This is a genomic window from Tabrizicola thermarum (assembly GCF_003574395.1).
GTDB lineage: Bacteria > Pseudomonadota > Alphaproteobacteria > Rhodobacterales > Rhodobacteraceae > Tabrizicola > Tabrizicola thermarum.
The window spans coordinates 54,293-165,502 of sequence record NZ_KZ984538.1 but is presented as its reverse complement, the minus strand read 5'-3'; the positions used below and the strand labels follow the sequence as shown (position 1 = coordinate 165,502).

112 protein-coding genes (2 of these 112 only partly in view) are annotated in these 111,210 nt (G+C 66.9%); 55 read left to right on the top strand and 57 right to left on the bottom strand.

The features are described from left to right. The 5 genes from D5084_RS03660 to D5084_RS03640 form a co-directional block, all read left to right on the top strand. Positions 1-1,060, top strand: partial view of a sarcosine oxidase subunit beta family protein gene (locus D5084_RS03660; protein WP_128514160.1) — the 3' portion only. The gene continues 191 nt to the left of window position 1, outside the view; 1,060 of the gene's 1,251 nt are visible here — the last part of the coding sequence; the start codon falls outside the window, past its left edge; the stop codon is at positions 1,058-1,060. A gap of 172 nt (positions 1,061-1,232) precedes the next feature. Next, a complete protein-coding gene (locus D5084_RS03655; RefSeq protein WP_128514159.1) occupies positions 1,233-1,496 on the top strand; it encodes a sarcosine oxidase subunit delta in 264 nt (87 codons plus the stop codon). Then, positions 1,493-4,402, top strand: a complete 2,910-nt coding sequence (locus D5084_RS03650; protein ID WP_128514158.1) for a sarcosine oxidase subunit alpha family protein — start codon at positions 1,493-1,495, stop codon at positions 4,400-4,402. Before D5084_RS03655 ends, D5084_RS03650 begins: the two co-directional genes overlap by 4 nt. Further along, positions 4,395-4,940 (top strand): sarcosine oxidase subunit gamma, encoded by a 546-nt coding sequence (locus D5084_RS03645; RefSeq protein ID WP_128514157.1) that lies wholly within the window; start codon positions 4,395-4,397, stop codon positions 4,938-4,940. Before D5084_RS03650 ends, D5084_RS03645 begins: the two co-directional genes overlap by 8 nt. Positions 4,941-5,034: 94 nt before the next feature. After that, positions 5,035-6,222, top strand: coding sequence for a DegT/DnrJ/EryC1/StrS family aminotransferase (locus tag D5084_RS03640; protein WP_128514156.1), 1,188 nt, complete (start codon positions 5,035-5,037; stop codon positions 6,220-6,222). Positions 6,223-6,496: 274 nt separating this feature from the next. Here the strand turns inward: D5084_RS03640 and D5084_RS03635 are convergent, their stop codons facing one another. The 4 genes from D5084_RS03635 to D5084_RS03620 all read right to left on the bottom strand — a co-directional run bounded on the left by D5084_RS03635 (position 6,497) and on the right by D5084_RS03620 (position 10,775). Continuing rightward, positions 6,497-7,441, bottom strand: coding sequence for a LysR family transcriptional regulator (locus D5084_RS03635; RefSeq protein WP_128514155.1), 945 nt, complete (start codon positions 7,439-7,441; stop codon positions 6,497-6,499). A 176-nt stretch (positions 7,442-7,617) separates the two neighbouring features. Further along, a complete protein-coding gene (gene phaR / locus D5084_RS03630) occupies positions 7,618-8,172 on the bottom strand; it encodes a polyhydroxyalkanoate synthesis repressor PhaR (protein WP_128514154.1) in 555 nt (184 codons plus the stop codon). A 196-nt stretch (positions 8,173-8,368) separates the two neighbouring features. Beyond that, positions 8,369-8,818: a Phasin gene (locus tag D5084_RS03625; protein ID WP_128514153.1), complete on the bottom strand. Its 450-nt coding sequence runs from the start codon at positions 8,816-8,818 to the stop codon at positions 8,369-8,371. 157 nt (positions 8,819-8,975) lie between these two features. Continuing rightward, positions 8,976-10,775 (bottom strand): PHA/PHB synthase family protein, encoded by a 1,800-nt coding sequence (locus D5084_RS03620; RefSeq protein ID WP_128514152.1) that lies wholly within the window; start codon positions 10,773-10,775, stop codon positions 8,976-8,978. Between the two features lie 96 nt (positions 10,776-10,871). On the opposite strand from D5084_RS03620, the gene phaZ reads away from it, so the two are divergent. After that, a complete protein-coding gene (gene phaZ, locus D5084_RS03615; protein ID WP_128514151.1) occupies positions 10,872-12,140 on the top strand; it encodes a polyhydroxyalkanoate depolymerase in 1,269 nt (422 codons plus the stop codon). 70 nt (positions 12,141-12,210) lie between these two features. Here phaZ and D5084_RS03610 read toward each other — a convergent pair whose 3' ends face one another. Together D5084_RS03610 and D5084_RS03605 are read right to left on the bottom strand one after the other, a co-directional pair. Beyond that, positions 12,211-12,960 (bottom strand): alpha/beta fold hydrolase, encoded by a 750-nt coding sequence (locus D5084_RS03610; RefSeq protein ID WP_128514150.1) that lies wholly within the window; start codon positions 12,958-12,960, stop codon positions 12,211-12,213. A gap of 127 nt (positions 12,961-13,087) precedes the next feature. Beyond that, a complete protein-coding gene (locus D5084_RS03605) occupies positions 13,088-13,885 on the bottom strand; it encodes an alpha/beta hydrolase (RefSeq protein ID WP_128514149.1) in 798 nt (265 codons plus the stop codon). Positions 13,886-14,048: 163 nt separating this feature from the next. Here D5084_RS03605 and thrS point away from each other — a divergent pair, with 163 nt between their 5' ends. The 6 genes from thrS to D5084_RS03575 all read left to right on the top strand — a co-directional run bounded on the left by thrS (position 14,049) and on the right by D5084_RS03575 (position 18,990). Next, positions 14,049-15,995 (top strand): threonine--tRNA ligase, encoded by a 1,947-nt coding sequence (thrS, locus tag D5084_RS03600; RefSeq protein ID WP_128514148.1) that lies wholly within the window; start codon positions 14,049-14,051, stop codon positions 15,993-15,995. Positions 15,996-16,183: 188 nt separating this feature from the next. Beyond that, positions 16,184-16,489 (top strand): BufA1 family periplasmic bufferin-type metallophore, encoded by a 306-nt coding sequence (locus D5084_RS03595; protein WP_128514147.1) that lies wholly within the window; start codon positions 16,184-16,186, stop codon positions 16,487-16,489. Positions 16,490-16,539: 50 nt separating this feature from the next. Next, complete coding sequence (gene bufB, locus D5084_RS03590; protein ID WP_128514146.1) at positions 16,540-17,385, top strand: MNIO family bufferin maturase; 846 nt, start codon at positions 16,540-16,542, stop codon at positions 17,383-17,385. Beyond that, complete coding sequence (locus D5084_RS03585; RefSeq protein ID WP_128514145.1) at positions 17,382-18,113, top strand: HvfC/BufC N-terminal domain-containing protein; 732 nt, start codon at positions 17,382-17,384, stop codon at positions 18,111-18,113. The genes bufB and D5084_RS03585 overlap by 4 nt, the downstream gene beginning before the upstream one ends. Continuing rightward, positions 18,110-18,649 (top strand): DoxX family membrane protein, encoded by a 540-nt coding sequence (locus tag D5084_RS03580; RefSeq protein ID WP_128514144.1) that lies wholly within the window; start codon positions 18,110-18,112, stop codon positions 18,647-18,649. Before D5084_RS03585 ends, D5084_RS03580 begins: the two co-directional genes overlap by 4 nt. Before the next feature lie 134 nt (positions 18,650-18,783). After that, the gene (locus tag D5084_RS03575; RefSeq protein WP_128514143.1) at positions 18,784-18,990 is read left to right on the top strand and encodes a cold-shock protein; all 207 of its coding nucleotides are present in this window, start codon (positions 18,784-18,786) and stop codon (positions 18,988-18,990) included. Here D5084_RS03575 and D5084_RS03570 read toward each other — a convergent pair. Together D5084_RS03570 and D5084_RS03565 are read right to left on the bottom strand one after the other, a co-directional pair. Next, entirely contained in the window at positions 18,987-19,313 is a 327-nt protein-coding gene (locus D5084_RS03570) for an arsenate reductase family protein (RefSeq protein ID WP_128514142.1), read from the bottom strand. The two genes, D5084_RS03575 and D5084_RS03570, sit on opposite strands and share 4 nt — an antisense overlap. A 116-nt stretch (positions 19,314-19,429) precedes the next feature. Further along, positions 19,430-19,822, bottom strand: a complete 393-nt coding sequence (locus D5084_RS03565; protein ID WP_128514141.1) for a DUF2177 family protein — start codon at positions 19,820-19,822, stop codon at positions 19,430-19,432. A gap of 128 nt (positions 19,823-19,950) precedes the next feature. On the opposite strand from D5084_RS03565, the gene D5084_RS03560 reads away from it, so the two are divergent. The 3 genes from D5084_RS03560 (at position 19,951) to D5084_RS03550 (ending at position 23,952) form a co-directional block, all read left to right on the top strand. Continuing rightward, positions 19,951-20,412, top strand: coding sequence for an REP-associated tyrosine transposase (locus tag D5084_RS03560; protein WP_128514140.1), 462 nt, complete (start codon positions 19,951-19,953; stop codon positions 20,410-20,412). A 939-nt stretch (positions 20,413-21,351) separates the two neighbouring features. Then, positions 21,352-22,566 carry an IS256 family transposase gene (locus D5084_RS03555; RefSeq protein ID WP_128514139.1) on the top strand — a complete coding sequence of 405 codons (1,215 nt, stop codon included), beginning with the start codon at positions 21,352-21,354 and terminating at the stop codon, positions 22,564-22,566. A 387-nt stretch (positions 22,567-22,953) separates the two neighbouring features. Continuing rightward, positions 22,954-23,952, top strand: coding sequence for an LLM class flavin-dependent oxidoreductase (locus tag D5084_RS03550; protein WP_128514138.1), 999 nt, complete (start codon positions 22,954-22,956; stop codon positions 23,950-23,952). A gap of 73 nt (positions 23,953-24,025) precedes the next feature. On the opposite strand, the gene D5084_RS03545 is transcribed toward D5084_RS03550, so the two are convergent. Both D5084_RS03545 and thyX read right to left on the bottom strand, forming a co-directional pair. After that, positions 24,026-24,766 carry a hypothetical protein gene (locus D5084_RS03545; protein ID WP_155523093.1) on the bottom strand — a complete coding sequence of 247 codons (741 nt, stop codon included), beginning with the start codon at positions 24,764-24,766 and terminating at the stop codon, positions 24,026-24,028. A 123-nt stretch (positions 24,767-24,889) separates the two neighbouring features. Beyond that, a complete protein-coding gene (thyX, locus tag D5084_RS03540) occupies positions 24,890-25,795 on the bottom strand; it encodes an FAD-dependent thymidylate synthase (RefSeq protein ID WP_128514136.1) in 906 nt (301 codons plus the stop codon). An 87-nt stretch (positions 25,796-25,882) separates the two neighbouring features. Between thyX and D5084_RS03535 the strand changes: the two genes are divergently transcribed. Beyond that, a complete protein-coding gene (locus D5084_RS03535) occupies positions 25,883-26,311 on the top strand; it encodes a VOC family protein (protein ID WP_128514135.1) in 429 nt (142 codons plus the stop codon). Between the two features lie 53 nt (positions 26,312-26,364). On the opposite strand, the gene D5084_RS03530 is transcribed toward D5084_RS03535, so the two are convergent. The 15 genes from D5084_RS03530 to bchF all read right to left on the bottom strand — a co-directional run bounded on the left by D5084_RS03530 (position 26,365) and on the right by bchF (position 42,450). Beyond that, a complete protein-coding gene (locus tag D5084_RS03530) occupies positions 26,365-26,835 on the bottom strand; it encodes a c-type cytochrome (protein WP_128514134.1) in 471 nt (156 codons plus the stop codon). Positions 26,836-26,924: 89 nt separating this feature from the next. Continuing rightward, positions 26,925-28,139, bottom strand: a complete 1,215-nt coding sequence (gene hemA / locus D5084_RS03525) for a 5-aminolevulinate synthase (protein ID WP_128514133.1) — start codon at positions 28,137-28,139, stop codon at positions 26,925-26,927. A gap of 12 nt (positions 28,140-28,151) precedes the next feature. After that, positions 28,152-28,946 carry a putative photosynthetic complex assembly protein PuhE gene (gene puhE, locus D5084_RS03520; protein WP_128514132.1) on the bottom strand — a complete coding sequence of 265 codons (795 nt, stop codon included), beginning with the start codon at positions 28,944-28,946 and terminating at the stop codon, positions 28,152-28,154. Between the two features lie 94 nt (positions 28,947-29,040). Further along, positions 29,041-30,135, bottom strand: coding sequence for a magnesium-protoporphyrin IX monomethyl ester (oxidative) cyclase (gene acsF, locus D5084_RS03515; protein WP_128514131.1), 1,095 nt, complete (start codon positions 30,133-30,135; stop codon positions 29,041-29,043). Continuing rightward, the gene (locus D5084_RS03510; RefSeq protein WP_128514130.1) at positions 30,132-30,428 is read right to left on the bottom strand and encodes a hypothetical protein; all 297 of its coding nucleotides are present in this window, start codon (positions 30,426-30,428) and stop codon (positions 30,132-30,134) included. The genes acsF and D5084_RS03510 overlap by 4 nt, the downstream gene beginning before the upstream one ends. A gap of 12 nt (positions 30,429-30,440) precedes the next feature. Then, positions 30,441-30,905, bottom strand: a complete 465-nt coding sequence (gene puhC / locus D5084_RS03505) for a photosynthetic complex assembly protein PuhC (protein WP_162302368.1) — start codon at positions 30,903-30,905, stop codon at positions 30,441-30,443. Between the two features lie 4 nt (positions 30,906-30,909). Then, a complete protein-coding gene (puhB, locus tag D5084_RS03500) occupies positions 30,910-31,548 on the bottom strand; it encodes a photosynthetic complex putative assembly protein PuhB (protein ID WP_128514129.1) in 639 nt (212 codons plus the stop codon). Positions 31,549-31,611: 63 nt separating this feature from the next. Next, entirely contained in the window at positions 31,612-32,376 is a 765-nt protein-coding gene (gene puhA / locus D5084_RS03495) for a photosynthetic reaction center subunit H (RefSeq protein ID WP_128514128.1), read from the bottom strand. Between the two features lie 17 nt (positions 32,377-32,393). After that, positions 32,394-33,827: a PucC family protein gene (locus D5084_RS03490; protein WP_128514127.1), complete on the bottom strand. Its 1,434-nt coding sequence runs from the start codon at positions 33,825-33,827 to the stop codon at positions 32,394-32,396. Beyond that, complete coding sequence (gene bchM, locus D5084_RS03485) at positions 33,824-34,492, bottom strand: magnesium protoporphyrin IX methyltransferase (protein WP_128514126.1); 669 nt, start codon at positions 34,490-34,492, stop codon at positions 33,824-33,826. The genes D5084_RS03490 and bchM overlap by 4 nt, the downstream gene beginning before the upstream one ends. After that, positions 34,492-35,394 (bottom strand): ferredoxin:protochlorophyllide reductase (ATP-dependent) iron-sulfur ATP-binding protein, encoded by a 903-nt coding sequence (gene bchL, locus D5084_RS03480; RefSeq protein WP_128514125.1) that lies wholly within the window; start codon positions 35,392-35,394, stop codon positions 34,492-34,494. The genes bchM and bchL overlap by 1 nt, the downstream gene beginning before the upstream one ends. A gap of 169 nt (positions 35,395-35,563) precedes the next feature. Continuing rightward, entirely contained in the window at positions 35,564-39,148 is a 3,585-nt protein-coding gene (locus tag D5084_RS03475) for a magnesium chelatase subunit H (RefSeq protein WP_128514124.1), read from the bottom strand. Beyond that, on the bottom strand, positions 39,138-40,691 hold the full coding sequence (gene bchB, locus D5084_RS03470) for a ferredoxin:protochlorophyllide reductase (ATP-dependent) subunit B (RefSeq protein WP_128514123.1): 1,554 nt from the start codon (positions 40,689-40,691) through the stop codon (positions 39,138-39,140). Before bchB ends, D5084_RS03475 begins: the two co-directional genes overlap by 11 nt. Further along, positions 40,688-41,959 (bottom strand): ferredoxin:protochlorophyllide reductase (ATP-dependent) subunit N, encoded by a 1,272-nt coding sequence (locus D5084_RS03465; protein WP_128514122.1) that lies wholly within the window; start codon positions 41,957-41,959, stop codon positions 40,688-40,690. The genes bchB and D5084_RS03465 overlap by 4 nt, the downstream gene beginning before the upstream one ends. Continuing rightward, on the bottom strand, positions 41,956-42,450 hold the full coding sequence (gene bchF, locus D5084_RS03460; RefSeq protein WP_128514121.1) for a 2-vinyl bacteriochlorophyllide hydratase: 495 nt from the start codon (positions 42,448-42,450) through the stop codon (positions 41,956-41,958). The genes D5084_RS03465 and bchF overlap by 4 nt, the downstream gene beginning before the upstream one ends. A gap of 329 nt (positions 42,451-42,779) precedes the next feature. Here bchF and D5084_RS03455 point away from each other — a divergent pair, with 329 nt between their 5' ends. The 8 genes from D5084_RS03455 to idi all read left to right on the top strand — a co-directional run bounded on the left by D5084_RS03455 (position 42,780) and on the right by idi (position 51,390). Further along, entirely contained in the window at positions 42,780-43,616 is an 837-nt protein-coding gene (locus D5084_RS03455) for a hypothetical protein (protein ID WP_128514120.1), read from the top strand. Positions 43,617-43,635: 19 nt separating this feature from the next. Beyond that, the gene (gene ppsR, locus D5084_RS03450) at positions 43,636-45,018 is read left to right on the top strand and encodes a transcriptional regulator PpsR (protein ID WP_128514119.1); all 1,383 of its coding nucleotides are present in this window, start codon (positions 43,636-43,638) and stop codon (positions 45,016-45,018) included. Between the two features lie 104 nt (positions 45,019-45,122). Then, entirely contained in the window at positions 45,123-46,778 is a 1,656-nt protein-coding gene (gene bchE, locus D5084_RS03445; protein ID WP_128514118.1) for a magnesium-protoporphyrin IX monomethyl ester anaerobic oxidative cyclase, read from the top strand. Continuing rightward, positions 46,778-47,353 carry a bacteriochlorophyll 4-vinyl reductase gene (bchJ, locus tag D5084_RS03440; protein WP_128514117.1) on the top strand — a complete coding sequence of 192 codons (576 nt, stop codon included), beginning with the start codon at positions 46,778-46,780 and terminating at the stop codon, positions 47,351-47,353. The genes bchE and bchJ overlap by 1 nt, the downstream gene beginning before the upstream one ends. Positions 47,354-47,469: 116 nt before the next feature. Continuing rightward, a complete protein-coding gene (gene chlG / locus D5084_RS03435; protein ID WP_128514116.1) occupies positions 47,470-48,369 on the top strand; it encodes a chlorophyll synthase ChlG in 900 nt (299 codons plus the stop codon). Next, complete coding sequence (locus tag D5084_RS03430) at positions 48,366-49,649, top strand: BCD family MFS transporter (protein ID WP_128514115.1); 1,284 nt, start codon at positions 48,366-48,368, stop codon at positions 49,647-49,649. The genes chlG and D5084_RS03430 overlap by 4 nt, the downstream gene beginning before the upstream one ends. A 2-nt stretch (positions 49,650-49,651) precedes the next feature. Further along, positions 49,652-50,830 carry a geranylgeranyl diphosphate reductase gene (locus D5084_RS03425; protein ID WP_128514114.1) on the top strand — a complete coding sequence of 393 codons (1,179 nt, stop codon included), beginning with the start codon at positions 49,652-49,654 and terminating at the stop codon, positions 50,828-50,830. Then, positions 50,821-51,390 carry an isopentenyl-diphosphate delta-isomerase gene (gene idi, locus D5084_RS03420; protein WP_435532657.1) on the top strand — a complete coding sequence of 190 codons (570 nt, stop codon included), beginning with the start codon at positions 50,821-50,823 and terminating at the stop codon, positions 51,388-51,390. Before D5084_RS03425 ends, idi begins: the two co-directional genes overlap by 10 nt. A gap of 80 nt (positions 51,391-51,470) precedes the next feature. Here the strand turns inward: idi and bchO are convergent, their stop codons facing one another. The 4 genes from bchO to crtA are packed head-to-tail and all read right to left on the bottom strand — an operon-like array spanning position 51,471 to position 55,798. Further along, positions 51,471-52,370, bottom strand: coding sequence for an alpha/beta fold hydrolase BchO (bchO, locus tag D5084_RS03415; RefSeq protein ID WP_162302367.1), 900 nt, complete (start codon positions 52,368-52,370; stop codon positions 51,471-51,473). Position 52,371: 1 nt separating this feature from the next. Continuing rightward, positions 52,372-54,027: a magnesium chelatase subunit D gene (locus D5084_RS03410; RefSeq protein WP_128514111.1), complete on the bottom strand. Its 1,656-nt coding sequence runs from the start codon at positions 54,025-54,027 to the stop codon at positions 52,372-52,374. Further along, positions 54,027-55,079 (bottom strand): magnesium chelatase ATPase subunit I, encoded by a 1,053-nt coding sequence (gene bchI, locus D5084_RS03405; RefSeq protein WP_128514110.1) that lies wholly within the window; start codon positions 55,077-55,079, stop codon positions 54,027-54,029. Before bchI ends, D5084_RS03410 begins: the two co-directional genes overlap by 1 nt. Further along, positions 55,076-55,798, bottom strand: a complete 723-nt coding sequence (gene crtA, locus D5084_RS03400) for a spheroidene monooxygenase (protein ID WP_128514109.1) — start codon at positions 55,796-55,798, stop codon at positions 55,076-55,078. Before crtA ends, bchI begins: the two co-directional genes overlap by 4 nt. A 129-nt stretch (positions 55,799-55,927) precedes the next feature. On the opposite strand from crtA, the gene D5084_RS03395 reads away from it, so the two are divergent. The 3 genes from D5084_RS03395 to tspO are packed head-to-tail and all read left to right on the top strand — an operon-like array spanning position 55,928 to position 59,059. Beyond that, positions 55,928-57,508, top strand: coding sequence for a phytoene desaturase (locus D5084_RS03395; RefSeq protein ID WP_128514108.1), 1,581 nt, complete (start codon positions 55,928-55,930; stop codon positions 57,506-57,508). Next, positions 57,505-58,515 carry a 15-cis-phytoene synthase gene (gene crtB / locus D5084_RS03390; RefSeq protein WP_128514107.1) on the top strand — a complete coding sequence of 337 codons (1,011 nt, stop codon included), beginning with the start codon at positions 57,505-57,507 and terminating at the stop codon, positions 58,513-58,515. The genes D5084_RS03395 and crtB overlap by 4 nt, the downstream gene beginning before the upstream one ends. A 55-nt stretch (positions 58,516-58,570) precedes the next feature. Next, positions 58,571-59,059, top strand: a complete 489-nt coding sequence (tspO, locus tag D5084_RS03385; RefSeq protein ID WP_128514106.1) for a tryptophan-rich sensory protein TspO — start codon at positions 58,571-58,573, stop codon at positions 59,057-59,059. Between the two features lie 58 nt (positions 59,060-59,117). Here the strand turns inward: tspO and crtC are convergent, their stop codons facing one another. Then, positions 59,118-59,951 carry a carotenoid 1,2-hydratase gene (gene crtC, locus D5084_RS03380; protein WP_128514296.1) on the bottom strand — a complete coding sequence of 278 codons (834 nt, stop codon included), beginning with the start codon at positions 59,949-59,951 and terminating at the stop codon, positions 59,118-59,120. Further along, positions 59,948-61,513 carry a 1-hydroxycarotenoid 3,4-desaturase CrtD gene (gene crtD, locus D5084_RS03375; RefSeq protein WP_128514105.1) on the bottom strand — a complete coding sequence of 522 codons (1,566 nt, stop codon included), beginning with the start codon at positions 61,511-61,513 and terminating at the stop codon, positions 59,948-59,950. The genes crtC and crtD overlap by 4 nt, the downstream gene beginning before the upstream one ends. Before the next feature lie 110 nt (positions 61,514-61,623). On the opposite strand from crtD, the gene D5084_RS03370 reads away from it, so the two are divergent. The 15 genes from D5084_RS03370 to D5084_RS03305 all read left to right on the top strand — a co-directional run bounded on the left by D5084_RS03370 (position 61,624) and on the right by D5084_RS03305 (position 74,586). Then, positions 61,624-62,487: a polyprenyl synthetase family protein gene (locus D5084_RS03370; protein WP_128514104.1), complete on the top strand. Its 864-nt coding sequence runs from the start codon at positions 61,624-61,626 to the stop codon at positions 62,485-62,487. Then, positions 62,484-63,596, top strand: coding sequence for a methyltransferase (locus D5084_RS03365; RefSeq protein WP_128514103.1), 1,113 nt, complete (start codon positions 62,484-62,486; stop codon positions 63,594-63,596). The genes D5084_RS03370 and D5084_RS03365 overlap by 4 nt, the downstream gene beginning before the upstream one ends. A gap of 129 nt (positions 63,597-63,725) precedes the next feature. Continuing rightward, positions 63,726-64,661 (top strand): chlorophyll synthesis pathway protein BchC, encoded by a 936-nt coding sequence (bchC, locus tag D5084_RS03360; protein ID WP_128514102.1) that lies wholly within the window; start codon positions 63,726-63,728, stop codon positions 64,659-64,661. After that, positions 64,658-65,659: a chlorophyllide a reductase iron protein subunit X gene (locus tag D5084_RS03355; protein ID WP_128514101.1), complete on the top strand. Its 1,002-nt coding sequence runs from the start codon at positions 64,658-64,660 to the stop codon at positions 65,657-65,659. Before bchC ends, D5084_RS03355 begins: the two co-directional genes overlap by 4 nt. After that, positions 65,652-65,807: a hypothetical protein gene (locus tag D5084_RS18245; RefSeq protein ID WP_155523092.1), complete on the top strand. Its 156-nt coding sequence runs from the start codon at positions 65,652-65,654 to the stop codon at positions 65,805-65,807. Before D5084_RS03355 ends, D5084_RS18245 begins: the two co-directional genes overlap by 8 nt. Next, positions 65,804-67,300 carry a chlorophyllide a reductase subunit Y gene (gene bchY / locus D5084_RS03350; protein WP_128514100.1) on the top strand — a complete coding sequence of 499 codons (1,497 nt, stop codon included), beginning with the start codon at positions 65,804-65,806 and terminating at the stop codon, positions 67,298-67,300. The genes D5084_RS18245 and bchY overlap by 4 nt, the downstream gene beginning before the upstream one ends. A 94-nt stretch (positions 67,301-67,394) precedes the next feature. Next, positions 67,395-68,873: a chlorophyllide a reductase subunit Z gene (bchZ, locus tag D5084_RS03345; protein WP_128514099.1), complete on the top strand. Its 1,479-nt coding sequence runs from the start codon at positions 67,395-67,397 to the stop codon at positions 68,871-68,873. Next, positions 68,870-69,103: a cytochrome PufQ gene (gene pufQ / locus D5084_RS03340; protein WP_128514098.1), complete on the top strand. Its 234-nt coding sequence runs from the start codon at positions 68,870-68,872 to the stop codon at positions 69,101-69,103. The genes bchZ and pufQ overlap by 4 nt, the downstream gene beginning before the upstream one ends. Before the next feature lie 167 nt (positions 69,104-69,270). Beyond that, positions 69,271-69,420, top strand: a complete 150-nt coding sequence (gene pufB / locus D5084_RS03335) for a light-harvesting antenna LH1, beta subunit (protein ID WP_128514097.1) — start codon at positions 69,271-69,273, stop codon at positions 69,418-69,420. A gap of 13 nt (positions 69,421-69,433) precedes the next feature. After that, the gene (pufA, locus tag D5084_RS03330) at positions 69,434-69,613 is read left to right on the top strand and encodes a light-harvesting antenna LH1, alpha subunit (protein WP_128514096.1); all 180 of its coding nucleotides are present in this window, start codon (positions 69,434-69,436) and stop codon (positions 69,611-69,613) included. Positions 69,614-69,745: 132 nt separating this feature from the next. Continuing rightward, a complete protein-coding gene (pufL, locus tag D5084_RS03325) occupies positions 69,746-70,594 on the top strand; it encodes a photosynthetic reaction center subunit L (protein WP_128514095.1) in 849 nt (282 codons plus the stop codon). Next, positions 70,587-71,510, top strand: a complete 924-nt coding sequence (gene pufM, locus D5084_RS03320) for a photosynthetic reaction center subunit M (RefSeq protein ID WP_128514094.1) — start codon at positions 70,587-70,589, stop codon at positions 71,508-71,510. Before pufL ends, pufM begins: the two co-directional genes overlap by 8 nt. A gap of 9 nt (positions 71,511-71,519) precedes the next feature. Then, a complete protein-coding gene (gene pufX, locus D5084_RS03315) occupies positions 71,520-71,753 on the top strand; it encodes an RC-LH1 core complex protein PufX (RefSeq protein WP_238382509.1) in 234 nt (77 codons plus the stop codon). Between the two features lie 168 nt (positions 71,754-71,921). Beyond that, positions 71,922-73,862, top strand: a complete 1,941-nt coding sequence (dxs, locus tag D5084_RS03310; protein WP_238382508.1) for a 1-deoxy-D-xylulose-5-phosphate synthase — start codon at positions 71,922-71,924, stop codon at positions 73,860-73,862. Between the two features lie 115 nt (positions 73,863-73,977). Beyond that, entirely contained in the window at positions 73,978-74,586 is a 609-nt protein-coding gene (locus D5084_RS03305; RefSeq protein ID WP_128514092.1) for a hypothetical protein, read from the top strand. Here D5084_RS03305 and ribD read toward each other — a convergent pair. Continuing rightward, positions 74,538-75,632: a bifunctional diaminohydroxyphosphoribosylaminopyrimidine deaminase/5-amino-6-(5-phosphoribosylamino)uracil reductase RibD gene (gene ribD / locus D5084_RS03300; protein WP_128514294.1), complete on the bottom strand. Its 1,095-nt coding sequence runs from the start codon at positions 75,630-75,632 to the stop codon at positions 74,538-74,540. The two genes, D5084_RS03305 and ribD, sit on opposite strands and share 49 nt — an antisense overlap. A 14-nt stretch (positions 75,633-75,646) precedes the next feature. After that, complete coding sequence (gene nrdR, locus D5084_RS03295; RefSeq protein ID WP_128514091.1) at positions 75,647-76,114, bottom strand: transcriptional regulator NrdR; 468 nt, start codon at positions 76,112-76,114, stop codon at positions 75,647-75,649. A gap of 207 nt (positions 76,115-76,321) precedes the next feature. Between nrdR and D5084_RS03290 the strand changes: the two genes are divergently transcribed. Together D5084_RS03290 and D5084_RS03285 are read left to right on the top strand one after the other, a co-directional pair. Beyond that, positions 76,322-77,194, top strand: a complete 873-nt coding sequence (locus D5084_RS03290; protein ID WP_128514090.1) for a glycosyltransferase family 2 protein — start codon at positions 76,322-76,324, stop codon at positions 77,192-77,194. Positions 77,195-77,283: 89 nt separating this feature from the next. Then, a complete protein-coding gene (locus tag D5084_RS03285; RefSeq protein ID WP_128514089.1) occupies positions 77,284-77,529 on the top strand; it encodes a hypothetical protein in 246 nt (81 codons plus the stop codon). A 4-nt stretch (positions 77,530-77,533) separates the two neighbouring features. Here the strand turns inward: D5084_RS03285 and D5084_RS18240 are convergent, their stop codons facing one another. The 15 genes from D5084_RS18240 to rlmJ form a co-directional block, all read right to left on the bottom strand. Then, entirely contained in the window at positions 77,534-77,683 is a 150-nt protein-coding gene (locus D5084_RS18240) for a hypothetical protein (protein ID WP_155523091.1), read from the bottom strand. 197 nt (positions 77,684-77,880) lie between these two features. Next, positions 77,881-79,875 (bottom strand): RNA polymerase sigma factor RpoD, encoded by a 1,995-nt coding sequence (gene rpoD / locus D5084_RS03280; RefSeq protein ID WP_128514088.1) that lies wholly within the window; start codon positions 79,873-79,875, stop codon positions 77,881-77,883. 74 nt (positions 79,876-79,949) lie between these two features. Next, positions 79,950-81,881: a DNA primase gene (gene dnaG, locus D5084_RS03275; RefSeq protein WP_128514087.1), complete on the bottom strand. Its 1,932-nt coding sequence runs from the start codon at positions 81,879-81,881 to the stop codon at positions 79,950-79,952. A 162-nt stretch (positions 81,882-82,043) separates the two neighbouring features. Then, entirely contained in the window at positions 82,044-83,348 is a 1,305-nt protein-coding gene (locus tag D5084_RS03270; protein WP_128514086.1) for an NAD(P)/FAD-dependent oxidoreductase, read from the bottom strand. Continuing rightward, positions 83,348-84,703 carry a glutamine synthetase family protein gene (locus D5084_RS03265; RefSeq protein ID WP_128514085.1) on the bottom strand — a complete coding sequence of 452 codons (1,356 nt, stop codon included), beginning with the start codon at positions 84,701-84,703 and terminating at the stop codon, positions 83,348-83,350. Before D5084_RS03265 ends, D5084_RS03270 begins: the two co-directional genes overlap by 1 nt. 37 nt (positions 84,704-84,740) lie before the next feature. Then, positions 84,741-85,448: a type 1 glutamine amidotransferase gene (locus tag D5084_RS03260; protein ID WP_128514084.1), complete on the bottom strand. Its 708-nt coding sequence runs from the start codon at positions 85,446-85,448 to the stop codon at positions 84,741-84,743. A gap of 130 nt (positions 85,449-85,578) precedes the next feature. Next, complete coding sequence (locus D5084_RS03255) at positions 85,579-86,913, bottom strand: glutamine synthetase family protein (protein ID WP_128514083.1); 1,335 nt, start codon at positions 86,911-86,913, stop codon at positions 85,579-85,581. 188 nt (positions 86,914-87,101) lie between these two features. Continuing rightward, positions 87,102-87,929, bottom strand: coding sequence for an ABC transporter permease (locus tag D5084_RS03250; RefSeq protein ID WP_128514293.1), 828 nt, complete (start codon positions 87,927-87,929; stop codon positions 87,102-87,104). A 2-nt stretch (positions 87,930-87,931) separates the two neighbouring features. Next, entirely contained in the window at positions 87,932-88,810 is an 879-nt protein-coding gene (locus D5084_RS03245) for an ABC transporter permease (RefSeq protein ID WP_128514082.1), read from the bottom strand. Positions 88,811-88,862: 52 nt separating this feature from the next. After that, complete coding sequence (locus tag D5084_RS03240; protein ID WP_128514081.1) at positions 88,863-89,615, bottom strand: transporter substrate-binding domain-containing protein; 753 nt, start codon at positions 89,613-89,615, stop codon at positions 88,863-88,865. 35 nt (positions 89,616-89,650) lie between these two features. After that, positions 89,651-90,358: an ABC transporter substrate-binding protein gene (locus D5084_RS03235; protein WP_128514080.1), complete on the bottom strand. Its 708-nt coding sequence runs from the start codon at positions 90,356-90,358 to the stop codon at positions 89,651-89,653. Further along, a complete protein-coding gene (locus D5084_RS03230) occupies positions 90,358-91,140 on the bottom strand; it encodes an ABC transporter ATP-binding protein (protein ID WP_128514079.1) in 783 nt (260 codons plus the stop codon). Before D5084_RS03230 ends, D5084_RS03235 begins: the two co-directional genes overlap by 1 nt. Positions 91,141-91,243: 103 nt before the next feature. Beyond that, positions 91,244-92,014: a phosphate/phosphite/phosphonate ABC transporter substrate-binding protein gene (locus D5084_RS03225; RefSeq protein WP_128514078.1), complete on the bottom strand. Its 771-nt coding sequence runs from the start codon at positions 92,012-92,014 to the stop codon at positions 91,244-91,246. After that, complete coding sequence (locus tag D5084_RS03220) at positions 92,011-92,445, bottom strand: tellurite resistance TerB family protein (protein WP_128514077.1); 435 nt, start codon at positions 92,443-92,445, stop codon at positions 92,011-92,013. Before D5084_RS03220 ends, D5084_RS03225 begins: the two co-directional genes overlap by 4 nt. A gap of 9 nt (positions 92,446-92,454) precedes the next feature. Further along, entirely contained in the window at positions 92,455-93,252 is a 798-nt protein-coding gene (gene rlmJ / locus D5084_RS03215) for a 23S rRNA (adenine(2030)-N(6))-methyltransferase RlmJ (RefSeq protein WP_128514076.1), read from the bottom strand. Positions 93,253-93,344: 92 nt separating this feature from the next. Here rlmJ and D5084_RS03210 point away from each other — a divergent pair, with 92 nt between their 5' ends. The 3 genes from D5084_RS03210 (at position 93,345) to D5084_RS03200 (ending at position 95,525) form a co-directional block, all read left to right on the top strand. Next, positions 93,345-94,001 carry a TerC family protein gene (locus D5084_RS03210; RefSeq protein ID WP_128514075.1) on the top strand — a complete coding sequence of 219 codons (657 nt, stop codon included), beginning with the start codon at positions 93,345-93,347 and terminating at the stop codon, positions 93,999-94,001. A gap of 185 nt (positions 94,002-94,186) precedes the next feature. After that, the gene (locus D5084_RS03205; protein ID WP_128514074.1) at positions 94,187-94,636 is read left to right on the top strand and encodes an META domain-containing protein; all 450 of its coding nucleotides are present in this window, start codon (positions 94,187-94,189) and stop codon (positions 94,634-94,636) included. 295 nt (positions 94,637-94,931) lie between these two features. Next, a complete protein-coding gene (locus tag D5084_RS03200; protein ID WP_128514073.1) occupies positions 94,932-95,525 on the top strand; it encodes a hypothetical protein in 594 nt (197 codons plus the stop codon). A gap of 44 nt (positions 95,526-95,569) precedes the next feature. Here the strand turns inward: D5084_RS03200 and pyrG are convergent, their stop codons facing one another. From pyrG to D5084_RS03180, 4 genes are all read right to left on the bottom strand, one after another. Next, complete coding sequence (pyrG, locus tag D5084_RS03195) at positions 95,570-97,213, bottom strand: CTP synthase (RefSeq protein ID WP_128514072.1); 1,644 nt, start codon at positions 97,211-97,213, stop codon at positions 95,570-95,572. Between the two features lie 151 nt (positions 97,214-97,364). Then, complete coding sequence (gene secG, locus D5084_RS03190) at positions 97,365-97,766, bottom strand: preprotein translocase subunit SecG (protein WP_128514071.1); 402 nt, start codon at positions 97,764-97,766, stop codon at positions 97,365-97,367. A 216-nt stretch (positions 97,767-97,982) separates the two neighbouring features. Continuing rightward, the gene (locus D5084_RS03185) at positions 97,983-98,372 is read right to left on the bottom strand and encodes a VOC family protein (RefSeq protein WP_128514070.1); all 390 of its coding nucleotides are present in this window, start codon (positions 98,370-98,372) and stop codon (positions 97,983-97,985) included. Beyond that, positions 98,365-98,760 carry a DUF6524 family protein gene (locus D5084_RS03180; protein ID WP_128514069.1) on the bottom strand — a complete coding sequence of 132 codons (396 nt, stop codon included), beginning with the start codon at positions 98,758-98,760 and terminating at the stop codon, positions 98,365-98,367. The genes D5084_RS03185 and D5084_RS03180 overlap by 8 nt, the downstream gene beginning before the upstream one ends. Positions 98,761-98,842: 82 nt before the next feature. Between D5084_RS03180 and D5084_RS03175 the strand changes: the two genes are divergently transcribed. The 3 genes from D5084_RS03175 to D5084_RS03165 all read left to right on the top strand — a co-directional run bounded on the left by D5084_RS03175 (position 98,843) and on the right by D5084_RS03165 (position 100,763). Beyond that, positions 98,843-99,115 (top strand): hypothetical protein, encoded by a 273-nt coding sequence (locus D5084_RS03175; RefSeq protein WP_128514068.1) that lies wholly within the window; start codon positions 98,843-98,845, stop codon positions 99,113-99,115. A 21-nt stretch (positions 99,116-99,136) separates the two neighbouring features. Beyond that, positions 99,137-100,429 (top strand): adenylosuccinate synthase, encoded by a 1,293-nt coding sequence (locus tag D5084_RS03170; RefSeq protein ID WP_128514067.1) that lies wholly within the window; start codon positions 99,137-99,139, stop codon positions 100,427-100,429. Between the two features lie 91 nt (positions 100,430-100,520). Next, complete coding sequence (locus D5084_RS03165) at positions 100,521-100,763, top strand: DUF2842 domain-containing protein (RefSeq protein WP_128514066.1); 243 nt, start codon at positions 100,521-100,523, stop codon at positions 100,761-100,763. Between the two features lie 23 nt (positions 100,764-100,786). Here the strand turns inward: D5084_RS03165 and D5084_RS03160 are convergent, their stop codons facing one another. Further along, positions 100,787-102,910 (bottom strand): hypothetical protein, encoded by a 2,124-nt coding sequence (locus D5084_RS03160; protein WP_128514065.1) that lies wholly within the window; start codon positions 102,908-102,910, stop codon positions 100,787-100,789. 136 nt (positions 102,911-103,046) lie between these two features. On the opposite strand from D5084_RS03160, the gene D5084_RS03155 reads away from it, so the two are divergent. Next, positions 103,047-103,715: a thiamine diphosphokinase gene (locus tag D5084_RS03155; protein WP_128514064.1), complete on the top strand. Its 669-nt coding sequence runs from the start codon at positions 103,047-103,049 to the stop codon at positions 103,713-103,715. Here D5084_RS03155 and D5084_RS03150 read toward each other — a convergent pair. The 4 genes from D5084_RS03150 to D5084_RS03135 all read right to left on the bottom strand — a co-directional run bounded on the left by D5084_RS03150 (position 103,690) and on the right by D5084_RS03135 (position 107,579). After that, a complete protein-coding gene (locus D5084_RS03150) occupies positions 103,690-104,628 on the bottom strand; it encodes a DMT family transporter (RefSeq protein WP_238382507.1) in 939 nt (312 codons plus the stop codon). The two genes, D5084_RS03155 and D5084_RS03150, sit on opposite strands and share 26 nt — an antisense overlap. A gap of 229 nt (positions 104,629-104,857) precedes the next feature. Continuing rightward, positions 104,858-106,237, bottom strand: a complete 1,380-nt coding sequence (locus D5084_RS03145) for an L-serine ammonia-lyase (RefSeq protein ID WP_128514063.1) — start codon at positions 106,235-106,237, stop codon at positions 104,858-104,860. Then, the gene (locus tag D5084_RS18415; protein WP_162302365.1) at positions 106,237-106,902 is read right to left on the bottom strand and encodes a glutathione S-transferase family protein; all 666 of its coding nucleotides are present in this window, start codon (positions 106,900-106,902) and stop codon (positions 106,237-106,239) included. The genes D5084_RS03145 and D5084_RS18415 overlap by 1 nt, the downstream gene beginning before the upstream one ends. After that, the gene (locus D5084_RS03135) at positions 106,899-107,579 is read right to left on the bottom strand and encodes a glutathione S-transferase family protein (protein ID WP_128514061.1); all 681 of its coding nucleotides are present in this window, start codon (positions 107,577-107,579) and stop codon (positions 106,899-106,901) included. Before D5084_RS03135 ends, D5084_RS18415 begins: the two co-directional genes overlap by 4 nt. Positions 107,580-107,743: 164 nt before the next feature. On the opposite strand from D5084_RS03135, the gene D5084_RS03130 reads away from it, so the two are divergent. The 4 genes from D5084_RS03130 to hflK all read left to right on the top strand — a co-directional run. Continuing rightward, a complete protein-coding gene (locus D5084_RS03130; protein WP_128514060.1) occupies positions 107,744-108,283 on the top strand; it encodes an EF-hand domain-containing protein in 540 nt (179 codons plus the stop codon). 100 nt (positions 108,284-108,383) lie between these two features. Continuing rightward, positions 108,384-109,169: a ribose-5-phosphate isomerase RpiA gene (gene rpiA / locus D5084_RS03125; RefSeq protein ID WP_128514059.1), complete on the top strand. Its 786-nt coding sequence runs from the start codon at positions 108,384-108,386 to the stop codon at positions 109,167-109,169. Positions 109,170-109,310: 141 nt separating this feature from the next. Then, complete coding sequence (gene gor, locus D5084_RS03120) at positions 109,311-110,669, top strand: glutathione-disulfide reductase (protein WP_128514058.1); 1,359 nt, start codon at positions 109,311-109,313, stop codon at positions 110,667-110,669. A gap of 74 nt (positions 110,670-110,743) precedes the next feature. Continuing rightward, positions 110,744-111,210: the beginning of an FtsH protease activity modulator HflK gene (gene hflK / locus D5084_RS03115; protein ID WP_128514057.1), read on the top strand. It continues 712 nt past the right edge of the window; only the first 467 of its 1,179 coding nucleotides appear in the window; the start codon lies at positions 110,744-110,746; its stop codon lies beyond the right edge, outside the window.

Here is a 111,210-nt window from a genome sequence, read left to right as displayed (position 1 = left end):
GGGCTATCTCGGCGGCGGGAACGTCGGGCGGAACACGACCATCGTGCGGGCCAACTACTTTCTGCCGGGCAACAGCGAGTTCTACAGTCATTCCCTGAAGCTGTGGGAGGGGCTGGAAGCCGAGCTGAACTACAACGTGATGCATTCGCAGCGCGGCCTCATCAACCTGTTTCATTCGGACGGGCAGCGCGATGCCTTCGTGCGGCGCGGCAATGCGATGATAAATCAGGGGGATGACGCGATCCTTCTGGACCGGGACGGCGTGCGGGAGCATCTGCCCTATCTCGACTTCGACAACACGCGGTTCCCGATCTATGGCGGCTTGCTGCATCCGCGCGGCGGGACGGCGCGGCATGATGCGGTGGCCTGGGGCTATGCGCGGGGGGCGGACCGGCGCGGGGTGGACCTGATCCAGAACTGCGAGGTCACGGGGATCGACATCCAGGGCGGCAAGGTCGTGGGCGTGCAGACCACGCGCGGGGCGATCCGGGCTCGACGCGTCGGGATCGTGGTGGCGGGGCGGTCGAGCCAGGTCGCGGCGATGGCGGGGATGCGCTTGCCGATCGAAAGCCATGTGTTGCAGGCCTTCGTGACCGAGGGGCTGAAGCCGGTCATCAACCATGTGGTCAGTTTCGGGATGGGGCACTTCTATATCAGCCAGTCGGACAAGGGTGGCCTGGTGTTCGGCGGGGACCTGGATTTCTACGCCTCCTACGCCGCGCGGGGGAACCTGCCGATGGTCGAGCATGTGATGGAGGCGGGCATGACCCTGATGCCGATGATCGGGCGGGCGAAGGTCCTGCGGTCCTGGGGGGGCATCATGGACATGACGCCGGACGGGTCGCCCATCATCGACAGGACGCATGTCGAGGGGCTCTTCATCGACTGCGGCTGGAACTACGGCGGGTTCAAGGCGGTGCCGGCCTCGGGCTGGTGCATGGCGCATCTGATGGCGACCGGAGAGCCGCACGAGGTGGCGCGGAAGTTCCGGCTGGACCGCTTTGCGACGGGGCATCTTCTGGACGAAGAAGGCACCGGGTCGCAGCACAATCTGCATTGAGGGGCGGGATGGGTGATCTGACGACAGCCCCCCACCCCCATCCCCTCCCCACGCGGGGGAGGGGAGGCGCCTGGCATCTGCGGCGTGCGCCAGTTGTGGCGCTGCGCCCGGCCGCGCTGTCGGATGCCTCCGGCGGGGATATTTTCGGACAGATGAAAGCGGGGGCCGGATCATGCGGCTGACATGTCCCTTGTGCGGTGAGCGGGACCGGCGGGAGTTCTACTATTACGGGGCGGAGGATTATCTGCACCGGCCCGGCGAGGGCGCGTCCCTGGCGGAGTGGGACAGCTATCTGCACCTGCGGGACAATGTGGCGGGGGTGGTGCGGGACCTCTGGTATCACGAGGCGGGCTGTGCGCAGTGGCTGGTGGTCACGCGGAACACGGTGACGCATGAGATCTCCGGCGTCGAGCTGGTGGCGGAGAGGGCGAAATGAGGGTTGACGGCAAGGGGCTGATCGACCGGACGAAGCCGGTCCGCTTCCGCTTCGATGGCAGGGATTATGCGGGCTACAAGGGGGACACGCTGGCCTCGGCCCTGCTGGCGAACGATGTGCGGCTGGTGGGACGGTCGTTCAAGTATCACCGGCCCCGGGGCGTGCTGACGGCGGGGTCGGAGGAGCCGAACGCGCTGGTCGAGGTCGTGGGGCCGTCGAACAAGACGCCGAACGTGCGGGCCACGGTGCAGGAGGTGTTCGAGGGGCTGGTGACGCAGTCGCAGAACCGGCTGGGGTCCCTGCGCTTCGATCTGCTGGCGGTGAACGATTACCTGTCGCCGTTCCTGTCGGCGGGGTTCTATTACAAGACCTTCATGTGGCCGCGCGCCTTCTGGGAGGGGCTTTACGAGCCGCTGATCCGCCGGGCGGCGGGGTTGGGGAGCCTGTCGGGCCGCCATGACGAGGGGGTTTATGAGAAGGCCTTTGCCTTCTGCGACGTGCTGGTGATCGGCTCGGGGCCTGCGGGCCTGATGGCCGCGCTGACGGCGGGCCGGGCGGGCGCGGATGTGATCCTGTGCGAGGAGAGCCATGCCCTGGGCGGGCGGCTTCTGTCGGACGGCGGGACCATCGGCGGGCTGCCTGCGGGGGACTGGGTGGCGCAGGTGGTGGCGGAGCTGGAGGCGCTGCCCAACGTGCGGATCATGGCGCGGACGACGGTGACGGGCGCCTATGACCACGGCACCTATGGCGCGCTGGAGCGGGTGGGGCTGCACAAGCCTGCCCGCCCGAACCTGCCCAGGGAATGTTTCTGGCGGATCGTGGCGAAGCACGCGGTGCTGGCCAGTGGCGCGCTGGAGCGGCCGGTGGCGTTTGAAAACAACGACCGGCCCGGCATCATGATGGCCTCGGCGGTGCGGACCTACCTCAACCGCTATGGCGTGGTGCCGGGCAGGCGCGTGACCCTGTTCGCCAACACCGATCAGGCGCGGGGCGTGGCGCGCGACCTGATGGCGGCGGGGGTGACGGTGGCGGCGATCGTCGATCCGCGGCCCGATGCCTCGTCGGTCGAGGATTGTCCGGTGCATGTCGGGGCCGAAGTGATCGGTTCGCGCGGGCGGCTGGGGCTTTCGGGGATACAGGTGCGCAAGGGGTCGGAGATCATCGAGATCGAGACCGACTGTCTGGCGATGTCGGGCGGCTGGAACCCGACGCTGCATCTGACCTGCCACATGAACGGGCGGCCCCGGTGGAGCGAGGAGCTGGCGGCCTTCGTCCCGATGGAGGGCGCGGTGCCGGGTCTGGTTGCGGTGGGGGCGGCGAACGGGTCGTTCTCGACGCACGGCGCTTTGGTCACCGGCCATGCGGCGGCGTTGAAGGCGGTCGAGGCGCTGGGGCGGAAGGTTTCCGTCGCGGTGCCGGAGGCGGAGGACATGCCTTACCGGATCAAGGCCTTGTGGGCGGTCGAGGGGACGGGGCGCGCCTGGCTGGATTTCGCCAATGACGTGACGACGAAGGACGTGAAGCTGGCCGCGCAGGAGGGCTTCCGGTCGGTCGAGCACATGAAGCGCTACACCACGCAAGGGATGGCGCCGGATCAGGGGAAGAACTCCAACGTCGCGGCGCTGGCGGTCTTGGCGGATGCGACGGGGCGCGGTATCCCGGAAACAGGGACCACGACCTTCCGGCCGCCTTATGTGCCTGTGTCGATTGCCGCGATGGGGGCGGGGGGCCGGGCCGAAGGGTTCGCGCCGCAAAGGTTCCTGACCAGCGATCAGGCCAGCCGCGACCGGGGCGCGCCGATGATCGAGGCGGGGCTGTGGTATCGGCCCAGCTATTTCCCGAAGCCCGGCGAGACGACCTGGCGCGAGGCTTGCGACCGCGAGGTGATGATGGTCCGGCAGGCGGTGGGCGTCACCGATGTCTCCACTCTGGGGAAGATCGACATTCAGGGCAGGGATGCGGGGCGGTTCCTGGACTTCGTCTATACCAACACCTTCAGCACCCTGCCGGTGGGGCGCGTCCGCTATGGGCTGATGCTGCGCGAGGACGGGCATGTGCTGGATGACGGCACCTCGGCGCGGCTGGGCGAGGATCATTACCTGATGACCACCACCACCGCCGCGGCGGGGCTGGTGATGCGGCATCTGGACTTCGTGCATCAGGCCTTCTGCGCCGACTGGCAGGTGCGGTTCATCAGCGTCACCGAAGCTTGGGCGCAGTTCGCGGTGGCGGGGCCGAAAGCGCGGGAGCTGGTGCAGTCCTTTCTGGAAACCCCGGTCGAGCTGCCCTTCATGGGGGAGGCCCCTGTGCGGATCGGCGGCGTGGACGGGCGGCTGTTCCGCATCTCGTTCAGCGGGGAGGAGGGCTATGAGATCGCGGTGCCCACCCGCTATGGCGAGGCGCTGTTCCGCGATCTGGTCGCACGGGCCGAAACGATGGGCGGCGGGCCCTACGGGATGGAGGCGCTGAACGTCCTGCGGATCGAGAAGGGCTTCATCACCCATGCCGAGATTCACGGCAGGGTGACGGCGCATGACATCGGTATGGAGAAGATGGTCAGCGCGAAGAAGGACTGCATCGGCAAGGCGGCGGCGACGCGGCCGGGGATGTGGGGGCCGGAACGCGAACAGCTGGTGGGCCTGAAGGCCAACGCACCGATCAGCGCGGGGGCGCATCTCTTCGTGCCGGGGACCGAGGTGCACCGCGAGACGGACCAGGGCTATGTGACAAGCGTCTGCTGGTCGCCCACGGTCGGGGCCTGGCTGGGGCTGGCCTTCCTGAAGGACGGGCGCGCGCGGCATGGCGAGAAGATCCGGCTGGTTGATCATCTGCGCGGGCTTGACGTGATCTGCGAGGTCACGAACCCGGTGTTCCACGACCCGGAGGGGGAGAAGCTGCGTGCCTGAACTGATCGCGAAATCGGCCCTCGACGGGCGCAGCATGAACGTTGGCGGCGTGACGCTGGCTGAGGTCCAGGTCGGCCCGATCACCAGCATCGCCGTCCTGCCGGGCGGGACGAAGGCGGTGGCCAAGGGGCTGAGGCCGCTGGGGCTGTCGATGCCCGAGCCGAACAGCTTCCATGAAAGGAAGGGCGCGCGGATCGTCTGGACCGGGCGCGAGCAGGCGTTTCTGATCGGAGTGGACTGCCCGGCGCTGGAGGGGGCCGCGGTGACGGATCAGTCGGACGGCTGGACGGTGCTGGCACTGTCCGGTCCGGCGGCGGTGGATGTGCTGGCGCGACTGGTGCCGACGGACCTGCGGCTGGGCGCCTGTCCGGTGGGCCGGGCGCTGCGGACAGGGGTCAATCACATGAACGCGGTGATCCTGCGGACGGGCGACTATGCCTTCGAGATCATGGTATTCCGGTCGATGGCGCGGACCGCCTGGCACGAGCTGGAAACCGCAACACATATGGTCGCGGCGCGCGCCGGTGTGAAAATCTAGGCGGAAAGACGCAAGGCGCCGAATTTGTCACTGGCGTGTGATCCTTTGCGGGTTTACACCTTTTCTTAACATCGGATTAAGAAAAGGTGCACGAATGGCCCCCGACGGTCAAACCCTTGCCCCCAATGTTCATGACGCCGAGCCGATCCCCGAGGCCGCACGGGCCGAGATCGACCGGCTGCTGTCATCGGGCGATCTCTTCCGCTATACGGCGCCCTCGGATGCGCCCGTGGCGCTGCTGGAGGCCGAGTTCGCCGAACTTCTGGGCGCACGCTATGCGCTGGCGGTGTCCTCCTGTTCGGCGGCGCTTTTCCTGTCCTTGAAGGCGCTGGACCTGCCGAAGGGCGCCCGGGTCCTGATCCCGGCCTTCACCTTCGCGGCGGTTCCCTCGTCAGTGGTCCATGCCGACTGTGTGCCGCTGCTGGTCGAGGTGGGGGACAACTACCGGATCGACATGGGCGACTTCGCGGCCAAGCTGCCGGGGGCGGACGCGGTGATGATTTCCCACATGCGCGGGCATACCAGCGACATGGATGCGATCATGGCGCTGTGCGATGCGGCGGGCGTGCCGGTGATCGAGGATGCGGCGCACAGCCTGGGCACGGTCTGGGGCGGGCGCAACATCGGCACGATCGGCCGCGTCGGCTGCTTCAGCTTTCAGTCCTACAAGCTGGTGAACGCCGGCGAGGGCGGGATCATGATCACCGACGATCCCGAAATCGCGGCGCGGGCGATCATCATGTCGGGGGCCTATGAGGCGAACTGGAAGAAGCATCCGGGCCTCACGAATTCCTGCGCGCATTGGCAGAACAAGCTGCCGCTGTATAATCTGCGGATGCAGAACCTGTCGGCGGCGGTGATCCGGCCGCAATTGCCGCTGGTGGCGGAGCGGGTCGCGAAGGGGCGGGCAGGGCATGACCGGGTGGCCGGTCAGCTGAACCTGTCGTCGCATCTGGCGGTGCCGGAGGCCCTGGGGCCGGAGGAACGTGCACCGGACTCGATCCAGTTCAACCTGGTGGGCGGCTGGTCGGATGCCGAGGCAGTGGCGTTCCAGACGGCGGCCAGGGCGCGGGGGGTCCTGGTGCAGGTCTTCGGGCTGAGCGAAGGCAACGCGCGGGCCTTCTGGAACTGGCAGTTCCTGGGCGAGGTGCCGGACCTGCCCAAGACCCGGGCGATGCTGATGCGGGCCTGCGACGTGCGGCTGCCGGTGCGGCTGACGGACGGAGAGCTGGACTATGTCGCGCGGGCGATCCTGGAGGCGGCGGCCGAGGTACGCGGCTGAGCTGCCCACGCGTGGTCAGGTTTTCAGAGTCAAGGAAATCAACGGGTTGGCCGCGGGCGTTCAGCAATCGTCAACCTTTTGAGCCAAACCGCCCTCTTCCATCCGCGCGCCACCGGCGAGAGGGGGGCCTTGCTGTCCGGGTCCGTCCGGCAGTCCGGCACAGTCGGGCGCGGCGCCTGGCCGGACGGTCGGATGCCTCCGGCGGGAGTATTTGGAAAAAGAGCAGGCAGCAGGGCAAGCCCGAGGCGCTGCGCGGGTCGCCGGGCGGGGCCTGTCAGAGCACGCGCAGCGTCGGGGCGAGCCAGGGAGTGGCCTTGACGGCGGGGGCGATGACCACCTCGGCGATGAGCGGCTTCACGCGCTGGGTGATCTGGGCCGGGATGTCCTGCAGGATCCCGGCGCGGGCCGAGAGCGACAGGGTGCGGGCGAGCGCGGGCAAGGGCAGGGGGCGGACCTCGACCTTCTCGCGGAAGGCGCGGGCCTGGTGCAGCGCGAGGGGGGTGAGGATCGTCCAGCCCTCGCCCCCCGCGACCATGGCGAGGATCGCGGCGTAGCTGTCAAGCTCGAAGCGGTGCGCGGGCTTCAGGCCGTGGCGGGCGAGGTGGGCGGCGATCTGGCGGCCCATCAGGTGACGGGCGGTGTAGAGGATGAGGGGCAGATCGTCGATCCTCGCGGCCGGGGGGGTCACGGCGACGAAGGGTTCGGAGAGGATCGGGTGGACCTCGCGCCAGTCCTCCGGCGTCTGGTCCGCGCTGTCGGCGGCGATGACGATGTCAAGCGCGCGCGCCTCGAGCTGGTCCATCAGCCGGTGGCTGGCGCCGGTTTCCAGCAGGAAGCGGCAGCCCTTCAGGTCCCTGGCCAGAGCGGTCAGAAGGCGCGGGGTCACGTCGCTGTCAAAATCCTCGATCACGCCAAGGCGGAGCGTGGTCAGCCCGGCAAGATCGGCCATCGCCAGTTCGGCGCGCGCCTCGGAGGCGGCGTTGAGGATGGTCTGCGCGTGGCGGCGGAACATCGCCCCGGCGGGTGTGACCTGCACGGGGCGGTTGGCGCGGTCGAGGAGCGAGGCCCCCAGCGCGGCCTCGAGCGCGGTCAGTTGCTGGCTGACGGCGGAGGGCGAGACGCCCAGGCGGCGGGCGGCGGCAGAGATCGAGCCTTCTTCGGCGGCGGCCACGAAGACCTCGATCCCCCAGAGCGTGATGCGGCCTTCGGCTTCGGCCATGGGTCAGGCCCGGTGCGGGGTGATCGGATGGGCAGGGTTGCCGAAGGCGTCGACTGCGGGCGAGAGGCGGCAGCGCGCCGCCCCGGGGCCTGCGCCCATCGTTGCGCCGAGGCCCCGGATCGGGCCGGGGACGGGGAAAGCAGGGGAGAGGCGCGGCACCTGAAGACCCCGAGCCGTCAGAGCCGGGAGAGTTTCTTCTGCAACTCGGCCAGTTGCTTCTTGATCTCGGCGATGTCGTCGGTGGAGGCGGAGGCCTCGTCCTCTTTGGCGGGGCCGGAGCCGGACCAGCCGGGCATCCCGCCCATCATCGTCTTGAGGAACGCCTCTTGCTGCTTGCGCAACGCCTCGAACCCGGGGACGGCGGCCATCGGATTGGGAAAGGCGGCAAGGTTTTCCACCATCTTGGCCTGGCTGTCGCGCAGCATTTCGAAGGAAGAGGCCAGGAACTGCGGCATCACCGCCTGCATGCCGGTCGCGTAGCTGCGGACGAGATCGGTGAGGACGCCGACGGGCAGCACGCTTTCGCCCTTGGATTCATGTTCCGCGACGATCTGAAGGAGATACTGGCGCGTCAGGTCATCGCCGGTCTTCAGGTCGACGATCTGCACGTCGCGGCCCTGGCGGATGAACCCTGCGATGTCTTCCAGGGTGACGTAATCCGAAGTCTCGGTGTTGTAGAGACGGCGGCTGGCGTAACGCTTGATGAGAAGCGGCTTGTCGGTATCGGCCATGGTTCCCTCCCCCAGGGACTTTGCGCTTGCAGAGAAGCCTAAGGCGGGGTGCAGCGAAAAGCAAATCTTTCACGGCACCCGTCCGGGCGGTCGGCTCCGGCGAGGGGAAGGGCCGAATGAAAACGGCCCGGAGTTGCCTCCGGGCCTTTGCCGCGTCCTGGGGGAACGCAGAACTCGTTACCTGGACCCTGGCGAATTACTTCGCGGCCGCAGCGGCCTTCTTGGCGACGTTGGTCACCTCGGTGGTGGCTTTCTTGACGGCGGCGGTCGCGTCTTCCGACATGTCCTTGCCGGCGGCCAGCATCAGCTCGACGGTTTCCATCTGCACCTTCTTGGCGACTTCGGCGAAGGCGGCCAGATTCTCGGCAGCCATTTCGGCAGCGGCCGAAGCGAAGTCGGTCATCGACTTGGTGTAGTCGGCCGGCTCGGCCTTGGCCTTGGCGATCTCGCCAACCTTGGCCAGCGCGTCCTTGGTCCATTTGGCGGTGATCTCGGTCGACTTTTCAGCCGCTTCGATCGCCACTTTCGAGAACTTCTCGGCGAAGGCGGCCTGGGTCTTGAACGCGTTCTGGAACGCCGAGGCGTCAACCGGGAACGAGGCCATCATGTCCTGCATGACTTTGGTGAAATCCGGGGTCTTGGTCATTGTCATATCTCCGATCTGAGGGGCGTTTCTCTCGGGGATGCTACCCCGTCTTCATGACAGAGATATAGATGCTGCGGCGCAGCATTTCAAGTCTTTTTCTGCATCGCAGCAAAACCGGAAGGCGAGCGGGTTAACCCTGCGGAAAGCGGGTGAAATGTCAGAGCTGCGGCTGGGCCACCACGTAGGTGCCCGGCGCGGGGCCCAGCGAATCGGCCGGTTTCCGCGCGGGAATCATCGGGCCGGACTGCCGGGCCAGCCAATCGGCCCAGCGGGGCCACCAGCTGCCCTTGTGGAAGGTCGCGGATTTCAGCCATGCCTCGGGGTCGCCCGCGACGGGGGCGTCGTTGGTGTAGTGGCCGTACTTGTCCTTGGCGGGCGGGTTGATGATCCCGGCGATGTGGCCGGATTCGGACAGGATGAAGGTCTTGTCCTTCGACCCCATCTGCCTGATGCCGTTGAACGAGGCTTTCCACGGCGCGATGTGGTCGGTCTCGCAGGCGATGGCGCAGAGGGGAAGTTGCACGTCGGCCAGGCTGACGGGGCGGCCGAAGACCTGGAACTCTCCCTTGGCGAAACCGTCGTTCTGGCAGAGGCCGCGCAGGTATTCGATGGCCATCTTCGCGGGCAGGTTGGTCCCGTCGCCATTCCAGTAGAGCAGGTCGAAGGCGGGCGGCGCCTCGCCCAGCATGTAGGACTTGATGGCGGGGGTGTAGATCAGGTCGTTCGAGCGCAGGAAGCTGAAGGTGCGCGACATGAAGAATTTGGACAGGATGCCGTCGCGCGCGGTCTGGCGTTCGATGCCATCGACGAAATCGTCGTTGAGGAAGACGCCGACCTCACCCGGGTCGGAGAAATCGGTCAGCGTGGTGAAGAAGGTGGCGGTCCTGACCGATGTGTCCCCGGCCTTATGCAGATGCGCAAGGGTCAGGCCCAGCGTGGTGCCGGCGATGCAGTAGCCGACGGCGTTGATCTGTTTCTCGCCGGTGATGCGGCGGACCTCGGCCATGGCGCGCAGGAAGCCGTCGCGGATATAGTCGTCCATTCCGGTCCCGGCGTAAGAGGCGTCGGGGTTGACCCAGGAGACGACGAAGAGGGTGAAGCCCTGGTCCACGATCCACTTGATGAGCGAATTCGCGGGCTTGAGGTCCATGACGTAGAACTTGTTGATCCAGGGCGGGAAGATCAGGAGGGGCGTCTTGTGGACGGTCTCGGTCGTGGGCGCATACTGGATCAGCTCCAGCAGCCGGTTGCGGTAGACCACCTCGCCCGGCGTGGTGGCGAGGTTCTGGCCGACATGGAAGGCCTCGCGGTCGGCCAGCGTGACCAGAAGATCGCCCTGGTTCGATTCGATGTCGCGGACGAGGTTCTCCAGCCCCTGCACCAGGGATTCCCCGTCCGTCTCGACCGCCTTTTCCAGCGCCTCGGGGTTGGTGCCCAGGAAGTTCGTGGGGCTGAACATGTCGACGATCTGTTTCGTGAAATACTCCACCCGCTTGCGGTCGGCGGGGTCCAGCGTCTCCATGTCGCCGACGGCCGTGCTGATCGCCTCGGCGTTCAGCTGGTACTGCTGCTTGAGATAGTTGAAGAAGGGATGCGTCTCCCACAGGGGATTGCTGAACCGGCGATCCTTGGGGTTCGGGTCGGGGGGCGCCTTGAATTCGCCCTTCGCAAGGGTCTGTTGCGCCTCGACATAATGTTTCAGCGTCTTGCCCCAGTAGTTCACCTGATGCTCGACCACTTTCGCCGGGTTCGAGACCATCTCGGCGAACCAGGCGGCGGCGGCCTTCAAGTAGACATCGGGCGCGGGGCCGTTCAGCGCGGGGTCGACCTGTCGCCGATGCGTCAACGCAGCGGTGAGGCGCTTTGACAACTCCTCAACCTTTGCGAGGTTAGCCTGCAACCGTTCGGCCTTTTCCAATGCGGCTTTGGTCTCGGGGGTGCTGTCTTCTGTTGTCATGTGAACCATTCCCCCCTATCGTCGCCGCTGTGCAGCATACCGGTGCGTCCCGCGCCCCGCCATGCGACATCCGCCCGTCGGGGGCAAGGAGACGTGATGAAGTATATGTACACCTACGACCTGATGGAAAGCGCCCGCAACACGAATGAGTGGTTGGGCGCCTCTGCCCGGGCCTTTGCCAGTTACCCGGTCTTCGCCCTGTCGCTGAACCCGGTGCTGCCGCTGATGGCGGCCTGGGGCGAGGTGACGGAACGGACCTTCAGCCGCATGGTCGCCAAGCCCGACTGGGGCATCCGGTCGATCGTGGGGCCGGATGGGCAGGACCATCTGGTGGACGTGGTGAAGGTGGTGGAAAAGCCCTTCGGCGATCTGGTCCATTTCCACGTCCGCCGCCGCTCGCCCATGGCGCGCAAGGTCCTGCTGGTTGCGCCGATGTCGGGGCATTATGCGACCCTGCTGCGATCCACCGTATCCAGTCTTCTGCCCGATGCCGACGTTTATGTGACGGACTGGCACAATGCGCGCGACATTCCGGTCAGCGCGGGCAAGTTCGATGTCGAGGATTACACGCTCTATCTTGCCGAGTTCATGAAGGTGCTGGGCCCCGACACGCATGTCATCGCCGTCTGCCAGCCCGCGCCGCTGACGCTGGCCGCGACGGCCTATCTGGCGGCCGAGGACCCGGAGGCACAGCCGAAGTCGCTGGTGCTGATCGGCGGGCCGGTCGATCCCGATGCCGCCGCAACCGAAGTGACGGATTTCGGCCGCCGGGTGACGATGGGACAGCTGGAGCACATCGCCATCCAGCGCGTCGGCTTCAAGTACAAGGGCGCGGGACGGCTGGTCTATCCGGGGCTGTTGCAGCTGCAAAGCTTCATGACGATGAATGCCGAACGGCACGGCAAGGCCTTTGTCGAGCAGATCTTCCGTGTCGCCCGGGGCGAGGCCTCGGATCACGATGCGCATAACCGGTTCTATGACGAATATCTGTCGGTGATGGACATGACGGCCGAGTTCTACCTGTCCACGGTGGAACGCATCTTCAAGAACCGCGAGATTGCGCGGAACGAGTTCGTGGTGGCAGGCCGCAAGGTGGACATGGGCGCGATCAACCGGGTTTCGGTGATGACGGTGGAGGGGGCCAACGACGACATCTCGGCCCCCGGTCAATGTGTCGCCGCGCTGAAGCTGCTGACCGGCCTGCCCGAGGAGAGGAAGGGCCACCATCTGGAGCCGGGCGCGGGGCACTACGGCATCTTCGCCGGGAAGAGCTGGCGGTTGAACATCCGGCCCCTGGTGCTGAACTTCATCGACCGCGCGGCGGGCAAGCCCAAGGCGAAGATCGCGCTGGCCTCGGCGCAGTAGCGCGCAGGGCGGGTCGTCGCGCACCTCTTGCAGGCGGTGGGCCTGCGGGGGGCGGGACAGCCGGGGGGGATCACCTCAGCATCAGCGTCGGCAAGCGGCCCGACAGGAAGGTCTGCAAGAGCTTTGTGACCGCCTCGGGCTGTTCAAGCTGCGGCAGGTGGCCGGCCTCGTCGATGAGTTCCAGACAGCCCTGCGGCATCATCGCGGCCAGGAATTCCGCCCGGCGGCGCGGGACCAGCGTGTCGGCCGCGCCCGCGATCACCATCGTCGGCACATGGGCCTTGCGCAGGGTCTTCTGCTGGTCGGGACGGCGTTGCAGCACGCGAAGATGGCGTCGGAACTGCGCGATGCCAAGGGTCTCGGCCATGTCGATGACCAGGGCCATGACCTCGTCGCGCCAGGGCGCGTCGTAAAGCGCGGTCAGGGGCAGCATCTGGGCCATGCAGGCCCGGAGGTGCCCGGTCTTGGCGGCGACGAGCAGCGCCTCTTGCCGGGCGGCGAGGTGCGGGGTCTCGGGCAGGGGATCGGTGGAGATCAGCGCGATGCGGGTCACGGCTTCGGGCCGTTTGCGCAAGAGCTCGATCGCGATGTTGCCGCCCAGCCCATGCGCGACCAGGGCAAAGCGCGGCGGCAGATGCGGGGCGATTCCGGCGGCGATCTTTTCGACCGTCTCGCCAAGGCCGGGGGTCAGCAGGATGATCGGGCGGTCCGCGCCAAGCCTGGCAATCTGCGGCATGAAGCTGCGCGCGTCGGCCATGAAGCCGGGGATCAGCACAAGGGGTTCGTTCGGGGCGGTTTCGGTCAGGAGGAGAACGCTCATGACACAGGCCTTCCGTGCAGGGTTTCTGCAAGCGCAGGTTTTCTTCTTTTCTGAAGCGTAACCCACAAGCCTATGGATTCAAAACCGGATTTCCGTCATCCAAGCCAGGATCGGCGGAAAGGTCACATCAGCGGATGTTCGATACCTTGAAGCCGGGATGATCTTCGACCGGCAGCGCCTCACGCGCGCGGGTGACGTCCTCCACCGCCTCGACGATCATCGCAAGGCAGGCCGGGGTCGAGAAGCGGTGGTCGGCATCCTTGACCAGGGTCAACCGCAGGTCGGGGCTGGAGATCTGGTGGAAAAGCGAGATCGCGACGGTGGGCGGCACGTCGGTATCCGCGCTGCCTTGCAAGAGGCGCACCGGCATGTGGAGGTGCAAGGGGCCGTTCATCACCAGGTTCTGCCGCCCGTCCTCGATCAGGCGCAGGGTGATCGGGTAAGGGTCGTCGGAATAGTCCGAGGGGCGCAGGAAGAGGCCTTCCTCCAGCAGGGTGGTGCGTTCGGCGAGGGTGAATTCGGCCTCCCACATGCGCTCGGTGAAATCGGGGGCGGCGGCGATGCCGACAAAGCCGGCGATGCGGGGGCCAAGCTCGCGGGCAAGCAGCAGCGCGATCCAGCCGCCCATCGAGGAGCCGACCAGGATCTGCGGGCCTTCGGTCAGCACGTCGATGACGGCGGCGGCGTCTTCGCGCCAGTCGCTGATCGCGCCATCGACGAAGGCCCCGTGCGATGCCCCGTGGCCGGAGTAGTCGAAGCGCAGGAAGGCGCGGCCGGCCGCCTCGGCCCAGGCTTGCAGGGCCTGGGCCTTGGACCCGGTCATGTCCGACCGGAAGCCGCCCAGAAAGACCACGCCCGGACCTTTGCCGGGGGTCTGGTGATAGGCGATGTGGCGACCTTGCGGGGTGGTGAGGAATGTTGTCATGCCGTGAAGATAGCAATCGTCCGGCGGTTTCGTCAGGGTCGTCGCAACCCGCGGGCGAAGAACCGCGCATGGCTTGACTTCGGGCCCTGCCGGGCGCATCAAGCGCGCCGACAAGACCCGCAACCGGGCGTTTCGTAGGCGCCAAACCGACGAGGAGACGGCCATGAGCCAGATTTCCCTGACATTTCCCGATGGCAACCAGCGCCAGTATCCGGCGGGGGTGACCCCTGCCGAGGTGGCGGCCTCGATTGCGCCATCGCTGGCCAAGGCGTCGATCTCGGCGATGGTCAACGGCAAACACTGGGATCTGCAGTGGCCGATCCACACGGACGCGACGATCAGCCTGAACACGATGAAGGACGAGGCCCCGGCGCTGGAGCTGATCCGGCATGACCTGGCCCATATCATGGCGCGGGCCGTGCAGGAGCTCTGGCCGGAGGTGAAGGTCACGATCGGGCCGGTCCGCGACCACGGCTGGTTCTACGATTTCGACCGGGAAGAGCCCTTCACGCCCGAGGATCTGGGCGCCATCGAGGCGCGGATGAAGCAGATCATCAATGCGCGCGATCCGGTGCGGACCGAGGTCTGGGACCGCGCCCGCGCGGTGGAATACTACCGGGGCCGCGGCGAGCCGTTCAAGCTGGAGCTTCTCGACCGCATCCCGGAAGGCGAGGACATCCGCATGTACTGGCACGGGGACTGGCAGGACCTGTGCCGGGGGCCGCATTTGCAGCACACGGGGCAGGTTCCGGCGGATGCCTTCAAGCTGACCCATGTGGCGGGGGCCTACTGGCTGGGCGATGCCTCGCGGCCCATGCTGCAACGCATCTATGGCGTGGCGTTCAGGAACCGCGACGATCTGAAGGCGCACCTCACGATGCTGGAGGAAGCCGCCAAGCGCGACCATCGCAAGCTGGGCCGCGAGATGGAGCTGTTCCACTTGCAGGAAGAAGCGCCGGGGATGGTCTTCTGGCATCCGAACGGCTGGACGATCTATCGCCAGCTCGAGGATTACATGCGCGGCCGTCTGCGGCAGGCAGGCTACAAGGAAATCCGCACGCCGCAGGTGGTGGACCGCATCCTGTGGGAGAAGTCCGGCCATTGGGAGGCCTACCGCGAGAACATGTTCATCGTCGAGGTGGACGAGGAAGGGGCGAAGGAAAAGCGCATCAACGCGCTGAAGCCGATGAACTGCCCCTGCCATGTGCAGGTGTTCAACCAGGGCCTGAAGTCCTACCGCGACCTGCCCTTGCGGCTGGCCGAGTTCGGGTCCTGCCATCGGTACGAGTCGAGCGGCTCGATGCACGGGCTGATGCGGGTGCGCGGCTTCACGCAGGACGACGCGCATATCTTCTGCACGGAAGACCAGATCGAACAGGAATGCGCGGGGTTCATCTCGCTCTTGTCCAGCGTCTATCGCGACCTCGGGTTCGAGAAGTTCGACATCAAGCTGTCCACGCGCCCCGAGGTGCGGGTCGGCAGCGACGAGATCTGGGACAAGGCCGAAAGCGCCTTGCAGAAGGCCATCGAGGGGCTTGGCCTGCCCTACGAGATCAACCCCGGCGACGGGGCCTTCTACGGGCCGAAGCTGGATTTCAAGCTGACCGATGCCATCGGGCGCGAATGGCAGTGCGGCACCTTCCAGGCCGACTTCAACCTGCCGGTGCGGCTGGATGCGGAATATGTGGGCGAGGACGGGATGAAGCACCGCCCGGTCATGCTGCACCGCGCCGTGCTGGGGTCCTTCGAGCGCTTCATCGGCATCCTCTTGGAGAACTACGCGGGCAAGCTGCCGTTCTGGCTGGCCCCGCGGCAGGTCGTGGTGGCCTCGATCGTCTCGGACGCCGACCCGTTCGTGCATGAGGTCGTGGCCGCGCTGCGCAAGGCCGGGGTCCGGGCCGAGGCGGATGTGCGCAACGAGAAGATCAACTACAAGGTCCGCGAGCATTCTGTCGGCAAGGTTCCCGTGATCCTGGCCGTGGGCATGCAGGAGGTCGAGGCCAGAACTGTTTCAGTCCGGCGCCTGGGAGAGACGCGGACTGAAACGATGTCGCTGGACGAGGCGGTGAAAACCTTCGGGTTCGAGGCCCTGCCGCCTGCGGGCGTCTGACACCAAACCCTTGTACCGAAAGGAAAAGCCCCGAGCGGTTGCCGGGGCTTTTGCCTTTTCTGCACCTGCGACACCCTGTCACGAAGTCGTGGCTCACGGCCCCGTGGGTCGCCTGTGATTGGTGCAATCCGTTACCCCTTTGGCAGTCGCAACCGACGCGACGCCAACTGGAAAAGGGAACTGCTCACATGTCCTATCAATCGAAATCTCTGATCATCGCCGGTGCGCTGGCCACCGCCCTGTCGGGCCTTGCCGGAATGGCCTCGGCCCAGGAAAACGAAAAGTGCTTCGGCGTGGCGCTGGCCGGGCAGAACGACTGCGCGGCGGGCGAAGGCACCACCTGCGCGGGGACCTCGAAGGTCGACTATCAGGGCAACTCGTGGAAGCTGGTCCCGGCCGGCACCTGCGAGACGATGGAACTGCCTGCGGGTGGTGACGGGATGGCGCGCAAGGGCTCGCTGACGCCGCTGGAGCGGGACCTGCCGAAGGCCTGAGGCCGACAGCCCCGGCCTTTCCGGCCGGGGTCTTTCCGATGGGGGACCTGATGCTTGACCGGACCTTCGGCCTGCCCGCCCGCCCGGGCGTGGGCTACAAGCCGCAGCATTTCAGCGCCATCCTGGCCGATCCCGGCCCGGTCGGCTGGCTGGAGATCCATGCCGAGAATTACATGGGCGAAGGCGGCCGTCCGCTGGCCCAGCTGCGGCATCTGGCGGAACGCTTTCCGATTTCGGTGCATGGCGTGGGCCTGTCGATCGGCGGCGAGGGGCCGCTGGACGCGGATCATCTGGCGCGGCTGAAGCACCTTTGCAGCTGGCTGAACCCGGCCAGCTTTTCCGAACACCTGGCCTGGTCCACGCATGACGGGGCCTATCTCAACGATCTTCTGCCCTTGCCCTACACGGCGGCGACGCTGGCGCGCGTGGCAGATCACGTCAATGAGGTGCAAGAGGTGCTGGGGCGCCGGATGCTTCTGGAAAACCCCTCGACCTACATCGCCTTTGCCGAGACGACGATGGGCGAGGTCGAATTCCTGACCGAGATCGCGCGGCGGACAGGCTGCGGCCTCCTGCTGGACGTGAACAACGTCTATGTCTCGGGCATCAATCAGAACTACGACCCTTTGGGGTATCTGGACGCCTTCCCGCTGCATCTTGTGGGCGAGGTCCATCTTGGCGGCCATGACGAGGACCGCGACGACCACGGGCGCAGGCTTCTGATCGACAGCCACGGGGCCGAGGTGGTGGACCCGGTCTGGGCGCTGTACTCCCGGGTGATCGGCCGCGCCGGGCCGCTGCCCACGCTGATCGAATGGGACAACGATGTGCCGGACTGGCCGGTGCTGGCGGCCGAGGCCGCACGGGCGGCGGCAGTGCTGGAGCCGGTGGCATGACCCAGTCCCGGTTCGCAGCGGCCCTCATGGACCCCGAGGCGCCGATCCCGGCGGGCCTTGTCGGCCCGGATGGGCAGGCCGCGCCCAGACGGTTTGCCGTCTATCGCAACAACGTGGCCCTGTCGCTGACCCGCGCGCTGGAGGCGGCCTTTCCGACTGTGCGCAAACTGGTGGGCGAGGCCTTCTTTGCCGCCTTGGCCGGGGATTTCCTGCGCGCCCATCCGCCACGCTCGCGGATGCTGATGCTCTACGGGGCCGAGATGCCGGAGTTTCTGGCGCAGTTCCAGCCGGTGGCGCATCTTGGCTACCTGCCGGATGTGGCGCGGCTGGATCAGGCGATGCGCGAAAGCTATCACGCGGCCGACAGCCGGGCGCTGCCCGAGGCCGAGTTCCAGCGGCTGGTCGGCGCGGATATCGCGGGACTGCGCCTGCACCTTGCGCCCTCGCTGCGGCTGGTGCGGTCCGCCTGGCCGGTGGTGTCGATCTGGGAGGCGAACCACGAAGGCGGGGCAAGCCCCCGCGCCGTGGCCGAGGATGCGCTGGTCCTGCGGCCCGCGTTCGATCCCAGGCCCTGGCGGCTGCCGACCGGGGGCGGCGCCTTCGTGGCCGGGCTGATGCAGGGCCTGGCTTTGGGCGACTGCGTGGACCTTGCAGGGCCGGACCTGGACCTGGTGGCGGTGCTGGGCGTGATGATCGCGGGCAAGGCGATCACGGGGGTGGTGGAATGAACGCTGTCATCGGGATCTATCGCGCTGGGGCCGGGCTGGCGGCGCGGCAGGACGACTGGCTGCTGCCGACGCTGGCGCGGCTGGTCTTTGCCGGGGTGCTGTTCGGCTATTTCTGGGCTTCGGCGCTGACCAAGCTGGAGGGGCCGTTCACGCCCTCGACCGGCGCCTATGCGCAGATCTTCCCCCGGGTGTTCGAGGCGGTGGGCTACGACGTCGGGCAGCTGGGCCTCTGGCACTGGCTGGTGGCGCTGGCAGGGGCCTGGGCAGAGCTTGTGCTGCCGTTGCTGATCGTGCTGGGCCTTCTGACCCGGCTGGCAGCCCTGGGGATGACCGGCTTCGTCCTGGTCCAGAGCCTGACCGACATCTACGGCCATGGTGCTGCGCCCGGGGCATGGTTCGACCGCGCCCCGGATGCGCTGATCCTGGACCAGCGGGCGCTCTGGCTGCTGCTCTTTGCCGTGTTGTTGTGCAAGGGCGGCGGGCCGGTTTCGGCGGATCGCGTCCTTGGGGTTGAGCGTGCCCGCCTTGCAGCTTGATTTTCGGCGAATCCTTGGCATCATCGCCACAGTGACGACAGAATTCCTGACCGGCTCTCGGAACGAAGCCCTGGAAGACCTGAAGCACGGCCCGCGGTAATGGCGCCGCGGGGGGTTCTGAGAGGAGAAGCGGCATGCCGACGGGCACCGTGAAGTGGTTCAATTCTACCAAGGGCTACGGGTTCATCGCGCCGGATGACGGCGGCAAGGACGTGTTCGTCCACATCTCGGCGGTGGAGCGGGCCGGGTTGAAGGGCCTGAGCGACAACCAGAAGATCGGCTACGAGCTGCAGTCGGGCCGCGACGGCAAGCAGTCGGCGGGCGACCTGCGTCTGCTTTAACCGGTCAGCGCGGCTTCGGTCGCGCTGTCCCAGCCCAGGAACCAGCGATCCCCGTCCTGGATCACTGGCCGTTTCATCACGGTCGGCTGCGCCATGATCTGCGCCTCGGGGTCCGACGCCTTCAGGAAATCGTTGAAGCTGCGGTAGGTGGTGGACTGCCGGTTCACCGCGCGGTCGCCGAATTCCTGGACGATCCGGTCGACCTCTCCTTGCGTCAGCGGGGTGGCCCGGATGTCGCGGAAGGTGACGTCTTTTCCGGCCTGCTGGAGGGCCTTCAGGGCCTTCTTGCAGGTGTCGCAGGTGGGGATTCCATACAGGATCATGAGGGCGGGTCCTTGCTGCGCCGCGCGCGGCGCGGTTTTGGGGGTGAATGAATTCAAGGGGTTGAGTGTGGGCGTTTACCGGTTGTTAGCATGTCCGTGTGGGGGCCGCAAAGGATTCAGCCGTGGATCATCCGGGTGATGGTGACCCCGGCCCAGGCGGAGATGGCGGTGAGCGTCCCGCCCCAGAGCGTGTCGGTCACCACCATCGTCCAGTGCCAGTCCTTCATGATGCTGTACGAGGTGAACTCGTAGGTGCCATAGGCCATGAGGCCGATGAGGAAGGCCGGGATCAGGATGGGGGCGCCGCTGCGGATCGCGGGGAGGGAGACGAGGTACACAAGGCCCGCGACATAGGCGAGGTAGAAAACCGCGGCGGGGGCGAGGCGGATGGGTTCCGCCATCAGCGGGCCGATGTGGCGGGTGAAGAGGGGCTTCATCACCAGCGTCAGCATGATCGCGTCGAGGATCAGGAAGACGGCGGCGGTGGCGGCGTAGAGGGTGAGGGGCATGGGGGTCTCCTTTGGGGGGAGGTAGGGCGACGCGGCGCGAGGGGTAGGGTGCGCATTCATGGCGCACCGTTGCACCGCCCACCATGCCCGGTAACCCCCGATTAACCAAGCCCGGCTAAGATCGCCGCATGTCCAATTACATCCGCCCCAAGGTGCCCGGCGCGTCGGTATTCTTCACCGTCAATTTGGCCGACCGCAGCGCGCGGACGTTGGTCGAGCATGTGGATGTGTTGCGTGAGGTTGTGCGGGCGACCAAGGCCGAACGCCCGTTCCGGATCGATGCGTGGGTGGTGTTGCCGGACCACATGCATGCGGTGTGGACCTTGCCGGAGGGGGACTACGATTTCTCCACGCGGTGGAGCGTCATCAAGGCGCGGTTTTCCCGCGCGATGCCGCTCACACCCCGGCGCCGCAGCCACAGCGAGCGGCGCGAGCACGGGTTGTGGCAGCGCCGGTTCTGGGAGCGGCACATCCGCGACGACGCGGATTGGGCGAACCACGTCCATTATTGTTGGATCAACCCGGTGAAGCACGGGTATGTCGAGCGGCCCGAGGATTGGCCATATTCGAGTTACCACCGCGACCGGTAGGGTGCGCATTCATGGCGCACCGATGCGTGAAACGTAGGGTGCGCATTCATGGCGCACCATGATTGGCGCACCGGGTGGGGTTTGGGATTGGCGCGGTTGGTTGGACGTTGCGCGGGGGAACGGTGCGCCATGAATGCGCACCCTACGAGGCCGCCGACATCCGCGGGAGGGACCGTATTCGTCATGGGTGAGAACCGACCCCGCACTTGCGGGGTGAAAACGGTCCAGTGGACCGTTTTCAGGTTCGAACGCCCGCGCAAGCTTGCGCGGGCAGGAGGGCGATGCGGGTGGGGCGGTGTGGTAGGGCGGGGTGTGGGTTGCTACCGGGAGTCGGGGCACGCCCCGACCTACGAGCGCTAGCGATCTGCGGCAGCTATNTGGTGTCAGCAACCAGACCCTACCGGAACATCGCCGGTGACCACCTCAGCCAGAACCTACACCAAGCTCAGGGACAGCATCGACTCAGGAGCTACTTTCTCGATTCAGGAACAGTGCGAAGAACTGTCCAAGGACCATTGCCGAACGCATTCTAATTTTAGCAGCGGAAGTAGAGAGCGGGCTGGAGACGAGAAACCTAGCTGCGCACGGTGCATTCTACTTCGAGGATCATGAGAGCGGAATCCTAGGTGCGGCGCATTACTTCGCGCGCGGGAAGGGCAAAGAGCGTGAGCTATTCGAGGTGAAGCAATCCATTACAAAACAACAGGTTGATGATACTATACAAATCGCAGATCGGCTGCTCCACAACGTCATCGCGCTGAGAAAACTGGTAGTCGACTGGCGATATCCGGAGGGAATGCCGGAGTTACAGGACACTTAGTTTTAGCAATTTGAAGGCTCGGCCAAGCCCTTTCATCTGTCCCCAAATATCCCACGGAGAGTGTCCGAGCTTTTGTGTATGGGTAATTCGGTCCATGCTTCCTGAGAGGGACATGGACGATGACGATTTCGAACGAGCTGCTGGACGAGCTTCTGAAGGGCTGCAAGCGGCCTGAGGATCTGCTTGGCGATGCCGGGCTGATGAAGGAGCTGAAGGTCCGGCTGATGGAGCGCATGCTCGGGGCCGAGCTGACGGCACATCTGGGCTATGAGGTGGGGGCCGAGCCGCCGGCCGACCAGGCCAACCGGCGCAACGGGACGTCGACGAAACGGCTGAAGAGCTCGGATGGCGAGCTGCCGCTTGCGGTGCCGCGCGACCGGGCGGGCAGCTTCGAGCCCGAGCTGGTGAGGAAGGGCCAGACCCGGATCGACGGGGTGGATGACAAGATCATCGGGCTCTACGCCGCAGGCCTGTCGGTGCGCGACATCCGGGCCCATCTGGAGGAGCTCTACGGGCTGCGGGTGTCGCCCGACCTGATCAGCCGCGTCACCGACGCCGTGCTGGACGAGGTCAGGGAATGGCAGCACCGGGCGCTGGACCGGATGTATCCCATCGTGATCTTCGACGCGCTGCGGGTGAAGATACGGGACGCTGACAGCCGGACCGTCAAGAACAAGGCGGTCTACATCGCCCTCGGCATCACCCGGGACGGAGAGCGCGAGGTCCTCGGCCTCTGGATCGCCGACAACGAGGGTGCCAAGTTCTGGCTGTCAGTGATGACCGAGCTGCGCAACCGCGGGGTCCAGGACATCCTGATCGCCGTCGTGGACGGGCTGAAAGGCTTTCCCGAGGCGATCACCGCGGCCTTCCCCGAGACCATGGTCCAGACCTGCATCGTTCACCTGATCCGGCATTCCATGAACTTCTGCAGCTGGAAGGACCGCAAGGCGGTGGCGGCCGATCTGCGCCCGATCTACGAGGCGCCGACCGCCGAGGAGGCCGCCCGCCAGCTCGATGCCTTCGAGGAGAAGTGGGCCGGGAAATACCCATCGATCGCCCCGGCCTGGCGCCGGGCCTGGGACGAGGTGACCCCGTTCTATGCCTTCAGCCCGGCGATCCGGAAGATCATCTACACCACGAACGCGGTGGAATCGCTCAACCGGGTGCTGCGCAAAACCCTGAAGACCAAGGGCTCCTTCCCGACAGAGGAGGCCGCGACCAAGCTGATCTATCTGGCGATCCGCAACTTCGAGAAGGGCGGCCGCGCCGTCCGGGAATGGGTTGACGCCCGCAATCAGCTGGCCATCATGTTTGCCGGGCGCTTCGACGCCTGACTGTATCTGAAAACCGCATGGATCGGATCAGATACACAGAGTTCCAGACACTCCCATCCCACGGGGGTCCGGGGGTGTGAAACCCCCGGTCCGCCCGTCCCACCGGGCGCACCGCTTCAAACAAAGGCACCGGACCCGCCCCCATCGTAGGGTGCGCTACAGCGCACCGTCCGAAGGTGCGCTCTAGCGCACCCTACGCTGCCGCCACCGTCCCATCGCAATGCCGGGCGTCCCGAAAACCCCAACCACCCCACACAACGCCAGACCGCAAAGCGCCTCCCTCCCCCCCTCCGTGGGGGAGGGATGGGGTGGGGGGGCGGGCGTCCAACGAAACCCCTTCCCCCCGCCGCCCTCAATGCCTACCTCTGCACCAACCGGAGGCCCCCCATGCAGCACTACTCCTACCTCGACCTGGCCCCGATCCCCGAAGGCCACACCCCCGCCGAAGCCCTCCAAGCCACCGTCGACCTGGCAAAAGCCGCCGAAAAAGCCGGTTTCCACCGCTACTGGCTGGCCGAGCATCACAACATGCCCGGCATCGCCTCTGCGGCGACCGCCGTCCTGATCGGCCACGTCGCCGGGCACACGAAAACCATGCGCATCGGGGCAGGCGGCATCATGCTGCCGAACCATTCCCCCCTCACCGTGGCCGAGCAATTCGGCACCCTCGCCACCCTCTACCCGAACCGCATCGACCTCGGCCTCGGCCGCGCCCCCGGCACCGACATGGCCACCGCCCGCGCGCTGCGCCGCCACATGGCACCCGAAGACACCTTCCCAAGCGACGTGCAGGAACTCATCGCCTACCTCGGCGACACCCCCGGCCCCGTGCAGGCCATCCCCGGCACCGGCACGCATGTCCCCGTCTGGATCCTCGGCTCCAGCACCTTCGGCGCGCAACTGGCAGCCTATTTCGGCCTCCCCTACGCCTTCGCCTCCCACTTCGCCCCGACCCATCTGGAGGAAGCGCTCGACATCTACCGCCGCAGCTTCCGCCCGTCGGACCGCCTGGCGAAACCCCACGTGATGATCGCCGTCGGCGTCTCCGCCGCCGCCACGGACGAGGAAGCCATCTACCTCCGGTCCTCCCAACTCCTCGCCTTCGCGCGCCTGCGCACGGGCCGCCCCGGCCCGCTCCCGCGCCCGACCCGCGACCTTGGCGAAATCCCCGCGCCGATCCTTGAACAGGCCCGCTACGCGCTTTCCTGCTCCGCCGTAGGCTCCCCCGCGACGGTCCGCCGCGAACTCACCGCGCTGATCGCCCGCCACCAGCCCGACGAGATCATCATCACCGGCATGATGCACGATCACGGCGCGCGCCTCCGCTCCCTCCAGATCGCCGCCGAGGTCCTCTCCGACCTCACCACCCCCGCCGCCGCCGCGTGAGGGCAAACCGTTAACAAGNATGTTTGCCGGGCGCTTCGACGCCTGACTGTATCTGAAAACCGCATGGATCGGATCAGATACACAGAGTTCCAGACACTCCCGCAGCTATAAGCTCTTTAGTAACTGGCATTTCCGGCAAGCTTTCCAGCGCCTTGTAAGTATCAAGCCTAGATCTAACTTCACTGGGCATTGCCACGTCAATTCCAAAATTAGCCAGCGTCTTGCGAGCGCTTTCCCACCACTTCTCTATGGACTCAATTAAAGGTTCCGTGCCAGCGAGTTCGAACAATCCAATAGACTTGTCCAACGTCGAAAGTAGCTGCATCTCTGCCTCAAAGGCCATCGGATCCGAGACTGGATTTCCAAACTTCACTCTAATTTCTTGCCTAGCTTGCTCAACTTCTTTCGTGACGATCTCTTTCAGCTTTCCGAACTCAGTGATAGCCATGTCGTGAAGAAACCATCGGTCAATTGACCGTCTTACTTTCCTTTGGCCATCTTCATCAAGCAAACCAGCTTGTGCAGCCTTCACTTCTTCGAAAAGCTTCCAATGATCCTCCCAACGCTTACCAGAACCCCAGCGGCCACTCTTAATAGACTGAAGCATGACTTCTCTTGCAGTTAAAGCTGCGATACCCTTTAGGGATTCCACCAGCTTTTCGGCTTCCTGCTGCTTTTCTTCCCACATCTCGGCTTCAAAACCCCACCCTTTGAACCGCTTGAACTGGGAAAATCGCGCGAGGAAAGTGAGAAGTAGGCCGACAGTGGCACATAGGGTCGCTCCGGGCACATTACCAATAAACAGAAAGTACACGGCCAAGCCTATCAGGCTGAAACCACATAGCTTAAGAAGTACAGACTCCCATTTTCCCATACTGGTTCCATATACTCTGTTTTGGTTGAACGAGGACCCTTGAGGTAGAGTCGATTGAAAGCACTACCCCCAAACCTCCACAAACTCCCGCCACTCGCCCTTGCTCATGCCGGATGCTTCTTGCGTCACTGTTTCACCCGCTAGGCGGCGTTTCAAGACGGAAATCGCCTTGGAGGAGAGTGTGACCCCGCCCATCCGGTAGTCCTCGAAGGCCGCATAGGCCAGGGGGACCCAGTCCTTCACACAAGCCGCAATCGCCTCGGCGTAGACGCGGATTTCGTATTGGGCGTGGGGGTCGGCGCGCAGGCGGAGGAAGTGGAAGAGGTTGTGCAGGTCCACCTTCCAGTACCATTGCGTGTAGATGTTGGCGGGCAGGTTCATGCGGGCAAGCTCTCTCGCCAGGCCCTGCTGGCCGTCCTGGCTTAGCATCGCCTCGTAATGGTCATAGGCGCGGTTGGCGTCGGATTTGAGGATGTCGAGGACGCGGGCGGCTTCCTCTCCCTGCAGGACCTCGCCCCGGCCCTGGTTGTTCACGGTGCTCTGCGCAGCGAGCTGTTCGGGGGCGGGGATGTAGAACTCCCGGTCGAGGATAGAGTAGCGGGCGGAGTATTCGTTGACGTTGGCGGTGCGGTGGCGGATCCACTGGCGGGCGACGAAGACCGGCAGTTTGACGTGGAGCTTGATCTCGCACATCTCGAAGGGCGTGGAGTGCCAGTGGCGCATGAGGTAGCGGATCAGCCCCTCGTCGTTCTGGACGTGTTTCGTGCCCGCCCCGTATGAGACGCGGGCGGCCTGGACGATGGCGGCATCGTCGCCCATGTAGTCGATGACGCGGATGAAGCCGTGGTCGAGGACGGGATGGGCGCGGTAGAGGTGGGCCTCCATGCCCTCGCTGACGGCGCGGAGGGTTTGGCGCGGTGTGGCGCGCTGCGCCTCGATTTCGGCGAGCTGGTCGGGGGTCAGGGGCATGGCGGGCTCCGGCAGGACGAGTCGGAGCTGACTATAGCTTGCGGTTGATCGGTGTGATACCGCTAGATGAATGGATGGAGGTGAGGCATGACGATCAGGTATCTGCACACGATGGTCCGCGTGAAGGATCTGGAGAAGTCGATGGCGTTCTACAGGCTTCTGGGCCTGAAGGAGACGCGGCGGCATGAAAGCGAGCAGGGGCGGTTCACGCTGGTGTTCATGGCGCCTCCGGGGCAGGAGGACTGCCCGATCGAGCTGACCTACAACTGGGACGGCGATCCGGGGCTGCCGTCGGACAGCCGGCACTTCGGGCATCTGGCCTATGAGGTGGACGACATCTATGCGCTGTGCGAGCATTTGCAGAAGCACGGCGTGCTGATCAACCGGCCGCCGCGCGACGGGCGGATGGCCTTTGTGCGCAGCCCGGACAATATCTCGATCGAGTTGTTGCAGAGAGGGGCGGCGAAAGCGCCGGCAGAGCCCTGGGCCAGCATGGCCTCGACGGGCCACTGGTAGGGCATCGACAGGAAGGTGGCCCGCCGTCCGGGGAACGGCGGGCCATGGATGTCTTAGTTGGAGGCGGGCGCCGCTGCGGCGTCGGCGGGCGCCGGAGCGGGCGAGAGCGAGGCGATGTAGGCCCAGACGTTGCGGGCTTCCTCTTCCTTCGGCAGCTTGAACATCATCTTGCCGCGCGCCTTCTTGTCGCCTTCCTTTTCCTGCAGGAACTTGGTCGGGTCGGCGACGTATTTCACGAAGTCTTCCTCGTTCCAGGCAAAGCCCATCTCGCCGAGCTTCACCAGCGACTCACCGTATTTGAAGTCGGGGTAGGTCCCGGCGATGCGGCCGGGCAGGCCGTAGAGGTTCGGGCCGGTCTTGGATCCCTTGCCGGCGAGGACCTCGCCTGCTTCGTTGGCGATGACGTGGCAGGTCTGGCATTTGTTGAAGACCTTTTCGCCGGCGGCTGCGTCTCCGGTCGGGGCGTCCTGCGCGAAGGCAGGGGCAGCGACCAGGGCGAGCACGGCGGTCAGTGGCAGTTTCATGGGCTTCCTCCGGGTGTTGGCGGCACCATCAAATGGACCGCGAATGGCAGTTGGCAAGGGGAATGTGAACACTTCGGCGCGATCTGGCCTCAGGCCACCGCATGGGCGATGGCGCAGCGGCTGAACAGCGACGACAGCGCGGTGATGAGATGGGCGATGTCCTCGGCCGAGTGCAGCGGGCCGGGGGTGATGCGCAGCCGTTCGGTGCCCTTCGGCACGGTGGGATAGTTGATCGGCTGGACGTAGATGCCCCAGTCGGCCATCAGCATGTCCGAGATCATCCGGCATTTGACCGGATCGCCGATCATCACCGGGATGATGTGGCTTTCGTTCGCCATGTGCGGGATGCCCTTGGCGTCGAGCATCGCGCGGACCTGGGCGACGTTGGCCTTCTGGCGGGCGCGTTCTTCGCCGGAGGTCTTGAGATGGCGGATCGAGGCCGCTGCGGCGGCCGCGCAGGCGGGGGGGAGCGCGGTGGTGAAGATGAAGCCCGAGGCGAAGCTGCGCACGAAGTCGATGAGTTCGGCGCGGGCGGTGATGTAGCCGCCGACGACGCCGAAGGCCTTGCCCAGCGTGCCCTCGATCACGTCGATCCGGTGCGCGAGGCCGCGTTCTTCCGACACGCCACCGCCGCGGGGGCCATACATGCCGACGGCGTGGACCTCGTCGATGTAGGACAGCGCGCCGTGGGCCTCGCAGACCTCGACGATCTCGCGGATGGGGGCGATGTCGCCGTCCATCGAGTAGACGGACTCGAAGGCCACGATCTTCGGGCGGTCGCCGACAGCGTGCAGCTTGCGGTCAAGGTCGCGCCAGTCGTTGTGTTTCCACAGCACCTTGTCGGCGCGGGAGTGACGGATGCCCTCGATCATGCTGGCGTGGTTCTTTTCGTCCGACAGGATCACCGCGTTCGGGATCTGCGCGCCGAGGGTCGAAAGCGCGGCCCAGTTCGAGACGTAGCCGGAGGTGAACAGCAAAGCGGCGTCCTTGCCGTGCAGGTCGGCAAGTTCGCGTTCCAGGAGGACATGGTGGTGGTTGGTGCCCGAGATGTTGCGCGTGCCGCCCGCGCCGGTGCCGCAGGTCTGCACGGCGTCCACCATCGCGGCCACCACGTCCGGGTGCTGGCCCATGCCGAGGTAGTCGTTCGAGCACCAGATCGTCACCTCTTCCTTCGTCCCGTCCGCCCGGTGGCGTTCTGCCTTGGGGAAGCTGCCGCAGCGTTTCTCAAGATCGGCGAAGACGCGGTAGTTGCCTTCGGACTTGAGGGCGGCGAGGCGGTCCTGAAAATAGGTGGCGAAGTCCATGTCTGCTTCCTGTCAGGTGTCTTGTTTCGTCGGGACGGTGGGGGCTTCGGGAAGCATCCAGCGCCAGAGTTTCTGGTCGGGGATCGGGACCACCATGAACAGGTGTTCGATCAGGGCAAGGGCGGTGAGGACGGAAAGGAGGAGGTAGCCGATGAAACTTGCGTCGTCGGTGGCGTTTGCGGCCTCGGCGGCCCACCAGCCGGTGGCCAGCGCAAGGGCAGCGATGGAAAGGGGAAGGAGCGCGGTCATCGGCGCCTTGCGGAAGTGGCTGGCGATATGGGCGAGGGGCTTCGGGAGAAACTCGGTATTGATGCGGGGCGCGCCGAGGAAGAGGTTCAGCTTGGCCGAGACGCGGGCGAAGAACAGCGTGGCGAAGGTCAGCGCCGAGAAGGGGTTCGGTGCGTTGAGCGTGAGGTGCGTCAGCGCCAGAAGGCCCGCGATCAGCGCGAATTCGTGCCAGAGGATCGAGCCTACCGCGCGCCAGATGCGTTCGGGGAACGGCGCATTCGGCGGGCAGGGCTTGCGGTCGGGGCCGGTGACGATGCCGGACAGGAACGCCAGTTCGATCCAGCCCCAGAAGGCCAGCGCCGAAAGGAAGCCGGCGTAGACCGAACCGACCGTCAGCTGGCCCGCCGAGGCATGGGCCCCGGCGACGCCACCGACAAGGAGAGGCAGGCCAAGGATGACGGACCAGAGATGGTCATCCGGCCCGCCGAGGTCGGCCTTCCTTACGCGCCAGAGGATCAGCCCGGTCGAGGCCCACCAGAGGAAGATGGCCGAGAAGGCGATGATCCAGGGATTTGTCATGTGCGGCACCCCCGAAGGGATGCCGCACAGGATGCCGGGACGCGCCCATCCCGCATCCTACCTGCCGCCGAAGCGGCGGTATGATCATGTGCGGTCAATACGACGGCTCCAGCCGCACCGAGAGGGGCGGGGTGCTGGGTTTGACCGGGATCAGGTAGAGCCGCGCGAAGGCCGTCAGCGCGCGGGCCGAGGCCGTGGCGTGCTTGAGGCGGCCCATCAGGCCCCCCTGACGCTTGGCCTTTTCCATGTCGATCATCGCGGCGTTCATGGCGCGCAGCGCCGGAATCCAGGCCGGGTGGTCTATGTCGATCTCCATCGGGAAGACCTGTTTCGCGATGGTCGAGGTCTTGCGGAACACCTCCTGGTCATACCAGTCGATGTCCACCCCCAGCGCCTTGTGGAAGTCCTTCCGCGCGTGGTCGCGGACCCACATGGTGGAATAGACGGCGACGAGGAAGAACTTGATCCAGAGCCTGTTGTTCCAGCTTTGGGTCAGTTTCGGGTCGGTGCGCATCAGAAGCGCGAAGGCCTCGCCGTGGGAGAACTCGTCGTTGCACCATTCCTTGAACCACTTGAAGATCGGGTGGAAGCGGTGTTCGGGGTGCGCCTCGAGGTGCCGGTAGATGGTGATGTAGCGGGCGTAGCCGATCTTTTCCGACAGGTAGGTGGCGTAGTAGATGAACTTCGGCCGGAAGTAGGTGTATTTCTTGGCCTTGGTCAGGAAGCCGAGGTTCACGGCGACCCCCGCCTCGCGGAGCGCGTCGTTGATGAAGCCGGCGTGCCGCGCCTCGTCCCGCGACATGTAGGAGAAGAGCTCGCAGATGTCGGGGTTGGTGCCGCGACGTTTCATTTCCTTGTAGAGGACGCAGCCGGAAAACTCGGCGGTGCAGGAGGAGACGAGGAAGTCGATGAATTCGGCACGCAGGGCGGGGTCCATGCCGTCCCAGTCCACATGATCCCAGTCGGCGGTCTTCTTGAAATGACCCTTGTTCGGGTCGGACTTCATCTGCGCCAAGAGCGCGTCCCATTCGCGGCGGACGGGGGTGACGTCGATGCGGTCCATCTCGTCGAAGTCGGTGGTGTAGAAGCGCGGGTTGAGGAGCGTCGTCTCTGTGGCCATCGCGGTGGTGTCGAAGGCCTCGGCCAGTTCGGAGTGGAGTTCCCCATGGGTTGTGGTGGAGTCTTTCATTGCAGAAGCTCCTCGGAAAACGAGAATTCGCAGAGTTCCATGAAACCGAAATCGCCGGTCAGCCGGGTCCAGAGCCGTTCGAGGGGCGTGGCGCGGGTGATGGTGGCGGTGCGGTCCTCGACGATGACCTCGCCATAGGCGGCAAGGACGGGGGCGCCGTGGACCAGCACCTCGTCGCCCGGATAGACCACGGCGCCGTTGTTGAAGCGGACGTGGGCGTGCAGGCTTTCGAAGCGGTGGCTGACTTCGACCGTGCAGGGCACGATCTCTTTCGTTTTGGTGAAGATACCCATGATTTCGTTCCCTTATGGTTGATCGAGAAGCCGCTCTACGGCGGCCTTGTTGTCACCTCCGAAGGCGTAGAGTTCGATCGACGCCCCCGAGGCGGGGTCTTCGGCCACGAGGCGGCCGTTGTCATACCTGACGATACGGATCGGCGGGTTGCCCTGGACGCGCGCGACGGTGCGGGCGCGCTGGATGGCGTTCTGGATCACGGTGACAAAGCCGCCGTGGTCCATGTCGGCGATCAGGGTGCCGTCGGCCGCATAGACGGTGACGGCCTGCGCGGACTTGCCTTGCAGGATCAGCTCGCGTTCGGCGACCACCTTGCCGGGGGCGGGTTGGCCCACATGGGGACGGTCGGTCAGGACGGCGAAGGTGGTGATGACGAGCGCCGAGACGGCAAGGCCGAGCATGGCCCAGAGGAGCGTGCGCGGGATCATCTCGCGTTCGCGGCTTGGACGGTCGGCGAGGGCTTTCATGTAGGACATGGTGCTACTCCGCCGCGACGGCCGCCGGGGCCGTGAAGGTTACGACGGGCTCGTTCACGCGGGTCTGGGCGGCGTCCGACAGGATCCGGGCGGCTTGCGCGGCATCGGGGATGCAGCGGAAGGCGGGCTGGACCCCGTGGCCGAAGCCGGGGCGCAGGTGCGGCCAGAGCGCGAGGAACGAGATGTGCTGGCCGGGGACCAGTTCCAGCGCGATGGTGCCGGTGCCGGTGATCGGGCGGGTCGCAAGCGAGGCGGCGGCGATCTTGGTGAAGGGAATGGTCCAGGTGACCTGAAGCGCCGCCCCGATGCGCAGGATCACCCGGTGGGTGGTGATCGAGTAGATCGCGGCCTTGGCCACGGCGCGCGCCATGAGACGGATCACCGCGTAAGCGGCCAGCGCCAGCACGAGATAGGGCAGGAACACCGCGACCGAGTGGCCGAAGCCGCCGTCCTGGAAGGCCATGCTCGCCCGCCAGACGGCGAGGATCAGGAGATAGCCGAAGACCCAGTTCGCCTTGAACGCTTCACGCGCGAGGGCGGCGGGATCGGGGGAGCCTTGCCAGAGGAGGTCTTCCCCGGGCGGCAGGGGTTTGGGAAGGCCGGGTTGGCTTTCGAAGTCGAAGTCGTGGTCATGGTCTGACATGGCAGACACTTTCGTATGCGGGGTAAGACGAAGCGGCGCGGGCGCGCGCCGCTTCCCTTGGGTTCAGAAGCCGCGCTTGCGGCCTTTCGCATACATCCAGCCCGAGGCGACGTAGGCCGAGATCTTCTCTTCCTCGAGCTTGGTGACGCTGGTCAGGTTCTTCGTGGCGGGGATCGCCTCGAAGAGGTCGGAGGTGAGCGCATTGATCCGCACCCGGTCGGCCCAGATCTTGCACATGGTCATCGGGACAAGCCGCGAGGACCCGGAGTTCAGGTCGATTTCAAGGTAACGGACCAGCTGTTCGGGCACGTCCACCCAAAGCTCCTTGACGCGGCCGACGACTTCGAGGTCCCCGGCCTGCACGGGCAGCCCGCGCGGATCGCGTCCGGCGCTGACGGCCATGCCCGCAACCTGCGACATGGGCTGGATCTTGGCAGGGCCGTGGGCGTCAAGCTCGGGCTCGTCCTTGCGCGGCACCCAGGACGCGGGGCCCACGCCGTCCAGCATCGGGTTTCCGGTGGGGATCAGGGGGAAGCCCTCGGACCCCGAGGGGATCAGGGCGAGGTCGGTGCGGCGATGCGCAGCCTCGTTTTCCGCAGACGGGACGGTGACGGTGCCACGGCCCATCGGCAGCAGGAAGGTCTTGGGTTTCGGCAGCGGGTAGATCGACTGGTTCGAGGCGGGGGAGCCGTCCTCGTTTTCGAAGGGGAAGCCTTCGCGCATGTTCTCGGTCTGGAGATAGTAGATCAAGAGCGCGAAGAAGCCCCAGAAGAGCCAGATCGCCAGCGACGCAAGGTCGAAGTTTCCGAAGAAAGTGACACCAACCATCAGGGGGTCCTCCGTTGTCAGGTTGGGAATTCGGTCAGCCGCAAGCCGGGCTGGCCTTGGTCCGGTTTCGGGGTGGGGATGCCGATGCGGACCAGCGGGCCCAGAGCGGCGAGGGTGACGAAGAGCAGGGCGATTTCAAGGTGATAGACCACGGTATAGCCGAGGCTGATGTCGTGCAGCGGGCCGAAGAGCCCGGCATCGACAAGATGGGCGACGAGGTCGCGCAGGGTGCCTCCGGTCAGGATGGCAAGGCCTGCGGCGGTGGCCTGGGCCGAGCCCCAGGCACCGAGGATCAGGCCCGCGCCAAGGGCTCCTTGGGTGCGGGCCATGGCGGCGTTGAGGGTGGAGAGGCCGAAGACGCCGTTGCCGAGGCCGATGGCGAAGGCCCCGGCGTAGAACAGGGGCCAGCTGTCGAGCGGGCTGGCGAAGATCACGAGGCTGAAGGCGGCGATGCCGGTCAGCAGGCCGGTGGCGGCCTGGCGGAACGGGTCGGCGCCGTGGCTCAGGCGGCGGGTGGCCCAGAGGAAGCCGGTCAGCGCGCCAAGCGCCCAGAGCGCGGTCAGCACCGTGGTCGCCCCGACCGACAGGCCGAGGACCTGACCGCCGTAGGGTTCCAAGAGCACGTCCTGCATGTTGAAGGCCAGCGTGCCGAGGAACACGACGACCAGCAGGCGGCGCGCGCCGTCCTGTTGCATGAGGTCCTTCCAGGCGGCGGCGAAGGACGGACGGGGCGCCTCGCGTTCGGCTTTCGACATGGGCTTCACGCGTTCCTGCTTCCAGAAGGCGATGATGTTCAGGATCAGGGTGGCCGCGCCGCAGCCCTGGACGACCTGGACCAGCCAGATCGGGTCGTAATGGCGCAGAAGAAAGCCGACGAGCAGGGCCGACAGCCCCATGCCGCAGAGGTAGAGGATATAGAGCATGGCCACGACGCGGGGTCGGGTTTCCTGGGTCGCGCGGTCGGCGGCAAGGGCAAGGCCTGCGGTCTGGACCATGTGCATGCCGAGGCCGGCCATGAGGAAGGCGACGGCGGCAAGGGCTTCGCCGGCCCAGGCGGGGCCCTTGAACTGGTCGCCCGACAGGACGATCAGCGCGAAGGGCATGACGGCAAGGCCGCCCATCTGCCAGAGCGAGCCGAACCAGAGATAGGGAATCCGCTTCCAGCCCAGCGCGCTGCGGTAGGTGTCGGAGCGGTGGCCGAGAAGGGCGCGGAACGGGGCGACGAGGACGGGGATCGAGATCATCAGGGCCACGACCATCGCGGGGACGGAAAGCTCGACGATCATCACGCGGTTCAGCGTGCCCAGAAGCAGGACCTGTGCCATGCCGACCGAGACCTGGAAGAGGGCGAGCCGCCAGAGCTGGCGCAGCGGCAGGTCTTCCGAGGCAGCGTCGGCGAAGGGCATCCAGCGCGCCCCGAGTTTCGCGATGTCCTTGCGGCGCAGGATCATGTGCGATGCTCCAATGCTTCGGAGATGTAGAAGCCCGAGGTGATGCGGCCGATCCTGGTGAGCTGGCCCGGGCAATGGCGGGCCAGCCGCGCGGCGTCGTGCGGGATCATGGTGGGCGAGCGGTCGGCGCGCGGGAACAGCTTGCCCGCGTGCCACATCGCCATCAGCAGGGGCGTGCGCGGGGCGACGGTGAAGACGATGGATTGCGCGGTGCGATCGGACAGGTTGCCGATGACGCGGCCGATGTCGGTGTCGCGGTAGTAGATCAGGCTGTCCATCGCCAGGGCGAAGTCGAAGCGACCGAGGGCAGGGTCGGACATGTCTCCGGTCTGGAAGTCCACCTGGTCGTGCAGGGCCGGGTGCAGGCGGCGGTGGGCGATGTCGATGAGTTGGGGCGAGATGTCCACGGCGGTGACCCGTGCCCCGCGCTGTGCGAGTTCCGCGGCCATCGCTCCGGTGCCGCAGCCCGCATCCAGCACCCGCGCGCCGCGCAGGTCCTGCGGCAGGCGCGACAGCATCAGCGCGCGCATCCGGTCGCGGCCCTTGCGGACGGTTTCGCGGATGCGGCTCACCTTCTCATGGCTGGTCAGCCGCTCCCATGTCCGGGTCGCGGTGCGGTCGAAATAGGTTTCGACCCGGTCGCGGGTGAGGCTGTAATCGGACATCAGTCAAATCCCAGCAGTTCGAAGATTTCCCGGTCGGGCAGGGGTTCGGGCGAGGAGCCTGCGCCGTCCACCGAGCGCCAGAGCGTTTCGGCCAGCCGCAGATATTCGGCGCGGGCGGTGACGATGTCCTGTTCGTCGTCCATCTCGAAGAGGGTCTTCTTCTTCAGGCGCGAGCGGCGGATGGCGTCGATGTCGGGCATGTGGGCGAGGCGGTTGAAGCCGACGCGATCGCAGTAGCGGTCAACCTCGTTCGTCTCGCGCGAGCGGTTGGCGACGCAGCCCGCGAGGCGGACCTTGTAGTTGCCGGACTTGGCCTGGACGGCGGCGATGATGCGGTTCATCGCGTAGATGGAATCGAAGTCGTTGGCGGTCACGATCACCGCGCGGTCTGCGTGTTGCAGGGGGGCCGCGAAGCCGCCACACACGACGTCGCCGAGGACGTCGAAGATCACCACGTCGGTGTCTTCCAGCAGGTGGTGCTGTTTCAGGAGTTTCACGGTCTGGCCCACCACATAGCCGCCGCAGCCGGTGCCGGCCGGTGGCCCGCCCGCCTCGACGCATTTCACGCCGTTCCAGCCTTCGGCGATGTAGTCCTCGGGGCGAAGCTCTTCGGCGTGGAAATCCACTTCCTTCAGGATGTCGATGACGGTGGGCTGCAACCGGCCGGTCAATGTGAACGTCGAGTCATGTTTCGGGTCGCAGCCGATTTGCAGCACCCGCTTGCCCATGACCGAGAAGGCGGCGGAGAGGTTCGACGAGGTGGTGGACTTGCCGATCCCGCCCTTGCCGTAGACGGAAAAGACCTTCGCGCCCTCTATGCGGACGGTGGGGTCAAGCTGGACCTGGACGGAGCCTTCGCCATCAAGGCCGCGGAGGTTCGGGATTTCGTCGCGCGGGCTCATGCGGTGGCCCCTTTCCTGTGTGAGACCCCGCCCCGGACCTGATCCGGGGCCTCGGGGTGATGCGGGAGGCCCCGGATCAAGTCCGGGGCGGGCACCCGGATCAAGTCCGGGGCGGGCACCCGGATCAGGTCCGGGGCGGAGTTGGCTTCGGGCAATGCGCGCGGCTGTGTCATTCGGCTGCGATCCCTTCGAGACGATCCTCAAGCTCGTCTGCCGCCTGTTGCAGGGCGGCGAGCGTGGCGGGATCGGGGGTCCAGTAGGCGCGGTCCGAGGCTTCCAGCAGGCGCTGGGCCATGCGGGAGGAGGCTTCGGGGTTGAGGGCAGCGAGGCGGCGGCGCATGGCCTCATCCGTGACGAAGGTCTCGGTCAGGCGCTGGTAGACCCAGGGTTCCACGGTGCCGGTGGTGGCGGACCAGCCGAAGGTGTTGGAAATCTGCGCCTCGATCTGGCGGACGCCTTCGGCCCCGTGCCGCAGGAGGCCCTCGAAGAACTTGGGGTTCAGCGAGCGGGCGCGGGTTTCCAGCGCGATCTGGTCCGAAAGCGTGCGGACCACGCCGCCGCCGCGCGTCTGGTCGCCGATGTAGACGGGCGTGTCCTGTCCGCCGCGCGCGCGTTTCACGGCGCGGGCGATGCCGCCCAGCGTGTCGAAGTAGTGATCGACCGAGGTGACGCCGAGTTCCACGGATTCGAGGTTCTGATAGGCGAGGTCCACGTCCTTCAGCGCCTTTTGCAGCAGTGCGGGGTTGCCCCTGGCCTTGCCGGTGACGCCGTAGGCGAAGCTCTTGCGGTTCTGGTAGGCGTCGGCGAGGTCGTCTTCGTCGCCGAAGGCGGAGGAGCCGACGAGGACGTTGACGTTGGAGCCATAGGCGCCTTCGGCGTTGGAAAAGACGCGGAGGGCGGCGGTTTCCATGTCGCAGCCCATTTCGGCGGCGTAACGCAGGGCGTGGGCGCGGATGAAGTTGAGGTGTTCGGGCTCATCGGCGGTGGCGGCCTTGAAGGCGGCTTCGGCGAGCATCCGGGTTTGCAGGGGCAGAAGGTCTCGGAAGATGCCGGAGAGGGTCATCACCACGTCGATCCTCGGGCGGCCGAGGTCTTCGAGCGGGATGAGGTCGGCCCCGGCAAGGCGGCCGTAGCTGTCAAAGCGGGGTTTCGCGCCGATCAGCGCAAGGGCCTGGGCGATGGGACCGCCGTCGGACTTGATGTTGTCCGAGCCCCAGAGGACGAGGGCCACGGTGCGGGGGAGCGTCGGGTGGGCGGCCAGCAGCCGGTCGGCCTGGGCCTTGCCGTCGGCAAGGGCAAAGGCGGTGGGCATGCGGAACGGGTCGAAGGCGTGGATGTTGCGGCCCGTGGGCAGGATCTGCGGCGAGCGGATGAGGTCTCCACCCGGGACGGGAGAGATGAAGCGGCCCGAGAGGGCGCGGAGGAGGGCGGGGATTTCGCTGTCCTGTTGCAGGTGTTCGGCGGCTTTGGCGCGGGCTTCCGGGTCGTCGGGCATGAGCGCCAGGTATTCGGCGCGCTGGGCCTCGGTCATGGGTTTGCCGAGGACGTGGAGGCCGTCGGTGATGAGGGCGCCTTCGGTCTCCAGCAGTTTGAGCCAGAGGGTTTCGAGGTCGGAGGCGTCCATGTCCACCGCGCGGGCCTGTTCGGCGATGAGAAGGGCGAGGTCGTCGCGGTCGGGCGCGTCCGGCGACAGGGCGCGGAAGCGGGTGAGACTGTCCTTCAGGTCCGCGAGGCCCTTGTAGAGGCCGGATTGCGCAAGCGGCGGGGTCAGGTGGGTGACGGTGACGGCGTTCGACCGGCGCTTGGCCAGCGTCGCCTCGGACGGGTTGTTGGCGGCGTAGAGATAGACGTTCGGCAGGTTGCCGATCAGCCGGTCGGGCCAGCATTGGCCGGACAGGCCCGCCTGTTTGCCGGGCATGAATTCCAGCGCGCCGTGCATCCCGAAGTGGAGGAGGACATCGGCGCCGAAATCCCTTTTCATCCAGTCGTAGAAGGCGGTGAAGGCGTGGGTGGGCGCGAAGCCCTTTTCGAACAAGAGCCGCATCGGGTCGCCTTCGTAGCCGAAGACGGGCTGGATGCCGACGAAGACATTGCCGAACTGGTGGCCGAGGATGAAGATGTCGGCCCCGTTGGATTGGGCGCGACCGGGGGCGGGGCCCCAGACCTTTTCGGTCTCGGAGAGCCAGCGCGAGCGGCGGACGAGCTCGGACGCCGGGATGCGGGCGGCGACGTTGGCGGGCTGGCCGAAGGCGGCGGCATTGCCGTGCAGGACGAGGTCGCGGAGGGCCTCGACGCTGGCAGGGGGCGTGAGGTCGTAACCTTCGGCCCGCATCGCGTGCAGCGTGTTGAACAGGCTTTCGAAGACGCCGAGGTAGGCGGCGGTGCCCACCGCGCCCGCGTTCGGCGGGAAGCCGTAAAGGACGATGGCGACCTTGCGCCTGGCGACCTCTGACCGGCGGAGGGTGGCGAGGCGGAAGACCTTTTCGGCCAGCGCCTCGATCCGTTCGGAGCAGGGGGCCATGACGCGGCAGGTGACATCGGCGGGGGCGGGGCAGCTCTTCGTGCAGCCCTGGCAGCCGTTCGCGTCGTGGCGGCCGGCGAAGACGGTGGGGTTGGTCGCGCCGTCGATTTCCGGCAGGGCGATCAGCATGGTGGTTTCCACCGGGCCGAGGCCGCCGTCGGTGGCGGCCCATTGGCCGAGGGTCTGGAACTCCAGCGGGTGGGCGGCGACGTAAGGAACGTCGAGCGCCTGAAGGGTGGCCACGGCGGCGGGGCTGTCGTTGTAGGCGGGGCCGCCGACCAGGGAGAAGCCGGTGAGCGAGACGAGGGCGTCGATCCGGCCGTTCGTCATGAAGGCGTCGATGGCGGGGCGGCCGTCGAGGCCCGAGGCGAAGGCGGGGACGCAGACGATCCCTCGCGCCTCGAAGGCGCGGATCACGGCGTCGTAATGCGCGGTGTCCGAGGCCAGGATGTAGGAGCGCAGCATCAGAAGGCCGACGGTGGCGGTGGTGCCGTCGGGGCGCGGCAGGAGGGCCGGGTCGGTGAAGACGCGGGCCGGGACGTCGGGGTGATAGAGGCCGACATCGGGGTAATCGACGGGGGCCGCGGCCTTGACCTTGTTCCAGTCGCGGTTCGGGGCATAGCGGCTGACGAGGAAGCGGACCATGCTTTCGATGTTGTCGTCCGACCCGCCCAGCCAGTACTGCATCGACAGGAACCAGGCGCGCATGTCCTGGGCCTTGCCGGGGATGAAGCGCAGGATCTTCGGCAGGCGGCGGAGCATCGCCATCTGCTTTTCGCCCGAAGAGCCGGAGGGGGACTTGTTGCCGCGCAGCTTCTTGAGGAAGGCCATGGCTCCGGACGCGGGTAGCGACATGTCGAGGTCGCCCATCCTGGTCAGCTTGACGATCTGCGGGTCGGAGATGATGCCGACGCAGGCGTCGAGATGCGGGCGGCGGGCCTGGATCTGGGGGAGGATCTGGTTGAGGTGTTCCTCGAGGAAGATCAGGTTGGCGACGATGATGTTGGCCTTTGCCACGTCGGCGCGGGCGCGGGCGAGGGCGGCGGGGTTTTCCGCCCATTCGGCGGCGGCGTGGACCGAGATGGTCAGGCCGGGGAAGTCCTTGGTCAGGCGAGCGGCGACGCGCTGGGCGGGGCCTGCGGCATGGGCGTCGAGGGTGACGATGACAAAGCGGTAGAGGTCCGCCGTGGCGGTGGTTTTCGGCTCCAGCGCTGTGTAGCGGTCATCGCGCATAATGGGCCTTGGCCTCGTAGAGGGTCTCGATGGTGATCTGGGTCACGCCCTTTTCGGCGGCGTATTTCTCGGTGTTGCGGCGGGCCTTGGCGCGGACGAAGAAGGGGATTTTCTTGAGTTCGCGTTCCGCGTCCGGCAGCCAGTGGAGGGCGTCGGCCAGGGCCTGTGCGGCCTCGATCATCTGGGTCGCGGCGTTGGCGGTGGGTTCCAGAATGGGGGCGGGCGCAGGCGTGGCCTTGCCGCCGTGGTGGCTGGGGCCGGCGGCGTCGTGGAACTCGAAATCCTCGCGGAACATGGTGAGGAGGTGTTCTTCGAGGCCCATCACAAGCGGGTGTATCCAGGTGTCGAAAAGGACGTTGGCGCCTTCGAACCCCATCTGGGGGGAGTAGCGGGCGGGGAAGTCCTGGACGTGGACGGGGGCGCTGATGACGGCGCAGGCGATGCCGAGGCGCTTGGCGATGTGGCGTTCCATCTGCGTGCCGAGGATCAGTTCGGGCGCGGCGGCGATGATGGCGGCCTCGACCTCGAGGTAGTCGTCGGAGATGAGGGCCTCGACGCCGTATTCCTTGGCGGCGGCGCGCATGGGGCGGGCGAATTCGCGGTTGTAGCAGCCGAGGCCCACGACGTCGAAGCCGATCTCGTCGCGGGCGACGCGGGCGGCGGCCATGGCGTGGGTGGCGTCGCCAAAGATGAACACGCGTTTGCCGGTGAGGTAGGTCGAGTCGACCGAAGCGGACCACCAGGGCTGGCGGAGGCTGGTTTCGTCAACCTTGGCGCTGACGCCGGCAAGGGCGGCGACTTCGGCGATGAAGTCCCGGGTGGCATGGGCCCCGATGGGGATGGTTTTCGTGAAGGGCTGGCCGTGGGTCTTCTCCAGCCAGCGGGCGGTGGATTCGCCGGTTTCGGGATAGAGCAGCACGTTGAAATGCGCCGCCGGAAGCCGGGCGAGATCCGCCGGGGTCGCGTCGAGGGGAGCCGCGACGTTCACGGCGATGCCCATCTGGCGGAGAAGACTGGTGATCTCGGCCACGTCGTCGCGGTGGCGGAAGCCAAGGGCGGTGGCGCCGAGGATGTTGCAGGTGATGTTTTCGGTGCGGCCGCAGGGCTGGGCGAGCGCGCGGGTCAGGGCGAGGAAGGTCTCGTCCGCGCCGAAGTTTTCCTTGCGGGAGTAGCTGGGCAGGTCGAGCGGCACGACCGGGCAGGGCAGGCCGAGGGTCGAGGCGAGGCCGCCGGGGTCGTCCTGGATCAGCTCGGCCGTGCAGGAGGCACCGACGATCATCGCCTGCGGCTGGAAGCGGTCATAGGCGCCTTGCGCGGCGCGCTTGAAGAGGGTGGCGGTGTCGGCGCCGAGATCGGAGGCCTGGAAGGTGGTGAAGGTGACCGGCGGGCGGTGGTTGCGCCGTTCGATCATCGTGAACAGGAGGTCGGCGTAGGTGTCGCCCTGGGGCGCGTGCAGGACGTAGTGGACGCCCTTCATTCCGGTGGCGACGCGCATCGCGCCGACATGCGGGGGGCCTTCGTAGGTCCAGAGGGTGAGTTTCATCGGGCGGCCCTCTGCAAGAGCGCGCGGCGGCGCAGGGGGCGGGAGAAGAGGCCGGCGAGGTCGCCGGCCTGTTCGTAGAAGTGGACCGGGGTGAAGACGAGTTCGATCGCCCATTTGGTGGCGTGACCGGCGGCCTCCAAGGGGTTCGCCAGGCCAAGGCCGCAGACGGTGAGGTCGGGCTTCAGGGCGGCGTGGCGGTCAAGCTGGAGGTCGACGTCCTGGCCTTCGGAGAGGACGGTCTGCGGCAGGAGCGCGAGTTCGGGTTCCATCAGGCCGCGGTGGAGGTAGGGGGTGCCGACTTCGACCGGGAGCATCCCGCATTCGCGGGCAAGGAAGCGCGCGAGCGGGATCTCCAGCTGGCTGTCGGGGAACATGAAGAGGGTCTTGCCGCGCAGGGTTTCCGCATGGGCGGCGACGGCCTTGCGGGCCCGGGCGCGGGGGGCGGCGGTGACGGCGTCGAAGGTTTCCAGCATCACGCCCTGCGCCTTGGCGACGGCGCGGAGCCAGTCGGTCGTGCCTTCCTCGCCGAAGGGGAAGGGCGCCACGATCCGCTGTGCGCCGCGGCGTTCCAGGGCGTGGGCGGTGTCGGCCAGGAAGGGCTGGGTCAGGATGAAACGGGTGTTCTCGCCGACCTTCGGGGCGTCACTGGCGCGGCGCGAGGGCAGGAAGGCGACGTTCCTGATGCCCATCCGGGTGAGGAGCGACAGGCACTGATCCTCGACCACATCCGGCAGCGCGCCGACGACGAGGAGGTTTTCGTCCTGCGTCTCTGCAAGGCCGGGGACCATGGCGGCAAGGCAGGCGTCCTCGCCTTGCGTGAAGGTCGTCTCGATGCCTGACCCGGAATAGTTGTAGACCCGGACCGAGGGCCCGTGGCGGGCGTTCAGCCGTTCGGCGGTGCGCGACAGGTCGAGCTTGATGACCTCGGACGGGCAGGAGCCGACAAGGAAGAGCTGGCGGATGTCGGGGCGGCGCGACAGCAGTCGTTCGACCTCGCGTTCCAGTTCCTGATGCGCGTCGGCCAGACCGGCGAGGTCCTTCTCTTCCAGGATCGCAGTGCCGAATCGCGGCTCGGCGAAGATCATCACCCCGGCGGCGGATTGCAGAAGGTGGGCGCAGGTGCGCGAGCCGACGACGAGGAAGAAGGCGTCCTGCATCTTGCGGTGCAGCCAGATGATCCCGGTCAGGCCGCAGAACACCTCGCGCTGGCCGCGTTCCCGCAGGACGGGGGTGTGCAGGCAGCCGGTCGGGGGGGTGTCGAGGCTCATGCCGGGTGGCCCTCCGGTGTGCTGTCGAGACGGGCGCGGCGGAGCTTCAGCAGGAACTGGGTCGCGTTGATGAAATAGGCCGCATAAGCGGCAAGCGTGATCCCCATCAGCTGCAACGGCGTGAGGGATTGTGTAAGCAGGCCATAGAGATACAGCGTGTGCAGCGCGATGACGCCGAAGCTGACCACGTCCTCCCAGAAGAAGGCCGGGGCAAAGAGATACTGGCCGAAGACGACCTTTTCCCAGATCGCGCCGGTGACCATGATCGTGTAGAGCAGCGCGGTCTTCAGAAGGATCGAGACGGTCGCGGCGGTGTAGCCTTCGCCGGTGGCGAGATAGCGCAGGACAAGCCCCAGCGAGACGGCGAAGACCAGAAACTGCAAAGGCGCAAGGACGCCCTGGACGGTGGTCCAGATGGTCGCATCCCGACGTGCGCGCTGGCTGGGCGTGTACAGCGGTCGGGCCCTGGTCTCGGAGGCAGCAGCGGACATTCCTTACGCCTCGATGTTGTAACCGCGTTTACACTCATCGTAGTCAGGCAGCACTGTCTGTCAATGTAGATTTACACATTTTTCCGCGGCGGCGCGACGAAATCGACGTGCCGAAAAGGCCGGGCGGCGTAAATCGGGGCCAGATAAAAATGATTTATATCAGTTATTTAAGGGGATATACCTGACGCCGGGCGTTCAGGCTGTCAATTTAGATGGACATGAGTGTCAGTTTCAGGTGTCATGGAGTCAGCGAGTCGATGGCTTCTATTCGGGCTTTCGCGGTGCTAACTTGCCCCTGCATCTGCGGGAGGACCCAGGGAGGTTCGCCGATGCGTGACAATGGAATACCGGAAGCACGAGATCAGGATTTCCTGAACTGGTTCGCGGGGCTTGCGCAGGAGGCGCTGGGTCGGTTGGTATCGGTGCGCGACCAGCAGGGTGTGGAAGTCCGGAAGGACCATCTCGATCTGTTTCTGGACCTGCTTGCCCATGATACCGGGGCAGACCCCTCGGCCTTGCTGGATGCGATGGTTGCCCGCCGCCTGGGGCCCGAGATCGTGGCCTGTGACTATGCAAGCGAGGCGGCGCGGTCGCTGGGCGACAGCTGGCTGGCCGACGAGGTGAGCTTTGTCGATGTCACGATCCGCAGCGAGCGGCTGCACGGGCTGATCCGGCGGGTCGACGAGATGCTGGTCTCGACCATGCAAGCGGGTGGGCCGTCGGCCCTGATCCTGGTGGCCGAGGCCGAGCAGCATACGCTGGGGGCCCATGTGCTGGCGCTGAAGCTGCGGCTGGCGGGGTTCAGCACGGTGGTCAGGATTGCCCCGATTGCGTCGGAGCTGAAGCAACTGATGACGGCCAACCGGTTCGACATTGCCCTTGTGTCGATCGGCTGCGTGGCGGGACTGGACTCGGGCGCAGGTCTGGTGCGCACGCTGCGGCTTTTGTCGCGGGGCGAGACGCGGATCTATGTCGGCGGGGCGATTCCGATCGAGGATGACCGGCTGCTGGAAGTGACTGCGGCCGACGAGGTTCTGCGCGATGTTTCCGCACTATTGGCGCAATTTGCGCCCGATGGTGCGGCGCGCGCGCTTGATCGTAACGAAAAAAGCAGCGAAAGGGAGGGCGCAACATCGTCTGTGACGGGGGAGCAATGTGACACCTGATACCCAAACCGGACCGCTATTGCCAGAAGACCCGGTCTCTCGGGTCGTGCTGGATCTGGTCAGTGCGGCTACCGATCTGACCCTTCTGGTGGGGCCGGAGCAGCGGGTCGAGACGGTGATCGTCAACCCCCAGTCCAACCTGGCGGCGATGGCGGCGGATTGGGCCGGGCAACCGCTTCAGTCCCTGTTCGCGCCGGACAGCTGGTCAAAGCTGGCCCAGCGCCTTGCCGCGCCCGAGACGGCCTTGCCGCTGGAGTTGAACCACGGCGGCGCCGCGCAATACGAATTTCCCGTCCGCTATACCCTGCGCCGCTGGCCGGGCACGGACAAGACCCTGATGCTGGGCCGCGACCTGCGGCCGATGGCCGAGGTGCAGCAGCAACTGGTGCAGGCGCACCGGGCGATCGGGCGCGACCATGAGGCGCAGCGCGAGCTGGAAACCCGCTATCGCGTGCTGATGGAAGAGAATTCGCTGCCGCTTCTGATCGTGTCCGAGACAACGGGGCGGATCGTCGATCTGAACACTTCGGCCGCACGTCTTCTGGGCGCGGCGCGCAACGACCTGCTGAACGCCCCCATCGCGCAGGAGTTCGACGGGCGCAGGCGCGGGGAATTGCTGGAATCGCTGGCCAAGAACGGCACCAGCGACGGGGCGGGCCATCTGGACCTGACGGTTCGGCGCACCGGCCAGCGGGTGAAGATCGGCGCCAAGATGTTCCGCGCCGCGCGCGACCGGCTGCTGCTGTGCCGCGTCGGGCTGTCGGAAAGCGCGCAGTCGCAGGAAAGCGACCGCAGCCTGATGATGCAGAACCTGTTCGAGAAGGGCACCGATGCCATCGTGTTCCTGGACGGGGCCGGGCAGATAAAGGCGGCGAACGAGGCCTTCCTGAACCTGACCGACAGCCACAGCCAGTCGGTGGTGATCGACCGGGCGTTCTCGGACTTTCTGGCGCGGGGGGCAGTGGACCTGAAGGTGCTGCTGGACAATGTCAAGCGGGTGGGCCACCTGCGGCATTACCGGACGCGGCTGAACACGGATTACATGGGCGAGGTCTCGGTCGAACTGTCCGCGACCCTGTTCCAGGACCGCGGCAAGCAGGTCATCGGGATCATCGCGCGCGACAAGGTGGTGTCGGACAGCGTCATCTGGCCGACGGCCCCGGGGGTCGAGAACGAGGGCCTGCGCAACGTGATGCGGCTGGTGGGCTATTCGACGCTGAAGGAAATCGTCGACGAGACCACCGAGATCATCGAGAAGATGTGCATCGAGGCGGCTCTGGACATGTCCGGCAACAACCGGGCGGCTGCGGCCGAGCTTCTGAGCCTGTCGCGCCAGTCGCTTTATGTGAAGCTGCGCAAGTTCGGTATCCTGAACAAGGAAACGAGCGACCCTTCTGCCTGATCCGCGGCCCGCTTGATCTGGGTCAAGTCGATCGCCCTTTCATTCTGTCAACTTGAGTTGACACCGCCTGTTCCGGCGGGTGCCTTGGCACGGAGGGCTCGCCCATGCGCATCGTCTTCATCCATCCGAACTATCATTCCGGCGGGGCCGAGATCGCGGGCAACTGGCCCCCAGCCTGGGTGGCTTACCTTGCGGGCAGCCTGAAGCGGGCGGGGTTTCAGGACATCCATTTCCTGGATGCGATGACCTATCACCTGGGGCCGGAGGTGCTGCGGGCGAAGCTGGCCGAGTTGCAGCCGGACATCGTGGGGGTGACGTCGATCACCCCGTCGATCTACGAGGCCGAGGAGGTGCTGCGCATCGCGCAGGAGGTGGTGCCGGGGGCCTTGCGGGTCCTGGGCGGGGTCCATGCCACCTTCATGTTCCGGCAGGTGTTGACCGAGGCGCCCTGGGTCGATGTGATCGTGCGCGGCGAGGGCGAGGAGATCATGGTGGCGCTGGCCGAGGCGGTGCGCGATGGCCGCTGGCCTGCGGATCAGCGCAAGATCAGGGGCCTGGCCTTTGCGGTCGATGGAGAGATCGTGGCGACTCAGGCTGCCAGCACGGTCAAGGACCTGGACGGGATCGACCCCGACTGGTCGATCCTGGACTGGGACAGCTATATCTACATCCCCCTTGGCGTGAAGGTCGCGATCCCGAACATGGCGCGGGGGTGTCCGTTTACTTGCAGCTTCTGTTCGCAGTGGAAGTTCTGGCGCGACTATCGGGTGCGGGCTCCGAAAAAGGTGGCCGACGAGATCGAGCGGCTGGTGGACGAGCATGGGGTCGGGTTCTTCATCCTCGCCGACGAGGAGCCGACCATCAACAAGAAGAAGTTCGTCGAGTTCTGTCAGGAGCTGATCGACCGGGGCCTGAACAGGCGGGTGAAATGGGGGATCAACACTCGGGTCACCGACATTTACAGGGACCGGGATCTGTTGAAGTTCTACCGCGAGGCGGGGCTGGTGCATGTCTCGCTGGGGACGGAAGCCGCGGCGCAGACGCAGCTGGATCTGTTCAACAAGGAGACCACGGTCGCCCAGAACAAGGAGGCGATCCGCCTTTTGCGCGAGGCCGACATCTTCACCGAGGCGCAGTTCATCGTCGGGCTGGACAACGAGACGCCCGAGACCCTGGAAGAGACCTACCGGATGGCCAGGGACTGGCAGCCGGACCTGGCCAACTGGTCGATGTATACTCCGTGGCCCTTCACGCCGCTGTTTCAGGAAATCCGCGATCAGGTGGAGGTGTTCGATTTCTCGAAATACAATTTCGTCACGCCGATCATGAAGCCTGCCGCGATGACCCGGGGGGCCTTGCTGGAGGGGGTGCTGAAGAACTATCGCCGCTTCTACATGAAGAAGGCGCTGTTCCATTACCCCTGGCGGGGGACGGGGTTCCGGCGGCGGTATCTGCTGGGCTGTCTCAAGGCCTTCCTGAAGGCGGGGGTGCAGCGCAGCTTCTATGACCTTGGAAAGCATGGCTATTTCAAGCCGGTGAAGCGGGACAATCTGGAGTTTGGCTTCGATACCTCGCGGACCATTGCCGAGGCGCAGATGGCGGATTGGGAGGCTTCGGCGGACAAGGCGGCGCGGGCGGCAGAACGGCGGGCGGCGGTGAAGGCGCAGATGAAGGAGAGGGCTGCGGACCGTGCGGTGCCCGACCTGGGGCCGATGGCCTGCGGCGGGGGCCGCGCGCAGATGCAGGAGCCGGCGGAGTAATGCAAGCAGGCCGGATCGGGCCGAATGCGATCCTGCAACTGGCCGATGTGCTGGAGCGGCGCGGGGAGGGGGAGCTTCTCTCTGCCGTGCTGGCCGAGGCGGGGGTTGAGCGGCCTCCGAGTGATGCGGGGATGCTGCCGGAGGGCGATTGCGCGGCGGTGCATCAGGCCTTGCGGCGGCTGTCGCCCCGCGCCGAGGCTGTGCTGGAGGAGGCGGGGCGGGCGACCGGGGACTATATCCTGACGCATCGGATTCCGAAGCTGGCGCAGGGGGCGTTGCGGGCTCTGCCGGGTTTTCTCGCGGCGCCGGTCATGACCCGGGCGATTGCGCGGCATTCCTGGACCTTTGCCGGGACGGGGGCGTTCCGGGTCGAGGGTGGGCGGCCTCTGGTTCTGTCGGTGGCGCGCAATCCGCTGGTGGCGGGCTGGCGGGCGGAGGTCCCGCAATGCATCTGGCACGTCGCGGTGTTCCGGCGGCTCTATGGGCGGCTGGTCTGGCCGGAGGTGCGGGTGACGGAGGTCGCCTGCTGCGCTTGCGGAGATGCGGCCTGCCGGTTCGAGATTGCCGCAGCGTAGCCCCCCACCCCCATCCCCTCCCCACGGCGGGGGAGGGGAGGCGCTTGGGGTCGACCTGTGCGTGCTGCGGCAATGTAATCCTTGCCAGACTCGAAAGTGTCAGGCTTAATTGACAGATGAGCGACGCACTCATCCATACCCCGCACAGCTGGCCTGAACCGCGCGCGATGCTGCGGCTGATCAAGCCGATCACCTGGTTCCCGCCGATCTGGGCGTTCCTGTGCGGGGCGGTGTCCTCGGGCGTGCCTCTGGGCGCGAACTGGGGAACGGTGGTTCTGGGGATGGTGCTGGCCGGGCCCGTGGTCTGCGGGATGAGCCAGGCGGCGAACGACTGGTGCGACCGGCATGTGGATGCGGTGAACGAACCCGATCGGCCCATTCCTTCCGGCCGCATACCCGGGCGCTGGGGCCTGTGGATCGCGCTGGCGATGACGGCGCTGTCGCTGGCGGTCGGGTGGCTGCTGGGGCCCTGGGGGTTCGGGGCGACGGTGGTCGGCGTGATCGCGGCATGGGCCTATAGCGCCGAGCCGGTGCGGCTGAAGCGGTCGGGCTGGTGGGGGCCGGGGCTGGTGGGCCTGTCCTATGAGGGGCTGCCCTGGTTCACCGGGGCCGCAGTATTGCTGGGGACTGCACCGAGGTTCGAGAACGTGGTGATCGCGGGGCTTTATGCTTTCGGGGCGCACGGGATCATGACCTTGAACGATTTCAAGGCGCTGGAGGGCGACCGGCAGCATGGCGTGCGGTCGTTGCCGGTGGTCCTGGGGCCGGAGGTGGCGGCGAAAATCGCCTGCACGGTGATGGGCATGGCGCAGGCGCTGGTGGTGGCGCTGCTGCTGATCTGGGGTGCGCCATGGCATGCCTTGGCAGTGGCCGCTCTGCTGGCCGCGCAGGTCGCGGCGATGCGGGTGCTGTTCCGCGATCCGAAGGGCAAGGCGCCCTGGTACAACGGGACGGGCGTTGTGCTGTATGTCACCGGCATGATGATTTCCGCCTTTGCGATCAGAGGTTTGGCATGACCTTGAGCTGGCTTCAGATCGTCCGGCTCGGGCTGGTGCAGTTGTGCATCGGGGCGGTTGTGGTGCTGACGACCTCGACGCTGAACCGGCTGATGGTGGTGGAATTGGCCTTGCCCGCGATGCTGTCGGGGGCGCTGGTGGCGCTGCATTCCTTCGTGCAGATCACAAGGCCGAGTTGGGGGTTCCTGTCGGATGCGCAGGGCAACCGGACGCGGTTCATCATCGGGGGGATGGCGGTCTTGTCGGCGGGGGCGGCGCTGGCGTCGTGGCTGGTGGCGCTGGGCGTCGCGGGGCATGGGGTCGGGCTGGCCGGGTCGGTGCTGGCTTATGTGCTGATCGGGATGGGGGCGGGGGCCTCGGGGACTTCGTTGCTGGCGTTGCTCGCCTCGGGCTGTGCGCCTTCGCGGCGGGCGGCGGCGGCGACGATCACCTGGCTGATGATGATTTTCGGGATTGCGGTGACTTCCGGGGTGATCGGGGCGCTGCTTGATCCCTACAGCCCGGCGCGGCTGATGGCGATTGTCGGCGTTGTGACGCTGGGAGCGGTGCTGCTGACGGCGGCGGCGATCTGGGGCATCGAGCGGCGGGTGATCCCGGCGCGGTTGCCGGACGAGACGCCCTTGCGGCAGGGGTTGGCGGAGGTCTGGGCCGAGCAGTGGACGCGGGTCTTCACCCTGTTCATCTTCCTGTCGATGACTGCCTTCTTCCTGCAGGAGCTGATCCTGGAGCCTTATGCGGGGCTGGTGTTCGCCTATTCGCCCGGGGCCTCGACCAGCCTGTCGGGCGCGCAGCATGGGGGAATGTTCGTGGGCATGCTGGCGGTGGGGATCGCCGTCAGCGGTCTGAAGATCGGGTCCCTGCGCGCATGGGTCGTAGGTGGCTGCCTCGGGTCGGCGCTGATGCTGGCGGTGATTGCCGCGTTGGGTCAGATGCAGATCGGGCTTCTGACGCCTGCGGTCGCCGTGCTGGGCGTCTTTTCGGGCATGTTCGCCATCGCGTCCATCGGGGCGATGATGCAACTGGCAGGGCAGGGCCGTGCGGGGCGCGAGGGGACGCGGATGGGCGTCTGGGGCGCTTCGCAGGCCATTGCTCAGGGGCTCGGCGGGTTCGCGGGCGCGGCGCTGGTCGATGCGCTGCGGCTGGCGGGGTCCGCGGCCAATGCCTTCGGGATCGTCTTCGCGCTGGAGGCGCTTTTGTTCGTTGCCGCCGGGCTGATGGCCTGGCGGATCATTGACGGGGGCCGTCTGAGAGCCTCGACGCGGCTGGTTCCGGGAGAATGACCATGTACGACGCATTCGTGGTGGGTGGCGGGCCTTCGGGGGCCACGGCAGCCGAGGATCTGGCGCGGGCGGGGTATCGCGTGGCCCTTCTGGACCGGGACGGGCGGATCAAGCCCTGCGGGGGGGCGATCCCTCCCCGCGCGATCCGGGATTTCGACATTCCGGACCATCTGGTGGTGGCCAGGATCAGGACGGCGCGGATGATCTCGCCCACGGGCCGCGCGGTCGATATCCACATCGAGGGCGGCTATGTCGGCATGGTGGACCGCGAGGATTTCGACGAATTCCTGCGGGATCGCGCGCGGATGGTGGGGGCGGAGCGGCTGACCGGGACCTTCCTGCGGATGGAGCGGGATGCGGCGGGGACCCATGTCGTCTGGCGCGAGAAGGCGTCGGGGCGGGAGCAGCGGTCCCTGACCCGGGTGGTGATCGGGGCGGATGGGGCGAAGTCGGGCGTCGCGCGGGCCGAGGTGCCGGGCGGGGACAGGATCCCTTACGTCATCGCCTATCACGAGATCATCAAGGCTCCGGCGGCAAATGCAGGCTATGACCCGGTGCGCTGCGATGTGGTCTATGACGGGCAGATTTCCCCGGATTTCTACGGCTGGGTCTTCCCGCATGGCGACAGGGCGTCGGTGGGCATGGGAACCGAGGACGGCGCGGTGGACCTGAAGAAGGCCACGGCGGACCTGCGGGCGATGGCGGGGTTGACGGAGTGCGAGACGATCCGGCGCGAGGGGGGCCCCATCCCGCTGAAGCCTTTGGACCGGTGGGACAATGGCCGGGATGTGGTTCTGGCCGGGGATGCGGCGGGGGTTGTGGCGCCGTCATCGGGTGAGGGCATCTATTATGCGATGGCGGGGGGGCGGGCGGCGGCGACGGCGGCCATGGCGTTTCTGCGGAGCGGGCGCGCCAGTGAGCTGAAGATGGCGCGGAAGATGTTCCTGAAGGAGCATGGCACGGTCTTCAAGGTCTTGCGGTCGATGCAGAACGCGTATTATCGCAACGACGAGCGGCGCGAGCGGTTCGTTTCGCTGTGCCATGACATCGACGTGCAGCGGCTGACCTTCGAGGCCTACATGAACAAGAAACTGGTCGCGGCGCGCCCCTTGGCGCACCTCAAGATCGGGGTGAAGAACGTGATGCACCTGATGGGGATAGTGTCGCCGAAATGGTCGTGATGGAGCCGATCGACCTGCCGATCCCGGCTTTCGGGCCGGACGGGGTTCTTGTGCCCGTCGGCAAGCTGGCCGTGCACCGGCAGGGGCTGCGTCATCCGGCGGTGTCGGTGTTTGTCCTGCGCGGCGCGGAGATCCTGATCCAGCAGCGAGCGGCGGGGAAGTATCACACTCCCGGACTTTGGGCGAATACCTGCTGCACGCATCCCCTGTGGGGCGAGGCTGCTGCCGATTGCGCGGTGCGGCGGCTGTCGCAGGAGCTGGGGATTTCGGGCCTTGACCTGCGGCATGTGGGGCAGGTGGAATACCGGGCGGACGTGCCGGGTGTGCGCGAGCCGCTGATCGAGCACGAGGTCGTCGAGGTCTTCGTGGGCGAGGCTGGCTGGCCGCTGGATCTGGAGCTGGACCCCGACGAGGTGCAGTCGGTGCGCTGGGTGTCCCTTGATGCGCTGCGGGCAGAGATTGCTTTGAGGCCGGAGGCGTTCACGCCCTGGCTGCGGATTTACCTCGAGAAGCACGCGGCGATGATCTTTCAGAGTTCGTTGATTGCGGGATCGGTCTGAAGGAACCCCGCCCCGGACTTGATCCGGGGCCTCCTGTTGACCCACGAGGCCCCGGATCAAGTCCGGGGCGGGCTCCCGGATCAAGTCCGGGGCGGGGTATCGGGTGGTTCTTCCTGCGCAAGCACCTTGAGGATCAGGGCTGACAGGCCGTCCTCGGTTTCCTCATGCGCCAGGTGGCCGAGGTTCGGCAGAAGGTGCAGTTCCGCGCCGGGGATGCGTTTGGCCGCGTCGATCGAGACCTGTGGGGGGACGGCGCGGTCGCCCTCGGAGGCGATCAGGTTGACTTTCGTTGCCGTCTGGGGGAGGCGGTTGAGAAGGCCCTGAAGTCTCCAGTCGGCCATCATGCCCAAGGCCCCCGTGACGTGATCGGGGTCGCGGACAAGCGTCAGGTAGCGCGCGCGACCCTCGGCATCGAGGGGGGAGCCGGTGCCCGCAAGGATGCGGTCCACAGTGCCGGGGCGGCCGAAGAAGGCGGTGATGGCGGTTGCGGCGAAGGGCAGGGTGGCAAGGCCCCTGGCGAGGATCGGGAAGAGGAAGGCGGCCGCGCCGTCGAATTCTCCGAGTGCCGCGTTCAGGCCGATGACCTGGGGGACGGGGCGCAGTTCGGCCATGCGCAGGCCGATGGCGGCGCCGGCGGAGTGGCCGATGATGGCATTTGGGCTGATGGCGAGGGTGTCGCAGAGGGTCCAGAGGTCCTGCGCCATGGCGTCGAGGCCGAGGCGGCCTGCGAAGCCCTTGGCCGAGCAGCCGTGGCCTGGGAGGTCGGGGGTGATGGTGCGGTAGTGCTGCGCGAGGCCGGGGATGGTGCGGGCGAAGCTGTGGCCGGAGGCTCCGGTCCCGTGGAGGAGGAGGAGCGCGGGGGCGTCCCCGGAATGTTCGGGCGGGCCGGTGTCGATCACCCAGAACCGCTGGTGGCCGGTGGAGACGAGGCTCGATTGGGCCTTGAAGGGCCAGTCGGCGGGCAGGGCAGCGGGGGTCATGTCAGGCCAGCGTTGCAGCAATCGCCCGGGCGTCGGCCCGAGGAAGCGGAACATAGCGGCTGTGCATGGCCTGCGCCAGATCGGCAAGGGCCGGTTGCGGGCGGTTGGCGACGTCCAGCGTGACGGCGGCGATCCCGGCGGCGCGGATGGCGGTGGCGATCCGGTGGGCGTCCAGTTGCGCCTGGACGCGGTCCGGCTGGCCGTTCAGCGCGATGTTGGCGCGGCCGTCGGTGAGGAGGGCAAGGCTGGGGGTCATGCCTTGCCGTCTTGCGCGTAGGGCGGTGTCGAGGGCAGTCGCAAGACCGGAGGCGAGAGGGGTGCCGCCTCCCCCTGGCAGGCCACGGAGCCGGGCCTTGGTGGTGGTCAGGCTGCGGGTGGGGGGGAGGATGAGCTCGGCCTTTGTCCCGCGCAGAACGACGAGGGCGACGTGGTCGCGGCGGCTGTAGGCTTGCGCGAGCATCAGTTCGACGGCGCCTTTGGCTTCGCCGAGGCGGGCCATGGCGGAGGAGCCGGACGCATCGACCACGAAAATCAGGACGCGGTCGGAGACCTGCCTGTAGCGTTTCAGGCGGAGGTCGGAGCGGTGGACGATGAGCGCGCGGTCGTGCTGGTCGTGGCGCTTGCGGAGGACCTGCCAGGGGGCGGCTTGGCGCAGGGTGGCGACGAGGTCGATGCGCGAGCGGCCGTCGGGGTGGCCGGGTCTTGACGGAAGGGGTCGGCCACGGCGGTTGCCGGATTTGGCGGAGCCGGTGCCGGAGGCCCCCCGTGCGGCGCGGTTGGCGCGGTCGGCTTGCAGCTTGGCGAGGATGTCGGGGGGAAGGGCGGCTTGGGCGGCCTCGATCAGGAGGTCGGCGAGGTTCTGGAGGTCTTGTTCTTCGGGCTGCTGGTCCGGGGTGTCGGGCTGATCGGGTGGTGGGGGTTCGGGGGGCTGGTCGGGCTGGGCCTCGGCTTCGGGCAAGGCGCGGTGGGCGAGGCCGAGTTCGGCGGCGGCGATCAGGTCTTGTTCGGTGACTTCCGGGCGACCGTCGAGGGCGGCGAGGGCGCGGGCGGCGCGGCGGGTGGTCAGTAGCGCGCGGGGGGAGGCGATGCCAAGGCGGGCGGCGAGTGTGGCCAGGGCCTCGGTCAGGTTCTGCGGGACGGTGACTTGCGGGTAGAGGGCGCGGGCCTTGGCGAGGGTGCGTTTGCCGATGGGTTTGGGGAGGAGGCGGGGGCTGCGGTCGCCGTCGAGGGTGAGGAAGAGGCCGAGGCGGTCGGAGAGGTTGCTTGGGAGGCCCTCGCCGTCTTCGGCGGCCTCATCCAGGGCGATGAGGGCGTGGTGGCCTTTGTCGAGGGCTTGGGCGAGGCGGGCGGTGAGGGATGGGGGGGCGGATTCCGCCATCGGCAGGATCAGGAGGGAAGGGTCGGAGAGGAGCCCGGGGCGGTGGACGGGGTGGCCTGCGGCGAGGGTGGCGACGGGGTCGGGGCCTCCCAGAAGGGCGAGGTCGTCGATGTTGGCGGAAAGGCGGCGCTGGGGGCGGTCGAAGGGGGTTTTCGTCAGCGCGGTGGTGGCGATGTCGCGGACGGGACCGGCGCGGGAGCGCAGCCACAGGCCGCCGAGGCCCACCGGATCGACAGCGAGGATGCGCAGCGCGAGGCAGAGGCGCGCCCAGGGGTCCATCAGGCAAGCGTCTCGGCGACGGCGCGGGCGACGCGGTCGGCGGCCCCGGCTTCGTCCAGCGGATCGCGGCGGAGGCGGTGGCCGAGGGCCATGGCAGCCACGCGGCGAAGGTGGTCGCGCGTGACGGAGGGCGCGGCTTCGCTGGCGGCAAGGGCACGGGCGGCGCGGAGGAGGGTGAGTTCTCCGCGAACGCCGTCAGAGCCGAGGGCGATGCAGAGGGCGGCGCAGTCTTCAAGGGCGGCGCGGGGGGTCTGGATTTTCGGCAGCGCGGCGCGGGCGTTCAGGATGGTGGTGCGGAGCCTGGCTTCCTCGGGTGCCCAGGTGGCGGCAAAGGCGATGGGGTCGGCCTCATAGGCTTCGCGTCTCAGCACCACTTCGACCCGGGTGGCGATGTCGCGGGGAGAGCGGACCTCTGCCGACAGGCCGAAGCGGTCGAGGAGTTGGGGGCGGAGGTCGCCTTCCTCGGGGTTGCCGGAACCCACGAGGACGAAGCGGGCAGGGTGGCGGATGGAAAGGCCGTCGCGTTCCACCACGTTCTCGCCGGATTGGGCGACGTCGAGGAGGAGATCGACGATGTGGTCCTCCAGCAGGTTCACTTCGTCGATGTAGAGATAGCCCCGGTTGGCGCGGGCGAGGAGGCCGGGCTCGAAAGCCTTGACGCCTGCCGCGATGGCGCGTTCGACGTCGAGGGCGCCGGTCACGCGGTCCTCGGAGACGCCAAGGGGCAGGTCAACGACGGGGGTCGGCTTGTCGATGACGGTGGCATCGGAGATGTCGGCCCAAGGCGGGCATTGCGACGGATCGGCGCTGTTCACGGGGCAGGAGGCCACGGCGCGGATCGGGGGCAGAAGGGCAGCGAGGCCCCGGACGGCGGTGGATTTGCCGGTGCCCCGGTCGCCGAACACCAGAACGCCACCGATCATCGGGTCGATGGCGGTGAGGACCATCGCAAGCCGCATGTCGTCCTGGCCGACGATGGCGGTGAAGGGGAAGGGCGGTTTCGGGCCGGTGGCCGCCTGGGCGGGTGATTTCGAGCGGTGAAGCGCGGTCATGCGGCGTGCCTTTCTGTATCCCGGGCCCCGGCGAGGGGGTCGGAGCCGCTCCATTGCCCTTGGGTGCCAAGGACGTGGAAGCGGGCGTAGAATTCTTCCGCGAACCAGCCGTTGTCGCGGGCGGCTTTCATGGCGGCGGCGTGGGGGCCCATGTGGCGGGCGAATTCGGCCATGCGGGCGGCGTCGGGCCAGATCGAGAAGGTGACCTGGTGAAGCAGGGGAACCTCGCCGATGCCGATCTTGAAGAGGACATTCCGGTCGGCGCCGATGCGGGCAGAAATGTCGGGGACGCGGGCCCAGAAGGCCGGGGCGTGCCGGGGTTTGACGGTGGCGCGGGTCAGGGCGGCGATGGGGCCGTTATGGGCCTGCGGGTCCGTGGTGTCGGTCAGGGGGTTGACCCCGGCCCAGGCGCCGCGCGCGGAGAAAGGTTGCAGGAACACGGTCCAGCTTTCCGCCGCATGGGCACGCCAGCGAGTGATGATGCGGTGGTTGGCGATGTGGTCGCGGGCCTTTTCGAGGTCGGGCCAGACGGCGAAGATCGCCCAGACCGACCAGTTGGGCCGGGGCGTGAAGCCTTCGCCGGTGCCCGAACCGCAGAGTTTCACGAACCGTGCACCGGACCAGAGCCTTCGGGGCCGCGCAAGCGCCATCTGCCCGATCACCCAGAGCCGGCTGGCAGGCGTCGAAAAGCGGAAGAGGCTGAGCGTGGCAACGGAAATGAGTCGATCCTCCGGCCCATGTGTAAGGAGAAGATTACACTTAATGCGGCCGCAGGAAAGCTAAATCGCCCTGTTTTGGCGGGGAAAAAGGCAAGTTGTAAATCTGGGCGGACAGTATAGGCTGGGGCCATGACACAGCACACTCGGTCCGGCCAGGTTGACAGGCTGCCCTCTGCACTGGATGGCCGCGGGCGGGCCGTCGTGATCGGCGCGGGGCTTGGGGGCCTTGCCTCGGCGATGCGGCTGGGGGCCAAGGGCTGGCAGGTGACGGTGGTGGACCGGCTGGACCGGCCGGGGGGGCGGGGGTCCTCGATCACGCAAGGCGGGCATCGGTTCGACCTGGGGCCGACCATCGTGACGGTGCCGCAGACGCTGCGCGAGTTGTGGGCCGTGTGTGGGCGCGACTTTGATCGGGATGTGCGGCTGGTGCCGCTGGACCCGTTCTACAAGATCCTGTGGCAGGATGGGTCAAGCTTCACGATGGGGCCGGGTGACGCGCGGATGGAGGCCGAGGTTTCGCGGCTGTCTCCGGGCGATTTGCCGGGATTCAGGCGGTTCCTGAAGGACGCCGAGGCGCGCTACTGGTTCGGGTTCGAGGACCTGGGGCGGCGGTCGATGCACCGGCTGGTCGATCTGATCAAGGTGCTGCCGAAGTTCGCCTGGTATCGGGCGGACCGGTCGGTCCATGCCCATGCGGCGCGCCGGGTGAAGGATGAACGCCTGCGCTTTGCGCTGTCATTTCATCCGCTGTTCATCGGGGGCGATCCGTTCCATGTGACCAGCATGTATGCGCTGGTCAGCCATCTGGAGCGGGCTTTTGGCGTTCACTATGCGATGGGCGGCGTGCAGGCGATTGCCGAGGCCATGGCGGCGGTGGTCCGGGATCAGGGCGGCTTCGTCGTGCAGGGGGTCGAGGCGGACGAGGTGCTCGTCTTCGGGGGCCGGGCGTCGGGCGTGAAGCTGGCGGACGGGCGGGTGCTGCCGGCCGAGGTGGTGGTGTCGAACGCGGATCCGGCGACGACCTACACGCGGCTGTTGCGCAAGCAGCCGGTGAAGCGGTGGACTGCTCCGCGCCTGATGCGGTCGCGCTGGTCGATGAGCCTCTTCGTCTGGTATTTCGGGACCAGGGGGACGAGGGAGATGTGGCCCGAGGTCGGGCACCATTCCATCGTCGTGGGCCCGCGCTACCGCGCGCATATCCGCGACATCTTCCAGACGGGCAAGCTGGCCGAGGACATGAGCCTGTATGTCCACCGCCCCTCGGTCACCGATCCGTCCGTTGCGCCGGAAGGGGACGACACGTTCTACGTCCTGTCGCCGGTGCCGCATCTGGGACATGACAACGGGGTGGACTGGGCGAAGGAGGCCGAGCCCTATAGGCAGAAGATGCTGAAAGTGCTGGAGGAACGGCTGTTGCCGGGCCTGACGGGCAGGGTGACGGAAAGTCTGGTCTTCACGCCCGAAACCTTCCGCGACCGCTATCTGTCGCCGCATGGGGCGGGCTTCTCGCTGGAGCCGCGCATCCTGCAATCGGCCTGGTTCCGGCCGCATAATGTGTCCGAAGAATTGCCGGGCCTGTATCTGGCGGGCGCGGGGACGCATCCGGGCGCGGGTGTGCCGGGGGTGATCGGGACGGCCGAGGTGCTGGCAACGCTGGTGCCGGATGCTCCGGTTGCGGCGCGGGCGTCCGTGCGGATGGCGGCGGAATGATCGCGGCGGAGGACATGGCGGCCTGCCGCGCGATGATCCGCACGGGAAGCCTGTCGTTCGATGCGGCCAGTCGCCTGTTGCCCGCAAGGGTGCGGGACCCGGCGCTGGCATTGTATGCCTTCTGCCGGGTGGCGGATGACGATGTGGACGAGGTGCAGGACAAGGTGCATGCCGTCCTGCGGCTGCGCGAGCGGCTGGACCTGATCTATGCCGGACGACCGGAGCCGCGGCCTTCGGACCGGGCTTTCGCGGCGGTGGTGCGGGATTTCGACATGCCGCGCGCCTTGCCGGATGCGCTGCTGGAGGGGCTGGCCTGGGACGCGATGGGGCGGCGCTATGCCAGCCTGGCCGACCTGCACGCCTACAGCGCGCGGGTCGCGTCGAGTGTCGGCGTGATGATGTGTGTGCTGATGCGGGTGCGCGATCCCGATGCGCTGGCGCGGGCGGCGGACCTGGGGCTGGCGATGCAGCTGACCAACATCGCCCGCGACGTGGGCGAGGATGCGCGGGCGGGGCGGTTGTTCCTGCCCTTGGACTGGCTTGAGGAGGCGGGGATCGACGCCGAGGCGTTCCTTGCGGACCCCCGGCCATCGGCGGCGCTGGCCGGGGTGGTGCGGCGGCTTCTGGCGGTGGCCGATGATCTTTACCGGCGGGCGGAGGCGGGCGTGTCATCGCTGCCGTCCGACTGCCGGCTCGGGATCGCGGCGGCGCGGCATATCTATGCAGCCATCGGGTCGCAGGTGGCGCGGGCGGGGTTCGACAGCGTCACCCGGCGCGCGCGGACCAGCCGGGGGCAGAAGCTGGCGCTGATGGGGCGGGCGGCGGGGTCGGCGGTCCTGTCCCATGTCATGCCGCAGCCCGCGCAGCTGCATGCCCGGCCGGAGCCCGAGGTGGCCTTTCTGGTCGAGGCGGCGGGCCAGCGGTCGGCGCGGCCGCAGCGGTCCGAGACCCTGCTGCAGATTCTGGCACAGCTCGAGGCGCGCGACCGGCGCGGGGCGGCGGGCTGAGGGAACCACCCGGACGGCGCTGGCGTTCGGCCTGCGCTACCGCTAGGGTGATCCGATGGATATCTGGGTTTTTCTTGTCTTTCTTCTGGCCTGCGGGCCTGCCGCCGCAACCGGCGCGATGTTTTCGCCGGGCGCATGGTATGAGGCGTTGAAAAAGCCCGTCTGGACCCCGCCGAACTGGCTGTTCCCGGTGGCCTGGACCACGCTTTATCTGTGCATGTCGCTGGCGGCAGAGCGGGTGGCGCGGCAGGCGGGGGCGACCCCGGCCGTCGGCATGGCGCTGGCGCTTTATACCTTGCAGATGGGGCTCAACTGCCTGTGGACGCCCGTCTTTTTCGGGCTGCGGCGGATGCGGGCGGGGATGCTGGTGCTGGCGCTGTTGTGGCTGGCGGTGGCGGCGACCTTGGCGGCGTTCTGGCGGGTGGACTGGATCGCGGGGCTTCTGTTCGTGCCTTACCTCACCTGGGTCACGGTGGCGGGGGCGCTGAACTGGTCGGTGCTGTCGCTGAACCCGGATCAGGCGAAGGGTGCGGCGACGGTCTGATCCCGGCCCCTCCATCCCCTCCCCTCGGAGGGGAGGCGCCTGTGGCACCGGCGGTTCGTCAGGGCCAGCGGGCGCGGCGCGGGACGCGGAGGGCGAGCATCGGTTTCAGAAGCGGCTGGCGGAAGCGGACAAGGTCCAGCGCCTCGTGCATCCCGAGGGTGCGTTCTCCGTCGATGGTCGTTTCCACCAGCGCGCGGGAGTAGAACGGGGCCTCCAGCAGCGACAGGTGCGGGCGGGGCTTTGTGCCCGGATCGGCGCGGGTTTCGCGGCGGACGGCCCAGGGGTTGCGTTGGAAGCGCGTGCGCGGGGGGGCGGTGGTTTCGCGCACCTCTCCGTCGGGGGTGATTTCCACGGCAAGGTCGAAGTGGCGGCCGTCGCGCAAGGTCGCGTCGTAGAAGCACATCGCGCGGTCCCGCAGCGGATAGCGGCCCCAGGTCCAGAAAGCGAAGTCGGCTTCCAGCGCGCGGGTGCCGAAATTGGCGTCGAAATAGCCATGGCCGCGCCATCTGTGGCCTTGTGTCAGGTCTACTTCGATGTCGGCGATCGGGGCGAAGGGGCGCCAGAGATGGGCAGCGTCGGGGGTCAGGAGGACCTCGGTCCGCGTGACGGCACGGGGGGTCAGCACGACACGGCCCCGGACGGGCGTGACCATGGGCGGGGCGCCCCATTCGTTGACCTCGATGACCAGTTCCTTTCCGGTCCAGGTGACGGAGGAGGGGCCGATCTGAAGCCGGTCCGGGGATTGGCGCAAGGCAGAGCGGCCCCGGTCGGTCATGGTGAAGCGGCCGTTGAGGCCGGAGGTGACGACGTTGAGGCAGCAGTGATCCTGCGGTTTGCGCCGGCCCGACCAGGCATACCAGGGGGAAAAGACCGAGCCGATGAAGGCGATCAGCGAGACGGCCTTGGTCCCGTCTTCGGATATGCCGTCGACATACCACCAGGCATAGCCATCCGGGCCGACGTCGAGGCTGAAGTCAGGTCCTGAAGCGCCTGTAAGGCGGCCTGCCTGCCGGAGAGCAGCGCCATCGGCACCCCCGCCCCCGGATGCACCCCGCCCCCCGCGAGGTAGAGCCCCGGCAGGCCGGTCCGCGCCACCGGACGCCGGAAGGCCGCCAGCGCCCCCTCGGGCGAGGCCCCGTAAATCGCGCCCAGGGAGGCCGGGAACCGCGCCGCGAGGTCCTTCGGTCGGGTCAGCGCCTCGGATCCCGGCGGGGGCGAGAAGGTCAGGCCCATCAAGCCCAAGGCTGGGAAGGTGCGGTCGTGGCATGATTGGTCCTCGTCCTTGTGGTCGGGCTGGCCTGCCGGGGCGTTCAGGATGATCTGGAAGCGTTCGGGGGCGGGTGTCGGCCCCAGCTCGCGGTCCTGGGCGTTGAGGTAGAGGGTGGGGCTGTCGGGCATCCTCCCCGCGCCGATGGGGCCGAATTCGGCGCTTGGGGCGGCGGTGAAGAAGAGGTTGTGGTGGATCAGGTCCTGCGCGCGGGGGCCTTGCGGGATGGCGGCGAAGGACCAGACCCAGGCGGAAAGGCTGGGTTTGCCGGGGGGGGTGAGGGCGGTCCGGGCGGCCTCTCCAAGATGGCCGTCGGTGAGCGCACGCGGGTCGCCGTTGAAGACGACGATATCGGCGGGGTGGTGGCCCTGGTCGGTCTCGACCTGGGCGACGCGGCCGGACTGGCGGGTGATGCGGCGGGCTTGCGTGGCGTAATGGAAGCGGACGCCCAGGCGTTCGGCGGCGCTGGCAAGGGCAGCGGCGAGGGCCTGGATGCCGTCGGTCACGGCCCAGACGCCCTGCGCCTCGGCCTGCCAGACCAGCGACAGGACGGCGGGGGTATGGGCGGGACGGCCGCCGACATAGGTCGCGTAGCGGCCAAAAAGCTGGCGCAGGCGCGGGTCGCGGAAGAACTGCGTCAGCCAGCGGTCCAGCGTCATGCCGGGAAGGAGGGCGGGCCAGAGTCCGGGTTTGGTCAGGGTGGTGCGGGCGATGGCGGCAAGGTCGGGTCTGGCGGCCCGCATGACAGGCTGTTCGAAGGCGTCGTAGAGGGCGCGGGCGGCGGTGTCGAAGCGGGCGAAGCCTTGCGCCTCACGGTCGCCGGCGAAGGCGCGGATCGCCTCGATGTTGGCCTCGCGGTCGGGGTGAAGGTCCAGCGGGCCGCTGCCCGGCCACCAGTGGCGGGCAAGACGGGGGAGGCGGGTGATCCCGACCTCGGCCTCGGTGGTGGTGCCGCAGAGGGCGAAAAGGGCATCGACCTCAGCACGCAAGGTCAGGACGGTGGGACCCATCGCCGCCGGTCCGGCCGGGGTTTCGCGGGCGCGGGCCTTGCCGCCGGGGGTCTTGGCGGCCTCGATGACGGTCACGCGGCAGCCCGCGGCGGCAAGGCGGATCGCGGCGGCCAGCCCCCCCATTCCGGCGCCGATCACCACCGCGCGGGGCTGGCCTTTCACATCGGCGGAGGGCATTCGGATCGCCTCTTGTCAGCTTCAGATGACAAACTAGTGTAAATTCAAGTTTACACATGCCGGCCGCAATGCCAAACTGAATCGACAGGCCCTGAGAGGAGTCCTCCGCCGTGCCATTCGCCGAGCGTATCGAGAAGGCCCTTCACGACAGCCTTGCGCCCCTGAACCGGAAGGACGCGCCGCCGAAGCTGGCGGCGGCGATCCCCTATGCGGTTTTCCCGGGGGGCGCGCGGATCCGGCCGACGATCCTTCTGGCGGTGGCCACGGCCTGCGGCGACGACCGGCCGGAGCTTTCCACCGCGGCGGCGGTGGCGCTGGAGCTGATCCATTGCGCCAGTCTTGTGCATGACGACCTGCCCGCCTTCGACGACGCCGACCTTCGGCGGGGCAAGCCCACGGTCCATCGCGCGTTCAGCGAGCCCCTGGCGGTGCTGGCCGGGGACAGCCTGATCGTCCTTGCCTTCGAGGTGCTTGCGAAGGCGGGTGGGCAGGCCCCGGACCGCGCGCTTGCGCTGACCGGGGCGCTGGCGCGGCACACCGGCGCGCCCTTCGGGATCTGCGCGGGCCAGGCCTGGGAGAGCGAGCCGAAGGTGGACCTTCTGGCCTATCACCGGGCCAAGACGGCGGCCCTGTTCGTCGCGGCGACCCAGATGGGGGCGCTGGCGGCAGGGCAGGAGGCCGAGCCCTGGGCGGAACTCGGCGACCGGATCGGTGCGGCATTCCAGGTGGCGGATGACCTGAAGGATGCGCTGCTGACCAGCGATCAGATCGGCAAACCTGCCGGGCAGGATGCGGCGCATCTGCGGCCGAATGCCGTGCAGGCGATGGGGGTCGAGGGGGCGGTCGCGCATATGAAGGACATCCTGGCGGGGGCGATCGCGTCGATCCCGTCCTGTCCGGGCGAGGCGATGCTGGCGGGTCTGGTCACGGCCTATGCCCGCAAGATGACCGTCCTGCCCGAGGCCGCCAGATGAACGCCGAGCCGCGCCCGCCGCCCGCGCGGCCCGAGGCGCTGGGGTTTCTGACCCGCCTGGCGCTGTCGCCGCGCTTTCACCGTCTGGCGTCTCGCATCCCCGGTCTGCGCTGGAAGGCCAGGGCAGAGGGGGCGGCGCTGTTTCAGGTCATCTCGGGTTTCGTCCAGTCGCAGGCGCTGGTGGCGCTGGTCGAGGGGCGGGTGCTTCATGTCCTCGCCTCGGGCGCGAAGACGACCGGGGATCTGTCACGGCATTGCGCCATTCCGCCTGCGCCGCTGGAGGTGCTTTTGCGCGCGGGGGCGGCGTTGAGGCTGTTGTCCGGCGATCGCAGGGGCCGCTGGCATCTGGCCCCGCGCGGGGCGGCCTTCCTGACCGTGCCCGGGCTGGAGGCGATGGTCAGGCATCACCATGTGCTTTATCGCGATCTGTCTGATCCGCTGGCGTTTTTCCGGGGTCAGACAGAGACGGAGCTTGCCGGGTTCTGGCCCTATGTCTTCGGGGCCCTGGCGCAAGAGGACGCGGGGCTGGCGGCGCGCTACAGTCGGCTGATGGCGGAAAGCCAGGTGCTGGTGGCCGAGGACACGCTGCGGCTGGTGGACTTGTCGAAGCGGAGCCATCTGCTGGATGTGGGCGGGGGCACGGGGGCGTTCCTCGCCGAGGTGGGCCGCGTGCACCCCGGGCTGAAGCTGTCGCTGTTCGACATGCCCGCCGTGCTGGCCGGGGTGCCCGCGGCGCTGCGGGACCGGATTTCCCTGCATCCCGGCAGCTTCCGCAGCGACCCGCTGCCGGTGGGTGCGGACGCGATCAGCCTGATCCGGGTGCTTTACGACCACGACGATGCGACGGTGGTCGCCCTTCTGGCCAAGGTCCACGCCTCCCTGCCGCCGGGCGGGATGGTCCTGGTATCAGAGCCGATGTCGGGCGGCGACAGGCCGGACCCCGCGACGGACGTCTATTTTGCCATCTACACGCTGGCGATGCGGACCGGCCGGACCCGGTCTGCGGCCGAGATCGCGGGACTGCTGCATGCAACGGGTTTCACCGCTCTGCGCAAATGCCCGGGCGATCGGCCCTTTGTGACCTCGGTCGTGACGGCCATCCGGCCTTGATAACACGACATATTCGCCCGGTGTTTGCGATATGCCGAAAAAGTGTCCAATTAGTTTGACATCTTAAACTGTCAGTCTAGACTTACACATAGTGCGAAGCTCGCACCGATTCAGGAAGGCTGCAAGTTCGTGAACGCCAATGCTGTCATCCTCTCTGGTCCTCAATCCCTGAAGCTGGGCGCGGTCGGGTTGAAAGCGCCGGTGCCGGGCGACGTGGTGGTCCGGGTGCGGCATTCGGGGATTTCGACGGGCACGGAAAAGCTGTTCTGGCTGGGCACGATGCCTGCGTTTCCCGGAATGGGCTATCCGCTGGTCCCGGGCTATGAGGCCTTTGGCGAAGTGGTTGAGACCTGTGGCGAGACCGGGCTTGCGGTCGGCAACCATGTCTTCGTGCCGGGGGCCAACTGCTATGAGGGCGGGGTGCGCGGGCTGTTCGGCGGGGCATCGAGCCTGCTGGTGACACAGGCGGCCCGGGTGGCAAAGCTGGATGCCGGCTATGGCGAACGGGGCGCGCTGCTGGCGCTGGCCGCGACGGCCTATCACGCTCTGGCCGGTGGGCCGCTGCCGGACCTCATCATCGGGCACGGGACCCTGGGCCGGTTGCTGGCGCGCATCGCGCTGGTGATGGGTGGCGAGCCGGTCGTCTGGGAGATCGACCCGGCGCGTCGGTCCGGGGCCGAAGGATATGACGTCATCGCTCCCGAAGACGATGCGCGTCGGGATTACAAGGTGATCCTCGATGCCTCGGGCGCGGCGGGTCTCCTCGACACGCTGGTTCCCCGGCTGGCGAAGGGCGGCGAGGTCGTGCTGTGCGGCTTCTACACCGCCCCGATCAGTTTCGCCTTCCCGCCCGCCTTCATGAAGGAGCTGCGGCTGCGGATCGCCAGCGAGTGGCAGCCCGCCGATCTTGAGGCGACGCGCCGTCTGATGGACGAGGGCCGCCTGTCGCTGGACGGGCTGATTACCCACCGCGCCGCCGCGGCCGATGCGGCCTCGGCCTATGCGACCGCCTTCACCGACCCGACCTGCCTGAAGATGATCCTGGATTGGAGTGCCGCAGCATGACCGAAGTTCCCAATCTGAAGGATTTCGACGCCCGCCTGCGCGACGAGGCTGCCGTGGAGCCCTCGCTGGAAATCCCGCAGGACCCGCCGTCGAAGAAGACGCAGATCATCGCGATCTACGGCAAGGGCGGGATCGGCAAGTCGTTCACACTGGCGAACCTGAGCCACATGATGGCCGAGATGGGCAAACGTGTCCTGCTGATCGGCTGCGATCCGAAGTCGGATACCACGTCGCTGCTGTTCGGCGGCAAGGCTTGCCCGACGATCATCGAAACCTCGACCCGCAAGAAGCTGGCCGGTGAGGAAGTGAAGATCGGCGACGTCTGCTTCAAGCGCGGCGGCGTCTTTGCGATGGAACTGGGCGGCCCGGAGGTCGGTCGCGGCTGCGGCGGGCGCGGGATCATCCACGGGTTCGAATTGCTTGAGAAGCTGGGGTTCCACGACTGGGACTTCGACTATGTGCTGCTGGATTTCCTCGGCGACGTGGTCTGCGGCGGGTTCGGTCTGCCGATTGCCCGCGACATGGCGCAGAAGGTGATCGTGGTCGGGTCGAACGACCTGCAAAGCCTGTATGTGGCGAACAACGTCTGCTCGGCGGTGGAATATTTCCGCAAGCTGGGCGGCAATGTCGGCGTCGCGGGGCTGGTCATCAACAAGGATGACGGGACCGGAGAGGCTGCGGCCTTTGCAAGGGCGGTGAATATTCCGGTGCTGGCCTCGATCCCGGCGGATGACGACCTGCGGCGGAAATCGGCGAATTATCAGATCGTCGGGACCCATGCGACGCAATGGGGCGGGCTGTTCGAGATCCTGGCCAATGCGGTCGCGGATGCGCCGCCGCTGCGCCCGAAGCCGCTGACGCAGGACGGGCTGCTGGGTCTGTTCGATGCGGAAACCACCGGCAAGGACTTTGTCCTTGAGCCCGCGACGGATGCCGACATGCGCGGGTCCTTCGCCGCCGTGAAACCCAGCCTGGAAGTGGTCTACGACAATGTTTGACCTTGATCGCCTTGCTGAACTTGATGCCGCGATCGCGGGACTTTCCAACCCCGCCCCGGACCTGATCCGGGGCCTCAAGCGTCGGCCCGAGGCCCCGGATCAGGTCCGGGGCGGGGTCACCGCCGGGCGCGAGGGGAAAGCAGCATGACCGGCCGCCTCGCCCCCTTTGACGGTGTCGGCTGCCACTCCGGTGCAGAGATGGCCGAGGCTGCACGGGCGGCGGGGAATTCCGAGGTGCTGGACCGCTATGCGGCGGACTATCCGCAGGGCCCGCACGACAAGCCGCAGTCGATGTGCCCGGCCTTCGGAAGTTTGCGCGTCGGTCTGCGGATGCGGCGGGTGGCGACGGTGCTGTCGGGATCGGCCTGCTGTGTCTATGGGCTGTCGTTCGTCAGTCATTTCTATGGTGCGCGTAGGTCGGTCGGGTATGTGCCCTTCAACTCGGAGACGCTGGTGACCGGCAAGCTCTTCGAGGACATCCGTGATGCGGTGCATGAGCTGGCGGACCCGGACCGCTATGACGCGGTGGTGGTGACGAACCTCTGCGTGCCGACGGCAAGCGGTGTTCCGCTGCGGCTGTTGCCGAATGAAATCAACGGGGTGCGGATCATCGGGATCGACGTGCCGGGGTTCGGGGTGCCGACCCATGCCGAGGCGAAGGACGTGCTGGCCGGGGCGATGCTGGCCTATGCGCGGTCCGAGATCGAGGCAGGGCCTGTTGCCGCGCCTGCTCAGGGTCGCAGCGACCGTCCGACCGTGACCCTGCTGGGTGAGATGTTCCCGGCCGACCCGATGATGATCGGCGCGATGCTGGCGCCGATGGGTCTGGCGGCGGGACCGGTGGTGCCGTGCCGCGAATGGCGTGAGCTTTATGCGGCGCTGGATAGTGGCGTGGTGGCGGCGATCCATCCGTTCTACACGGCCTCGATCCGCGAGTTTCAGGCGGCGGGTCGCAAGATCGTTGGCTCGGCCCCCGTTGGCTATGACGGAACGATGGAGTGGCTGGCGGCGATCGGGGCGGCTTACAATGTAGCACCCGATCTGATTGCAACGGCGCAGAATGCGTTTGGCCCGGCGATCAAGGGTGCCCTTGCGGCGAACCCGATCACGGGACGGATCACGCTGTCGGGCTATGAGGGCTCGGAGTTGCTGGTCGCGCGTCTGCTGATCGAAAGCGGCGCGGATGTGCCCTATGTCGGCACGGCCTGCGCGCGGAATGAGTGGTCCCAGGCGGACCGGGAGTGGCTGGAGGCCAGGGGCTGCGTGGTGAAATACCGCGCGAGCCTGGAGGATGATCTGGCCGCGATGGAGGCGTTCCAGCCGGACCTCGCCGTCGGGACGACCCCGGTCGTGCAGAAGGCCAAGGAGAAGGCTACCCCTGCGCTTTACTTCACCAATCTGATTTCCGCGCGGCCCCTGATGGGACCGGCGGGGGCGGGGTCGCTGGCTCAGGTGGTGAACGCTGCGATGGGCAACAAGACCCGGATGGAGGGCATGAAGGCCTTCTTCGAAGGGGTCGGCACGGGCGATACCTCGGGCATCTGGGAAGGGGCGCCGAACCTGCGCCCCGATTTCCGGGCGATCCATCAGAAGAAGCTCGACAAGGCGGCCAAGGCTGCCAAGGCGGAGGAGATGATATGACGCTCCGCCCTGTCCACCCGCGCCAAATTCCTTCGAAGGAATTTGCAAATCTTTTCGAAAAGATTTGCGGCTCCCGGCTGGCGGAGGTTGCGCCATGCTGATCCAGGACCATGACCGGGCGGGCGGCTACTGGGGGGCGGTCTATGCCTTCTGCGCGGTGAAGGGGCTTCAGGTCCTCATCGACGGACCCGTCGGCTGCGAGAACCTGCCGGTGACGTCCGTGCTGCACTACACCGACGCGCTGCCGCCGCATGAGTTGCCGATTGTTGTCACCGGGCTTGGTGAGGGCGAGATGACCTCGGGGACCGAAGCCTCGATGGCGCGGGCCTGGAAGACCTTGGACCCGGCGCTGCCTGCGGTCGTGGTGACGGGCTCGATTGCCGAGATGATCGGGGGCGGGGTCACGCCGCAGGGGACGAACATCCAGCGCTTCCTGCCGCGGACCATCGACGAGGATCAATGGCAATGCGCCGACCGCGCGATGACCTGGATCTTCACCGAATTCGGGATGACCAAGGGCCGGATGCCGCCCGAGACGCCGCGCGCCGAGGGGGCGAAGCCGCGCGTCAACATCCTGGGGCCGATGTACGGCACGTTCAACATGGCGTCGGACCTGGCGGAGATCCGGCGGCTGGTCGAAGGCATCGGGGCCGAGATCAACATGGTGATGCCCTTGGGCGCGCATCTGGCCGAGATGCGGAACCTGGTGAACGCCGACGTCAACGTGGTGATGTATCGCGAGTTCGGCCGGGGCCTCGCCGAGTGTCTGGGCAAGCCCTATCTGCAAGCGCCGATGGGACTGGAGTCGACGACCCTGTTCCTGCGGACCCTGGGCGAGATGCTGGGGCTGGACCCCGAGCCGTTCATCGAACGCGAGAAGCATTCGACGCTGAAGCCGCTCTGGGATCTCTGGCGGTCGGTCACGCAGGACTTCTTCGCCACGGCCAGTTTCGCCATCGTCGCGAACGAGACCTACACGCGCGGCATCCGCAAGTATCTGGAAGACGACCTCGGCCTGCCCTGCGCCTTTGCGGTCCCAAGGCTCGCGGGCAAGAAGACCAACAACGAGGGTGTCAGGGCGCTGATGAAACAGCACCGGCCGCTGATCGTGCTGGGGTCGATCAACGAGAAGATGTATCTGGCCGAGCTGAAGGGCGGGCATGGCCCCGCGCCCAGTTTCATCCCGGCCAGTTTCCCCGGCGCCGCGATCCGGCGCGCCACGGGAACGCCCTTCATGGGCTACGCGGGGGCGGTCTATCTGCTGCAAGAGGTCTGCAACGGACTGTTCGACGCGCTGTTCCACATCCTGCCCCTGGGGTCGGAGATGGACAGTGCAGCGGCGACACCCACCACGTTGCGCCGCGACATGCCCTGGGACACCGACGCGCAACTGGCGCTGGACCGCATCCTGGCCCGGCACCCGGTGCTGACCCGCATTTCCGCTGCGCGCAGCCTGCGCGATGCGGCCGAAAAGACCGCGCTCGACCAAGGGGCCGAGCGGGTCGTCCTTGAATTCGTCGAAGCCCTGGCAGGCGGAAGCCGCACCGGGTCTGAAAGGGGAGAGAAAGCATGAGCGACCAGAGCTATATCAGCCACGTTCAGCTGAAGTCGGCGCATCACAAGCGCACGCCGAAAGCCGAGTACACCACCTATTTCGTGCTGATCCTGATCTTCGCGCTGCCGGTGCAGTGCCTGGTCTGGCTGGCACAGGCCCTGCGGCACATGAGCCTTCCGGCGGAAGGTCCCCTCGCCCGCGCGCTGCGCGATGCCGAGGAGATCACGCCCTCGATCTTCCGCCCCTGAACCGGCGGAGACCCAAGACCTGACGCGGTGCGCCCGCCCGTCCGGTGAAGCCTTCGGGGAGGGCGGGGGAAACCCCGGCCTTTCCGGAACCAACGGTGCAGCACTCCGCTGCCCCGTGTACCCAGCCGCAGGGGATGCGGCGTCAGTCTGCCAATCCGGAGGATAGAATGGCTGATAAATCCGACCTGAGTTTCACAGGTCTCACCGACGAGCAGGCGCAAGAACTGCACTCCGTCTACATGAGCGGGCTTTGGCTGTTCACGGCCATCGCCGTCGTCGCTCATCTGGCCGTGTACATCTGGCGCCCGTGGTTCTGAGGAGGAACGATAAATGTCCAAGTTCTACAAAATCTGGCTCATCTTCGATCCTCGTCGCGTCTTCGTGGCACAGGGCGTGTTCCTGTTCCTCCTGGCGGCGATGATCCACCTCGTGCTCCTCAGCACCCCGGCCTACAACTGGTTCGACATCGCGGCCGCCAAGTATGGCTACGCGCCGGTCGCCAGCCAATAGGTCACGCGCCTCGTTGGGGGCGGCGCAGCCTTGTGCCCGCCGCCCCTGACAATCTGACCACAGAAACACACCCGGCCCGCCCTCCGCCCGCGCCCGACGGCGGCCATGACCGGAGCAAACGGAGAAAGAAGCATGGCACTGCTCAGCTTCGAACGAAAATACCGCGTGCCGGGGGGCACGCTGATCGGCGGCAATCTGTTCGACTTCTGGGTCGGCCCCTTCTACGTCGGATTCTTCGGGGTCCTGACCTTTTTCTTCGCGGTGCTTGGCACCTTGTTGATCCTGTACGGGGCCGTGCTGCAAGGCACCTGGAACCCCTGGCTGATCTCGATCAACCCGCCGCCGGTCGAGAACGGATTGGCCATGGCGCCCCTGCGCGAAGGGGGCCTTTGGCAGATCATCACCATCTGCGCCATCGGGGCCTTCGTGACCTGGGCGCTGCGCGAGGTCGAAATCTGCCGCAAACTGGGGATGGGCTACCATGTGCCCTTCGCCTTCGGCGTGGCGATCTTCGCCTATGTGACGCTGGAAGTGATCCGGCCGGTCCTGATGGGGTCCTGGGGCTATGCCTTCCCCTATGGCATCTGGACGCACCTCGACTGGGTGTCGAACACGGGCTACACCTACGGCAACTTCCACTACAACCCGGCGCACATGATCGCGGTGAGCTTCTTCTTCACCACCGCACTGGCGCTTGCCCTGCACGGCTCGCTGATCCTGTCGGCCGCCAACCCCGAAAAGGGCAAGGAGATGCGGACGCCGGATCACGAGGACACCTACTTCCGTGACCTCATCGGCTATTCCGTGGGCACCCTGGGCATCCACCGCCTGGGCCTTCTGCTGGCGCTGAACGCGGGCTTCTGGTCGGCGGTCTGCATCGTGATCTCGGGCACGATCTGGTTCGAACAGTGGGTGGTCTGGTGGGACTGGTGGCTGCAACTGCCCTGGTGGGCGGACATTCCGGGAGGCGTCAATGGCTGAGTATCAGAACATCTTCACCCAGGTGCAGGTGCGCGGTGCCCCCGAAATGGGGCTGACCGAAGGGGTCGAACTGTCGAACCGCACCAAGGGGGCAAGCTTCTCGTCCCTGGCCGGGTGGCTTGGCAATGCCCAGCTCGGGCCCGTCTATCTGGGCACGATGGGGGTGATCTCGCTGGTCTCGGGGCTGGCCTGGTTCTTCACCGTCGGCGCCTGGTACTGGTATCAGGCGGGCTTCAACCCGGCGGTCTTCCTGCGCGACCTTTTCTGGTTCAGCCTGGAACCCCCGGCCGAGGAATACGGCCTGGGCTTCGCGCCTCTGGCGGAAGGGGGGCTCTGGATCATCGCCAGCTTCTTCCTTTTGGTCAGCGTCCTGTCCTGGTGGGTCCGCACCTATCTGCGGGCACAGGCCCTGGGGATGGGCAAGCATGTCAGCTGGGCCTTCGCCTCTGCGATCTGGCTCTTCCTGGTCCTTGGCCTGATCCGTCCGATCCTGATGGGATCCTGGAGCCATGCCGTGCCCTACGGCATCTTCAGCCACCTCGACTGGACCAACAACTTCTCGCTGCAATACGGCAACCTGTTCTACAACCCGTTCCACGCCCTCAGCATCGCCTTCCTCTACGGGTCGGCCCTGTTGTTCGCGATGCACGGGGCGACCATCCTGGCCGTCAGCCGCTTTGGCGGCGACCGGGAGCTTGAGCAGATCGTCGATCGCGGCACCGCGTCCGAACGGGCGGCTCTCTTCTGGCGCTGGACCATGGGGTTCAACGCGACGATGGAAGGGATCCACCGCTGGGCCTGGTGGTTTGCGGTGCTGGTCACGCTGACCGGCGGCATCGGCATCCTGCTGACCGGCACGGTCGTCGACAACTGGTACGTCTGGGCACAGGAGCACGGCTACGCGCCGATGCAATAGGAGGGCATGATGCCGAACGACTATTTCGACGAAAGCAGGCAGACCAGCCTCGCCTTCTGGGGCCTCGGACAGATGCTGAAAGGGGCGGGCTATGCTGCGGCCTTCCTCATCGCGGTCGGGCTGTTCATCTGGGCTCTCTACCTGATCGGGCTGTTGTTGCCCGAGGAAAGTCGCCAGACCCCGTCGCCCTACGGGGCACTGGAGACGCCCGCCCTGGTGGCGGAAGCTCACGGCCTGGCCTGAGACCGTCCGGTCCGCTGCACGTCAGCGGGCCGGACCTGCCGATCCTGACCCTCCCACGGGTCCGGATGTCGGGACCTCCGGGCCCCGGTTCCCTTCCTGTCGGACGACAGGCACTTGTGCCGTGTGGCCAATCCCCACACGGCACCCTTTGCCCGAAAGGAGCAAACCATGACCGCGCCCGGTTCCCTTGCCTGCATGACCCCGAAACCGATGCTCGACCGAGTGGCCAGCCCCGCCGACCTGCGGGCCTTGCCGGATCGGGACCTGCCGCAACTGGCCGACGAGCTGCGCCGGGAAGTGATCGAAGTGGTCAGCCAGACCGGCGGGCATCTCGGGTCCTCGCTGGGGGTGGTCGAGCTGACCGTGGCCCTGCATGCGGTCTTCGACACGCCCCGCGACAAGCTGATCTGGGACGTGGGCCACCAGTGCTATCCGCACAAGATCCTGACCGGCCGCCGCGACCGGATGCTGACCCTGCGCCAGGCCGGGGGTCTGTCCGGCTTCACCAAGCGGTCGGAAAGCGAATACGACCCGTTCGGGGCGGCGCATAGTTCGACTTCGATCAGCGCGGCCCTTGGCTTTGCCATGGCGCGCGAGATGGGCCAGCCGGTGGGAGACACCGTGGCCGTCATCGGCGACGGGGCGATCACCGCCGGAATGGCCTATGAGGCGATGAACCATGCGGGCCACCTGGGCAAGCGGCTGTTCGTGATCCTGAACGACAACGACATGTCCATCGCGCCCCCGGTGGGCGCGATGCAGACCTATCTGAATTCGATCGCCAGCAAGGAACCCTTCGCCACCCTGAAGGCCATCGCCGAGGGGCTGGAGGATCACCTGCCCGCCCCCTTGCGCGAAGGCGCCCGGCGTGCGCGCGAGATGGTCAGCGACCGCCCCGGTGGTGTCACGCTGTTCGAGAAGCTGGGCTTTTCCTACTTCGGCCCGGTGAACGGCCATGACGTGCCGATGCTGCTGCACGCGCTGCGCTCGATGCGCGACAAGGCCGATGGCCCGGTGCTGCTGCATGTGGTCACCAGGAAGGGCCACGGCTACGGCCCGGCGGAAGGGGCGGACGACAAGTATCACGGCGTGGCGAAGTTCGACATCGCCACCGGCAAGCAGCACAAGACGCCCGCCAATGCGCCGAACTACACGGCGGTCTTCGGCCAGACCCTGACGGAAGAGGCCGCGCGCGACCCGCGCATCGTGGCGATCACGGCGGCGATGCCGGGGGGCACGGGGCTGGACGTGATGCAGAAACGCTTTCCCGCGCGGGTCTTCGATGTGGGCATCGCCGAGCAGCACGGGGTGACCTTCGCGGCGGGGCTGGCGGCGGGGGGGATGAAGCCCTTCTGCGCGATCTATTCCAGCTTCCTGCAGCGCGGCTATGACCAGATCGTCCACGACGTGGCGCTGCAGAACCTGCCCGTCCGCTTCATGATCGACCGGGCGGGCCTGGTGGGCCAGGACGGCGCGACCCATGCCGGGGCCTTCGACATCATGTTCCTGGCGAACCTGCCCAACATGACGGTGATGGCGGCGGGCGACGAGGCCGAGCTGGTCCACATGATCGCCACCGCCGCCGCGCATGACGCCGGCCCCATCGCGCTGCGCTATCCGCGCGGCGAAGGGATGGGGGTGGCCCTGCCCGACCGGGGCATACCGCTGGAGATCGGCAAGGGTCGGGTCCTGCGCGAGGGCAGCGATGTGGCGCTCTTGTCCTTCGGCGCGCATCTGTCCGAGATGCTTGCGGCAGCGTCGATCCTTGAGGCCGAGGGGGTCTCGGTCACCGTGGCCGATGCCCGCTTTGCCAAGCCGCTCGATTCGGATCTGGTGGACCGGCTGCACCGCCAGCATCGCAGTCTGGTGACGGTCGAACAGGGGTCGACCGGGGGCTTCGGGGCGCTGGTCCTGCACCATCTGGCGATGACCGGACAGCTGGATCGCGGCGGGGCAGTGCGGTGCATGACCCTGCCCGACCGCTTCATCGACCAGGCCTCGCCCGCGCAGATGTATGCCTGGGCAGGCCTTGCCGCCGAGGACATCGCGGCGATGGCGCGACGCACGTTGTCCACCGCAAGGTCCGCCGAAGTCGTCAGGTTTCGTTGACACGAGCGTGATTTGGTGCCCATAAATCGTCCGAAAGTGTAAACTTCGGACGAGATTTCGTGCTGACATGTGCTAGTCTCCTCTGGAAAGAACACCACCGACGAGGGGGACGGGTGTGAAGTTTCTCCAGGTCTACGCAGTTGTAGACACGGAATTCCGTCTGCTCTGGGTGGGCGGCGAATGGGATGAATTCGCGCTTCAGAACGCGGCGCAGCAGGCGGTTGCGAACCATGTCCTCTCGACTTCGCTGATGTCGCATATCGCCGGGGATTCGACACGCAGGCTGACGGCACGACTGATCGAGACTGTCCTGACCACAAAGCGCCCGTTGCGGATGCAGTATCGCTGCGACAGCCCCAGCATGGCCCGGTTGTTCCAGCTGACCATTCAGCCGATGAAGGACGACCGCGCGCTGATGGTGCACGACCTGAAGGACGCCTGGCATTTCTCGCCGCCGTTGAACATGTGGCACTACGATCCGGTGGCGGGCGACTGCAAATGTTCCTTCTGCGGCAGCATCCGCTTCGAGGCCGAGGGCGACTGGACCAGCTGCGACGACATCGGCGACAGGCATCCGACGCGCGTCTATTACGACGTCTGCCCGTCCTGCCAAGTTGCCGTGTCAGATGCCATCGAAAGGGTGCTGCAGGGCGATGCCTTCAGCCCGGCGCTGGATCACGACGAGATTCCCGAACCCGGTCGCGCGAAGGACCAGAGCGAATAGAGGTCGGCCCCCAGCCTCTCTGTCTCACGCAGGATGGGGCGCGGGGCATCCGCCAGGGCGGCAAGACGCAGGTCGCCCAGGGCAGGGTGGCCCTCGGCCCCGATCAGAACACCGCCGGAGAACAGCGCCAGATCGTCCACCAGACCGGCGCGGATGAGCGCGGCGGCCAGAGTGCTGCCGCCTTCGTTCAGGATCCGGGTCAGCCCCCGTCCGGCCAGGCTGCGCAGCGCGGCGGCAAGGTCGAGCCGTCCGTCCGCCTCGGGCACCGCGATCAGTTCGGCCCCGGTCTCATCCCAGGCACGCCGCGCCGGGTCCGGGGCCGAGGCGCCGTGCAGGACCCAGACCGGGTGATCCTTGGCGCTGCGGCCAAGGCGGCTGTCAGCTGCGTGGCGCAAGGCGCGGTCGACAAGGATGCGGACCGGCTGGCGCGGCGCCCCCAGATCGCGGACGGTCAGGTCGGGATCGTCCGCCAGCGCGGTTCCAGACCCGACCATGACGGCGTCATGCGCCAGCCGCAGGGCGTGAACCTTGCGCCGGGCCTCTGCGCCGGTGATCCAGCGGCTTTCGCCGGTGGCGGTGGCGATCCGACCGTCCAGCGAGGCGGCGAGTTTCACGGTCACGAAGGGCAGGCCCTGCGTCACGCGCTTGAGAAACCCCGCGTTCAGCCGAGCCGCCTGTTCGGCCAGGACGCCTTCGGACACGGCAATCCCCGCCATGCGCAGCATCGCGTGACCCTTGCCCGACACGCGCGGATCGGGATCGGTCAGGGCCGTGACCACCCGGGCCACCCGGGCGGCGATCAGCGCCTCGGCACAGGGCGGGGTGTGGCCGTGATGGGCGCAGGGCTCCAGCGTGACATAGGCGGTGGCACCTGCCGCGCGCTCCCCCGCCTGGTCCAGCGCGCGCACTTCGGCATGGGGCCGCCCGCCCGGTTGCGTCCAGCCGCGACCGACAACCACGCCGTCCCGGATCATCACGCAACCGACGGCAGGGTTGGGCCAGGTATTGCCAAGGCCCCGCGCGGCAAGGCGCAGGGCATGGGCCATGTGTCCGGTATCGGTCACTCTTCCCCGGCGGCTCCGGGCCGGAGTTCGGAGACAAAGCCGTCGAAGTCGTCCGCCGTCTGGAAGTTCTTGTAGACACTGGCGAACCGGACGTAGGCGACCGTGTCGATCCGGGCCAGGCTTTCCATCACGATCTCGCCGATCACCTTTGACGAGATGTCGGTGTCGCCCAGACTTTCCAGCCGCCGCACTATCCCCGAGATCATCTGGTCGATGCGTTCGGGGTCGATCGGGCGTTTCTGCATCGCGATGCGGATTGACCGTTCAAGTTTCGAACGGTCGAAATCCTCACGCTTTCCGCTGGATTTGATGACGACCAGGTCGCGCAACTGGACGCGTTCGTAGGTGGTGAAGCGGCCGCCGCACGCCGGACAAAAGCGGCGGCGACGGATCGAGACGTGATCCTCGGCCGGCCGTGAGTCCTTCACTTGCGTGTCGATGTTGCCGCAGAATGGGCAGCGCATCGGCCCCCTCCTTGCTGTTGTTGGACTTCCTGCCTCAAGGCCGGGTGTTTCCCCCGGTTCCTGCCACTGACTATAGGGGCGGGGCGTGGATTTCGGGAAGGCTAATAATTGCGGCCCAGAATATGGGGGGCACACTGTGGCTGACAGGACTCAGGCCCCGCTGCCCGGCGCACTTGCGGCAGCCGCACCCCCGGCGCTAGATGAGGCATGACCGTCGCCCGCATCGCCCTTTGCGCCATCGTCCGGAACGAGATCCGGTCGCTGGTGGAATGGCTGGCCCATCACAAGGCGCTGGGGTTCACGGATTTCGTGATCTACGACAATGACAGCACTGATGGCACAACCGATGTGCTGCGGGTGCTGGATGAGGCGGGCGAGCTGGTGCACCTGCCCTGGCCGCATTCGGTCGGCGCGCGGCCGCAGCGGCTGGCCTATGAACATGCGCGCAAGCATTCCGAGGCGGACTGGCTGGCGTTCTTTGACGTGGACGAGTTTCTGGTCCTGCACCGCGACGCGACCGTCGGCGCGTTCCTTGGCCGTTTTGACGACGCGGTGTCGGCCGTCGCGGTGAACTGGATCGTCTTCGGCAGTGGCGGCGAGACGGTCTATCGCGCCTGCCCGGTGATCGAACGCTTTACCGATGCCTTGCCGCCAGAGGCCAGAGAGAGCCGCACGGTCAAGGCCATCGGGCGGCGTGAGAGGTTGTCGGGGACGGGGATTCATCGCGTGGCGGTGGCCAAGGGCCGCTATGTCATGCCCTCGGGCCGGGACGCGGTTTTCGACGGGCTTACCGCCTCGATCCGGCCCGAGACAGAGGTCGCGGCGTTGCACCATTATGCGGTCAAGTCGTTGCAGGAGTTCGAGGAAAAGCGCGCACGGGGCCACGCCAATTCGCAATTCCCGGACGCCAAACGGGCCAAGCTGGATGCGCGCTTTGCGACCTTTGATGCTGGTGGGGTGCGGAACACCGTCCTTGCCGAACGGTCCGTCCCGATGCGCGCCGAAGCCGCGCGGCTGTGCGCGATCTTGCGGGCGGCAGGGCTGGACTTCCCGGTCTGGCCCTTTGTCGAGGCCGGTTAGGCAGAAAACCGGGTGGAAATCGTCATGGTCGTGTTACGATTCCATGCATGGCGCATCGACTCATCTCTCTTGGATTTGCCGCCTGCCTGATGACCGGCCCCGTCGCGGCCGAAAGCCCGATTGCCGAGGTCATCTGCATCCCGCGGGCCGAACTGGCGCAGCGCTTGCGCGGGGCGGAACTGTCGGGCCTGGGTCTGCGCGATACCGAGACCGTGCTGGAAATCTGGACCAAGGCTTCGGGCGACTGGACCCTGGTGCAAAGCTATCCGGACGGTCTGGCCTGCATCCTTGCGATGGGCGAGGCTTGGGAGGCCGTGCCGCCGCCCCCGGCCTGAGCGGTCAGTTGCAAGCCTGCCAGCGTGAGCCTTCCCGGTCGTAGCACTGGCCGATCCCGGTCTTGAGGGTCCAGACCGTATCCAGCAGCGACTGGACGCTGCCCTCGTTGCAGACCAGCGACGCCAGATCCATCTCGCCCCGCGACACCTGCACCCCGCCTTGCAACACCGGCGCGGGTTCGTCCGCTTCCGGGTCGAGCGGCTCTTCCAGCGCGGCCCAGACCCGGTAGGTCAGGCATCGTCGCCGTCCGAGATGTGATACCTCTGCGGTCGTGGTTCAAGCATCCGATGCAGTCGGCGGCGGAAGACTGTGGGAGCATCCATTGCTTTCAGCCGCTCAACGGTCTGAGATCACTGATCCAGGAACGACCGCAGCTTCCGTGACCGGCTCGGGTGCTTCAGCTTCCGCAGCGCCTTCGCCTCGATCTGCCGGATACGTTCCCGCGTCACGCTGAACTGCTGGCCCACTTCCTCAAGCGTGTGGTCGGTGTTCATCCCGATGCCGAAGCGCATCCGCAACACACGCTCTTCACGCGGCGTCAGGGACGCCAGTACGCGGGTCGTGGTTTCCTTCAGGTTCTCCTGAATCGCCGAATCCAACGGCAGGATCGCATTCTTGTCCTCGATGAAGTCGCCAAGCTGGCTGTCCTCCTCGTCGCCGATGGGGGTCTCGAGGCTGATCGGTTCCTTGGCGATCTTCATCACCTTGCGGACCTTCTCCAGCGGCATCTGGAGCTTCTCGGCCAGTTCCTCGGGCGTGGGCTCCCGGCCGATCTCGTGCAGCATCTGGCGGCCGGTGCGCACCAGCTTGTTGATCGTCTCGATCATGTGCACGGGAATGCGGATCGTCCGCGCCTGGTCGGCAATACTGCGCGTGATCGCCTGACGGATCCACCAGGTGGCATAGGTCGAGAACTTGTAGCCGCGGCGGTATTCGAACTTGTCCACCGCCTTCATCAGGCCGATGTTGCCTTCCTGAATGAGATCAAGGAATTGCAGGCCGCGGTTCGTGTATTTCTTCGCAATCGAGATCACCAGGCGCAGGTTCGCCTCGACCATTTCCTTCTTGGCCTGACGGGCCTCTTTCTCGCCCTTCTGGACCTGGTTCACGATCCGGCGGAATTCCGAGATGTCGACGCCGATATACTGGCCGACCTGCGCCATTTCGTTGCGCAACTCCTCGACCTTGTCGCGCGAGCGTTCGATCAGCGCCTGCCAGCCGCGCCCCGGTTTCTGCGCCATGCGGTCCAGCCAGGTCGGGTCAAGCTCGTAGCCCTGGTATTCCTGGATGAATTCCTGACGGTTGATCCGCGCGGCATCGGCCAGTTTCACCATGCCGGAATTGATCGACATGATGCGCTTGTTGATGCCGTAAAGCTGGTCGATCAGCGCCTCGATCCGGCTGTTGTTCAGATGCAGCTCGTTGACCAGAAGCACGATTTCCGAGCGCAGTTTCTGATAGGCGGCCTCATCGGTAGTCGAGAACCGCTGGGAGGACGAGAGCGTCGCATCCATGCGGCTCTTCTGCATGGCGGCCAGCTTGTCGTAGTCGCGCGCGATCAGGTCCAGCGTTTCCAGCACGCGCGGCTTCAGCGCGGCTTCCATCGCGGCCAGCGACATGTTCGAGGCCTCGTCATCCTCGTCCTCGTCCATCTCGCGCAGGATCGGGTTGCCGTCGGCATCCAGTTCCGGCTCGGCGCTGGAGGCGCGGCGGGGGGCGGCTTCGCCCACGCCGACCTCGTCCAGCGGCGGGCCGTCAAGTTCACCCTCTTCGCCGTCGAGACTGCGCCCGAAGGTCGCTTCCAGGTCGATGACGTCGCGCAGAAGGATCTCTTCGGACAGAAGTTCGTCGCGCCAGATGATGATGGCCTGGAAGGTCAGGGGCGACTCGCACAGGCCCGCGATCATCGTGTTGCGGCCGGCCTCGATCCGCTTGGCAATCGCGATCTCGCCCTCGCGGGAGAGGAGTTCCACGCTGCCCATCTCGCGCAGATACATCCTGACCGGGTCGTCGGTGCGGTCGAGCGTTTCGGTCGTGGTCCCGGCCACCGCGATCTCGCGGCTGGTCGAGGTCTCGACCAGTTCGCCGACCGGGACTTCGCCTTCCTCGACCTCTTCATCCTCGATGATGTTGATGCCCATTTCAGAGAGCATCGACATCACGTCCTCGATCTGCTCCGAGGACACCTGATCCGGCGGCAGGACCGTGTTCAGCTGGTCATAGGTGATGTAGCCGCGTTCCTTGGCGTCGGCGATCATCTTCTTGACCGCCGCCTGGCTCATGTCGAGCGAAACATCCGCATCGTCGGCTTCCGGCTTGGCGTCGTCGGTGTCCTTGAGGGCCATGGAGTCTCCATCAGGCGAATCGGTGCAAGACTGGTCGAATCAATAACGCGAATCAGGCCGGGGGAAAGGCCGAATCAGCGGTTTTTCTTGACCCAGATCTGGCTATCGATCAGGGATTGCAGATGTCTTGACAGGGCGGTGCGGTCTTCGCCGAGGTCCGAACTGTCGGTGAAGCCGCCTTTTTCCGACCGGTGGCGGGCTTCGGCGGCCTGGGAAAGCCGCCAGGTCAGGCCTTCGTCGGGCAGGCCGTCCATATCCTCCATCGCATCTTCGATCTCGCGGCGTGCGCCCCGGCGGGCTTCCAGTTTGGCCAGTTCCTCGGCAAGGCAGAGCGCTGCAAGCTCGTCGTCCTGGGTGTTGCGGACCGGGGGTGCGATGGCGACATGGGGACGCGAGAGGAGTGCGTCAAGGGCCGCAGGCGCGGATTGGGCGATCTTCGCACGCAGGTCCGGCATGCCGGCCCCCGCAAGGATCATCCGGCGCAGCATCTCGTGGTCCTCGCCGGTCAGGTCCAGCCGTTCAAGCGCGCTTTCGAAGCGGTGGATCAGCGCGGGGTGCAGGATCAGCGTGGCCAGGATCACCGCCTCGCGCAGGGCTTCTTCGACGGGGCCTTGCGCCTGGGCCAGAAGCGAGGAACGGGTGGAGGCAAGCGCGCCGCCCGGGGGCGCAAACCGGCCGCGACCGGGACGGAACGGGCCGGGCTGGAAGGGTCGATACTGCGCCGTGCCGAACAGCTCCAGCCGCAGCCGCTTCATCTCATCGGCATAGTGGCTGCGGATCGAGGGGTCGGTGATACGCGCCAGATGCCCGCGCAGCACCTTGTCCAGCGCGGCGCGGCGCTCGGGGCTGTCGAAGACGCGGCCCTCGGTCTCGCGCTGCCAGAGGAGCTGGACCATGGGCCTGGCCTGATCCAGCACCGCCTGCATCGCCGGCGCGCCTTGCGCCTTGATGAGGTCGTCCGGGTCCATTCCACCGGGCAGGATGGCGATGCGCAGCGCCTTCGGGGCCTCCAGAAGCGGCAGGGCAAGGTCGATCACCCGTTGCGCGGCCTGAAGGCCCGCCTTGTCGCCATCCAGCGCCATGATCGGCTCGTCACTGATCTTCCAGATCATCCGCAGCTGGTCTTCGGTGACGGCGGTGCCAAGCGGCGCCACGGCGGCGGTGAACCCGGCCTCGGACAGCGCGATCACATCCATGTAGCCTTCGGCGACGATCAGGGGTTTGCCCTTGCCCGCCGCCTCGCGCGCGGGGGCGTGGTTGAACAGGCTGCGGCCCTTGTCGAACAGCTCCGTCTCCGGGCCGTTCAGGTATTTAGCCGGGGCATTGGGGTCGAGGCTGCGGCCGCCCAGGCTGATCGGGCGGCCGCGCGTGTCCTTGATCGGAAAGATGATCCGCCCGCGGAACCGGTCGTAAAGCGAGCCGTCATCGGCCTTGGCGATCAGGCCCGAGGCAACCATGAGGTCGGGCGAGACGCCCTTGGCCGCCAGCGCGTCCTTCAGGGCGTGGCGGCTGTTCGGCGCCCAGCCGATGTCCCAGCGGTCCCAGGCGGGCTCGGTCAACCGGCGTTTCTGCGACAGATAGGTGCGCGCCTCGGCCCCGGCGGCGGTCTTCAGTTGCAGGCGGTAGAACTTGACCGCTTCCTCCATCACCTGTTGCAGCAGCGTCCGCCGGTCGGCGCGCTCGGCGGCCCCGGGGTCGCGGGCGGGCATCTGCATCCCGGCCTCGCGGGCAAGGATTTCCACCGCCTCCATGAAGCCGAGGTTTTCCGATTCCTTCACGAAGGTGACGGCATCGCCCTTCGCGTGGCAGCCGAAGCAGTAGTAGAAGCCCTTGCGGTCATCGACGTGGAAGCTGGCGGATTTTTCCTGGTGGAACGGGCAGGGCGCCCAGAAGTCGCCCTTGGCCAGGTTCGACTTGCGCATGTCCCAGGTGACTTTCCGGCCGACGATGGCGGAAAGCGTGACCCGGGTGCGCAGCTCGTCGAGGAATCCGTTCGGCAGGGACATGGGACAGATATGGCCTCTGGGGGCCGACGAGTCGAGGGTGGACGCCCCGGGGGTTTCACACCCCCGGACCCCCGTGGAGTATTTGTCAAAAGGGCAAGTGGATTTGCTCTTTTCGGAAATACTCTCCGGGGGTCCGGGGGGCGAAGCGCCCCCGGCGGGTGGTCAGAGGCCCAGCCGGTCGCGCATCGCGTACCAGGTCATGGCAGAGACGAGAAGCGGCCAGCGCAGCAGCGCGCCGCCGGGGAAGCTGTATTGCGGGACCGAGGCCATCAGGTCGAAGCGTTCCATCTGGCCTGCGGCGGCCTCGGCCATCAGTTTGCCGGCAAGGGTCGCCATGGCGACCCCGTGGCCGGAGTAGCCCGAAGCCGACAGGATGTTCTGGCCGGGCCGGGTGAAGCAGGGCATCCGGTTCACGGTGATCGCGAGCGTCCCGCCCCAGGCATAGTCGATCCGGGTCTTTGCCAGCTGCGGATAGACTTTCAGCATCGGTTTCGAGACGGTCCTGATGATGTCCGGGAAACGGTAGCCATAGCTTTCCCCACCGCCGAACAGCAGGCGGTTGTCCTCGCTCAGGCGCCAGTAGTTGACGACGAACCGGGTATCTGCAACCGCGACGGGTTCCGAGAGAAGGTCGCGCGCCCGGTCGCCCAAAGGTTCGGTGGCTACGATGAAGTTGTTGATCGGCATGACCTTTGCCGCAACCTTGGGGCTGAGCTGCCCGAGGTAGCCGTTGCCCGCCAGAACCACCGTGGCGCAGTCGACATGGCCCGAGGGCGTGCGGACCATGGGGCGCGGGCCGGGTTCGACGCGGTGGACTTCGGACAGTTCATGAATGCGGACCCCGGCCCTGGCGGCGGCCTTGGCCAGGCCGATGGCGTAGTTCAGCGAGTGCAGGTGGCCCGCGTCGCGGTCGATCTCGCCCCCGACATATTCGGTCGATCCGATCAGCCGCCGGATACCGGTTCTGTCAAGCGTTTCAAGATGCTGATAGCCGTAGTCGCGTCTCAGCTTCTCGGCATAGGCGTGGGCGTCGCGGACCTCGGCCTCGGATCGGCAGGCATGCGCGATGCCGGGATGGAAGGTCACGGGCATGGCGTGGTCGCGGATCAGCTCCTTGACCAGCGCCTTGGCTTCCTCGGCAAGGTCCCAGAGACGATGGGCGGTCTCGCGACCAACGGTCTTTTCCAGCCAGACCTGATCCTGTCGCTGGCCGCTGCCGACCTGCCCACCATTGCGCCCCGAGGCGCCGAAGCCGACTCGGTGGGCTTCCAGCAGCACCACGTCATAGCCCTTCTGCTTGAGGTGCAGCGCTGCCGACAGGCCGGTGTAGCCGCCGCCCACCACACAGACGTCGGCCTTGGTCGCGCCCTTCAGGACCGGAAAGCGGTCAATGGGCGCGGCTGTCGCGGCATAGTAGCTGGCCGGCCATTCCCCCCGCCGGTCGTTCGCGTGCAGAAGGTTGACCATCAGACGTTGAGGAGCAGATGCTCCCTCTCCCACGGGCTGATGACTTGCAGGAACTCCTTGTATTCGTTCCGTTTCACGCTGTCATAGACCTTGATGAAATCCTGTCCCATCACGTCCTTCAGGGCCTCGTCCTCGTCCAGAAGGTCCAGCGCGTCGCCGAGGTTGACCGGGATGTCTTCCGAATCGATATAGGCCGAACCGGTGAATTCGGGCCGCGCCTCGGTCTTGTTCATCAGCCCGAGGTAGCCGCAGGCGAGGGTCGAGGCGATGCCGAGATAGGGGTTGCAGTCCATGCCCGGCAGGCGGTTTTCCACCCGGCGGGCGGCGGGGCTGCTGATCGGGATGCGCAGGCCGGTGGTGCGGTTGTCTCGGCCCCATTCCAGGTTGATGGGCGCGGCGAAGTCGGGGACGTAGCGGCGGTAGCTGTTGACGTATGGCGCAAACAGGGCGACGGCGGCGCCGAGGTGTTTCTGCAATCCGCCGATGAAATGCAGAAACTCCGGTGTTTCCACGCCCTTCGGTCCGGCGAAGATGTTCCTGCCGGTTTTCGTGTCCACCACCGAGGTGTGGATATGCATGGCCGACCCCGGCTCGCCCGCGATCGGCTTGGCCATGAAGGTGGCAAAGCAGTCATGCCGCAGGGCCGCCTCGCGGATCAGGCGCTTGAAGAAGAAGACCTCGTCGGCCAGCCTGATCGGGTCGCCGTGGGCGAGGTTCAGCTCGATCTGGCCCGCGCCGCCTTCCTGGAGGATTCCGTCGATTTCAAGGCCCTGCGCCTCGGCATAGTCGTAGATGTCGTCGATCACCTTGCCGTATTCGTCCACCGCCGACATCGAATAGGCCTGCTTGCCCGCCGCCCGGCGACCGGACCGGCCCATCGGCGGGATCACCGGCATGTTGGGGTCGATGTTGCGCGCGGTCAGGAAGAACTCCATCTCGGGTGCCACGACCGGCTTCCAGCCCTGGGCGGCGTAAAGGTCCATGATGCGGCGCAGGACGTTGCGGGGGCTGAACGGGACGAGGTTGCCCTGCTGGTCCTTGGCATCGTGGATCACCTGAAGCGTCACGTCCGCCGTCCAGGGCGCGGCGGTTGCGGTGGACCAGTCCGGCTCCAGGATCATGTCGGGTTCGGTGAAGGCGTCGAAGGGGTTGTCGGCCCATTCGCCGGTGATCGTCTGAAGAAAGATGGAATTCGGCAGGAAGTAATTGGTCTGCTTGGCGAATTTCGCGGCGGGCATCGCCTTGCCGCGCGCCACCCCGGCGATGTCGCCGATGATGCATTCCACCTCGTCCACCCGGCGGTTGCCGATGTAGTCGCGCGCTGCCTCGGGCAGCTGGTCGGTCCATTTGGACATATGTCACACGTTGGTTGGGGGGTGGCCCCCGCGCTGTCTAGGCGCGGAGCTTCTCGGCCCCAGTTGTCTTGGCTTGGTGGGTCAGGAAGAATTCCGCGATCCGGTCGGCCATCGACGGGCTGTCGAGCGGCGTGTCAAGCCGTTGGGTGGCATCGGCCAGAAGCGCGTCGGGGACCAGACCCGGCCCCCGGACTTTGATCAACCCCTCCATGAACTCCTTCTGGAATTCGGGGTGGGGCTGGACGGTGAACATGCGGTCGTCATAGAGAAGGGCCGCATTTTCGCACATGGCAGTCGAGGCGAGGACCTTCGCGGTTTCGGGCTTCTTCACCACCTGGTCCTGATGCCAGGCGTTCAGCGTATAGGTCCGGTCGCCGAAATCGTATTCGGTGGGCCCGACGGTCCAGCCGCCCGCGAATTTCTCGACCTTGCCGCCCATGGCCTGCGCGATGATCTGGTGGCCGAAGCAGATGCCGACCACGGGGACGTGGGCCGCGTAGGCGGCGCGGATGAAATCCTCCAAGGGCGGGATCCAGGGGTGAGGCTCGTAGGCGCCATGGCGCGAGCCGGTGATGAGCCAGCCCTCGCAGTCGTGCACCGACTCGGGAAACTCGTTGCGCAGGACGGCCCAGCGGCGGAACGTCAGGCCCTTGCCCGCAAGCAGGGTCTCGAAGAAATCCGGGTAGTCGCCCTGGTGGCGCAGCGCCTCGGGGCTTTCGCCGGTTTGCAGGATGCCGATCTGCATCGTCTTGTCCTTCGCTTTTCCTCAAGGTGGGTGCGGCGGGGTGGATTGGTCAAGGGGGCTCGTCGTGCGCCTTCGGCGTCTTCTCGCGCGGCGCGGGCAGCGGCAAGGGCCGAAGGCAGCCGAGGAGCGGTCAGACGGTGTCGAGGTAAAGCTCCACCCTTTCCTCGGGCGAAAGCTCGGCGATGTAGTGCAGCTCCTGCCGCTTGGTCTGCACCATGTTGCGGATCAGTTCCTTCGGCAGGAAGCGGGACAGAACGTCCGAATGTTCGAACGCGTCGATCGCGGCTTCCCAGGTCGAGGGGATCTGCGGCAGGTCCATCGCATAGGCGTTGCCGGTCACGGCGGGCGGGGGTTCGACCTCGTCCTCGATGCCGGTCAGGGCAGCACCCAGGATCGCGGCGAGCATCAGGTAGGGGTTCACGTCGCCCCCCGCGACCCGGTGTTCGATGCGCCGCGCGGCGGGATTGCCTGCGGGGATGCGGATGGCTGCGGTGCGGTTCTCATATCCCCATGAGATCGCCGTGGGGGCATGTTTGCCCGGCACCAGACGTTCGTAGCTGTTCAGATGCGGCGCGAAGAGCAGCGTGGAATCGTGCATCGCCGCCAGGCAACCCGCGACGGCATAACGCAGCTGCGCGGTGCCCTTGGGTCCGCCGCTGTCGAAGATGTTGTCGCCCTTTTCGTCGATCACCGAGAAATGCGTGTGCAGGCCGGACCCGGAATAGTCGGCATAGGGCTTGGCCATGAAGCTGGCGGCGAAGCCATGCCGCCGCGCCAGGCCCTTGACCAGCATCTTGAACAGCCATGCATCATCGGCGGCGCGCAGCGCATCGTCGCAATGCATCAGGTTGACCTCGAACTGGCCAAGGCCGGTTTCCGACGTCGTGGTGTCGGCGGGAATGTCCATCGCCTCGCAGGCGTCGTAGAGGTCGGTGAAGAAGGTGTCGAAGGCGTCCAGCGCGCGGATCGACAGTGTCTCGGCGGCCTTGCGGCGCTTGCCCGATCGGGGCGAGGGCGGGACCTGAAGCGTCTTGCCCGAGTCGTCGATCAGGAAGAATTCCAGCTCCATCGCACAGACCGGCGTCAGGCCGCGAGCCTTGTAGCGGTCCACCACGGCGCGCAGCGCATGGCGCGGGTCGCCCTCATAGGGCTGGCCGTTCTCGCGGAACATCCAGATCGGCAAAAGCGCAGTCGGCGCCTCGAGCCAGGGCATCGGCATGAAGCCGCGTTCGGTGGGCTTCAGGACCCCGTCCTGGTCGCCCTGTTCGAAGACCAGCGGGCTGTCATCGATATCCTCGCCCCAGATGTCAAGGTTCAGGACCGAGAAGGGGAACCGCGTTCCGTCCTTCACGACCTTGTCGGCAAAGCGGGCGGGCACGCGTTTGCCCCGCGCCTGCCCGTTGAGGTCCGCGGCGGCCACGCGAATGGTCCGCACGTCGGGGTGCTTTCTGAGGTAATCTTTCATGTTCATGTCGTCATGAGGTCAGAGCACGTCTCCCGCGCCCGCAGCCAGCCTCGGCTGCCCCCTGCGCAGGTTCGGACCATGCCCTTGGCCCTTCCCCTGGTTTCGATCGCCTTTCCCCGCAGGCCTTGTTTTCGGCGTTTCCGCAGGGTCCGGGCGGGTGCCCGGATAATTTGATCAAATCCAGCCTACTACCGGATCAGGTTCGGACGCAAGCGGATTTTGCTGCGTGTGTTCGAGGGCAGGTGCCGGTTCAGCCGGGCGTTGACCCGGCCGTAGACAAAGGTCACGACCAGGGTCAGCAGGATGAAATAGAAGGCGACGATGGGGTAGGGGATGAAGGGGTTGAAGGTCTTGTCCGCGAAATAATTCGCGTAATACAGCGCATCACCCTTCTGCGCGAAGGCCGGAAAGCCCGAGAAGTAGACCAGCGTCGTTGCGTGGAAGAGGAAGATCGCCTCATTCGTGTAGGCGGGCCAGCCCAGCCGCAGCATCGTGGGCCATTCGATCCGGATGAACTTCTTCCAGCCGGTCAGACCGTAGGCTTCCGCGGCCTCCAGATCGCCCTTGGGAATCGACTTCAGCGCGCCGTGGAAGATCTCGGCCGAATAGGCGGCGGTATTCAGGAACAGCACGAATAGCGCACCGGCCCAGGCCCGAGTGGTCCAGGCGGTGTCAAGGTGGACGCCCAGGATGTCGATCCCGCCCTTGGGCAGCAGGACCAGTGCCTCATAGGCCAGGAAGAACTGGATGAACAAGGGCGAGCCGCGAAAGACGAAGACGAACCAGTCGGCGGGCTTGCGGATCAGCGGGTTGCGCGCCGCCCGGGCCAGCGCAATCGCATTGGCGAGAAAGAAGCCGAACGTCAGCGCAAGGACGCCGAAGTAGAGGTTCCAGATCAGGCCCGAGCCGATCAGCGTGAACTGCTGGCACAAGGTGAACTCGGACCTCGGCAAGAGATTCTCGCCGATCCCGATCGAGCGCAGGCCATAGGCCTGGATGGTTTCCCAGCAGGTCATGCTCATGCTGCGGCCTTTCGCAGGGCCTCGCCCGCCGCCGTCGCCTGCCCGTGGCTCAGCCGACGGGTCAACCGCGCGATGCCGATCTCCGAGACGCGGGTGAAAAGCAGATAGAAGACCATGAGCCCCAGGAAGTACCACAGCCGCCAGTCGCCGTGCGGGTATTCGTAGGCCTGGGTCTTCGACCCGCCCAGCTCTCGCGCGTAATAGACGATGTCCTTGACCCCCAGCAGGAACAAGAGCGGCGTCGCCTTTATGAGGATCATCCACAGGTTCCCCAGCCCCGGCAGCGCATAGACCCACATCTGCGGCACCAGGATGCGGCGGAAGACCTGGGCGCGGCTCATCCCGTAGGCCTCGGCGGTTTCCAGCTGGGCGCGCGGGACGGCCTGCATCGCGCCGTAGATCACGTTGGCAACGAAAGCGCCGAAGACGATGGCGAAGGTGACGACGGCCAGCATGAAGCCATAGGCCTGATGCCAGAAAGCCGAAGACTTGGCGAGCGGCACCTTCGCCTCGGGGCAGACGCGGAACTCCAGCCCCTGCCAGGGCCAGGCATGGTCCTGGCAGACGAAAAGGCTTTTCGAATATTCGATGATCTGGTCCAGCGCTATGACGAAGAACAGGAAGAAGATGATGTCGGGCACGCCGCGCACCATCCAGATGTAGATCTTGCCCAGCCAGCTGACGGGCGCGATGTGCGAGCGCGCGGCGGTGGCGCCCAGGAAGCCCATGCCAAGCGCGGTCGGCGCGGTGATCGCCAGAAGCAAAAGCACGGTCACGAAGGACCAGTAGAACTGCAAATGCTTGGCCGAGGTCAGGTAGCAGATGCCCCAGGTGAGGCCCTCGATGGCTTTCGGATCGGCGCAGGCTTCGAACATTCTTCGGTCCCGTTGAAAGGGGGCGGACCCGAAGGCCCGCCCGGATCAGGCCTCAGCAGCCTTCCTTGCCGGCATCGCCCCAGGTCTTCGCCTCGGGCCCGAAGTATTCCGGCTTGGTGATCATCGCATCCAGCGTGCCGTCGCATTTCATCGACTTGATCGCCGCGTCGAACTTGGCGCGCAGCTCGTCGTCGCTTTCCCGGAAGCCCAGGCCAACCCCGTCGCCGATCGACTCCTCCTTGTCCAGCAGCACCAGCTGGCCGCCCGATTCCGCCGCGATCGGCGCGAGATAGTCCTTGTCGGCCAGGACCGCGACCGCCTCGCCGTTCTTGACGGCAGCGACGGTTTCCTCGGGCGTGGCGTATTCCACGAGCTGCATCCCGTTCTCGGCCACGAAAGCCGCCTGGATCGTCGAGGTCTGCGCCGCCACGGGGCCCGACTTCAGATCGACATCGGCCGACAGCGCCAGATAGGCCGACGAGGCCGGGGGCAGGTAGCCCTGGCTGAAGTCGATGACCTGCTCGCGCTCGTCGGTGATGCTCATCCCGGCGATGATGACGTCATAGTTGCCCGACTGCAGGTTCGGGATGATCGAATCCCAGTCGTTCGTCACCCATTCGCAGGTCAGGCCGGCGCGCTTGCACAGCTCATCCCCCAGTTCGCGTTCAAAGCCAGCGACTTCGCCCGCGTCGTTGATGAAGTTGTAGGGCGGGTAGGCGCCCTCGGTCCCGAGGCGCACGATGTCCTGTGCAAAGGCCGTGCTGGCAAAGCCGGTCAGTGCGGTGGCGATCAGCAGTCTTTTCATCCCTTGTCTCCCTTAACGTCGGATGTGTTGGTGGTTCATTCGAACCAGCGTGCTTCCAGGCTTGCAAGCGTACCGTCGCGACGCATCGCGTCCAGCGCGCTGTTCAGCGTGTCCAGAAGGTCGGTGTTTCCCTTGCAGACGGCCATGGCGACGCCGTCGTCGGGGATCATTTCCGCATACAGGAACTCCAGCCCCTGCGCCGCCACGAAGGCGTGAATGTCCGACCGGGTCCGGAACGGCCCCAGCGCCAGGTCGACCTCGCCCCGGGACAAGGCCGCCAGCACCTGCGGTTCGGTCGGATAGGCGGTAAAGCGATAACCCATCCGGCGCAGATGCGCCTCGTGCACGGTCCCGGACTGCACCCCCACCAGCGCCATGGGCGGGGAGGGGGCCCCGGGGAGGCCGATATACCATTCCTCGGGGTCGGTGGCGTGATAGGGCCGGGTGAAATCGACCAGAGCCAGCCGCTCTTCGGTCACGGCCATGCCCCCCAGCACCACGTCGAATCGGCCCGACATGACCCCGGGGATCAGTTGGTCGAAATTTGCCAGCTCCCAGTCGCAGCGCAGGGCCGACCGGGTGCAGACCTCGTCCATCAGATCGCGCTCGAAGCCGGTGATGACGCCCTTGTCGTCGATGTAGGTGTAGTCCGGGAAGGGCGCGTCGGTGCCGATGATGATCGGCTCGGACGCGGCCAGGACCAGCCCGGTCACGGCCGCCGCGATGGCCCCCGCGCACGCCATCAGGCCGCCGTCGCCGACAGGAACCCGCGCAGCCGTTCGCTTTGCGGATTGCCGAACAGGCTTGCGGGTGGACCCTGCTCCTCGATCTTGCCCTTGTGCAGGAAGATGACATGGTCCGAACAATCCGCGGCCAGTTTCATGTCATGCGTGACCAGAAGCATCGTCCGCCCCTCGTCGGCCAGCGCCTTGATGACGCGGACGACCTCCTGCTCCAGTTCGGGGTCCAGAGCGCTGGTGGGTTCATCGAACAGCAGCGCGCGGGGCTCCATGCACAGCGCGCGCGCGATGGCCGCCCGCTGCTGCTGGCCCCCCGAAAGCTGCGCGGGCCAGGCATCGCACTTGTCGCCGATCCCGACCTTTGCCAGATACTCCCGCGCCTTCGCCTCGACCTCCTTCGGGTCGCGCTTCAGCACGGTGACCGGCGCCTCCATCACGTTCTGCAGGATCGTCAGATGGGACCAGAGGTTGAACTGCTGGAACACCATCGACAGGTTGGTGCGGATGCGCGTCACCTGATCCCGGTCGGCGGGGTGGCGGCCATGCCCGGTGCCCTTCCAGCGCACCGCCTCGCCTTCAAAGCGGATCTCGCCCTGCTGGCTGTCCTCCAGCAGGTTGCAGCAACGCAGCAGGGTGGATTTGCCCGACCCGGACGAGCCGATCAGCGACACCACATGCCCGCGCGGGGCGATCAGATCGACGCCTTTCAGGACCTCAAGCTGCCCATAGCTCTTGTGCAGGTCATGGATCGCGATGACCGGGGTGTCGGCTGGTGCGTCTGGCATGGGGCACACGTCTTGAAGCGGTTTGGTCAGGCAGTAGGAAGCAGATTTTGCGCCAATGCAACGACGATTTGGCCGTTTCCCGCCCGATGCGCTGGTGATTTGATCAGATCAGCGCGGCAATCTGTTCGGGCGGCGGCGGATTGGGCACGGAAAGGTAATCCTCCACGCGAAGCCGGACAAAGCCGTTCAACCACAAATGCCCCCGGTCCGCCGGGTCCAGCGCCGCGATCGCCTCGCTGACTGCGTCGAAGATCGGCTGCGGGTCGCGGTCGGCCGCGGTGATGTAGGGCAGGCCGGGTGTGGGATCGGTCATCGCCACCACCTTCAACTGCCCGACCACCGGGTCCCCCGCCTGCATCAGCGCGAAAGTGACCGCATCCAGCGCGGCGATATCCGCCCGGCCCTCGGCAACCGCGGCGGCCGACAGACGATGGCCGCCGGTCTGCAGGCGCGGCGGCAGCGACAGGCCCAGTCGCGCGACATGGGTCTGCGGCGCGGCCCAGCCCGATTGCGACAGCGCATCGTTGTAGGCAAACCCTGCGCCGTTGAAATCGGCAAGATCCTGTCGCGGGTCCTTGGCCCGGGCGACGAAGACGGAACGATAGTAGCCGGGCGCGCAGCCTTCGACGCCGTAATCCGGGGTGCCCACATAGGTCACCCGGTCGTGCAACCGCGCGCGGAACGGATAGCCGCAGGTCTGCGACAGGATGAGGTCGGGCGCCGTCCAGGCGTCCCAGTAGGCCCGCTCGCCGCGGGTCAGTGCCTCGGGCGCCTCGATGCCGCGCCCGCGCAGCCCGGTGCGGATCAGCGCCCAAAGCCTGTCGTTTGCGGCCTGTGCCGGGCCGAAGTCATACATCCCAAGGCTTGCGATCATTCCCGTTCGGCCTTCTGCCTCGCAAGGGCCGAGTCCACATCCGACAGCCCCAGCAGGTTCGCCACCAGGCGCAACAGCCGGTCCTCATGCGCCTCGCGCAGGCCGTCGGCAAGGGCCACGGACCAGAGCGCGGTCATCAACTCGGCCCGATCCTCCAGCGGCACCGCCTCTTTCAAGGCGCGGGTGAAGCGGACGGTGTCCGGCGCCTCGGCCTCCAGCGCCTCGGCTTCGGTGCGCAATCTTGCGGCGGCGAAAGGGTCAAGCCCATAGCGGCGCGACAACGCCCGGTCGATCCGCTCCACCTCCTCGGCGGCGTAAAGACCGTCTGTGCGTGCGATGCGCACCAGCAGCGTGGCCAGCGCCAGTTGGGCGTCGGGTTCGGGCAGGCGGGCGGGTTCGGGGGCCAGAAGCCGGCGGAAAAGGTCGATCATGCCGTGAACCTAAGGCTTCGGACCGGCCTTGGAAAGCCTGGCAAACCGGGATGTGAGCGTCTGCAGCTCCTCGTCCAGACCGTAGGGCGCATTGACGATGAAAAGGCCCGAGCCCTCCATCCTGTGTCCCTCGCGCACCGGGGGAAAGCGGACCTCGTGGCGCAGCCCGTCGGGAAAGGCCGCCTCCAGAGCTGCCAGCATCGGGCCGTGCGGGCCGCCCTTGAGCAGCGGGTACCACAGGATCAGGACGCCCACATTCCACTTGCGATGGATGCTCGCCATGTGGCGCGGGATCGCCTCGTAATCGGCCTTCACCTCATAGGACGGGTCGATCAGCATCAGCCCGCGCCGGGGCGTGGGCGGCGTCAGGGCGAGCGCGAGATCGAACCCGTCCTGCTGGTGGACATGCGCGCCCCAGTCCCTTGCCACCGCCTTGAGCGCCGCACCCTCCTGCGGATGGAGTTCCGCGAGGTGGATCGTGTCGCTTTCCCGCAGCCCCAGCGCCGCGATGAGCGGAGATCCGGGATAGGCCCGCGCCCCATAGGCCGCCCGCGCCTCGTCCAGCCGATGACGGTAGGGGTGGTCCGGCGGGAACAGCGCCTCGGCCAGCGCGATCCCCTTGGCCGCCTCTCCGGTCTTGACCGCCTCCTCTGCGCCAAGGTCATAGACCCCGCGCCCGGCGTGGGTCTCGATGTAGCTCAGCGGCTTGTCCTTGCGGGTCAGGTAGTCCAGCACCCAGGCCAAGACCGCGTGCTTCTGCACGTCCGCCAGGTTTCCGGCGTGGTAGAGATGTTGGTAGGACAGCATGGCCTTGCCTACCCGCCCCACCGCGGCGCTGCAACCGGGTTGAAGCGGCTGCGATGTCGGCGTAGGACCGGCGGAAACGGAGTGCGGCAGGCATGGAAATCTTCACTTATCCGGGGTTCATCGCCCTGTTGCAGGTCATCGGCATCGACCTGGTGCTGGCCGGGGACAATGCGATCGTCATCGGCCTTGCGGCCGCCGGGCTGCCGAAAGAGCAGCGGGGCAAGGCGATCCTGGTGGGGATCATCGCGGCCACGGTGATGCGGATCGGCTTCGCGCTGGTCACGACCCAGCTTCTGGAGATCGCAGGCCTCTTGCTGGCCGGGGGCATCCTGCTGCTGTGGGTCTGCTGGAAGATGTGGCGCGAGCTGCAGACCTCGCCCCACGAGGAACACGCCGCCGTCGAGGCCCTGGCCGATGCCGACCTGAACGCCGACGGGACCATCGCAGGGGGCGCGCCGCGCAAGACCTTCGCTCAGGCCGCGACCCAGATCGTGATCGCTGACGTCTCGATGAGCCTCGACAACGTGCTGGCCGTTGCCGGGGCCGCGCACGGGCACCCGACGGTGCTGATCGTCGGCCTGATCCTGTCGATCGCGCTGATGGGGCTGGCGGCCAGCTGGATCGCGAACCTGCTGAACAGGTATCGCTGGATCGCCTACATCGGCCTTTTGGTCATCCTTTATGTCGCGCTGAAAATGATGTGGCAGGGCTGGCACGAGGTAGAGCCGATGGTTCTGGGGATGCTGTAGGCGCCGCGCGCGGCGCTTTTGGCGGGCCGTTGAAAATCAAGGGCTTGGGCGTGGGCGTTCAGATTTGGGTAACCAAGGGGCCGGGGCCGCAAGGGCCTTGGCCCCTTGGTTTTCGGGGTGGGGAAGGCCTGCCTTGGCGGCTTGGCGGGGTGCTGTCAGGATGCGCTGAACCCCGGAGGTCCCAGATGCGCCTTCTGCCCCTGACCATTGCGGCCACCCTTGCCCTGCACCCTGCGCTGGTGCTTGCCTGCGGCCCCGCGCCGGTCTTTGACGGCGATCCTGCGACAGGCGTTTCCGTCTCGGTCGGGCGGATCACCGACGTGATCTGGGTGCCGCTGGAGATCGACGGCGTGCCGGTGCCCGAGGGCGCGGGGCTGTCGCTGTCGGTCAGCTTTGATGGGATGGTCGAAGGGACCACGGGCTGCAACCGCTTTGCCGGACCGGCCGAGATGGACGCCGGAGAGCTGGTCCTGGGTCCGCTGGCCGCGACCGAGATGGCCTGCCCGGAGCCCGGGAAGATGGAGCGTGAGGCGGCTTGGATGAAGGCCCTGGGCGAGGTGCGGGGGTTCATCGTCTCGCCAAAGGGGCTGTGGCTGACGCGCGAGGACGGGTCGGTGGCGGTGTGTCTGGGGTGAAGGGGGGAGCCGGTCTGAAGCCCGACCTGCGCGCCCTGGCGCAAGTTTGACCTGGCCGTGACGGTGCGTGCGTTTATCCTGCCTGCGCTTTCACAAACGCGAGGACGAAATGGCATGAAACCGGCTTGAGATCGGGAGGCGAAACCCGCATCACGACAGGATGCGCGCTGTTCCGCGGCAAAGAACTGGTCCTCAATTTACAGAATCGCGCCCAACTGGTATGCTCGCAGGGCTTTGATAGATTTTTTCTTTGGAGATTTGACCATGACGAACCTTAGAGAATGGCGCATTTTTTTTGGTTGTCGCGGTGTTTGGTTGTATCGGGGCTTCTGTTGCTTTTGCAATTCAGGCAACTGGACCAATTCAAATCGTACCCGTCTGGGACCACCCATGGATTCAGATCGCATCTCAGGTTCTGATTGGTGCTTTTGCCAGTACGATCTTCATCTTTCTTTTGAGCAATACCGATAGGTCCGATCTGTTGCGGCTTGTCTGCCTTTCAATGGTTGCGGGATTCCTCTGGTCTCCCGTGCTTGAGGTTATCAAGAAATATCAGATTGTTAGCAAGGCAAGCGAGCAGCAGACTGCCAATCTTGAAAGGCAGGCCACGATGATCCAGAGTGCTGGAAACACATCGGGTGAGCTTCAAGTGCAGGACATCGACGCCTTCATCAAAGATTACTCGACCTGGCGTCCGATATTGAACCCTTCAGATGCCGTCATTGCGGACCATGCCTTTAAAGGCGTTGCATCGACGCTGTCGGGCGAGCCGCAGATGAATGTGCCTTCGACCACTTTGGATATGCTGGAAGCGTTTCGGATTGAGAACCCGGGCGTAGCTGTGGTTGAAAGCTTTCCAGGCATCGAGGGCGCCCTGACTGGCAGTTGAAACTGCACCCTGACGGGTTCCGTAGCGCGGGCTGTGGGAAAGGCCTACACCAACCGCGACACCTCCACCGCCGCGCGCACGAAATCGGCGAACAGCGGGTGCGGGGCAAACGGCTTTGACTTCAGCTCGGGGTGGAACTGGACGCCGATGAACCAGGGGTGGTCCTTGACCTCGACGATCTCGGGCAGCTTGCCGTCGGGCGACATGCCGCTGAAGATCAGGCCGCATTTTTCCAGCTGCTCGCGGTACTGGATGTCCACCTCATAGCGGTGGCGGTGGCGTTCCTCGATCACGGTGGTGCCGTAAATGCGGGCGACGGCAGAGCCTTCCTTCAGGTTCGCGGTATAGGCGCCAAGCCGCATCGTGCCGCCCTTGGCATCGTCGGCCTTGCGGCGGACGGTGTGATTGCCCTGCACCCATTCCTTCAGGTGGTAAACCACGGGGGTAAAACGCTTTTCGCCGGCTTCGTGGTCGAACTCCTCGGAGCCTGCGTTCTTCACGCCCACCAGGTTCCGGGCGGCCTCGATCACCGCCATCTGCATCCCGAGGCAGATGCCGAGGTAGGGGACCTTCTTTTCCCGCGCGAAGGTTGCGGCCTTGATCTTGCCTTCGGTGCCGCGTTCGCCGAAGCCGCCGGGCACGAGGATGGCGTGGAAGTTTTCCAGCCACGGCGCGGGGTCTTCGCGCTCGAAGATCTCGGCGTCGATCCATTCGGCGCGGACTTTCGTGCGGTTGGCCATGCCGCCGTGGGTCAGCGCCTCGGCGATGGATTTGTAGGCGTCTTCCAGCTGGGTGTACTTGCCGACGACGGCGATGCGGACCTCACCCTCGGGATGGGTGATGCGGTCCATCACGTCCTCCCAGCGGGCGAGGTTGGGTTTCGGGGCCGGGGTGATGCCGAAGGCGTCGAGGACGGCCTGGTCCAACCCTGCGTGGTGATAGGCAAGGGGGGCCTCGTAGATCGTCTTCAGGTCGTAGGCGGGGATGACATGTTCTTTGCGGACGTTGCAGAAGAGGGCGATCTTTTCCCGCTCGCGGTCCGGGATCGGGTGTTCGCTGCGGCAGACAAGGACGTCGGGGGCGAGGCCGATGCTTTGCAGTTCCTTGACCGAGTGCTGGGTGGGCTTGGTCTTGAGTTCTCCGCTGGCCGCGAGGTAGGGCAGCAGCGTCAGGTGCATCAGGATCGACTGGCCGCGCGGGCGTTCGTGGATGAACTGGCGGATCGCCTCGAAGAAGGGCAGGCCCTCGATGTCGCCCACGGTGCCGCCGATCTCGCAGAGCATGAAATCGACCTCGTCGTCGCCGATGCGCAGGAAGTCCTTGATCTCGTTGGTGACGTGGGGAATGACCTGGATGGTCTTGCCCAGATAGTCGCCGCGGCGCTCCTTCTCGAGGACGTTCGAGTAGATGCGGCCGGAGGAGATGCTGTCCGTCTGGCGGGCGTGCACCCCGGTGAAGCGTTCGTAGTGGCCGAGGTCGAGGTCGGTCTCGGCCCCGTCGTCGGTCACGAAGACCTCGCCATGCTCGAAAGGCGACATCGTGCCGGGGTCGACGTTGAGGTAGGGGTCAAGCTTGCGCAGGCGCACGGTATAGCCGCGGGCCTGAAGCAGCGCGCCGAGGGCGGCGGAGGCGAGGCCCTTGCCGAGAGAGGAAACCACGCCGCCGGTGATGAAGATGTAACGCGCCAAGGCGGGACTCCCGTGTTTTCAGGCGCGATTCGGATGGGGTGGAATCGCGGCACCACGGGAGTTGAGATATAGCGACTCCCGCCAGGGTTAGCAACGGCCCGCCGCTAGATCATGCGGGCGAGGTCAGGATGAACGGCAAGCAGTTGTAGGATCAGGGGGTCGTCGCCGGGGCGGCGGGCACGTCGGCGGGCGGCGGGCTTGCGGGCGCGTCGCCGGTGCCGGGCAGGGTCAGGTCGGTGCCCGCCAGACCGCCGCCGGTCGCGGGGGCCTCTGTCGCGGGCGTTGCGGCCGGGGTTGCGGTTGCCGCGGTGTCGACCACCGACCCGCTTCCACCGCTCCGGGCGGCAAGGATGGTGAGCGTGATCGAGGTCACGATGAAGGCCGCAGCGAAGATCCAGGTCAGCTTGGTCATCGCGGTGGCCGCACCCCGGGCCGACATCGTGCCGCCGCCACCGCCCATGCCCAGCCCGCCGCCTTCGGAGCGTTGCAGCAGCACGACCCCGATCAGGAGCAGGGCAAGGATCAGGTGGATGGTGAGGACGACGTTTTCCATGGGCTTCCCGAGGCTGACGCGCCTATCTAGGCGGAAGGGGGACGGGGTGCAAGGGTCTCCTCCCCGACGGGGGAGCCATCCTCGGGGCATCGAACCCCTCGGACGGCGCTGCCGCGGCGCTGTCGCATGGCGGGGTGCCAGCGGCGGGCGGGCGGGCCTCCGGCGGGAGTATTTGGGAAAAGAGCAGGACCGGGGCGGGAGAGCGGGACCGGGCGGTCAGCCGCCTTCGTGGACGGCAGAGAGCTTGTTGCCGTCGGGGTCGCGGACATAGGCCGCGAAGAAGCCGGGGCCGTAGGGGCGCAGGCCGGGGGCGCCCTCGTCGCTGCCGCCGTGGGCGAGGGCGGCGGCATGGAAGGCCCGTACCGCCGCCTGATCGGGGGCGACAAGGGCGGGCATGGTGCCGTTGCCGGTGGTGGCGGGATTGCCGTCGAAGGGGAGCGTGATCCAGAGCCGGATGCGGCGGTCGTCCGGCAGGCCGTAGCCGAGTTCGGTATCCTCGGTTGCGCGGCGGACGAGGCCGAGGGGGGCGAGGACGGCGTCGTAGAAGCGGGCAGCGCGGATGAGATCGTTCGTGCCGAGGGTGAGGTAGAGGAAGGTCTCAGCCATCGACTTCGTCCGTGGTCTGCTGGCCCGAGAGGCGCTGGCGGAGGATCGACCAGCTCATGCCGATGCCGAGGATCAGCGAGAGCGCGAGGATCGCAAGCCAGGTGTTCAGCGCGGAATTGTCGAGGCCGATCAGGCCCCAGTCGATCAGCACCCAGAGGCCCGCGGCGAAGATCGCCACGATCACGAGGGCGCCGAGCAGACCGATCGAGCGCAGGGTGGCCACCAGGTAGACCATGGCGAGGACCGCGAGGATCAGGCCAAGGAAGACGACGAGCGGCGTCTGGTCGGCCCAGGCGGTGCGCGCCCAGCTGACATAGTTCCACGAGGTCGGGTTGAAGATCGCCGCCAGCAGCAGGAAGGCGCCAAGCCAGCGCAGAAGGATGCCCATGGTCGTGCCCCCTGGAATGCGGTCGGCCCATGCTAACCCTGTCGGCAGCCGTGGCAAGGGGCTGCGACGGAGGTGTCCTGGCATGATCCGGCCCTGGCGGACCTGTGACTGCGGCTCTCTCTGGCCTGTGGATGTGGACTGGTTCCCGGCCTTGATGAGTGCCGCGCGGTCCGTGCAGCATCTGCGGCTGCGGGTGGATCGCGGGACTGGCGACGCTGCGGGTGGCCGACCGATTGCCCGGATCTGCCTGCCCTTGGCCGACCGGGCAGAGCCAGCCGTGCTGCCCCCGGCCCGCGCGCGCGTGTTTCAAGGGTTTCCCCTGCGCCGCCCGGTCGCTATACCCCCCGTGGTTTGATCGTAGTCCGGGGAGATCGGAATGGCCAACGTCGTCGTGGTGGGTGCCCAGTGGGGCGATGAGGGCAAGGGCAAGCTCGTCGACTGGCTGAGCGAGCGCGCCGATGTGATCGCGCGGTTCCAGGGCGGGCATAACGCAGGCCATACCCTTGTCATCGGGAACACGGTCTACAAGCTGTCGCTTCTGCCCTCTGGCATCGTGCGGCCGGGCAAGCTGTCGGTCATCGGCAACGGCGTGGTGGTGGACCCCTGGCATCTGGTGGCCGAGATCGAGAAGCTGCGCGGGCAGGGGGTGGAGATCGGCCCCGAGAACCTGATGCTGGCCGAGAACGCGAGCCTGATCCTGCCGATCCATGGCGAGCTGGACCGGGGCCGCGAGGCGCAGACGACGGTGGCGAAGATCGGGACCACCGGGCGCGGGATCGGCCCGGCCTATGAGGACAAGGTGGGTCGTCGGGCGATCCGGGTGGCGGATCTGTTCGACGCGGCGACGCTGGAGACGCGGATCGGGCGGCTTCTGACCCACCACAACGCGCTGCGGGCGGGGCTGGGGCTGGAGCCGGTGGACCCCGCGGCGCTGAGGGCGCAGCTGCTGGAGATCGCGCCGAAGCTGAAGCCCTATGCCGGCCCGGTCTGGAAGGTGCTGACCGAGGCGCGGCGGGCGGGCAAGCGCATCCTGTTCGAGGGCGCGCAGGGCTCGCTTCTGGACATCGACTACGGGACCTATCCCTATGTGACGTCCTCGAACACCATTGCCGGGCAGGCGGCGACCGGGACGGGGGTGGGGCCCACGGCCATCGACTTCGTCCTCGGGATCGTGAAGGCCTATACGACGCGGGTGGGCGAAGGCCCGTTCCCGGCGGAACTGCACGATGCGGATGGCGAAAGGCTGGGCGAGCGCGGGCATGAATTCGGCACGGTGACGGGCCGCAAGCGGCGCTGCGGCTGGTTCGATGCGGTGCTGGTGCGGCAGACCTGTGCCACCTCGGGCGTGTCGGGGATCGCGCTGACCAAGCTGGACGTGCTGGACGGTTTCGAACGGCTGAAGATCTGCGTCGGCTATGATCTGGACGGCAAGCGGATGGATTACCTGCCCATCGCGGCGGATGAGCAGGCGCGCTGCAAACCCATCTACGAAGAGATGGAGGGCTGGTCGGAGACGACCGCCGGGGCGCGATCCTGGGCGGAACTGCCGGGGGCGGCGATCAAGTATGTGCGGCGGATCGAGGAGTTGATCCAGTGCCCGGTCGCGCTACTTTCCACCTCGCCCGAGCGGGACGACACGATCCTTGTGACCGATCCTTTCGCGGACTGAACAGGCGGGCTCTTCGTGCGGCTTCGCCTTCTCTTCGCGGGCAGGCGAGGAGCGACCGGAGGACGCGAGGAGCGGTGCGGGGAGAGACGAGATGGCGTTAGGCTACAAGGCGCGCAGGCGCTGGGCGCTGGTGATCCTGCTGGTCGGGATGCCGCTTTATGTGGTGGCGGCGGTCACGCTGGTGGGGCTGATCGACCGACCCTCGGTGCTGGTCGAACTGGCGATCTATGTCGCGCTGGGCTTTGCCTGGGCGCTGCCGTTCCGGTTCATCTTCCGCGGCATCGGTCAGGCCGATCCGGATGCGAAAACGGACGGGCACGGCCCGTCCGTCTGATCTGTTCCTGCTGTCGCGCCGCCTCAGCTCAGCCGACGTGCTTCGGCCAGATAGGGCGAGGTTTCGGCCAGGGCGTAGTGGCCGCGCGTCACCTTCTCGATCCGGCCGGTGCGCAGAAGCGTGCCGAAGGACCGCAGCCCGTCTTCGCGGCTGACCGGCTTGCCGCCCGCGCTGGCCATCATCCGCCGCATCAGCTGCGGGCGGGTGAAGTGGGTGCGCTTTTCGATGCAGGTGGCGTAGGCGGCGGCGGCCTCGAGCATTTCGGCCATCGACCGGGCCCCGACCGTCTCGGCAAAGGCCGCCAGGCCCTGTTCGTCGATCTCGCGGCTGTCTTCGGCCAGATCCTCATCCTCGTCGGCCTCGGCGGCGGTGCCATAGGTCGGCTTTTCCAGCACGATGTTGCGCGCCGGCGCCGAAGCGGCGGCCAGCGCCGCGCCAGCGCCGATCGCGCCGGAGAGGCGGCCGGTGCGGACGGCGACCATCGGCTGGCCGTCGGGCTTGGCCGGAGCGATGCCGGGCACCGGCGGCGAGACCAGCGGCGCCGAGGCAGGAGCGGGGGCAGGCGCGGGCGCTGCGGCGGCGGGCATGATGCGGTCGACACGCTGTTCGGACACCAGCACCAGCGGCGGCGGGCTGATCATGCCGGGGCGGATCGTGCCGGGACGCGGTTCCTGCGGGCGGATGCCGACCGACTTGCGCCGGGTCGGCTTGACCTCGGGCGCGGCTTCGGGGGCGGCCGGAGCATCGGGCTGGATCGCCTCGGCCAGGTCGTCGCGGTAGGGGTCGAGATTCACGTCGGCGCGGGGGGCCTCGTAATCCAGGTCGGCGCGGTCGGCTTCGGTGGACACCACAGCAGCCTTGAGATGCGACAGCGCCTCTTGCCGGCGGCGGTTGGCCTCTTCGGCCATCACTTCCTCGGCCTGCCGCATCAGTCGCGCGATCTCGTCCGATTCGCTGTCGCCGTCCATGATGCGTGTCGCCGACGGGTCGCGGTTCGTCCCGGGCTGGGAATCGGGATGCAGACGCACGACGCGCGACGTCAGGCGGCGCGAGCGCTTTCTGCCCTGGGCGCTGTCCAGCTCCGTCTCTTCGGCATCCGCCTCGGCGGCGACAGGCCCGGTCTCGGCGACAGTCTCGGCGACGGCTTCGGGCAGATCGGCGAGGGACAGGTCGGCCCCTTCGTCCCCGGTGACGACGGAGAGGTCTGCCATGGACGATTCGAATGCAGGTGCCGCGTCGCTGTCGAGGGAGAGGGTCTCCTGAGGCTGCGCGGCATCGAGGGCCGCAGCGGTGGCCGCGTCGTCAGGGCTGACACCGTCCAGCGCGGCAAGATCGGCAAGGGCTTCGCTGTCCGCGACCGTTTCGGCGGCGATTGCCATTTCGGCCTCGGCGGCAGGCGGCAGGTCCTCGGCCTGATCGACGAAGGGCACGAAGTCCTCGGCAACCTCCTCGACGCGGTCGGTTGCGGGGGCGGCGTCTTCGGCGGCGGGCAGATCGGCAGGGTCGGCGGCCAGATCGTCGGCCATCGGTGCCGCGTCAAGGGCCGGTTCGTCATCCGCGATCAGCGCGCCCAGACGGGCAGCGACATCGGAGCGGTCCTCGGCATTGGCATCCAGTGCCTCTTCGGCCAGGACGGGCGAGGCTTGCGTGGTCAGGTCTGCGGCTGCCGGGTTCACCAGGCGCCGGATGCGGGCCAGTTTCGCAGCAACCCCATCGGGGATGCCATCCTGCAGCGAGGGTTCAGACGCGGTAGCATCCTCCTCGACCGGGAGATCCGTGCCGTCAGCCTCGGCCGACGTGCGGCGGGCGACCCGGTTGAAAAGGATGCGCGGAGCCACGGCGGGTTCGGCCGGGGCGGGTTCGGCGGAGGCAGCTTCGGCGGGCCCATCGGCCAGCGCCTCGGCCGGCTGGCCCGGATTGCGCTGCGCCGAAGCGGCGGCCAGACGCGCGACCTCACGCTCGGCCAGGCGGTGCAGCATGGCGGCGTCGGGCGGCGGCGGCTCGGCGCCGAAATGGCGGTCCTGCGCGGCAAGATCGCGGAAGTATTCGGCAATCGCCTTCATCGTATCGAAGGGATTCTCGAACCCTTCCAGCGTGCAGCTGAAAGTCCCGTAGGATACGGTCAGGATCTTGCTTTCACTTGTCATGACTCGACAGCCTTTCGCCTTGGTCGTCCTACGATACCCTTCCGGACCGTCCCAATGCATGGACAGACCGGGGTAATTTGATGGATTGATTGTGGCCGGAGCCCGGGGAATCTGCCTTAATTGGATACAGTCTTACATGAAATCGCCGATTGTCCAGTCAACCCAAGGTGTCACGCTGGCCGGGGGAGGCCCCTTTGCGGCCCGTGATCTGGCCCTGGCGCTGAAGCGGGCGCCGGTGCCTGTGGCCGCCGACGGCGGGGCGGATCGGCTTTTGCGGCTGGGGGTCATGCCCGAGGCGGTGATCGGCGACATGGATTCGATTTCCCCGGCCGCGCGGCAGGCCATACCCCAGTCGCGGCAGCATCTTGTCGCGGAACAGGTCACGACCGACTTTGACAAGGCGCTGCGGCTGATCGAGGCGCCGCTGGTCCTTGCGCTGGGCTTTGCCGGCGCGCGGCTGGACCACGGGCTCGCGGCCTTTTCCACGCTGATCGCCAGGGCCGAGCGGCGCTGTCTTCTGATCGGGCCGAAGGATTTTGCCTTTGCCGCCCCGTCGCGGCTGGAGCTGGACCTTGCGCCGGGCGACCCCCTGTCGCTGTTCCCGATGGGGCGGGTTGGTGGGACCAGCGCGGGACTGGAATGGCCGATCGCGGGGCTTGAGTTCGCGCCGGACGGGATGATCGGCGCCTCGAACCGGGTGGTGGCGCGGCGGGTGGCGCTGAGCTTCGACCGGCCGGGGATGCTGGTGATCCTGCCCCGCAGGCGCCTGGATGCGGCGATCAGGGCGCTTCTGGCAGCACCGTGATGTGCGGTGCGCGCGCCTTGGCCCGGGCCGCCAGCCGTTCGCGGTGGATGATGTAGAGCCCCGACGCGACGATGATCGCGATGCCGATCCAGGTCAGCCGGTTCGGGAAGTCGCCGAAGATCACGTAGCCCAGGATCACGGCGGTCACGATCTCGACATAGTGCAGCGGCGCAAGCGTGGCCGAGGGCGCGAATTTCAGCGCATAGGTCATGCACATGTGGCTGACCGCGGCCCAGAAGCCGACGCCGAACAACCAGAGCCAGGTCCAGCCCGTGGGCCGGATCGGGTCGAGCGCGCTGATGCCGGAGCCGTCGGCCAGAAGCATCACCGGAAGGCAGAGGAGGAGCCCGGTCCAGGAGGTGTGGAACTGCATGGTCACCGGGTGCATCCAGGCGGAAATCGCGCGGGTGACCAGCATGTAGAAGGCAAAGAGGAAAGCGGTGGCGAGCGGCCAGAGCGCCACCGGGCCGAAGGCGGCAAGCGAGGGCTGGATCACGAACATCGCGCCGACAAACCCCACCGCACAGGCGGCGATGCGGCGGGGACCGACCTGGTCGCCGAACAGGAATGACCCCAGGATCAGCAGGATGAAGGGCTCGACGAAGACGATGGCCAGGGCATCGGCGATGGGTATGAACGCGATGGCCGAGACGAAGGCGAAGGTCGAGACGAGGAGGAACAGCGCGCGCAGCGTGGTGTAGCCAAGCGCCCTCGCGTCCAGCCCCAGCGGCAGGCGCAGGACCAGCACCACGGGCAGCATGAGCGCGGTCTGCACCACGAAGCGCGCGGCGGTGACCTGGCCCACGGGCATCCCGGCCTCGGCGGCGAGTTTGGCGGAGACGTCCAGCATGGGCGCGATCACGCAGAAGGCGAGCATCAGGACGACGCCCTGAAGGGTGGTGTCGCGGGTCATGACCCTTGGCTAGCCGCTGCGCAGGGGCGCTGCCTGCCTGAAAGCGACATCGCGGGGGGGCGGGGCGGTTTTCGGATCGAGCGCTGACGCGCAAGCCTTTCGTCTCGTCGTCGGCCTGCGCCTCCTCCTCGGGCGATGGGGGCGCTGCCCCCAGACCCCCGGAGTATTTGGAAAAAGAGCAAGGGGATTTGCTCTTTTCCCAAATACTCCCGCCGGAGGCACCCTTTGGTCAGCAGTTCGGGACGTTGACGGCAAGGCCGCCGAGGCTGGTTTCCTTGTATTTCTCGTGCATGTCGCGGCCGGTCTGGCGCATCGTCTCGATGCAGACGTCGAGGGAGACGAGGTGCCGGCCATCGCCCCGAAGCGAGAGGGAGGCGGCGGAGACCGCCTTGATCGCGCCGAGGCCGTTCCGTTCGATGCAGGGCACCTGGACCAGACCCTTCACCGGGTCGCAGGTCATGCCGAGGTGGTGCTCCAGCGCGATCTCGGCGGCGTTTTCCACCTGTTCCGGGGTGCCGCCCAGCACGGCGCAAAGCCCGGCGGCGGCCATGGCGGCGGCGCTGCCCACCTCGGCCTGGCAGCCGCATTCCGCGCCCGAGATCGAGGCGTTGTGCTTGCACAGGCCGCCAATGGCCGCAGCGGTCAGAAGGAAATCGCCCACCCGGGCCGTCGAGGCGCCCGGGACGTGGTCGAGGTAGTAGCGCAGGACCGCCGGGACCACGCCCGCGGCGCCGTTGGTGGGGGCGGTGACGACCTGACCGCCGGCGGCGTTTTCCTCGTTCACGGCCATCGCGTAAAGCGACATCCAGTCGTTGATCGTGTGCGGCGGGGTCAGGTTCAGCCCGCGTTCGGCCAGAAGCGCATCGTGGATGCCCTTGGCCCGTCTGCGCACCTTCAGGCCCCCGGGCAGGATGCCTTCGCCCTTCATGCCGCGGTTGATGCAGTCGTTCATCACCTGCCAGATGCGGGCGATGCCGGCGTCCAGTTCGGCACTGGTGCGGAACTTCAGCTCGTTCGCCCGCTTCATCTGGGCGATGGTCAGCCCGGATTTGCGCGCCATCTCCAGCATTTCGGCGGCAGTCTCGAAGGGCCAGGGCACATCGGCGCGCGCCCTGGCCCCGGTGCCACCGGCATCGGCCAGTTCGGAGGCGGTCAGGACGAAGCCGCCGCCGATGGAGTAGTAGGTCTCTTCCAGGATCACGTCGCCCTGGGCGTCGGTGGCCCTGAGGATCATGCCGTTGGCGTGACCCGGCAGGGGTGGGCCGTAGTCGAAGACAAGGTCCTTGCCGGGGTCGAAGAAAAGGGTGCCGAGGCCCGGAGCCTCGATCGCCTTCGTCTCCCTGATCCTCGCCAGCACCGCTTCGGCTTTGTCGGCGTCGTAGGTGTCGGGCGCAAAGCCCGCGAGGCCGAGGATCGTCGCCCGGTCCGTCGCGTGGCCGACCCCGGTGAAGGCCAGCGAGCCGTGCAGCGACGCGCGCAAGCCGTGGAAATGGAAGGGCGAGGCGCGCATCGTGTCCAGAAAGCGCGCGGCGGCGACCATCGGGCCCATGGTGTGGCTGGAGGAGGGGCCGATGCCCACCTTGAACATGTCGAAGACGGAAAGGAACATCAGGAACCCGGGTTGGTGAAAGGGGTGGGGCCAAGGCGGTCCGACGCCGCGACACGCAGCGCGGCGGGGCGTGCCTCATGTGCGGCGAGGACGGCTTTCAGATGGGGGAAATCGTCGATCCTGATGCCGTAGGGCGGTGGTGGCAGCAGGATCAGCCAGCGCACGAGGAGGCCGATGTAGTAGCCCAGGACACCGGGGTGGTCCGCCGACAGCCAGCGCGGGTTTCGCGTGGCGATCAGCTGCTCGATCAGCCCAAGCCGGGCGATGATCTGTTCCTGCGCGGCGGCCTGGGCGGCGGCGCTGTTCGCCTCGCCCGCCGGACGGTGCGGGTAGAACATGGCCAGCGCCGCCTGGTGCAGCGCATTCGAGGTGAAGAAGAGCCAGGACAGGAACGCACCCCGGTCGGGATCGGTCGGGCCGGGACCAAGCCGGCCGCTGCGGTCCACCAGCCAGAGCAGGATCGCGCCGGTCTCGAACATCGGGCCGTCGTCGGTCTCGAGCGCCGGGATCAGGCCCACCGGGTTCACCTGCCGGTATTCGGGCGAAGCGAGTGCGCCGCCCTCGATGTCGACGATGGCCAGGGTATGCGGCAGTTCCAGCTCCTCCAGCGCGAAGCGGACGATGGTCGAGGCGAAGTCGGGCGCATGGTGCAGGGTCAGGGTCACAGGACAGATCCTTCCGGCGGGTTCGGCTGTTCGGGGTTGGTGAAGGGATGGGGGCCGAGGCCTTCGGCGCGGGCGACGACCGGGGTCTCGACGCGCGCCTCTTGCGCACGGGCCAGTGCGGCGAGGGTCGGGTAGTCGGCCAGGTCCAGCCAGCGCGGACCGTCGACCGGGTAAAGTGCGGCCCAGCGGGTCAGGACCACGGTGTAGACGCCCAGCGGCCGTCCGGCGGCGAACAGCGCCGGATGCGCCCGGGCCGCGCTGTCCAGCAGGCCGAAGTGGCGCAGCATCCGGGCCGACATGATCTCGTGATGCGCGGCATGGGCGTCGGCGGGGGCGTACTGGTGCGGGTAGAAGATCGTGCGCAGGTCGGCATGCGCGGTGTTCGACAGGAAGAACAGCCATTTCAGGAAGGCCGGGCGGTCGGGGTCGGCGGGGCCGGGACCAAGCCTGTGCATGTCCGTCAGCCACAAGAGGATCGCACCGGTTTCCGAGATCGGCCCGACGGGCGTTTCCAGCGTCGGGATCAGCCCGGTCGGGTTCAGCGCGCGATAGGCGGGGCCGTCCTGCTGCCGGGTGCGCCGGTCGACCAGCGCCGTCCGGTACGGGATGCCCGCGCCATCCAGCACGAGGCGGATGACGAGCGAGGCATTGTCCGGGGCGTAGTGCAGGCGATACATCGGCGGCTTCCGTGGGCAGCAGGGGCAGGGTTGCGCAACTCTGGGCACATCGCTGCGAAAAAAGCGACCCTCTGCAGTCATTCGACGCTTCGGGGCCTCCGGCGTTAACCGTCTGGCAACCCTGATCGGGTCAGACTGCGCCGTGACAGGCGAGGGAGGTCGGAATGCGGCGGCGGATGATGATGGCGGTGCTGATGGCGATGGGGCTGGCGCGGGCCGCTTCGGCACAGGACTCCATTGCCGATCTGCGGGTCGGGGGCGACCCGGACCGGTTCGTCGCCGATGTGACCGACCTGATCGCAGGGTTCGGCGGGCCGCAGGGCCTGACGGCAGCCGGGATCGAGGACCATATCGCGCTGGGGCGTGCCGGGGCGCGGGCATCGGCCTTGCGCCGCCTTCTGGCGATGGACCTGGACGGGGACGGGGCGCTGGATCGCGCCGAGATGAAGGTCAGCCAGCGCGCGGCCAGCGCCGCGATGCGGGGCCGGATGGAACGGCAGTTCATCGCGGCAGATGGCGATGGCGACGGGCGGATCAGCCCGGTCGAGATGGCAGAGGTCGGGCGGACCGCGGCCCTGCGCGCGCTGGGCGAGGCGGAGGCAGAGGCGCTGCGGGCGCTGATGTCGCTGGACCGCAACGGCGATGCTGCCCTGACGCGGGACGAGGTTGCCGCCGCGATCATCCCGCCGGACAAGGCGACATGACGACCTGCACCCCGGCCGATCGGCAGCGGGACCGGTCTGAACCCTCTCGCCCTGCGGCGGACTTTGCGCTATTGCGGGGCGACCAAGAGGGGATTTCGCCATGGCTGCCGAACTTTCACCCATCGACCAGGCCAAATACGTCGCGGCGCGGCGGTCGGTGGATTTCGTCGAATCCGGGATGAAGCTGGGGCTGGGCACCGGATCGACCGCAGCCTGGATGGTGCGCTGCCTGGCCGAGCGGGTGCGGGACGAAGGGCTGGAGGTCACCTGCGTCCCGACCTCGACGCGGACGGCGGATCTGGCGAAGGCCAGCGGTCTGACGGTCGTCGCCCTGGACGAGGTGAAATGGCTGGACCTGACCATCGACGGCGCGGACGAGTTCGACCAGAACCTCAACCTCATCAAGGGCGGCGGGGCGGCGCTGTTGCAGGAAAAGATCGTGGCCACCGCCAGCGACCGGATGATCGTGATCGCCGACGCGGCCAAGGAAGTGGCACAGCTGGGGGCCTTTCCCCTGCCGGTCGAGGTGGTCCCCTTCGGCTGGCAGACCACCAAGGCGCTGATCGAGGAGACGCTGTACAGCCTGGACGTGATGAACCGCGAGGTCAGCCTGCGGATGGTGGGCGACGCGCCCTTGCGGACGGATGAGGGGCATTACCTGCTGGACCTGAACCTGAAACGGATCGGCAATCCCCGGCAGCTGGCGCTGGTCCTGAACCAGATCCCCGGCGTGGTGGAAAACGGGCTGTTCATCGACATCTGCGACATCGTGGTGATCGGCCACGGCGATGGGCGCGTGACGGTGCGCGACATCAACTCGGGCCGGATCGAGACCGGCGCGGTCGACCTGACCGAAAGCCGCAACATCTTTGCCGATCTGGATTGACGGGCGAAGGCGGGACGGCGGTAAGCGAAGCGCGGGACCGGCAGTTACCGAAAGGGAACCGAGACGTGCGGCTTCGGGCTTCCGTCGCGACGCGCGAGGGCATAGCTGGGACACAGGACTGGACTGCGGGCGGGGCATGGCATGACCTTCGACTACGATCTCTTCGTCATCGGCGGCGGCTCGGGTGGCGTGCGGGCGGCGCGGGTCGCGTCGGGCGAGTATGGCGCGAAGGTGGGGCTGGCCGAGGAAAGCCGGATGGGCGGCACCTGCGTCATCCGGGGCTGCGTGCCGAAGAAGCTGATGGTCTTTGCCAGCGGGTTTCCCGCAATGGTCGAGGAAGCGCAGGCCTATGGCTGGAAGATCAAGGCCGGGGCCTTCGACTGGCGGGCTTTCCGCACGCATCTGGAAGCGGAACTCGACCGGCTGGAGGGCGCCTATCGCAACACGCTGAAGACCGCAGGGGTGATCGTCCATGACGACCGCGCGACGGTGGTCGATCCGCATCGGGTGCGGCTCGCCTCGGGGCAGGAGGTCACGGCCAGGCACATCCTTGTGGCGACCGGCGGGCGGCCCTTCGTGCCCGAGTTTCCGGGGTCGGATCTGGCCGTCACCTCGAACGAGATGTTCCATCTGGACGCGCTGCCGAAGCGGGCCCTGGTGGTGGGAGGTGGCTATATCGCCAGCGAATTCGCCTGCATACTGAACGGGTTGGGGGTCAAGGTCAGCCAGTATTATCGGGGTGCGCAGATCCTGCGCGGCTTTGATGACGAGGCGCGGGGCCATGTGGCGAACGCGATGCAGGCGCAAGGCATCGCGATCCATTGCGGCACCGATGTGATGCGGCTGGAAAAGACCGCGACCGGCATCCGCGCCGTGGCGACCGATGGGTCCGAGGCGGAATATGATCTGGTGCTCTACGCCACCGGCCGCCGCCCGAACACCGAGGGCCTCGGGCTGGAGGGGATCGGCATCACGCTGGGCCGCAGCGGCGAGATTCCGGTGGACCGTTTCAGCCAGACCGCCGTGCCTTCGGTCTTTGCGGTGGGGGATGTCACCGGCCGGATCAACCTGACCCCCGTGGCGATCCGCGAGGGCCATGCCTTTGCCGACACCGTCTTTGGCGGCAAACCCACGGCCTTCGACCACAAGCTGGTCGCCTCGGCGATCTTCACGCAGCCGGAAATGGGCAGCGTCGGCCTGTCCGAGGAAGCGGCGCGGGAGCAAGAGCCGATCGAGGTCTACTCGACCGCCTTCCGCCCGATGAAGACCGCCTTTGCCGGCAAGCCGGACCGTGTGCTGATGAAGCTGATCGTCTCGCAGGCCACGCGGAAGGTTCTTGGCTGTCACATTGTCGCACCGGAGGCGGGCGAGATGATCCAGCTGGCGGCCATCGCGATCGGGATGGGGGCCACGAAAGAGCAATTCGACGCGACCTGCGCGGTCCATCCGACGATGGCCGAAGAGCTGGTGACGATGCGAAAACCGGTGCGAACCGCCTGAGAGCGGGACGCGACGGGTTGATTTCCGGCTGGATATGACCAGCTTAGGGTAAAGGTCTGGAAGAGGTTCGATCAATGGCAGGAAGTGGCGGTCCCTGGGGCGGCGGTGGCGGCTCGGGCGGGGATGACCGGGGCGGCAGGGGCAACAACGACGACGACCGTCGCGCCGGGCGGCCGGCTCAGGGCGGGGGACAGATCCCCGAGATCGACCAGCTGATGAAGAAGGGGCAGGAACAGCTGCGCGTGCTGATGGGCGGGCGCGGCAATCGCGGCACGGGCGGGTCCGGCGGCGATCCCGAAGGTCCGATCTTCACCAGGCAGGGCCTGGCCCTTGGCGCGCTTGCGCTGATCGCGGTCTGGTCCTTCATGTCCTTCTACACCGTGCGGCCCGAAGAACGCTCGGTCGAGCTGTTCCTGGGCGAAAGCGCAGGCGTGGGCAATCCGGGCCTGAACTTCGCGCCCTGGCCCATCGTGACCTACGAAAAGGTCCAGGTGACCGGCGAACGCACGACGGACATCGGCACCGTGCCGGGCAGCAACGA

Bases quoted from the DNA above. Each gene is read 5' to 3' on its own strand.
- dxs (WP_238382508.1), top strand. From the start codon at position 71,922: ATGACCGCGCCCGGTTCCCTTGCCTGCATGACCCCGAAACCGATGCTC.
- dnaG (WP_128514087.1), bottom strand. From the start codon at position 81,881: ATGTCCCTGCCGAACGGATTCCTCGACGAGCTGCGCACCCGGGTCACG.
- nrdR (WP_128514091.1), bottom strand. From the start codon at position 76,114: ATGCGCTGCCCATTCTGCGGCAACATCGACACGCAAGTGAAGGACTCA.
- D5084_RS03165 (WP_128514066.1), top strand. From the start codon at position 100,521: ATGGCGTTAGGCTACAAGGCGCGCAGGCGCTGGGCGCTGGTGATCCTG.
- bchY (WP_128514100.1), top strand. From the start codon at position 65,804: ATGACCGGCCGCCTCGCCCCCTTTGACGGTGTCGGCTGCCACTCCGGT.
- D5084_RS18245 (WP_155523092.1), top strand. From the start codon at position 65,652: ATGTTTGACCTTGATCGCCTTGCTGAACTTGATGCCGCGATCGCGGGA.
- D5084_RS03245 (WP_128514082.1), bottom strand. From the start codon at position 88,810: ATGTTCGAAGCCTGCGCCGATCCGAAAGCCATCGAGGGCCTCACCTGG.
- rlmJ (WP_128514076.1), bottom strand. From the start codon at position 93,252: ATGCTGTCCTACCAACATCTCTACCACGCCGGAAACCTGGCGGACGTG.
- secG (WP_128514071.1), bottom strand. From the start codon at position 97,766: ATGGAAAACGTCGTCCTCACCATCCACCTGATCCTTGCCCTGCTCCTG.
- D5084_RS03365 (WP_128514103.1), top strand. From the start codon at position 62,484: ATGAACGCCGAGCCGCGCCCGCCGCCCGCGCGGCCCGAGGCGCTGGGG.
- D5084_RS03130 (WP_128514060.1), top strand. From the start codon at position 107,744: ATGCGGCGGCGGATGATGATGGCGGTGCTGATGGCGATGGGGCTGGCG.
- D5084_RS03240 (WP_128514081.1), bottom strand. From the start codon at position 89,615: ATGAAAAGACTGCTGATCGCCACCGCACTGACCGGCTTTGCCAGCACG.
- bchJ (WP_128514117.1), top strand. From the start codon at position 46,778: ATGCAAGCAGGCCGGATCGGGCCGAATGCGATCCTGCAACTGGCCGAT.
- D5084_RS03410 (WP_128514111.1), bottom strand. From the start codon at position 54,027: ATGGACCCCTGGGCGCGCCTCTGCCTCGCGCTGCGCATCCTCGCTGTC.
- D5084_RS03585 (WP_128514145.1), top strand. From the start codon at position 17,382: ATGACCCAGTCCCGGTTCGCAGCGGCCCTCATGGACCCCGAGGCGCCG.
- gor (WP_128514058.1), top strand. From the start codon at position 109,311: ATGACCTTCGACTACGATCTCTTCGTCATCGGCGGCGGCTCGGGTGGC.
- D5084_RS03255 (WP_128514083.1), bottom strand. From the start codon at position 86,913: ATGAAAGATTACCTCAGAAAGCACCCCGACGTGCGGACCATTCGCGTG.
- D5084_RS03580 (WP_128514144.1), top strand. From the start codon at position 18,110: ATGAACGCTGTCATCGGGATCTATCGCGCTGGGGCCGGGCTGGCGGCG.
- D5084_RS03560 (WP_128514140.1), top strand. From the start codon at position 19,951: ATGTCCAATTACATCCGCCCCAAGGTGCCCGGCGCGTCGGTATTCTTC.
- D5084_RS03555 (WP_128514139.1), top strand. From the start codon at position 21,352: ATGACGATTTCGAACGAGCTGCTGGACGAGCTTCTGAAGGGCTGCAAG.
- idi (WP_435532657.1), top strand. From the start codon at position 50,821: ATGGTCGTGATGGAGCCGATCGACCTGCCGATCCCGGCTTTCGGGCCG.
- bchL (WP_128514125.1), bottom strand. From the start codon at position 35,394: ATGAGCCCGCGCGACGAAATCCCGAACCTCCGCGGCCTTGATGGCGAA.
- pufL (WP_128514095.1), top strand. From the start codon at position 69,746: ATGGCACTGCTCAGCTTCGAACGAAAATACCGCGTGCCGGGGGGCACG.
- D5084_RS03185 (WP_128514070.1), bottom strand. From the start codon at position 98,372: ATGGCTGAGACCTTCCTCTACCTCACCCTCGGCACGAACGATCTCATC.
- pufA (WP_128514096.1), top strand. From the start codon at position 69,434: ATGTCCAAGTTCTACAAAATCTGGCTCATCTTCGATCCTCGTCGCGTC.
- pufQ (WP_128514098.1), top strand. From the start codon at position 68,870: ATGAGCGACCAGAGCTATATCAGCCACGTTCAGCTGAAGTCGGCGCAT.
- pufX (WP_238382509.1), top strand. From the start codon at position 71,520: ATGCCGAACGACTATTTCGACGAAAGCAGGCAGACCAGCCTCGCCTTC.
- ribD (WP_128514294.1), bottom strand. From the start codon at position 75,632: ATGGCCCATGCCCTGCGCCTTGCCGCGCGGGGCCTTGGCAATACCTGG.
- D5084_RS03210 (WP_128514075.1), top strand. From the start codon at position 93,345: ATGGAAATCTTCACTTATCCGGGGTTCATCGCCCTGTTGCAGGTCATC.
- D5084_RS03135 (WP_128514061.1), bottom strand. From the start codon at position 107,579: ATGTATCGCCTGCACTACGCCCCGGACAATGCCTCGCTCGTCATCCGC.
- D5084_RS03565 (WP_128514141.1), bottom strand. From the start codon at position 19,822: ATGCCCCTCACCCTCTACGCCGCCACCGCCGCCGTCTTCCTGATCCTC.
- bchI (WP_128514110.1), bottom strand. From the start codon at position 55,079: ATGACCGCGCTTCACCGCTCGAAATCACCCGCCCAGGCGGCCACCGGC.
- D5084_RS03425 (WP_128514114.1), top strand. From the start codon at position 49,652: ATGTACGACGCATTCGTGGTGGGTGGCGGGCCTTCGGGGGCCACGGCA.
- D5084_RS03220 (WP_128514077.1), bottom strand. From the start codon at position 92,445: ATGATCGACCTTTTCCGCCGGCTTCTGGCCCCCGAACCCGCCCGCCTG.
- acsF (WP_128514131.1), bottom strand. From the start codon at position 30,135: ATGAAAGACTCCACCACAACCCATGGGGAACTCCACTCCGAACTGGCC.
- D5084_RS03535 (WP_128514135.1), top strand. From the start codon at position 25,883: ATGACGATCAGGTATCTGCACACGATGGTCCGCGTGAAGGATCTGGAG.
- D5084_RS03205 (WP_128514074.1), top strand. From the start codon at position 94,187: ATGCGCCTTCTGCCCCTGACCATTGCGGCCACCCTTGCCCTGCACCCT.
- tspO (WP_128514106.1), top strand. From the start codon at position 58,571: ATGGATATCTGGGTTTTTCTTGTCTTTCTTCTGGCCTGCGGGCCTGCC.
- D5084_RS03175 (WP_128514068.1), top strand. From the start codon at position 98,843: ATGATCCGGCCCTGGCGGACCTGTGACTGCGGCTCTCTCTGGCCTGTG.
- thrS (WP_128514148.1), top strand. From the start codon at position 14,049: ATGAGCCAGATTTCCCTGACATTTCCCGATGGCAACCAGCGCCAGTAT.
- D5084_RS03465 (WP_128514122.1), bottom strand. From the start codon at position 41,959: ATGAGCCTCGACACCCCCCCGACCGGCTGCCTGCACACCCCCGTCCTG.
- D5084_RS03550 (WP_128514138.1), top strand. From the start codon at position 22,954: ATGCAGCACTACTCCTACCTCGACCTGGCCCCGATCCCCGAAGGCCAC.
- hemA (WP_128514133.1), bottom strand. From the start codon at position 28,139: ATGGACTTCGCCACCTATTTTCAGGACCGCCTCGCCGCCCTCAAGTCC.
- pufB (WP_128514097.1), top strand. From the start codon at position 69,271: ATGGCTGATAAATCCGACCTGAGTTTCACAGGTCTCACCGACGAGCAG.
- bchO (WP_162302367.1), bottom strand. From the start codon at position 52,370: ATGACCCCCGCTGCCCTGCCCGCCGACTGGCCCTTCAAGGCCCAATCG.
- bchF (WP_128514121.1), bottom strand. From the start codon at position 42,450: ATGTCCGCTGCTGCCTCCGAGACCAGGGCCCGACCGCTGTACACGCCC.
- crtB (WP_128514107.1), top strand. From the start codon at position 57,505: ATGATCGCGGCGGAGGACATGGCGGCCTGCCGCGCGATGATCCGCACG.
- D5084_RS03610 (WP_128514150.1), bottom strand. From the start codon at position 12,960: ATGAGCGTTCTCCTCCTGACCGAAACCGCCCCGAACGAACCCCTTGTG.
- D5084_RS03150 (WP_238382507.1), bottom strand. From the start codon at position 104,628: ATGACCCGCGACACCACCCTTCAGGGCGTCGTCCTGATGCTCGCCTTC.
- D5084_RS03625 (WP_128514153.1), bottom strand. From the start codon at position 8,818: ATGACCAAGACCCCGGATTTCACCAAAGTCATGCAGGACATGATGGCC.
- D5084_RS03270 (WP_128514086.1), bottom strand. From the start codon at position 83,348: ATGGTCAACCTTCTGCACGCGAACGACCGGCGGGGGGAATGGCCGGCC.
- D5084_RS03530 (WP_128514134.1), bottom strand. From the start codon at position 26,835: ATGAAACTGCCACTGACCGCCGTGCTCGCCCTGGTCGCTGCCCCTGCC.
- D5084_RS03605 (WP_128514149.1), bottom strand. From the start codon at position 13,885: ATGACAACATTCCTCACCACCCCGCAAGGTCGCCACATCGCCTATCAC.
- D5084_RS03285 (WP_128514089.1), top strand. From the start codon at position 77,284: ATGACCGGCCCCGTCGCGGCCGAAAGCCCGATTGCCGAGGTCATCTGC.
- bchE (WP_128514118.1), top strand. From the start codon at position 45,123: ATGCGCATCGTCTTCATCCATCCGAACTATCATTCCGGCGGGGCCGAG.
- D5084_RS03160 (WP_128514065.1), bottom strand. From the start codon at position 102,910: ATGACAAGTGAAAGCAAGATCCTGACCGTATCCTACGGGACTTTCAGC.
- bchB (WP_128514123.1), bottom strand. From the start codon at position 40,691: ATGAAACTCACCCTCTGGACCTACGAAGGCCCCCCGCATGTCGGCGCG.
- puhA (WP_128514128.1), bottom strand. From the start codon at position 32,376: ATGGTTGGTGTCACTTTCTTCGGAAACTTCGACCTTGCGTCGCTGGCG.
- thyX (WP_128514136.1), bottom strand. From the start codon at position 25,795: ATGCCCCTGACCCCCGACCAGCTCGCCGAAATCGAGGCGCAGCGCGCC.
- D5084_RS03595 (WP_128514147.1), top strand. From the start codon at position 16,184: ATGTCCTATCAATCGAAATCTCTGATCATCGCCGGTGCGCTGGCCACC.
- rpoD (WP_128514088.1), bottom strand. From the start codon at position 79,875: ATGGCCCTCAAGGACACCGACGACGCCAAGCCGGAAGCCGACGATGCG.
- D5084_RS03250 (WP_128514293.1), bottom strand. From the start codon at position 87,929: ATGACCTGCTGGGAAACCATCCAGGCCTATGGCCTGCGCTCGATCGGG.
- D5084_RS03230 (WP_128514079.1), bottom strand. From the start codon at position 91,140: ATGCCAGACGCACCAGCCGACACCCCGGTCATCGCGATCCATGACCTG.
- D5084_RS03650 (WP_128514158.1), top strand. From the start codon at position 1,493: ATGAGGGTTGACGGCAAGGGGCTGATCGACCGGACGAAGCCGGTCCGC.
- D5084_RS03395 (WP_128514108.1), top strand. From the start codon at position 55,928: ATGACACAGCACACTCGGTCCGGCCAGGTTGACAGGCTGCCCTCTGCA.
- D5084_RS03455 (WP_128514120.1), top strand. From the start codon at position 42,780: ATGCGTGACAATGGAATACCGGAAGCACGAGATCAGGATTTCCTGAAC.
- puhB (WP_128514129.1), bottom strand. From the start codon at position 31,548: ATGTCAGACCATGACCACGACTTCGACTTCGAAAGCCAACCCGGCCTT.
- D5084_RS03290 (WP_128514090.1), top strand. From the start codon at position 76,322: ATGACCGTCGCCCGCATCGCCCTTTGCGCCATCGTCCGGAACGAGATC.
- D5084_RS03510 (WP_128514130.1), bottom strand. From the start codon at position 30,428: ATGGGTATCTTCACCAAAACGAAAGAGATCGTGCCCTGCACGGTCGAA.
- D5084_RS03235 (WP_128514080.1), bottom strand. From the start codon at position 90,358: ATGGCGTGCGCGGGGGCCATCGCGGCGGCCGTGACCGGGCTGGTCCTG.
- puhC (WP_162302368.1), bottom strand. From the start codon at position 30,905: ATGTCCTACATGAAAGCCCTCGCCGACCGTCCAAGCCGCGAACGCGAG.
- D5084_RS03575 (WP_128514143.1), top strand. From the start codon at position 18,784: ATGCCGACGGGCACCGTGAAGTGGTTCAATTCTACCAAGGGCTACGGG.
- D5084_RS03475 (WP_128514124.1), bottom strand. From the start codon at position 39,148: ATGCGCGATGACCGCTACACAGCGCTGGAGCCGAAAACCACCGCCACG.
- D5084_RS03225 (WP_128514078.1), bottom strand. From the start codon at position 92,014: ATGATCGCAAGCCTTGGGATGTATGACTTCGGCCCGGCACAGGCCGCA.
- D5084_RS03170 (WP_128514067.1), top strand. From the start codon at position 99,137: ATGGCCAACGTCGTCGTGGTGGGTGCCCAGTGGGGCGATGAGGGCAAG.
- phaZ (WP_128514151.1), top strand. From the start codon at position 10,872: ATGAAGTATATGTACACCTACGACCTGATGGAAAGCGCCCGCAACACG.
- crtD (WP_128514105.1), bottom strand. From the start codon at position 61,513: ATGCCCTCCGCCGATGTGAAAGGCCAGCCCCGCGCGGTGGTGATCGGC.
- phaR (WP_128514154.1), bottom strand. From the start codon at position 8,172: ATGGCCGATACCGACAAGCCGCTTCTCATCAAGCGTTACGCCAGCCGC.
- D5084_RS03155 (WP_128514064.1), top strand. From the start codon at position 103,047: ATGAAATCGCCGATTGTCCAGTCAACCCAAGGTGTCACGCTGGCCGGG.
- puhE (WP_128514132.1), bottom strand. From the start codon at position 28,946: ATGACAAATCCCTGGATCATCGCCTTCTCGGCCATCTTCCTCTGGTGG.
- bufB (WP_128514146.1), top strand. From the start codon at position 16,540: ATGCTTGACCGGACCTTCGGCCTGCCCGCCCGCCCGGGCGTGGGCTAC.
- D5084_RS03430 (WP_128514115.1), top strand. From the start codon at position 48,366: ATGACCTTGAGCTGGCTTCAGATCGTCCGGCTCGGGCTGGTGCAGTTG.
- chlG (WP_128514116.1), top strand. From the start codon at position 47,470: ATGAGCGACGCACTCATCCATACCCCGCACAGCTGGCCTGAACCGCGC.
- rpiA (WP_128514059.1), top strand. From the start codon at position 108,384: ATGGCTGCCGAACTTTCACCCATCGACCAGGCCAAATACGTCGCGGCG.
- D5084_RS03570 (WP_128514142.1), bottom strand. From the start codon at position 19,313: ATGATCCTGTATGGAATCCCCACCTGCGACACCTGCAAGAAGGCCCTG.
- D5084_RS03260 (WP_128514084.1), bottom strand. From the start codon at position 85,448: ATGCAGATCGGCATCCTGCAAACCGGCGAAAGCCCCGAGGCGCTGCGC.
- D5084_RS03355 (WP_128514101.1), top strand. From the start codon at position 64,658: ATGACCGAAGTTCCCAATCTGAAGGATTTCGACGCCCGCCTGCGCGAC.
- D5084_RS03655 (WP_128514159.1), top strand. From the start codon at position 1,233: ATGCGGCTGACATGTCCCTTGTGCGGTGAGCGGGACCGGCGGGAGTTC.
- D5084_RS03640 (WP_128514156.1), top strand. From the start codon at position 5,035: ATGGCCCCCGACGGTCAAACCCTTGCCCCCAATGTTCATGACGCCGAG.
- bchM (WP_128514126.1), bottom strand. From the start codon at position 34,492: ATGTCCGATTACAGCCTCACCCGCGACCGGGTCGAAACCTATTTCGAC.
- D5084_RS03490 (WP_128514127.1), bottom strand. From the start codon at position 33,827: ATGATCCTGCGCCGCAAGGACATCGCGAAACTCGGGGCGCGCTGGATG.
- pufM (WP_128514094.1), top strand. From the start codon at position 70,587: ATGGCTGAGTATCAGAACATCTTCACCCAGGTGCAGGTGCGCGGTGCC.
- D5084_RS03635 (WP_128514155.1), bottom strand. From the start codon at position 7,441: ATGGCCGAAGCCGAAGGCCGCATCACGCTCTGGGGGATCGAGGTCTTC.
- bchZ (WP_128514099.1), top strand. From the start codon at position 67,395: ATGCTGATCCAGGACCATGACCGGGCGGGCGGCTACTGGGGGGCGGTC.
- D5084_RS03145 (WP_128514063.1), bottom strand. From the start codon at position 106,237: ATGTTCCTTTCCGTCTTCGACATGTTCAAGGTGGGCATCGGCCCCTCC.
- D5084_RS03265 (WP_128514085.1), bottom strand. From the start codon at position 84,703: ATGTCCAAATGGACCGACCAGCTGCCCGAGGCAGCGCGCGACTACATC.
- D5084_RS03620 (WP_128514152.1), bottom strand. From the start codon at position 10,775: ATGACAACAGAAGACAGCACCCCCGAGACCAAAGCCGCATTGGAAAAG.
- D5084_RS03180 (WP_128514069.1), bottom strand. From the start codon at position 98,760: ATGGGCATCCTTCTGCGCTGGCTTGGCGCCTTCCTGCTGCTGGCGGCG.